This is a genomic window from Bradyrhizobium sp. HKCCYLS3070, assembly GCF_051167575.1.
In the GTDB taxonomy this organism is placed as follows: domain Bacteria; phylum Pseudomonadota; class Alphaproteobacteria; order Rhizobiales; family Xanthobacteraceae; genus Bradyrhizobium.
Window position 1 is genome coordinate 1 of the sequence record NZ_JBNPTI010000014.1, and the last position, 112,876, is coordinate 112,876.

The 112,876-nt window shown below is 65.9% G+C and carries 108 protein-coding genes, 1 tRNA gene and 1 pseudogene (1 of these 110 cut by a window edge); 46 read left to right on the forward strand and 64 right to left on the reverse strand.

All coding sequences use genetic code 11. The features are described 5' to 3' along the window. The first annotated feature begins 327 nt into the window (after positions 1-327). The 5 genes from ACQR03_RS28825 to ACQR03_RS28845 all read left to right on the forward strand — a co-directional run bounded on the left by ACQR03_RS28825 (position 328) and on the right by ACQR03_RS28845 (position 5,572). A complete protein-coding gene (locus tag ACQR03_RS28825; RefSeq protein ID WP_409999253.1) occupies positions 328-783 on the forward strand; it encodes a hypothetical protein in 456 nt (151 codons plus the stop codon). A gap of 254 nt (positions 784-1,037) precedes the next feature. Beyond that, on the forward strand, positions 1,038-2,249 hold the full coding sequence (locus tag ACQR03_RS28830; protein ID WP_316165162.1) for an ABC transporter substrate-binding protein: 1,212 nt from the start codon (positions 1,038-1,040) through the stop codon (positions 2,247-2,249). 10 nt (positions 2,250-2,259) lie between these two features. After that, a complete protein-coding gene (locus ACQR03_RS28835) occupies positions 2,260-3,993 on the forward strand; it encodes an FAD-dependent oxidoreductase (RefSeq protein ID WP_434842115.1) in 1,734 nt (577 codons plus the stop codon). Next, entirely contained in the window at positions 3,990-4,751 is a 762-nt protein-coding gene (locus tag ACQR03_RS28840; RefSeq protein ID WP_315752933.1) for an SDR family NAD(P)-dependent oxidoreductase, read from the forward strand. Before ACQR03_RS28835 ends, ACQR03_RS28840 begins: the two co-directional genes overlap by 4 nt. Before the next feature lie 32 nt (positions 4,752-4,783). After that, the gene (locus ACQR03_RS28845) at positions 4,784-5,572 is read left to right on the forward strand and encodes an IclR family transcriptional regulator (protein ID WP_316165159.1); all 789 of its coding nucleotides are present in this window, start codon (positions 4,784-4,786) and stop codon (positions 5,570-5,572) included. Positions 5,573-5,575: 3 nt separating this feature from the next. Here the strand turns inward: ACQR03_RS28845 and ACQR03_RS28850 are convergent, their stop codons facing one another. The 3 genes from ACQR03_RS28850 to ACQR03_RS28860 form a co-directional block, all read right to left on the reverse strand. Then, a complete protein-coding gene (locus ACQR03_RS28850; protein ID WP_316165158.1) occupies positions 5,576-6,199 on the reverse strand; it encodes a glutathione S-transferase family protein in 624 nt (207 codons plus the stop codon). Positions 6,200-6,310: 111 nt separating this feature from the next. Continuing rightward, a complete protein-coding gene (locus ACQR03_RS28855) occupies positions 6,311-7,912 on the reverse strand; it encodes an FAD-binding protein (RefSeq protein ID WP_315711413.1) in 1,602 nt (533 codons plus the stop codon). A 1-nt stretch (position 7,913) separates the two neighbouring features. Next, complete coding sequence (locus ACQR03_RS28860) at positions 7,914-9,575, reverse strand: acetolactate synthase large subunit (protein ID WP_315711412.1); 1,662 nt, start codon at positions 9,573-9,575, stop codon at positions 7,914-7,916. A 155-nt stretch (positions 9,576-9,730) separates the two neighbouring features. Here ACQR03_RS28860 and ACQR03_RS28865 point away from each other — a divergent pair, with 155 nt between their 5' ends. Next, complete coding sequence (locus ACQR03_RS28865) at positions 9,731-10,789, forward strand: LysR family transcriptional regulator (protein ID WP_315711411.1); 1,059 nt, start codon at positions 9,731-9,733, stop codon at positions 10,787-10,789. A 21-nt stretch (positions 10,790-10,810) separates the two neighbouring features. On the opposite strand, the gene ACQR03_RS28870 is transcribed toward ACQR03_RS28865, so the two are convergent. From ACQR03_RS28870 to rpoZ, 13 genes are all read right to left on the reverse strand, one after another. Beyond that, positions 10,811-11,221 (reverse strand): ACT domain-containing protein, encoded by a 411-nt coding sequence (locus tag ACQR03_RS28870; protein WP_434842114.1) that lies wholly within the window; start codon positions 11,219-11,221, stop codon positions 10,811-10,813. Between the two features lie 9 nt (positions 11,222-11,230). Next, on the reverse strand, positions 11,231-12,217 hold the full coding sequence (locus tag ACQR03_RS28875; protein ID WP_434842113.1) for a glutathione S-transferase family protein: 987 nt from the start codon (positions 12,215-12,217) through the stop codon (positions 11,231-11,233). Between the two features lie 148 nt (positions 12,218-12,365). Beyond that, a complete protein-coding gene (locus tag ACQR03_RS28880) occupies positions 12,366-13,412 on the reverse strand; it encodes a DUF2278 family protein (RefSeq protein ID WP_434842112.1) in 1,047 nt (348 codons plus the stop codon). 30 nt (positions 13,413-13,442) lie between these two features. After that, a complete protein-coding gene (locus ACQR03_RS28885; RefSeq protein ID WP_434842111.1) occupies positions 13,443-15,191 on the reverse strand; it encodes a phospholipase D-like domain-containing protein in 1,749 nt (582 codons plus the stop codon). 293 nt (positions 15,192-15,484) lie between these two features. After that, positions 15,485-16,225, reverse strand: a complete 741-nt coding sequence (gene recO / locus ACQR03_RS28890) for a DNA repair protein RecO (RefSeq protein WP_315752941.1) — start codon at positions 16,223-16,225, stop codon at positions 15,485-15,487. A gap of 243 nt (positions 16,226-16,468) precedes the next feature. Next, on the reverse strand, positions 16,469-16,849 hold the full coding sequence (locus ACQR03_RS28895) for a hypothetical protein (protein WP_315752942.1): 381 nt from the start codon (positions 16,847-16,849) through the stop codon (positions 16,469-16,471). Positions 16,850-16,851: 2 nt separating this feature from the next. After that, complete coding sequence (gene era / locus ACQR03_RS28900; RefSeq protein ID WP_315711401.1) at positions 16,852-17,778, reverse strand: GTPase Era; 927 nt, start codon at positions 17,776-17,778, stop codon at positions 16,852-16,854. After that, positions 17,768-18,853 (reverse strand): ribonuclease III, encoded by a 1,086-nt coding sequence (rnc, locus tag ACQR03_RS28905; protein WP_316188499.1) that lies wholly within the window; start codon positions 18,851-18,853, stop codon positions 17,768-17,770. The genes era and rnc overlap by 11 nt, the downstream gene beginning before the upstream one ends. Next, positions 18,850-19,611 (reverse strand): signal peptidase I, encoded by a 762-nt coding sequence (gene lepB, locus ACQR03_RS28910; RefSeq protein ID WP_315711399.1) that lies wholly within the window; start codon positions 19,609-19,611, stop codon positions 18,850-18,852. The genes rnc and lepB overlap by 4 nt, the downstream gene beginning before the upstream one ends. 285 nt (positions 19,612-19,896) lie before the next feature. After that, positions 19,897-20,316 carry a holo-ACP synthase gene (gene acpS, locus ACQR03_RS28915; protein ID WP_315711397.1) on the reverse strand — a complete coding sequence of 140 codons (420 nt, stop codon included), beginning with the start codon at positions 20,314-20,316 and terminating at the stop codon, positions 19,897-19,899. Next, positions 20,313-21,095 (reverse strand): pyridoxine 5'-phosphate synthase, encoded by a 783-nt coding sequence (locus ACQR03_RS28920; protein ID WP_315827226.1) that lies wholly within the window; start codon positions 21,093-21,095, stop codon positions 20,313-20,315. Before ACQR03_RS28920 ends, acpS begins: the two co-directional genes overlap by 4 nt. An 81-nt stretch (positions 21,096-21,176) precedes the next feature. After that, complete coding sequence (locus tag ACQR03_RS28925) at positions 21,177-23,477, reverse strand: RelA/SpoT family protein (protein WP_315711393.1); 2,301 nt, start codon at positions 23,475-23,477, stop codon at positions 21,177-21,179. Between the two features lie 169 nt (positions 23,478-23,646). Then, positions 23,647-24,039: a DNA-directed RNA polymerase subunit omega gene (gene rpoZ, locus ACQR03_RS28930; RefSeq protein WP_006612728.1), complete on the reverse strand. Its 393-nt coding sequence runs from the start codon at positions 24,037-24,039 to the stop codon at positions 23,647-23,649. 347 nt (positions 24,040-24,386) lie between these two features. Between rpoZ and ACQR03_RS28935 the strand changes: the two genes are divergently transcribed. Continuing rightward, positions 24,387-25,040 carry an NYN domain-containing protein gene (locus ACQR03_RS28935; protein WP_315711390.1) on the forward strand — a complete coding sequence of 218 codons (654 nt, stop codon included), beginning with the start codon at positions 24,387-24,389 and terminating at the stop codon, positions 25,038-25,040. Then, positions 25,021-25,704: a uracil-DNA glycosylase gene (locus tag ACQR03_RS28940; protein ID WP_434842110.1), complete on the forward strand. Its 684-nt coding sequence runs from the start codon at positions 25,021-25,023 to the stop codon at positions 25,702-25,704. The genes ACQR03_RS28935 and ACQR03_RS28940 overlap by 20 nt, the downstream gene beginning before the upstream one ends. 17 nt (positions 25,705-25,721) lie before the next feature. Here the strand turns inward: ACQR03_RS28940 and ACQR03_RS28945 are convergent, their stop codons facing one another. From ACQR03_RS28945 to dapA, 4 genes are read right to left on the reverse strand one after another with little or no spacing between them, the layout of a single operon-like run. Next, complete coding sequence (locus ACQR03_RS28945) at positions 25,722-26,306, reverse strand: peroxiredoxin (RefSeq protein WP_316171400.1); 585 nt, start codon at positions 26,304-26,306, stop codon at positions 25,722-25,724. Positions 26,307-26,362: 56 nt separating this feature from the next. Next, a complete protein-coding gene (gene smpB / locus ACQR03_RS28950) occupies positions 26,363-26,836 on the reverse strand; it encodes an SsrA-binding protein SmpB (protein ID WP_315711387.1) in 474 nt (157 codons plus the stop codon). Continuing rightward, complete coding sequence (mscL, locus tag ACQR03_RS28955) at positions 26,836-27,252, reverse strand: large conductance mechanosensitive channel protein MscL (RefSeq protein WP_315711385.1); 417 nt, start codon at positions 27,250-27,252, stop codon at positions 26,836-26,838. The genes smpB and mscL overlap by 1 nt, the downstream gene beginning before the upstream one ends. 27 nt (positions 27,253-27,279) lie before the next feature. Beyond that, positions 27,280-28,170 (reverse strand): 4-hydroxy-tetrahydrodipicolinate synthase, encoded by an 891-nt coding sequence (gene dapA, locus ACQR03_RS28960; protein WP_315752947.1) that lies wholly within the window; start codon positions 28,168-28,170, stop codon positions 27,280-27,282. A gap of 352 nt (positions 28,171-28,522) precedes the next feature. On the opposite strand from dapA, the gene ACQR03_RS28965 reads away from it, so the two are divergent. Continuing rightward, on the forward strand, positions 28,523-30,889 hold the full coding sequence (locus tag ACQR03_RS28965; protein WP_434842109.1) for a transglycosylase SLT domain-containing protein: 2,367 nt from the start codon (positions 28,523-28,525) through the stop codon (positions 30,887-30,889). A 94-nt stretch (positions 30,890-30,983) separates the two neighbouring features. Here ACQR03_RS28965 and ACQR03_RS28970 read toward each other — a convergent pair whose 3' ends face one another. Then, complete coding sequence (locus tag ACQR03_RS28970; protein WP_315827232.1) at positions 30,984-32,513, reverse strand: porin; 1,530 nt, start codon at positions 32,511-32,513, stop codon at positions 30,984-30,986. Between the two features lie 673 nt (positions 32,514-33,186). After that, complete coding sequence (locus ACQR03_RS28975) at positions 33,187-34,716, reverse strand: porin (RefSeq protein ID WP_316175172.1); 1,530 nt, start codon at positions 34,714-34,716, stop codon at positions 33,187-33,189. Positions 34,717-35,098: 382 nt separating this feature from the next. On the opposite strand from ACQR03_RS28975, the gene ACQR03_RS28980 reads away from it, so the two are divergent. Then, positions 35,099-35,638: a MarR family winged helix-turn-helix transcriptional regulator gene (locus tag ACQR03_RS28980; protein WP_315729363.1), complete on the forward strand. Its 540-nt coding sequence runs from the start codon at positions 35,099-35,101 to the stop codon at positions 35,636-35,638. A gap of 66 nt (positions 35,639-35,704) precedes the next feature. Here the strand turns inward: ACQR03_RS28980 and ACQR03_RS28985 are convergent, their stop codons facing one another. Both ACQR03_RS28985 and ACQR03_RS28990 read right to left on the reverse strand, forming a co-directional pair. Next, positions 35,705-36,799, reverse strand: coding sequence for an alpha/beta hydrolase family protein (locus ACQR03_RS28985; RefSeq protein WP_434842108.1), 1,095 nt, complete (start codon positions 36,797-36,799; stop codon positions 35,705-35,707). 569 nt (positions 36,800-37,368) lie between these two features. Then, a complete protein-coding gene (locus ACQR03_RS28990) occupies positions 37,369-38,898 on the reverse strand; it encodes a porin (RefSeq protein WP_315711375.1) in 1,530 nt (509 codons plus the stop codon). Between the two features lie 744 nt (positions 38,899-39,642). On the opposite strand from ACQR03_RS28990, the gene ACQR03_RS28995 reads away from it, so the two are divergent. Then, a tRNA-Ser gene (locus ACQR03_RS28995) sits at positions 39,643-39,736 on the forward strand. Positions 39,737-39,865: 129 nt separating this feature from the next. Here the strand turns inward: ACQR03_RS28995 and ACQR03_RS29000 are convergent. From ACQR03_RS29000 to ACQR03_RS29040, 9 genes are all read right to left on the reverse strand, one after another. Then, positions 39,866-40,219 (reverse strand): hypothetical protein, encoded by a 354-nt coding sequence (locus ACQR03_RS29000; RefSeq protein WP_434840842.1) that lies wholly within the window; start codon positions 40,217-40,219, stop codon positions 39,866-39,868. A gap of 195 nt (positions 40,220-40,414) precedes the next feature. Then, complete coding sequence (locus ACQR03_RS29005) at positions 40,415-40,681, reverse strand: hypothetical protein (RefSeq protein ID WP_315711373.1); 267 nt, start codon at positions 40,679-40,681, stop codon at positions 40,415-40,417. A gap of 1,404 nt (positions 40,682-42,085) precedes the next feature. Beyond that, positions 42,086-43,564: an Asp-tRNA(Asn)/Glu-tRNA(Gln) amidotransferase subunit GatB gene (gene gatB, locus ACQR03_RS29010; RefSeq protein ID WP_315752953.1), complete on the reverse strand. Its 1,479-nt coding sequence runs from the start codon at positions 43,562-43,564 to the stop codon at positions 42,086-42,088. Positions 43,565-43,569: 5 nt separating this feature from the next. Next, positions 43,570-43,866, reverse strand: a complete 297-nt coding sequence (locus ACQR03_RS29015) for a hypothetical protein (RefSeq protein ID WP_315752954.1) — start codon at positions 43,864-43,866, stop codon at positions 43,570-43,572. Further along, positions 43,857-45,332: an Asp-tRNA(Asn)/Glu-tRNA(Gln) amidotransferase subunit GatA gene (gene gatA, locus ACQR03_RS29020; RefSeq protein ID WP_315752955.1), complete on the reverse strand. Its 1,476-nt coding sequence runs from the start codon at positions 45,330-45,332 to the stop codon at positions 43,857-43,859. The genes ACQR03_RS29015 and gatA overlap by 10 nt, the downstream gene beginning before the upstream one ends. Then, the gene (locus tag ACQR03_RS29025; protein ID WP_315752956.1) at positions 45,329-45,565 is read right to left on the reverse strand and encodes a hypothetical protein; all 237 of its coding nucleotides are present in this window, start codon (positions 45,563-45,565) and stop codon (positions 45,329-45,331) included. Before ACQR03_RS29025 ends, gatA begins: the two co-directional genes overlap by 4 nt. A 64-nt stretch (positions 45,566-45,629) precedes the next feature. After that, positions 45,630-45,917 carry an Asp-tRNA(Asn)/Glu-tRNA(Gln) amidotransferase subunit GatC gene (gatC, locus tag ACQR03_RS29030; protein ID WP_315711367.1) on the reverse strand — a complete coding sequence of 96 codons (288 nt, stop codon included), beginning with the start codon at positions 45,915-45,917 and terminating at the stop codon, positions 45,630-45,632. 107 nt (positions 45,918-46,024) lie between these two features. Continuing rightward, positions 46,025-47,101: an NAD(P)H-dependent flavin oxidoreductase gene (locus tag ACQR03_RS29035; RefSeq protein WP_315752957.1), complete on the reverse strand. Its 1,077-nt coding sequence runs from the start codon at positions 47,099-47,101 to the stop codon at positions 46,025-46,027. A gap of 9 nt (positions 47,102-47,110) precedes the next feature. Then, positions 47,111-48,097: an NAD(P)H-dependent flavin oxidoreductase gene (locus ACQR03_RS29040; protein WP_315752958.1), complete on the reverse strand. Its 987-nt coding sequence runs from the start codon at positions 48,095-48,097 to the stop codon at positions 47,111-47,113. 104 nt (positions 48,098-48,201) lie between these two features. Here ACQR03_RS29040 and ACQR03_RS29045 point away from each other — a divergent pair, with 104 nt between their 5' ends. Together ACQR03_RS29045 and ACQR03_RS29050 are read left to right on the forward strand one after the other, a co-directional pair. Continuing rightward, positions 48,202-49,092 (forward strand): LysR family transcriptional regulator, encoded by an 891-nt coding sequence (locus ACQR03_RS29045; RefSeq protein ID WP_315752959.1) that lies wholly within the window; start codon positions 48,202-48,204, stop codon positions 49,090-49,092. 227 nt (positions 49,093-49,319) lie between these two features. Continuing rightward, positions 49,320-50,267 (forward strand): cyclase family protein, encoded by a 948-nt coding sequence (locus ACQR03_RS29050; RefSeq protein WP_315711362.1) that lies wholly within the window; start codon positions 49,320-49,322, stop codon positions 50,265-50,267. A 174-nt stretch (positions 50,268-50,441) separates the two neighbouring features. On the opposite strand, the gene ACQR03_RS29055 is transcribed toward ACQR03_RS29050, so the two are convergent. Continuing rightward, positions 50,442-51,041, reverse strand: coding sequence for a TetR/AcrR family transcriptional regulator (locus ACQR03_RS29055; RefSeq protein WP_316185731.1), 600 nt, complete (start codon positions 51,039-51,041; stop codon positions 50,442-50,444). A 49-nt stretch (positions 51,042-51,090) separates the two neighbouring features. On the opposite strand from ACQR03_RS29055, the gene ACQR03_RS29060 reads away from it, so the two are divergent. The 3 genes from ACQR03_RS29060 (at position 51,091) to ACQR03_RS29070 (ending at position 53,493) form a co-directional block, all read left to right on the forward strand. Then, entirely contained in the window at positions 51,091-51,933 is an 843-nt protein-coding gene (locus tag ACQR03_RS29060) for an oxidoreductase (RefSeq protein WP_316175156.1), read from the forward strand. A 147-nt stretch (positions 51,934-52,080) separates the two neighbouring features. Then, positions 52,081-52,566, forward strand: coding sequence for a Holliday junction resolvase RuvX (gene ruvX / locus ACQR03_RS29065; protein WP_315752962.1), 486 nt, complete (start codon positions 52,081-52,083; stop codon positions 52,564-52,566). 3 nt (positions 52,567-52,569) lie between these two features. Further along, positions 52,570-53,493 (forward strand): AEC family transporter, encoded by a 924-nt coding sequence (locus ACQR03_RS29070; RefSeq protein WP_315711357.1) that lies wholly within the window; start codon positions 52,570-52,572, stop codon positions 53,491-53,493. 10 nt (positions 53,494-53,503) lie between these two features. Here the strand turns inward: ACQR03_RS29070 and ACQR03_RS29075 are convergent, their stop codons facing one another. Genes ACQR03_RS29075 through ACQR03_RS29085 form a run of 3 tightly spaced genes read right to left on the reverse strand, consistent with a single transcriptional unit; the run spans position 53,504 to position 56,716 of the window. Continuing rightward, positions 53,504-54,328: a CPBP family intramembrane glutamic endopeptidase gene (locus tag ACQR03_RS29075; protein WP_316193079.1), complete on the reverse strand. Its 825-nt coding sequence runs from the start codon at positions 54,326-54,328 to the stop codon at positions 53,504-53,506. Continuing rightward, complete coding sequence (locus ACQR03_RS29080; RefSeq protein ID WP_316193080.1) at positions 54,325-55,968, reverse strand: acyl-CoA dehydrogenase family protein; 1,644 nt, start codon at positions 55,966-55,968, stop codon at positions 54,325-54,327. Before ACQR03_RS29080 ends, ACQR03_RS29075 begins: the two co-directional genes overlap by 4 nt. A gap of 22 nt (positions 55,969-55,990) precedes the next feature. Beyond that, positions 55,991-56,716 carry a M15 family metallopeptidase gene (locus ACQR03_RS29085; RefSeq protein WP_316165441.1) on the reverse strand — a complete coding sequence of 242 codons (726 nt, stop codon included), beginning with the start codon at positions 56,714-56,716 and terminating at the stop codon, positions 55,991-55,993. 151 nt (positions 56,717-56,867) lie between these two features. Between ACQR03_RS29085 and ACQR03_RS29090 the strand changes: the two genes are divergently transcribed. The 5 genes from ACQR03_RS29090 (at position 56,868) to dprA (ending at position 62,496) form a co-directional block, all read left to right on the forward strand. Further along, a complete protein-coding gene (locus ACQR03_RS29090; protein WP_315740287.1) occupies positions 56,868-57,821 on the forward strand; it encodes an aspartate carbamoyltransferase catalytic subunit in 954 nt (317 codons plus the stop codon). 23 nt (positions 57,822-57,844) lie between these two features. After that, positions 57,845-59,146 (forward strand): dihydroorotase, encoded by a 1,302-nt coding sequence (locus ACQR03_RS29095; protein ID WP_315752968.1) that lies wholly within the window; start codon positions 57,845-57,847, stop codon positions 59,144-59,146. Positions 59,147-59,176: 30 nt separating this feature from the next. Then, positions 59,177-59,773: a glycerol-3-phosphate 1-O-acyltransferase PlsY gene (plsY, locus tag ACQR03_RS29100; protein WP_315711352.1), complete on the forward strand. Its 597-nt coding sequence runs from the start codon at positions 59,177-59,179 to the stop codon at positions 59,771-59,773. Positions 59,774-59,920: 147 nt separating this feature from the next. Then, positions 59,921-61,315 carry a patatin-like phospholipase family protein gene (locus tag ACQR03_RS29105; protein WP_315752969.1) on the forward strand — a complete coding sequence of 465 codons (1,395 nt, stop codon included), beginning with the start codon at positions 59,921-59,923 and terminating at the stop codon, positions 61,313-61,315. Positions 61,316-61,377: 62 nt separating this feature from the next. Further along, positions 61,378-62,496 (forward strand): DNA-processing protein DprA, encoded by a 1,119-nt coding sequence (gene dprA / locus ACQR03_RS29110; RefSeq protein WP_315711350.1) that lies wholly within the window; start codon positions 61,378-61,380, stop codon positions 62,494-62,496. Between the two features lie 3 nt (positions 62,497-62,499). On the opposite strand, the gene ACQR03_RS29115 is transcribed toward dprA, so the two are convergent. Beyond that, complete coding sequence (locus ACQR03_RS29115; RefSeq protein WP_315711348.1) at positions 62,500-62,898, reverse strand: winged helix-turn-helix transcriptional regulator; 399 nt, start codon at positions 62,896-62,898, stop codon at positions 62,500-62,502. A gap of 97 nt (positions 62,899-62,995) precedes the next feature. Between ACQR03_RS29115 and ACQR03_RS29120 the strand changes: the two genes are divergently transcribed. Together ACQR03_RS29120 and ACQR03_RS29125 are read left to right on the forward strand one after the other, a co-directional pair. Further along, positions 62,996-63,607, forward strand: coding sequence for an FMN-dependent NADH-azoreductase (locus ACQR03_RS29120; protein ID WP_315711347.1), 612 nt, complete (start codon positions 62,996-62,998; stop codon positions 63,605-63,607). Positions 63,608-63,733: 126 nt separating this feature from the next. Continuing rightward, positions 63,734-63,928, forward strand: a pseudogene (locus ACQR03_RS29125) (winged helix-turn-helix transcriptional regulator); the annotation flags it as partial. Between the two features lie 13 nt (positions 63,929-63,941). Here ACQR03_RS29125 and ACQR03_RS29130 read toward each other — a convergent pair. Then, on the reverse strand, positions 63,942-64,151 hold the full coding sequence (locus tag ACQR03_RS29130; RefSeq protein WP_315712655.1) for a hypothetical protein: 210 nt from the start codon (positions 64,149-64,151) through the stop codon (positions 63,942-63,944). Positions 64,152-64,376: 225 nt separating this feature from the next. On the opposite strand from ACQR03_RS29130, the gene topA reads away from it, so the two are divergent. From topA to ACQR03_RS29150, 4 genes are read left to right on the forward strand one after another with little or no spacing between them, the layout of a single operon-like run. Continuing rightward, positions 64,377-67,148, forward strand: coding sequence for a type I DNA topoisomerase (topA, locus tag ACQR03_RS29135; RefSeq protein WP_315752970.1), 2,772 nt, complete (start codon positions 64,377-64,379; stop codon positions 67,146-67,148). Between the two features lie 4 nt (positions 67,149-67,152). Next, positions 67,153-69,534 (forward strand): ribonuclease R, encoded by a 2,382-nt coding sequence (gene rnr / locus ACQR03_RS29140; RefSeq protein WP_315752971.1) that lies wholly within the window; start codon positions 67,153-67,155, stop codon positions 69,532-69,534. Next, the gene (locus tag ACQR03_RS29145) at positions 69,531-69,977 is read left to right on the forward strand and encodes a DUF983 domain-containing protein (protein WP_315711344.1); all 447 of its coding nucleotides are present in this window, start codon (positions 69,531-69,533) and stop codon (positions 69,975-69,977) included. Before rnr ends, ACQR03_RS29145 begins: the two co-directional genes overlap by 4 nt. 40 nt (positions 69,978-70,017) lie before the next feature. Continuing rightward, positions 70,018-70,776, forward strand: coding sequence for an NUDIX hydrolase (locus tag ACQR03_RS29150; RefSeq protein ID WP_315752972.1), 759 nt, complete (start codon positions 70,018-70,020; stop codon positions 70,774-70,776). 15 nt (positions 70,777-70,791) lie between these two features. Here ACQR03_RS29150 and ACQR03_RS29155 read toward each other — a convergent pair whose 3' ends face one another. After that, positions 70,792-70,974, reverse strand: a complete 183-nt coding sequence (locus ACQR03_RS29155) for a hypothetical protein (protein WP_315752973.1) — start codon at positions 70,972-70,974, stop codon at positions 70,792-70,794. Between the two features lie 47 nt (positions 70,975-71,021). Between ACQR03_RS29155 and ACQR03_RS29160 the strand changes: the two genes are divergently transcribed. The 3 genes from ACQR03_RS29160 (at position 71,022) to ACQR03_RS29170 (ending at position 74,213) form a co-directional block, all read left to right on the forward strand. Then, positions 71,022-72,347, forward strand: coding sequence for an LLM class flavin-dependent oxidoreductase (locus tag ACQR03_RS29160; RefSeq protein ID WP_434842107.1), 1,326 nt, complete (start codon positions 71,022-71,024; stop codon positions 72,345-72,347). A 119-nt stretch (positions 72,348-72,466) separates the two neighbouring features. Further along, positions 72,467-72,634, forward strand: coding sequence for a 50S ribosomal protein L33 (gene rpmG, locus ACQR03_RS29165; protein WP_015666342.1), 168 nt, complete (start codon positions 72,467-72,469; stop codon positions 72,632-72,634). 226 nt (positions 72,635-72,860) lie between these two features. Further along, positions 72,861-74,213, forward strand: a complete 1,353-nt coding sequence (locus ACQR03_RS29170; protein WP_315711337.1) for a globin-coupled sensor protein — start codon at positions 72,861-72,863, stop codon at positions 74,211-74,213. Between the two features lie 64 nt (positions 74,214-74,277). Here ACQR03_RS29170 and ACQR03_RS29175 read toward each other — a convergent pair whose 3' ends face one another. The 7 genes from ACQR03_RS29175 to ACQR03_RS29205 form a co-directional block, all read right to left on the reverse strand. Next, on the reverse strand, positions 74,278-74,508 hold the full coding sequence (locus tag ACQR03_RS29175; protein ID WP_316165124.1) for a hypothetical protein: 231 nt from the start codon (positions 74,506-74,508) through the stop codon (positions 74,278-74,280). A gap of 146 nt (positions 74,509-74,654) precedes the next feature. Beyond that, the gene (locus ACQR03_RS29180) at positions 74,655-75,353 is read right to left on the reverse strand and encodes an aspartate/glutamate racemase family protein (protein ID WP_434842106.1); all 699 of its coding nucleotides are present in this window, start codon (positions 75,351-75,353) and stop codon (positions 74,655-74,657) included. Between the two features lie 254 nt (positions 75,354-75,607). After that, positions 75,608-76,009, reverse strand: coding sequence for a DUF1127 domain-containing protein (locus tag ACQR03_RS29185; protein ID WP_315827259.1), 402 nt, complete (start codon positions 76,007-76,009; stop codon positions 75,608-75,610). A 467-nt stretch (positions 76,010-76,476) separates the two neighbouring features. Further along, positions 76,477-76,884 carry a DUF1127 domain-containing protein gene (locus ACQR03_RS29190; RefSeq protein ID WP_315752977.1) on the reverse strand — a complete coding sequence of 136 codons (408 nt, stop codon included), beginning with the start codon at positions 76,882-76,884 and terminating at the stop codon, positions 76,477-76,479. A gap of 465 nt (positions 76,885-77,349) precedes the next feature. Next, positions 77,350-77,520, reverse strand: coding sequence for a hypothetical protein (locus ACQR03_RS29195; protein WP_315740306.1), 171 nt, complete (start codon positions 77,518-77,520; stop codon positions 77,350-77,352). Between the two features lie 878 nt (positions 77,521-78,398). Next, on the reverse strand, positions 78,399-79,820 hold the full coding sequence (locus tag ACQR03_RS29200; protein WP_315718396.1) for a PleD family two-component system response regulator: 1,422 nt from the start codon (positions 79,818-79,820) through the stop codon (positions 78,399-78,401). A gap of 12 nt (positions 79,821-79,832) precedes the next feature. Then, complete coding sequence (locus ACQR03_RS29205; RefSeq protein ID WP_008964019.1) at positions 79,833-80,198, reverse strand: response regulator; 366 nt, start codon at positions 80,196-80,198, stop codon at positions 79,833-79,835. A 216-nt stretch (positions 80,199-80,414) separates the two neighbouring features. Here ACQR03_RS29205 and ACQR03_RS29210 point away from each other — a divergent pair, with 216 nt between their 5' ends. Further along, a complete protein-coding gene (locus tag ACQR03_RS29210; RefSeq protein WP_316165120.1) occupies positions 80,415-80,714 on the forward strand; it encodes a DUF3572 domain-containing protein in 300 nt (99 codons plus the stop codon). Beyond that, entirely contained in the window at positions 80,711-82,018 is a 1,308-nt protein-coding gene (locus ACQR03_RS29215) for a DNA polymerase IV (protein WP_434842105.1), read from the forward strand. The genes ACQR03_RS29210 and ACQR03_RS29215 overlap by 4 nt, the downstream gene beginning before the upstream one ends. Before the next feature lie 8 nt (positions 82,019-82,026). On the opposite strand, the gene ACQR03_RS29220 is transcribed toward ACQR03_RS29215, so the two are convergent. Then, entirely contained in the window at positions 82,027-82,884 is an 858-nt protein-coding gene (locus ACQR03_RS29220; protein WP_315718393.1) for a cell envelope integrity EipB family protein, read from the reverse strand. Between the two features lie 205 nt (positions 82,885-83,089). On the opposite strand from ACQR03_RS29220, the gene ACQR03_RS29225 reads away from it, so the two are divergent. The 4 genes from ACQR03_RS29225 (at position 83,090) to ACQR03_RS29240 (ending at position 86,182) form a co-directional block, all read left to right on the forward strand. Continuing rightward, positions 83,090-83,557 (forward strand): RidA family protein, encoded by a 468-nt coding sequence (locus ACQR03_RS29225; RefSeq protein ID WP_315752981.1) that lies wholly within the window; start codon positions 83,090-83,092, stop codon positions 83,555-83,557. A 75-nt stretch (positions 83,558-83,632) separates the two neighbouring features. Beyond that, entirely contained in the window at positions 83,633-84,385 is a 753-nt protein-coding gene (locus tag ACQR03_RS29230; protein ID WP_315752982.1) for a glycerophosphodiester phosphodiesterase, read from the forward strand. A gap of 102 nt (positions 84,386-84,487) precedes the next feature. Further along, positions 84,488-85,696 carry a GNAT family N-acetyltransferase gene (locus ACQR03_RS29235; protein WP_315752983.1) on the forward strand — a complete coding sequence of 403 codons (1,209 nt, stop codon included), beginning with the start codon at positions 84,488-84,490 and terminating at the stop codon, positions 85,694-85,696. A 60-nt stretch (positions 85,697-85,756) separates the two neighbouring features. Beyond that, positions 85,757-86,182 carry an HIT family protein gene (locus tag ACQR03_RS29240; RefSeq protein WP_315752984.1) on the forward strand — a complete coding sequence of 142 codons (426 nt, stop codon included), beginning with the start codon at positions 85,757-85,759 and terminating at the stop codon, positions 86,180-86,182. On the opposite strand, the gene nadC is transcribed toward ACQR03_RS29240, so the two are convergent. From nadC to ACQR03_RS29280, 8 genes are all read right to left on the reverse strand, one after another. After that, the gene (gene nadC / locus ACQR03_RS29245; RefSeq protein ID WP_315752985.1) at positions 86,183-87,031 is read right to left on the reverse strand and encodes a carboxylating nicotinate-nucleotide diphosphorylase; all 849 of its coding nucleotides are present in this window, start codon (positions 87,029-87,031) and stop codon (positions 86,183-86,185) included. Beyond that, a complete protein-coding gene (locus ACQR03_RS29250; protein WP_315752986.1) occupies positions 87,028-88,581 on the reverse strand; it encodes an L-aspartate oxidase in 1,554 nt (517 codons plus the stop codon). The genes nadC and ACQR03_RS29250 overlap by 4 nt, the downstream gene beginning before the upstream one ends. Next, the gene (gene nadA, locus ACQR03_RS29255) at positions 88,578-89,564 is read right to left on the reverse strand and encodes a quinolinate synthase NadA (RefSeq protein ID WP_315752987.1); all 987 of its coding nucleotides are present in this window, start codon (positions 89,562-89,564) and stop codon (positions 88,578-88,580) included. Before nadA ends, ACQR03_RS29250 begins: the two co-directional genes overlap by 4 nt. A 68-nt stretch (positions 89,565-89,632) precedes the next feature. Then, the gene (locus ACQR03_RS29260; protein WP_316171441.1) at positions 89,633-90,592 is read right to left on the reverse strand and encodes an NUDIX hydrolase; all 960 of its coding nucleotides are present in this window, start codon (positions 90,590-90,592) and stop codon (positions 89,633-89,635) included. A gap of 15 nt (positions 90,593-90,607) precedes the next feature. Then, positions 90,608-91,090: a tRNA (N6-threonylcarbamoyladenosine(37)-N6)-methyltransferase TrmO gene (gene tsaA / locus ACQR03_RS29265; protein ID WP_316171442.1), complete on the reverse strand. Its 483-nt coding sequence runs from the start codon at positions 91,088-91,090 to the stop codon at positions 90,608-90,610. A 78-nt stretch (positions 91,091-91,168) separates the two neighbouring features. Then, positions 91,169-91,513 carry an AzlD domain-containing protein gene (locus ACQR03_RS29270; protein WP_434842104.1) on the reverse strand — a complete coding sequence of 115 codons (345 nt, stop codon included), beginning with the start codon at positions 91,511-91,513 and terminating at the stop codon, positions 91,169-91,171. Beyond that, positions 91,510-92,256, reverse strand: coding sequence for an AzlC family ABC transporter permease (locus ACQR03_RS29275; RefSeq protein ID WP_316165108.1), 747 nt, complete (start codon positions 92,254-92,256; stop codon positions 91,510-91,512). Before ACQR03_RS29275 ends, ACQR03_RS29270 begins: the two co-directional genes overlap by 4 nt. 121 nt (positions 92,257-92,377) lie before the next feature. Beyond that, entirely contained in the window at positions 92,378-93,403 is a 1,026-nt protein-coding gene (locus ACQR03_RS29280) for a lytic transglycosylase domain-containing protein (RefSeq protein ID WP_316202703.1), read from the reverse strand. A gap of 133 nt (positions 93,404-93,536) precedes the next feature. Between ACQR03_RS29280 and ACQR03_RS29285 the strand changes: the two genes are divergently transcribed. Both ACQR03_RS29285 and ACQR03_RS29290 read left to right on the forward strand, forming a co-directional pair. After that, complete coding sequence (locus tag ACQR03_RS29285) at positions 93,537-94,472, forward strand: glycine reductase (protein WP_316171445.1); 936 nt, start codon at positions 93,537-93,539, stop codon at positions 94,470-94,472. A 114-nt stretch (positions 94,473-94,586) separates the two neighbouring features. Then, positions 94,587-95,048: a PEGA domain-containing protein gene (locus ACQR03_RS29290; protein ID WP_315718380.1), complete on the forward strand. Its 462-nt coding sequence runs from the start codon at positions 94,587-94,589 to the stop codon at positions 95,046-95,048. Between the two features lie 15 nt (positions 95,049-95,063). On the opposite strand, the gene ACQR03_RS29295 is transcribed toward ACQR03_RS29290, so the two are convergent. Beyond that, complete coding sequence (locus tag ACQR03_RS29295; RefSeq protein WP_316185703.1) at positions 95,064-96,080, reverse strand: carbon-nitrogen hydrolase family protein; 1,017 nt, start codon at positions 96,078-96,080, stop codon at positions 95,064-95,066. Between the two features lie 191 nt (positions 96,081-96,271). On the opposite strand from ACQR03_RS29295, the gene ACQR03_RS29300 reads away from it, so the two are divergent. Further along, positions 96,272-97,228, forward strand: coding sequence for a helix-turn-helix domain-containing protein (locus tag ACQR03_RS29300; RefSeq protein ID WP_316185701.1), 957 nt, complete (start codon positions 96,272-96,274; stop codon positions 97,226-97,228). Between the two features lie 78 nt (positions 97,229-97,306). On the opposite strand, the gene ACQR03_RS29305 is transcribed toward ACQR03_RS29300, so the two are convergent. Next, positions 97,307-98,191, reverse strand: coding sequence for a LysR family transcriptional regulator (locus ACQR03_RS29305; RefSeq protein WP_315718404.1), 885 nt, complete (start codon positions 98,189-98,191; stop codon positions 97,307-97,309). 94 nt (positions 98,192-98,285) lie between these two features. Here ACQR03_RS29305 and bla point away from each other — a divergent pair, with 94 nt between their 5' ends. The 5 genes from bla (at position 98,286) to ACQR03_RS29330 (ending at position 102,150) form a co-directional block, all read left to right on the forward strand. Continuing rightward, the gene (bla, locus tag ACQR03_RS29310; protein ID WP_316165107.1) at positions 98,286-99,185 is read left to right on the forward strand and encodes a class A beta-lactamase; all 900 of its coding nucleotides are present in this window, start codon (positions 98,286-98,288) and stop codon (positions 99,183-99,185) included. A gap of 141 nt (positions 99,186-99,326) precedes the next feature. Beyond that, positions 99,327-99,488: a hypothetical protein gene (locus ACQR03_RS29315; RefSeq protein ID WP_315718376.1), complete on the forward strand. Its 162-nt coding sequence runs from the start codon at positions 99,327-99,329 to the stop codon at positions 99,486-99,488. A 41-nt stretch (positions 99,489-99,529) separates the two neighbouring features. Then, a complete protein-coding gene (locus ACQR03_RS29320; protein WP_315718375.1) occupies positions 99,530-99,856 on the forward strand; it encodes a c-type cytochrome in 327 nt (108 codons plus the stop codon). Between the two features lie 99 nt (positions 99,857-99,955). Further along, positions 99,956-101,383: an MFS transporter gene (locus ACQR03_RS29325; protein ID WP_315827298.1), complete on the forward strand. Its 1,428-nt coding sequence runs from the start codon at positions 99,956-99,958 to the stop codon at positions 101,381-101,383. Positions 101,384-101,388: 5 nt separating this feature from the next. Beyond that, positions 101,389-102,150: a sulfite exporter TauE/SafE family protein gene (locus ACQR03_RS29330; protein WP_315827299.1), complete on the forward strand. Its 762-nt coding sequence runs from the start codon at positions 101,389-101,391 to the stop codon at positions 102,148-102,150. A gap of 87 nt (positions 102,151-102,237) precedes the next feature. Here ACQR03_RS29330 and clpA read toward each other — a convergent pair whose 3' ends face one another. Both clpA and clpS read right to left on the reverse strand, forming a co-directional pair. After that, the gene (clpA, locus tag ACQR03_RS29335) at positions 102,238-104,625 is read right to left on the reverse strand and encodes an ATP-dependent Clp protease ATP-binding subunit ClpA (RefSeq protein WP_315718374.1); all 2,388 of its coding nucleotides are present in this window, start codon (positions 104,623-104,625) and stop codon (positions 102,238-102,240) included. Positions 104,626-105,035: 410 nt separating this feature from the next. Continuing rightward, on the reverse strand, positions 105,036-105,368 hold the full coding sequence (clpS, locus tag ACQR03_RS29340; protein ID WP_008960690.1) for an ATP-dependent Clp protease adapter ClpS: 333 nt from the start codon (positions 105,366-105,368) through the stop codon (positions 105,036-105,038). Positions 105,369-105,858: 490 nt separating this feature from the next. Here clpS and ACQR03_RS29345 point away from each other — a divergent pair, with 490 nt between their 5' ends. After that, on the forward strand, positions 105,859-107,634 hold the full coding sequence (locus ACQR03_RS29345; protein WP_315752999.1) for a TadE/TadG family type IV pilus assembly protein: 1,776 nt from the start codon (positions 105,859-105,861) through the stop codon (positions 107,632-107,634). Between the two features lie 91 nt (positions 107,635-107,725). Here the strand turns inward: ACQR03_RS29345 and ACQR03_RS29350 are convergent, their stop codons facing one another. After that, the gene (locus ACQR03_RS29350; protein WP_316185697.1) at positions 107,726-108,067 is read right to left on the reverse strand and encodes a phasin family protein; all 342 of its coding nucleotides are present in this window, start codon (positions 108,065-108,067) and stop codon (positions 107,726-107,728) included. A 429-nt stretch (positions 108,068-108,496) separates the two neighbouring features. Between ACQR03_RS29350 and ACQR03_RS29355 the strand changes: the two genes are divergently transcribed. After that, positions 108,497-110,245, forward strand: coding sequence for a D-alanyl-D-alanine carboxypeptidase (locus ACQR03_RS29355; protein WP_315718371.1), 1,749 nt, complete (start codon positions 108,497-108,499; stop codon positions 110,243-110,245). Between the two features lie 235 nt (positions 110,246-110,480). On the opposite strand, the gene ACQR03_RS29360 is transcribed toward ACQR03_RS29355, so the two are convergent. The 3 genes from ACQR03_RS29360 to ACQR03_RS29370 all read right to left on the reverse strand — a co-directional run. Beyond that, the gene (locus ACQR03_RS29360) at positions 110,481-111,197 is read right to left on the reverse strand and encodes a DnaJ domain-containing protein (protein ID WP_315718401.1); all 717 of its coding nucleotides are present in this window, start codon (positions 111,195-111,197) and stop codon (positions 110,481-110,483) included. A gap of 110 nt (positions 111,198-111,307) precedes the next feature. Next, positions 111,308-112,066, reverse strand: coding sequence for a VWA domain-containing protein (locus ACQR03_RS29365; RefSeq protein ID WP_316175138.1), 759 nt, complete (start codon positions 112,064-112,066; stop codon positions 111,308-111,310). Between the two features lie 126 nt (positions 112,067-112,192). Beyond that, positions 112,193-112,876, reverse strand: the 3' portion of a protein-coding gene (locus ACQR03_RS29370; protein ID WP_316175136.1) for an alpha/beta fold hydrolase. It continues 204 nt past the right edge of the window; 684 of the gene's 888 nt are visible here — the last part of the coding sequence; its start codon lies off the right edge, out of view; its stop codon occupies positions 112,193-112,195.

Here is a 112,876-nt window from a genome sequence, read left to right on the forward strand (position 1 = left end):
TCCAGCAGAAGCGCTTGACGAGCTGCTGTCACGAATGAAAACACTTGGTGTTGCGACCACCGCTTGAGCCCGCCCCCGGCCCTCCCTGTGCGATGGGCTTACGAGTTATACGCAGTCTCCCCGGTGTCCGGCTTGTGAGCCACCGTCGCCCCTGGGATCATCACCCACGGACTTGGCGCCAGCATCGGGGCGCCGGGACGCTGCGATTTCGTCGTCCTGCTGGACTCGTTCGTCCGCGCGCACATGCGCGCTGCGATCCGACAGGCCACCGCTCCCCGCTTCCTACGTCTCGTGACGATCGCGATGCGCCCCTCCTGTGGAGGCGGGATGCCGGGAAACATCGTCCTGATTTGCCCGACGACACAAGGCGAGCCCCCTGCGGCAGATTGGCTCGACGGGCAATTGGCGCATGGGAGATCGCGCCATTCTGCATATCAGAAACCGGACCGGCTGAGGCTCGGCGCGACCGCGGGAACCGATGGCGCCCGAGGCGCGTTCTCTCACCATCAACGTAATGCGTACGCGATATCCACCGAAGCACGACCTGCTGGCGGCCATCTTTGCATGAAGAATTTTTCCGATGCATCCTTTTCGCCTGACGTCATCGCGCTGATGACCGAAGCCCTCAACGCGTCGGTCGCCGCGCTGCCTGAGCCGGTGAGTTCGACGAACGTGAACCTGCTTGCGGAAGCCGTGCTGCGCGCCGCCAAGGCCGGCGAGCGCGACGTCACCGCGATGCAGCGGCTCGCGCTGCTCGAACTGCAGATCATGCCGCGCATGTAGAGCGGATCACAGGCTTTCCTACAGTCGTAGAGCATTCCCAACGCGCTCACTTCCGGACCTCCTGGCTCGAGATGCGCCGCATGCGGTGCTCCTCACCATGAGGATGTGGGGTCGCGCCTGACGCGCCGCCGGCCTTCCGCGTCCATCCCCCGGCCCCTGCGCCACGTCCCACCCGTTCGCAATTGACAAATCTATTCGTCAATGTCTAACTCCCATCGCCGCCGACAGAGCGGAGCAAAACGGGGAGGATCTTCATGCGACGGCAGCTGCTCGCCTGCGCGTTCCTGGCAACGACGTCATTCATCGCGACAGGCGCTTCAGCCCAGGTTTCTGACGACGTCGTGCGGATCGGCGTGCTCACCGATCTCTCGAGCTGGGGCCGCGACAACAGCGGCCCGGGCTCGGTCGAGGCGGCGAAAATGGCGGTCGAAGAGTTCGGCCCCACCGTGCTCGGCAAGCCGATCGAGATCATCAGCGCCGATCACCAGATGAAGACCGACGTCGGAACGACGGTCGTGCGCGACTGGTTCGACAACGGCAAGGTCGACGCGGTCGTCGACATCCCCAACTCCGGTATCGCGATTGCCGTGCACAACATGGTGCGCGAGCGCAACAAGATCGCGCTGCTGTCAGGGCCCGGCGCGAGTTCGCTGACCGACGAGCTGTGCAGCCCGAACACCGTGCACTTCACCTACGACACCTATGCGCTGTCCAAAGTGACGACCTCGGCCGTGATCAGCCAGGGCGGCAAATCCTGGTACTTCATCACCGCGGATTACGCCTTCGGCCAGCAATTGGAGAAGGACGCCACGCGCTTCATCAAGGAACTCGGCGGCACCATCCTCGGCGGCGTCAAGCATCCGACCAACACCGCCGACTTCTCCTCCTTCGCCTTGCAGGCGCAGAGCTCGAAGGCCGACGTCGTCGCCTTCGCCAATGCCGGGCAGGACACCGACAACGCCATCAAGCAGTCCGGCGAGTTCGGCCTGGTCAAGGGCGGCCAGAAGCTGGTCGGCCTGTTGATGTTCGACACCGACGTGCATGCGATCGGGCTCGAGGCCGCGCAAGGCACCTACATGACCACGGCGTCGTACTGGAACATGGACGACAACACCCGCGCCTGGTCGAAGAAGTTCTTCGCCCGCGCCAAGGTGATGCCGACGATGATCCAGACCGGCGTTTATGGCTCCGTGCTGCACTATCTCAAGGCCATCAAGGCGGCCGGTACCGACGATCCGAAGGCGGTGATGGCGAAGATGCGCGAGCTGCCGATCGAGGATACGTTTGTTCACGGCGGCAAGCTGCGCGAGGACGGCCGCGTCATCCGCGACATGTATCTGGCCCGCGTGAAGAAGCCGTCGGAATCGAAGGAGCCGTGGGACTATCTGGAGATCGTCAAGACCGTGAAGGGCGAGGATGCGTTCCGGCCGGTCTCCGAATCCAAGTGCCCGCTGCTGAAGAAGTAGGAGCGCGCGCATGAGCGGAGCAGATCACCCGGCCGGCGACACCCCTGATTGCGACGTGCTGGTGGTCGGCTCCGGCTGCGCCGGGCTGTCGGCGGCGGTCACCGCCGCCCATGCCGGGCTGAAAGTCATCGTGACCGAGAAGGAGCCGCGCTTCGGCGGCACCACGGCGCGCTCGGGCGGCTGGCTGTGGATTCCCGGCACATCGCTGGCGAAGGCCTGGGGCATCGACGAGCCACCCGAGCTGGCACGCACCTATCTGCGCCATGAGGCCGGCAACAGTTTCGATGCGGCGCGCGTCGACGCGTTCCTGACCAAGGGCCCGGAGGCCGTCGACTTCTTCACCAGCAAGACGGCGCTGAAGTTCGACATGCCGCTGACCTTTCCGGACTACCACGCGGAGGCGCCGGGCGGCACCCAAGGCGGCCGCTCGATGGTGACCCGGCCATTCGACGGCCGCGAGCTTGGGCGTCACATCGAGGATCTCGGCCAGCCCCTGCCCGAGCTCACCGTGTTCGGCATGATGCTCGGCTCCGGCAAGGAGATCATCCACTTCATGCGCGCGACCAAGTCGCTGACGTCGGCGTTCTATGTCGCGAAGCGGCTGTCGAAGCATGCGCTGGACGTGCTGCGCCATGGCCGCGGCATGACGCTGACCAACGGCAATGCGCTGGCGGGGCGGCTGGCGAAATCGGCGTTCGATCTCGGCATTCCCCTGTGGCTGTCGTCGCCGGTGGCCGAGCTGATCCGCGACGGCGATGCCGTGCGCGGCGCCGTGGTGACGCGGCAGGGCAAGCGCATCAGGGTCAATGCGCGGCTCGGCGTGGTGCTGGCCTGCGGCGGCTTCCCGCATGATGTCGACAGGCGCAAGGCAATGTTTCCGCATGCGCCGACCGGCCAGGAGCATGTGTCGCCCGGACCGGTCGGCAACACCGGCGACGGCCTGCGGCTCGCGGAGGCCGTCGGCGGCCGGGTCGAAGACGGCCTGCCGCATGCGGCGGCCTGGGTGCCGGTCTCCGTCACCACGCGCAAGGACGGCAGCAAGGGCGTGATGCCGCACTTCATCGACCGTGCCAAACCCGGCGTGATCGCAGTGACCGCGGACGGCGTGCGCTTCGCCAATGAAGGCAATTCCTACCACGACTTCGTGCAGGCGATGGTCAAGGCGGCCAAGCCCGGCCTCGAGATCGCGGCCTGGCTGATCACCGATCACCGCTCGTTGCGCCGCTACGGCCTCGGCTGCGTGCCGCCGTTCCCGATGCCGCTCGGGCACCATCTGAGCACCGGCTATCTCAAGCGCGGCGCGACGCTCGCCGAGCTCGCGAGCACGACGGGCATCGATCCGCGGGGGCTCGAAGCAACCGTCGCCGCGTTCAACGCCGATGCCGCGCTGGGCCAGGATCCCACGTTCGGCAAGGGCTCGCGCGCCTACAATCGCTATCAGGGCGATGCGCTGCACGGGCCGAACCCGTGTGTGGCGCCGATCAAGGACGGGCCGTTCTACGCCATCAAGATGGTGATCGGCGATCTCGGCACCTATGCCGGCATCCGCACCGATGCGCATGCCCGCGCGCTCGACGCCCAGGGCCACCCGATCGAGGGGCTCTATGCCGCCGGCAACGACATGGCGAGCATCATGGGCGGCAACTATCCGGGCGCCGGCATCACGCTGGGACCGGCGTTGACCTTCGGCTACATTGCCGGCCGGCATCTCGCCGAACGCGCTGGCCAAAGGAGCGCCTCATGAGCGACAGTCAGATGTTGGCCGGCAAGCTCGCACTGGTCACGGGGGCGGCGCATGGCAATGGCCGCGCGATCGCGCTCGGTCTCGCGGGCCGCGGCGCCGACGTCGTCATCACCGACATCGACACTGATGGTGCCGAGCGTTGCGCCGCCGAGATCCGCGAGCACGGCCGCAAGGCGTGGGCGCATCGGCTGGATGTCACCGACGCCGCCGGCTGCACCGCATTGGCGGCGCAATTGCGGGCCGAGGTCGGCGCCATCTCGATCCTCGTCAACAATGCCGGCATCATCATCCGCGAGAACATCGATTCCCCGCGCGCGGCCGCGAACTGGCAGCGCGTGCTCGACGTCAATCTCAACGGCGTGTTCAACGTCACCTACGCCTTCCTTGCTGCCTTGCGCGCGACGCGCGGCACGATCGTCAACATCGCATCCGTCGCCTCCTTCATCGGCATCAGCAACACGCTCGGCTATTCGCCGTCCAAGGGCGGCGTGAAGTCGCTGACCCAGGCGCTGGCGCGCGAGCTCGCCGCCGACGGCATCCGCGTCAACGCGATCGCGCCAGGCGTGATCGCCACCGCGATGACGGAGTCGACCCGCAACGATCCCGAGCGGCTCGCCGGCTTCATGAGCCGCACGCCGCTCGGCCGCGTCGGCCAGCCCGAGGAGCTCGCTGGCCCCGTGGCGTTCCTGGTCTCGGACATGGCGTCCTACGTCAACGGCGTGACCTTGCCGGTCGACGGCGGCTTCCTGGCGGTGTAGGCACGGCGCCGGACCAGGGGGCACAACGAGACATGGGACGAGAGAGCCGCGGCATCCAGTCGATCGAGGTCGGCGGCACCTTGCTGCAGGCACTGGCCCGCAGCGGCGAGCCGATGATGCTGCGCGACCTCGCGCGCGAGGCCGGGCTGCCGCCGGCCAAGGCCCATCCCTACCTCGTCAGCTTCTCGCGCATCGGCCTGATCGAACAGGACGAAACCACCGGACGCTACGAGATCGGCCCGCTGGCGCTCGAGCTCGGCCTGATCAGCCTGCGGCGGCTGTCGGCGGTCCGGATCGCGACGCCGAAGATCGCAGCGCTCGCCGGCGCGATCGATCACGCGGTGTCGCTCGCGGTGTGGGGCACCAATGGCCCAACCGTGGTGCGGCTTGAGGAGCCGAGCCATCCGGTGCACATCGTGATGCGCGTCGGCTCGATCATGGCGCTGCTGGAGACGGCGACGGGCCGCGCGTTCGCGGCGTTCCTGCCGCCGAAGACCGTGAAGGCCGCGCTCGACACCGGCCTCGATCATCTCGGTGTCGGCTACAATCCGAAGCGCGCGCCGAAGAGCCCGAAAGTGGCGGAGATGCTGGCCGAGGTGCGCGCACAGGGCCTGGCGCGCGCCATCGGCGATCCGCTGCCCGGCGTCAATGCCTTCGCCGCACCGGTGTTCGATCACGCCGGCCACGTCGCACTGGTCATCACCGCGATGGGCCCGGCCGGCACCTTCGACGCCGGTTGGCAGTCCCCGCTCGCCAACCGCCTGCGCGCGTGTGCGGCCGAGATCTCCAAGCAGCTCGGCCACGGCATCGCGCAGCCGTGACGCTCAGGCCGCGACCGAGCGTTTCTCCGGCCACGGCTCGGCCCACGCCGGCAGCCGCATCAGGCCATCGAGCCAGCGCACGATGTTCGGAAACGACTCCATCGGCATCTCGGCCTCGCGCCAGTCGGTCGCCATCGAGGCGGCCGCGAAATCGGCGATGGTGAGCCGGTCGCAGGCGATGTGGCTGCGCGCCCGCAGATGCGCATCGAGCACGGCGGCGAAGGTCTTCAGGTTGGCGACCTTGCCGGCCAGCGCGGCACGGTCGGGCGCACCGAGGCCGAACGTCTTGCGGACGATGTGCTCGAAATAGAACGGTCCGACCGCCGGCGCCCAGTGGCAGTCGTTCCAGGCCAGCCAGCGCAGCACCTCGATCTGCTCCTGCGGATTGCGCGCCGGCCACATGTCGCAGCTCTCGCGGATGCAGAGGTGCGCCATGATGGCGGTCGACTCCCACAGCACGGTGTCGCCGTCGACCAGCACCGGCGCCTTCATATTCGGGTTGAGCGCGGCGAACTCCGGCGTCTTCAGGCCGCGGCTGATGTCGATGAACTCGGCGGGCACGCCGAGATGCTTGACCAGCGCGAGCACGCGGCGCGGCGCCTGGGCCTTGATCCAGTAGATCTTCATGACGGGTCTCCATCTCCTGTGCCTTGAAGACGAACGTCGCAGCACCGGATCGACAGTGACGGAGCAAAAATTCAGCGGCGGTTCCGCCGACTCGTACGGTTCCCGTAGCCGTCACATCGCGCGCACCGCCGCCCGTGCGGTGAGAATGCAACCCGGCAGGAACGTGCCCTCCAGCGAACGCTTGCCCGACGCGCCGCCGCCGCCGAAGCCGGCGGCTTCGCCGACCGCATAGAGCCCGCCGATCGGCGCACCCGTGGTGTCGAGCACCCGGCTCTGCAGATCGGTCTTGAGGCCGCCGAGGCTCTTGCGGGTAATCAGTTGCATATGAATGGCGATGTAAGGCCCGGCGCCAGGGGCCTGCAGCGGCGCAGGCTTGCAGGTGCGGAGCTTGTCGGGGCCCCATTGCCGCGCGTGCAGGATGCGGCGCAACTGATCGTCATTGTGGAGCTTGTCGCCATTCCCAAAGTTCGCGTCGAAGGCGTCGGCGGTGGCCTGCAGCACCTCCGGCTTCACGTCGCCGGTGCCGGTCAGCGCATTCATCTTGGCGGCGAGACCGGTCAGCGTCTCGTCGACCAGGAAATGCCGGCTCTCGCGCTGCATCTGCCTGACCAGGCGATGATTGCCGAGCAGCGTCTCCTTGAGGAACATCGGCATCTGCCGGTCGCGGATGCGCGGATTGTGCTCGGCGCCGGAGATGGCGAACTCCTTGGCAGCGATGCGCCAGTTCAACAAATGCCACGTATACGGCTTCTCCTGCGCCGCGACGCGCTGGCACAGATCATGGGTGTCGAAGCCGGTCACCAGCGGCTCGGGCCCGATGCGCTCGCCCCTGTGATTGAGCCACAATGCCGATTTGCACGGCACCAGCGACAGGCCATGGCCCTCGAAATGCGGAAACGGATGCGGGATGCCGGCGGCGTAGTTCCACATCTCGCCGGCATGCGTGATCTCGGCGCCGAACGCCTCGGCCGCGTGGTGATGCAACTTGCCGTCGGAGAACGGATGCGCGCCATTGAGCATCGCCGCCGGCAGCGGCCGGCCCTTGATCCAGTTGGCGCGGGCCTCCGCATGGCTGCCATTGAGGCCGCCCATCGCCAGCACCGTCAGCGGCGCGGCGATGCGGATTTCGGCGCCCGTCTCCTCGTTGACGGCGACCACGCCCGATACCGCGCCGGCAGCGCGATCGAGGCTGACGACGCGATGACGGTGCAGCACCGTCAGCCTGCCGCCACCGTCGGCCGCGCGCATCGCTTCGATCATTACGCGCGTGAGCCGCTGCGAGGTGCCCCAGACGATGTGATAGCGCGGCAGCGCATTGCCGTCGCCGTACCGGCCGCGCTCGACCCAGTTCACTGCCGGCATGAACGTCACGCCGTGCGCCAGCAGCCAGTCGTAGACCTCGCTGCGCGAATGCGCGACGTAGTAGCGCGCCCATTGCAGCGGCCAGTGCTCGGCGGCATCGAGCTCGCCGAACCTGATCCAGTCGCGCAACGCGATCTCCGGCGTATCCGGGATCTTCATGCGCGCCTGCAGCGGCGTGCCGATCAGCGCCATGCCGCCGAATGCCCACAGCGCCAGCCCGCCGAGCCGCTCGGGCGTGTCCCGGTCCACGATCGTCACCGACTTGCCGGCGCGCAGTGCCTCCAGCGCGGTGACGATGCCGGCAAGACCGCCGCCGGCGATGACGACATCGGATTGCAGGGTCGCGCTCATGTCACGGCGCGATCTTGCGCTTGAGCATCCGCGCGACCGGCAACGGAACGCGGTCGAGCGATCCCAGGAGGTGCGGCAGGAGCTTCAGCTTGAGGCCGGTCAGCGCCGGCGGCACCATCGCCTCGATCAGATGGGGCCCCGGCCGCGCCAGCGCCCCCTGCAAGGCGCTGGTGAGTTCGTCCGGCGTGGTGACGCGGGTCGATCGTACGCCCATGCCGTCGGCGATCTGCGCGAGCTTGAGGACCGGCCCGTGCAGGTCGAGCTGCGCCCGCGCCTTCGGTCCGATCTCCTCGGCGCCGACCCGTTCCAGCTCGACGTTGAGCACCGAGTAGGAGGCGTTGTTGAAGATGATGGCGGTGACGTTGAGCCGCTCGCGCGCGATCGTCCACAGCGACTGGATCGTGTACATCGAGCTGCCGTCGCCGATCAGCGCGATCACCGGCCGGTCGGGACAGGCGATCGCCGCCCCGATCGCATTCGGCAGCCCCTGCCCGATGGCGCCGCCGGTCAAAGTGATCAGATCGTGGCGCGGCGCGCCCGCGGTGAATTTCGACAGCATCAGGCCGGAGCTGATCGCCTCGTCGATGATGATGGCGTTCTCGGGCAGGAGATGACCAACGGCCTTGCAGACCTTTTCCGCGGTCAGCTTCTTGCCGCGCGGACGCCCGGGCCGCGAGGCCGGCGACAATGCCGGCGTGGCGCGCCCGGCCTCCAGGGCGGCGGCAAGCCTGGTCAGGCTGCACGCGGCGTGCTGCGCCGGCGTCGACAAGGTCAGCACCTTGCAGCCGTCATGCGGCAGATAGCTCTTCTTGCCGGGATAGGCGAAGAACGACACCGGCGCCTTGGCGTCGACCAGGATCAGGGTGTCGATCTCCTTGAGCTGGATCTGCGCCATCTCGGCGAGATAGGCGATCCGCTCGACGGCCGGCAGGCCCGCTCCACGCTGCATGCGTGTCGGAAACGTTTCGGCGTAGACTTTCACACCGCAGGTCGCGGCGATGCGCGCGGCCGCCAGCAGCGACTCCTCGTGCAGCGCCGTGCCTCCGAGTAGAAAAGCGCTGCGGCCGCCCGCCCTGATCGCCTCGGCGACGGCCTGCACGGTCGCATCGTCCGCAGGCGCCGGCGGCTCGATCACCGGCGCCGGCTCGGCGACGCCGCCCTCACCCCAGGACACGTCGGCCGGCAGGATCAGCGTCGCGACCTGTCCGGGCCAGGAGCACGCCGCCTTCACGGCCGCCACCGCGTCGCGGCACAGCTCCGACGTCACCTGCGAGGTCCAGACGAATTCCGGCGAGACGTTGCGCGCGACGGTCTCGATATCGGACTGGAGCTGCGCGTCATAAGGGACATGATAGGTGGCGTGGTCGCCGACGATGTTGACGACGGGCACCTTGCCCTTGCGCGCATTGTGCAGATTGGCGAGGCCGTTGCCGAGGCCGCAACCGAGATGCAGCAGCGTTGCCGCGGGCGTGCCGGTCATCCGGGCGTAGCCGTCCGCCGCACCGGTCGCCACCCCTTCGAACAGGCACAGCACGGCGCGCATCTCCGGCGCGGAGTCCAGCGCCGCGACGAAATGCATCTCGGAGGTGCCAGGATTGGTGAAGCAGACCCGAATGCCGGAATTGACCAGGGTCCGTATCAGAGCTTGTGCGCCGTTGGGCATGAGAAAAGCCTGTTGCGGGGAAACTGCCGCAGCTCGGGGCGACTTGGCCGGCCCCGCCATGGCATTTCCCCTGTTTGTATTTGTGCCATTTTGGAATTGACGGTCTCAGAAATCCAATGAATTGTTATGCTTTGATCAATGAGCTGGGGTCATCGATGCACACACCAACGTTGCGTCAGTTGCAGCAGCTGGTCTACCTCGCGGAAGAGCGGCATTTCGCCCGGGCCGCCAAGCGCGCCCATGTCACCCAGTCGGCGCTGAGCCGCAGCCTGCAGACCCTGGAGGACGAAGCGGGGATGCGGCTGTTCGACCGCAGCTCGCGCTCGGTGGAGATCACGGCGGTCGGCGAACGGCTGGTGGCGCGGGCGCGCTCGCTGTTGTCGGGCGCCGACGATCTCGGCCGCGAGATGCGGCTGTTGCGCTCGGGCGATGCCGGCCAGGTGACGGTGGGCGTCGGCGCGTTCACGGGCCTAGTGCTGCTGCCGGATGCGATGGCGCAGCTGTATGCCGAGCATCCATCCGTGCGCATCAAGCTGGTGCAGGACAATTGGCGCGCCCTGATGGACGTGCTGCAACAAGGCAAGCTCGATTTCTTCCTGGCGCACATCACCGACATCAGGACCGACGACAGCCTGGACCTCGAGCCGCTCGGAAGCCTTCCCGGCTACTTCTACTGCCGGCCGACCCATCCGTTGGCGGGGCGACGGGAGCTGTCGGCGCGCGATCTGGCCGGCCAGCACTTCGCCTCCGTCGCGCTGCCGCCGGACTTCAGCCGGCGGCTGGACGACCTGATCGCCGCGCCACGGGGACGCGGTTTCAATGTCGCCCTCGAATCCGAGAACGCCGGCCTGCTGGTGCAAATGGCGGTCCGCTCGGACGTCGTGCTCGTCGCGGGGGATGCGGTCGTCACCCACGAGCTGGCCTCCGGTCAGCTGGTCCGGCTCAATGTGGCCGAGCTGAAAGAGCCGCGCGCATCCGACCTGCTGCTGGCGCAGTTCGGCATCCTGCGCCTAAAGGGCCGCACCCTGTCGCCGGCGGCGATGATGCTGATGGACATGGTGCGCGCGCAAGCCGCGCAAATGCTGACCGGACCGCGCCGGCCGCCGGCTCCGCGCGCCGCACGCAACGCGCATCGATCTCGGCCGAGATCACGCAAGAAGCCGGGTGCACCTCGGCGCAACCGGTCGCGAAGTCATACCAGGAGCAAAGCCTGACCGGGGCGTGGCCCTGCGCGATCATCCGACGGCCGCGCGGCGCGACATCTCCTCCAGAACCCGCATTGCCTGCTCTGCCTGCGCTTCGGGTACGAACAGGTGATCATGATGAAAGGCCGAGACCGCGTTGACACTGATGCCGGCCCCTGCGAGGCAGGTCGTGACTGCGGCGAGGAAGCCGACCGCATCGAGCGCTGATCGCACCGACAGCGTGATCAGGCGCGCGACGAACTGATACGGCAGCCCGGCCTGCTCGGCGTCCTCGCGCCGGACGATCAGCGTGATCCCTTCGCGCTCTCGAAACAGCATCAACGGCGTCAGCTCGGCCGGGATGTCGTGATGCGTATCGACAGTGCAGAACACGAATACGCCGTCCTGCAGCTCGGGAGACATCGTGCGCAGCAGCGCATCGAGGTTGCGTTCGCCCGCCATGAATCCCCGTCAGTTCGCCGCCAGGCGCTCGCGCCCATGCGGCGAGGCGAAATCCTGCCGCGGCCCGACCGGGACGATGCCGGTCGGATTGATGGTGCGATGGCTCTCGTAGTAGTGCCGCTTGATGTGCTCAAAATTCACCGTCGCGGCAATCCCCGGCCATTGGTAGAGATCGCGCGTGTAGGCTGAAAGATGCGGATAGTCGGCGATGCGGCGGATGTTGCACTTGAAGTGGCCGACATAGACGGCATCGAAGCGGATCAGCGTCGTGAACAGCCGGATGTCGGCCTCGGTCATGGTGTCGCCGAGCAGGAAGCGGCGCGCCGACAGCCGCTCCTCCAGCCAGTCGAGCGTGGCGAACAGCGGGCCGATCGCCTCCTCATAGGCGGATTGCGTGGTCGCGAAGCCGCATTTGTAGACGCCGTTGTTCAGCGTATCGTAGACGCGCGCATTGATGGCGTCGATCTCATCGCGCTGGGCTTGCGGATAATAGTCGCCTTGCTTGGCGCCGACGCCGTCGAACGCCGAGTTCAGCATGCGGATGATCTCTGACGACTCGTTGTTGACGATGGTGCGGTTTTGCTTGTCCCAGAGCACGGGCACGGTGACGCGGCCGGAATAATGCGGCTCCGCGGCGGTGTAGACCTGATGCAGAAGGCCGGCGTGATTGACGCTGTCGGCCACGACGCCCGGACCCTCGGCAAACGTCCAGCCCTGCTCGCGCATCAGCCAGTGCACGACCGATACTGAAATCATGTCATCGAGCCCCTTCAGCGCGCGCATGATCAGGGTGCGGTGAGCCCACGGGCAGGCCAGGCTCACATAGAGATGATAGCGGCCCGCTTCGGCCTTGAAGCCGCCGGTGCCGGATGGGCCTGGACGGCCGTCAGCCGTGACGAAGCTACGGAACGCCGAATCCTTGCGGATGAAACGGCCGCCGGACGCCGCCGTGTCGTACCAAACGTCGTGCCATTGGCCGTCGACCAGGACTCCCATGACGCTCTCCTCTCACACCGTGGCCTGTGCGCAGGACTGCAACCTGCAGCCCCTTCGCCTGGGCCCTTACGTGACAGGAGTACACGTCACCCCGCCGCTGCGCCAGCAGAGAGCACGCTCCGAGAAGACGGCTCCGCCGAACACGCGGTCACGACTGGAACGGGATGGTGCGCCCCGGCTGCGCCGCCTGTTCCCGCGTATAGGAGACGCCGTGCACCTTCACGCCCGCGGCATTCAACAGCGTGATGATGCCGCCCCGGTTCGACAGCGCGACCGGCGCGACGATGGGCACCACCAGGGTGGCGCCGCGCCCGATCATGCCGCTCAGTTGCATGGCGTTCTTCTGCTTGTCCTTGATCTGCCAGCCGGTGAGATCGACGTCGACATCGGCGGTGTTCAGCAGCGTGACCGTCTCGTGCTCCGGCGTGCGCACGTCGTTGACATAGGCCGCGATGATCCGCACCAGCCCGTCGGGCACGTCGAGCGGCGGAATGTGGTCGCGGTCGGGAGGCGTATGCGGCGCGTTCGGGTAATCGGGATCGGGCGGAAGGATGACCCCTCCGCTGGCATCGTCCGAATGCCAGGCCTGGGTCTGGAATTTCAGGAAGATGGCGACCCATTGCTGCTGGCCGGGAAACTCGAAGAGCAGTCCGCCATCCTGCCAGGGACCGTTGTCCTTGGCATATTGGCCGGGCGGATTGCCCTGGTTGAAATGGATGTCGTGGATACCGCGGCCGGGCTTGAAGCCGAAATAGCGGTCCGCCTTCTCCTCCGGTCCCCATGCGACGCCGAAGGCATAGATGAGAGCCGTCTCGTCGGACATGGCGCGCTGAACGTAGGCGTCGATCTTCTCGTTGAGATCGTTGTCGGGGCCCGCGGCCGACAGCGGCAGCGGCTTCAGCTCCCATGGCTGCATCAGATTGCCCCGGATGAAATCGAGCGCCACGCCGCCGGGCTTGCTCTCCAACGGATGCAGCCCTTCCGAAAACGCCTTCAGGTCGTCGACGATTGGATGTTCGAAGCGCGAGCGGACCAGGAATTCGACCTCGCTGCCATCCTGGGAGCGGACATTGATGGCGATGCGATAGAGCTCACCGCCGGCCGAGACCTGCACCTGATAGTGCGGACTGCTTCCCGTCGCCAGACGATTGTTGATGGGCCGACCCTTGAGAAGCGAATAGTCATTCAATGGCATGGTCGTCTCCAACTCTGTCCGTAGCGATATCTAGGACGAGAACAGCAATCGATCGCGTTCAGCCTGCGACCCCTCGACATAGAAGCGCTCGAACCAGGCCGGCTTGCCGGACAATGCGGTCGGCTTGCGCAGCGTGATCGCGGCAGGCGCGGATGCAGCGCGCTGCCGCTCGGACTTGCCGTGGAACGCGTCGCGCATCCGATTGCGAAACTGCAGGTGATCGAACACGCGGGCGGCCTCGATCGCATAGGAGGTCGCGATCTTTCGGTCCTCGATCATGATGAGATGGTCGCCGTTGCCCTTCTCGCCGCTCGGCGAGAAGTTGCTCGATCCGGTGAACACTTTCGCTGTCGGCAGGCTGAAATCGGTCACCAGGAATTTGTGATGGATGTTGCGGCCCTTGCCGCCGGACCATTCGCTGCGGAACGGCTCCGGCGCCTTGCTGGCGAGATAGGCGAAATCGACGAGACCGATCGAGCCGTCGGGCTTGCGCAGCTCCAGGGCGCCGCGCTTGTCGACCGTGCCGTAGCTGAAGATCGGCCGCTCCATCACGCGGTCGAACGCTTCCTTGGTCGGACCGTCGCCGAGCTGGCTCAGAAACGCGACCGAGTAGAACACCGACGAGGTGGCCTGATCGATCGCGGCCCGGATCGGATTGAGCGAGAGATCGGTGGCCTGGTGCGGCGAGAAGCAGAGCTGTACGGTCGGCTTTCCCTCGGAATGGACGGCGTGCCATTTCTTGGAGAAATCATTCTTCCGGAAGAGCGAGGGGTCCTCGAAGGCGATGTCGAACATCTCGCCGAACAGCCCGGCGACGTCCGGCGAATGAAAGACCAGCATGTTGTTGGCCTGAATATAGAGGCCGCGGAACGTGAAATTGGTCGAGCCGCAGAGCACCTTCTCGGGCTTGCCGTTGCGGCGCGTGATCAGGACCTTGTTGTGCTGGAGATTGCTGAAATGCGTGCGCAGCACGGCAGCACCCGCCTGCTTGAAGCGCTTGGCGCTGCGCGATTCCGCGCTGCCGGGCAGCTTGTGGCTGTTATCCTTGGCGTTGGAGTCGTCGATGATCGCGCGCAGCCGCGGGCCGAACTGCTCCAGCAGGCCGATCACGTCGGGCTCATTGAGGTCATAGGCCATCACGTCGAGCGTGAGCCCGGGATCCGCCAGGGCGTCTTTCAAAAAGCCGAACAGGAGGTCGTAGGCCTCGAACCCCAGCCACTCATAGACGCTGTCGCCGGCCTCGTTGGCGAGGTCGAGCTTCTCGAAGCTCGGCCCGTCGCGGCTCTCGACGGGGATGATCTCGGCATTGTTGCCGAACTGATCGCGATAGGCCTGAGACGAGGCGAAGTTGCGGGTGAAACCGATGTCGATGAGGCCATCATAGGTGACCGCGCTCTGCGCAATGTCGAGCGTGAGGCTGGTCCCTGCCACGAGCGTGCCGTCGTTGCGCATGTGCTGCTTGGCGACGCGATACGTATAGACGCCATCCTTGGGCCGGTAGGGAAAGTGGATCCAGCGGAATTTCTGGAACGGTGCCTCGGTCGACGGGAAATTCCGGTTGCCGTCGACCTCCGCGCCGGCCCCGGCCGGATAGGAAAACGCGATCCTGTTGCGCAACTGGGAAGAATCCCGCGCGCCCGGCGACTTCACCTCGATCGAGAATCCGACAAGATCGGGTTCGGGCTCGGCGACGTCGAAGCCGATCATCGTCATGCGCTCTCCACGCCACAGCTTGGACGTGAACCCGTTGCTGGATTTGCTGTTCTCGAAATCGCTCATGATCGAAATGCCCCACGGTGATGAAAAAAGGCGCGCACGAAACGCATCTCGCCGAAGGGCTGCAATCTTCGCCATGAGCCGCGGACGACGCAACTTCAAAATGATGTGAAAATGTTCATCAACCAGGATTGTTGCATGATCCTACGTCGGTCATGTGAAGGCGGATGTGAATGACGTCACAGTCGGAGACGGTATCCGGATCAGCTTTGCCGTGATGCCGGCGCGTGTGTCGTCAGTCTCGATGTTGGCGAACGAGCGCGCGGGCGCATGACGGCGAACGTCGAAAACGAGCCCTATCGCGAGGCGGGCCTTGCCCGCGTCACAGCGTTGATGAAGCCCTCGCGGGCGTCGGAATGGCCCTGCCCGCGCGGCTCCAACACGTGACGGAGAAGGAACAGGCCGGTCAGCCGGAAACCGTCGAGAAGATCCTGCTGCGACCAGCCATGGCCCTGCTCGCTCTCGCGCAGGAAGGGCGGCAACGGCAGCAGCCGGTCGGCCCATGGCGCGCCGGCCGTGCGCGACACCGCGCCGCCCGACTTCGGCGATACGTAGATCAGGTCCGAGGTCTCGCCGGTCGCAGCGCAGGAGTCGAGATCGAGCCCGAAGCCGAGTTCGGCGAGGATCGCCAGTTCGAAGCGCACGATGTGGACGGCGGCGCCGCCCGCATCCTCGAAATCATCGAGCGCATGTTCGAGCCGCAGATACATGTCTTCGTGCGGATCGCGCTCCGGCAACAGCCGGGCCAGCGAGGCAAGATGCGTCACGCCGTAGGCGCCGTGTTGCGCGGAGATCAGCCCCGCCGCCCGCAAGGTCAGCGCGTCGATGGCGTACATGCCGAGATGCTCGTCGAGCCGCGCGCGCCAGATCGCGCGCACCGTGTTGCCCGGCTGCAGCACCGGCCGCATGCGCTTGCCGCTCGCCCCGCGCACGAGACCGAGATGCCGGCCATGCTCGCGGGTCAGCAGCTCGACGACCGCCGAGGATTCGCCGTGCCGCCGCACGCCCAGCACGATGCCGTCATCGGTCCATTCCATCGGTGTGGGATCTCCACCACTCGCAGACGCCAAGCCGTGAGCGCCAGTCGACGATCAAGCTCCAACGTTGCTCGCGCGTGCTGCCGCCACAAACACCGTCGTTGCGAGCGCAGCGAAGCAATCCAGAGTTTCACGCGCAGCCCTGGATTGCTTCGCTGCGCTCGCAATGACGGAATGATCGTTAAGCGCCAAACGCAGGGGGGCGCGCTGCGCTTGCCCACCCCGCAATCTGCATTCCATCCATCACGCGTTGAACCAGCCGCGCGCATCGCCCGTGAACGAATAGTACAAGCCCATCGTCGTCAGCGCGCAGGAAATGACCTCGATGCCGGCATCGAGCGTCATGCCCTTCTGCCCGATCACCTGCACCAGGGAGATGTCGGACAGCACCAGCGCCCCCAGCAGCACCCAGCGCGGCCAGTTCCTGCGGCGCTGCGCCGCCAGATAGACGAAATAGAACAGCAGCAGGATGACCACCCCGTTGAGCACGGTCTGCGCGGTGATCATGTCCTCGGTTACGTCGAAGGTCGGCGTCCGGTCGGAGACGGCAACCGACAGCGCGTCCAGCATCAGCGAGATGTAGAGCAGCACTTCGAACCACAACACGTTGCGCGGCACGCTCATTGTCATTCCCTGGGGAACTCGAGCCCCATCTCCCGGTAGCGGTCGGGATCATCGCCCCAGTTCTCACGCACCTTCACGAACAGGAACAGGTGCACCGGCACGCCGGTGATCTCTGCGATTTCCTTGCGCGCCTGCGCGCCGATCGACTTGATCGTCGCACCGCCCTTGCCGAGCACGATCTTGCGCTGGCTGTCCCGCTCCACGAAGATCGTCTGCTCGATGCGGATCGAGCCGTCCTTGCGCTCGGTCCAGCTGTCGGTCTCGACCGTGGACTGGTAGGGCAGCTCCTGATGCAGATGCGAATAGATCTTCTCACGGGTGATCTCGGCCGCGAGGTGCCGCATCGGCGCGTCCGACATCTGGTCCTCGGGATAGTGGAACGGACCGGGCGGCACCATCTCCGCCAAGGCCCGCCTGAGATCGTCGACCCCGTCGCCGGAGATCGCCGAGATCATGAAGGTGCGCGCGAACGACAGCTTCTCGTTGGCAGCCGCGACCAGCGCCAGCAGCTTCTCGCGCGGCACCAGGTCGACCTTGTTGACCACCAGGATCTTCTCGTGCGCGACCGCAGCCGCCTTGTCGATGATGGCCTGCGCCTCATCGTCGATGCCCTTCTTGGCATCGAGCAGCACGCAGACGAGATCGGCATCATGCGCCCCGCTCCAGGCCGTCGTGACCATGGCGCGGTCCAGCCTGCGCTTCGGCGCGAAAATGCCGGGGGTGTCGACCAGGATGATCTGAGACGCGCCTTCGATGACGATGCCGCGGATCAGTGCCCGCGTCGTCTGTACCTTGCGCGAGACGATCGTGACCTTGGAGCCGACCAGCGCGTTGACGAGCGTCGATTTGCCGACATTGGGCGCGCCGATCAGCGCGACGAAACCGCAGCGGGTCCCGGCAGCCGGCACCGATTGTTGTTCAGCCGTCATTGCTGCCGCCGCTGACGCCTTCGCGCTCGATCATGACCGATGCCGCCACCTTTTCTGCCGCCCGCTTGGAGCCGCCGATGCCTTCGGCCGGCTCCAGCCCCGGCAGGTCGACGGCGACACGGAACTGCGGATCGTGATGCGGGCCGGTGCGCTCCACCTCCCGGTACACCGGGGTGGGCAGGCCCTTGCCCTGCGCCCATTCCTGCAGCACCGTTTTCGGATCGCGGAGCGGGCGCCGCGGCTTGTGCATGCGCTCGGTCCAGTTGCGCTCGACGAATCCAGCGGCGGCCGTGTAGCCGCCGTCGAGGAAGATCGCGCCGATCACCGCCTCGCAGACGTCGCCCAGCACCGACTTGCGCAACCGCGCCCCGGCGCCGGCGCCGACTGCGCCGAGCTTGATGTCGTCGAGCAGGCCGAGCGACTTGGCGACGTCGGCACAGCTCTCCTTGCGCACGAGATCGGCGAGCCGCTTCGACAGCTCGCCCTCGTCCGCGCTCGGAAACGAGCGGTACAGCATGTCGGACACAATCAGGCCGAGCACGTGATCGCCGAGGAATTCGAGCCGCTGATAGCTGTCGCCGCGCTTCTTGGACGATTTCAGCGCCGAGACGTGGGTAAAAGCGGTGCTGAGCAGCGAGGGATCGGCAAAGTGATGGCCGATGCGCGCCTCGATCGCGGCATTGGCGGCCTTGTCCGCAGCCTTGGCGCCCTTGGCGGCGCTGGTCCCCGCGCTCTTGGTACGGCGACCGCCCTTCGCCTTGCTGCGCGGCTTGCCGTCGGAATCGGCCTCGGCAACGAGCGCGGTCGGGTCCGCCCCATCCTCGGTCGGGCGAGCGGGCACCGATTCAGACTCGACGGTCTTCATGTCTGGCTTGGAGACCGGCTTCGCGTCGGTCTTGGAATCGGCCTTTGGCTCGGTCTTGGGCTCGGCCTTGGGCTCGCTCTTCTGCTCAGGCTTGATCTCGGACTTCGGCCGCGACGCGGCCTTGGGCGTTGCCTCCAGCGCACCCGTGCCGGGTTGCGGGCTCGATGCGGCAGCCTGCGTGGTCTGGATTTCGGGTGAGTCGTCGATCATCGCACGAATTTGAAGATTCGATTCCAGCGCACCGATACCGGCCAGCGCCAGAACGCCCAGGCATGCTCGCCTTCGGCAATGGAAAAGAAGATCAGCTGCGCACGGCCGACGATGTTCTCGAACGGCACGTAGCCGACCTGGCTGAGGAAGCGGCTGTCGGTCGAGTTGTCGCGGTTGTCGCCCATCATGAAGAAGTTGCCGGCCGGCACGGTATACACCGCGGTGTTGTCGACATAGCCATTGTCGACGCAGTCCAGCGTCTCATAGCTGACGCCGTTCGGCAGGGTCTCCTTCCAGCGCTTGACGCGCGCGGTCGAGTCCGGCTGCCCGCAGGGATCCTCGCCGATGAAATCGGAGAGCCGCTCGCGCTGCACCGGCTTGTCGTTGATGTAGAGCAGCCCTTCGCGCACCTGGATGCGGTCGCCAGGCAGGCCGATCACCCGCTTGATGTAGTCGGTGGTGTCGTCCTTGGGCAGACGAAACACGACGATGTCGCCGCGGTTCGGCTCCGAGCCGAAGATGCGGCCCGAGAAAATCGGGGGCGACAGCGGAATCGAGTAGTGGCTATAGCCGTACGAATATTTCGATACGAACAGATAGTCGCCGACCAGCAGGGTCGCCTTCATCGATCCCGAGGGGATGTTGAACGGCTGGAATAGGAAGGTGCGGATCACCAACGCGATCAGCAGCGCATGAACGACGACACGAACGGTTTCACCGAGGCCGCTCTCAGTCTTGGTTCCGGAGGTCACGCTCATCGCTCTTTCAATGTCCCTTGGCGAATGGTCCGACGATTCGCCAGCCGTTGCCGAACACCCCTCCGTCCGCGAACACCATACCGTTCCGCGGCTTAAGGGAGTCTGTCCTGATTCTGGTGGTTAAGGCCAACTCCGGTTTGACCCAGAATCCGCCCGTGATGCAGCCGGTTCGATCCCGGCGGGTTTTAGACGACTGCGCGGGGCCGCGCAATCAATCGCCGTATCAAAACTACATAACTCGCTGGAATCGATCGCATTTTTGTTTTTCCTGCGGGCGGCCGCCCTTCAGGATGTCTCGCGGCGCACCGCCGAAATTATGACGAAGGCTTGCGCCAGCGGCCAGTCGTCGGTGATCGACAGGTCGATGCGCGGCTCGTGGCCCTCGGGGGTCAGCGCCTTCAGCCGTTCGGCTGCGCCACCCGTGAGCTGCATGGTCGGCCGGCCGCCGGGCAGATTGACGACGCCCATGTCGCGCCACCACACCCCGTGACGGATGCCGGTGCCGAGCGCCTTGGCGCAGGCCTCCTTGGCGGCGAACCGCTTGGCGTAGGTGGCGACCACCATCTTCTCGTTCTTGGCCCGCCGCTCGGCCTTGGCGCGCTCGGCCGCGGTGAAGATCCGGTTCAGGAAGCGCTCGCCGTGCCGGTCCATCACCTCAGCCACGCGGCGGATGTCGATCAGGTCGGAGCCGATGCCGATGATCATGCCGATGTCCCCAGCCGCGCCCGGCCACGATCCATGGCCGCGCGCATGGTCCGGACGGTCTCGGCGAGGCCCACGAACAGCGCCTCCCCCATCATGAAGTAGCCGATGTTGAGCTCGACGATCTCCGGCAACGCCGCGATCCGCTCGGCGGTGACATAGTCGAGCCCGTGGCCGGCATGGACCTCGAGCCCGGCCGCATAGGCCTGCCGGGCGCCGGTCACGATCCGCTCCCACTCCACCTCCGCCTTGTCGTGGTGGCCGTCGGTGATGGCATCGCACCAGCCGCCGGTGTGGATCTCGATCACGGGCGCGCGCAGTCGCGCCGCCATCTCGATCTGCGCCGGGTCGGCGGCGATGAACAGCGACACCCGGATGCCGGCATCGCTCAGCCGGGCGATCGCCGGCGCCAGCGCCTTGTGCTGGCCGACCACGTCGAGGCCGCCCTCGGTGGTCAGCTCCTCGCGCCGCTCCGGCACCAGGCAGCAGGCATGCGGGCGCGTCGCGAGCGCGATCCGCACCATCTCCTCGGTGGCCGCCATCTCGAAGTTCAGCGGCTTGGAGATCTCGGCCTTCAGCCGCGCCATGTCGTCGTCGCGGATGTGCCGGCGGTCCTCGCGCAGATGCGCCGTGATGCCGTCGGCCCCGGCCTCGATCGCGAGCAGCGCGGCGCGCACCGGATCGGGGCTGCGGCCGCCGCGGGCATTTCGCAAGGTGGCGATGTGGTCGACGTTGACGCCGAGGCGCAGCTTCGGAGGATGTGACTTCGACGGATCGGACATGGGCCGGCTCGCAGGACTTTCGAATAGACTTCGGCTTGTTTAGCGCATCCCGAAGCAGAACGCCGCAGCCATCCCCGCAGATTAGCCATTCACCCGGTCGACCCGCGCCACGATGGTCTTGGCGCGCAACTGGTTGATGATCGCCGAGAGATGCTTGAGGTCGTAGACCTCGAGATCGATCGTGAGCTCGGTGAAGTCAGGCGAGCGGCGGCTCATGCTGATGTTGTCGATGTTGCCGTCATGCTCGGCGATCACGGTGGCGACCTGGGCGAGGCTGCCGGGCTCGTTGACGTTCTCGACGCGAATGCGCGCCGGAAAGCGCTGCGGCGAGGTCTCGTCGACATCCCAGCGCACGTCGAGCCAGCGCTCCGGCTCCTCCTCGAAATCCTTCAGCGCCGGCGACTGGATCGGATAGATCGTGATCCCCTCGCCCGGCGTCACGATGCCGACGATGCGGTCGCCCGGCACGGCGCCACCGTTCGGCGCGAACTTCACCGGCAGGCCGGAATTGAGCCCGCTGATCGGGATGGCGAACGGGCCGCGGTGGGGCTCGGCCGCGGGCGCGGCAGCCTTGGCCGCCGGCGCGGCGGCCGTCTTCTTGGCGCCATAGCGCACGACGCGCTCTTCCTTGTAGTCCGGATACATCGCGCGCGCGACGTCGGAGGCCTTGATCTCGCCGCGGCCGACCGCCGCCATCACGTCCTCGATCGAGGCGCGCGCCAGACGCGGCAGCGCGCCCTTGAGCTTGTCGTCGGCATATTCGAGCTTGGTCCGTTCGAACAGACGTTCGACGATGCGCCGGCCCAGCCCGGCATATTGATCGCGCACGGCGGTTCGGGTGGCGCGCCGGATGGCGGCGCGTGCCTTGCCGGTGATGGCGAGCGTCTCCCAGGCCGAGGGCGGCGCCGACTGCGCATCCGACGTCAGCACTTCGACCTCGTCGCCGTTCTGCAGCTCCGACGACAGCGCCGCGAATTTGCCGTTGATCTTGCAGCCGACGGCGCTGTTGCCGACGTCGGTATGCACCGCATAGGCGAAGTCGATCACGTTTGCGTGGCGTGGCAGCGCGATCAGCTTGCCCTTCGGCGTGAAGCAGAACACCTGATCGTGAAACAGCTCGAGCTTGGTGTGCTCGAGGAACTCTTCGGGGTTGGCGCTCTCCGAAAGGATGCCGATGGTGTGGCGGAGCCAGGCGAAGGCGTTCGATTCGCGCTTCAGCCGTTCCGTCGGCGAGGCGAGGTCGTCCTTATAGAAGGCGTGGGCGGCGATGCCGAGCTCGGCGATCTGATCCATCTCCTCGGTGCGGATCTGCAGCTCGACGCGCTGCTTGCCCGGGCCGATCACGGTCGTGTGGATCGAGCGATAGTCGTTCTGCTTCGGCGTCGAGATGTAGTCCTTGAAGCGGCCGGGCACGACAGGCCAGGTCGTATGCACGATACCGAGCGCACGATAGCAGGATTCCAGATCCGGCATGATGACGCGAAAGCCGAAGATGTCGGACAGCTGCTCGAAGCCGATGGATTTGCGTTCCATCTTGGTCCAGATCGAGAATGGCCGCTTGCGGCGGCCGAACACCCGCGCGGTGAGGCCGTGCTCGCGAAACTTGCGGGCCAGCTGGCTCTCGATTTCGCCGATCAGGTTGCGGTTGCGCTCCGCCAGCGCATCGAGCCGCTGCATCACCACGCTGTAGGCCTGCGGGTCGAGCGTCCGGAACGAGAGATCCTCGAGTTCCTCGCGCATCTCCTGCATGCCCATCCGGCCCGCCAGCGGCGCGTAGATGTCGAGCGTCTCCTCGGCAATCCGCCGCCGCGATGCCTCCGGCACGAACTCCAGCGTGCGCATGTTATGCAAGCGATCCGCGAGCTTGACCAGTAGCACACGCACGTCGTCGGCGATCGCCAGCAGGAGCTTGCGCAGATTCTCGGCCTGCTTGGCCTCGCGCGAGACCAGCTCGAGCCGTTTCAGCTTGGTCAAGCCTTCGACGAGCGCACCGATCTCGGGGCCGAAGAAGCGGTCGATCTCGGCGCGGGTCGCCTCGGTGTCCTCGATCGTGTCGTGCAGCAGCGCCGCGACGATGGTGGCGTCGTCCAGCTTCAGGTCGGTCAAAATGGCCGCGACCTCGAGCGGATGCGTGAAATACGGGTCGCCCGACGCGCGGGTCTGCGACCCATGCGCCTTCATGGCGTACACGTAGGCGCGGTTGAGCAGGTCCTCGTTCGTATCCGGATTGTAGGAGCGGACCCGTTCCACGAGATCGTACTGCCGCATCATGCGGGAGCGCGGCTTCGGCGGCCGCGGCCGCTCAGCCGGCGGCGGAGGCGCCAACGCGGCCGATTCGGCCGCCGCCTGCATCTGCTGAGGAGTGTGGCCCGAAACCACCATGGAAAATGACTAAACCTTTATCTTCGTGACCAAATCTGCCGGATGGCAGGCGCTCGGCGCAGCCCTATGGTAATCACGGAATCACGTTCAAATGCAAAGGCCCGGACGTAGTCCGGGCCTTCACATTCTCACAAGTTAGCTGGAGCTCGCGCTGACGGTGACGAGACCGTCACTCGTCCTCTTCCGGCTGTTCTTCCGGCGGAGCGAGGCCCTCGAGGCCCTTCAGCAGCTCTTCCTCGGTCATGCGCTCGACGGCCACCTCGGTGTCGTCGGCATCGACGCTGGCACCGGCCGAGCCGATCAGCGGCACCGTGTCCGGCTCCGGCTCGTCGACCTCGACGAACTTCTGCAGCGAATGCACCAGCTCTTCCTTCAGATCCTCGGGAGAAATGGTCGAATCCGCAATTTCCCGGAGTGCGACGACGGGATTCTTGTCATTATCTCTATCAATTGTAAGTTGCGATCCTGATGAGATCATGCGCGCTCGATGCGCGGCCAGGAGAACCAGGTCGAACCGGTTGTCGACTTTATCGATACAATCTTCCACAGTGACGCGCGCCATTGTCGCTCCGGTCCTTTGTGTGCTTAATATGCTGATTATGCTGGGCTAGTTATAGAGGCTGGCCGGCTTTCGCAAGGCAAAACTGGCGTCAGGGTTCGGTAAGGGGCAAGGAGTACCGAATTCGGCAACCTTGACTGGCGCTCCGTCCAGACCCGTGGAATTCGGGCCTTGGACAAGAAAACGCTTCATTACGTCGTCACAAGTGCGCCTTTGTTGCCCCGACCACTCCTGTTTGCGGTAACCTCACACCAGATGGACCGCCGACGCCTTGGCAGTATCTTGAAATGGAATGCGCGACCGACTGGAGTCGCGCCAAAAATAGAATCTAACTGAACGCGAGACACTGAATGTCATCTTCGACCAACAAGATTGCGCTCTTCATTGACGGCGCCAACCTATACGCCACGGCCAAGACGCTCGGCTTCGACATTGACTACAAGCGCCTGCTCAAGGAATTTCAGAGCCGCGGCACGCTGCTCCGCGCGTTCTATTACACCGCGATCATCGAGGATCAGGAGTACTCGTCGATTCGGCCCTTGATCGACTGGCTCGACTACAACGGCTATACGGTCGTCACCAAGGCGACGAAGGAATTCATCGACGCCAGCGGCCGGCGCAAGGTCAAGGGCAACATGGACATCGAGCTCGCCGTCGATGCCATGGAACTCGCCGAGCATATCGACCAGATGGTGCTGTTCTCGGGCGACGGCGACTTCCGTTCGCTGGTCGAAGCGATGCAGCGCCGCGGCGTTCGCGTCACCGTGATCTCGACCATCTCCAGCCAGCCGCCGATGATCGCCGACGAGTTGCGCCGCCAGGCCGACGTCTTCACCGACCTCATGGAGTTGCAGTCCAAGCTCGGCCGCGACCCGTCGGAGCGCCCCGCCCCGCGCGAGCCGCGCCACCATTCCCCGCAATTCCTGCAGCGCTCGACCACGGCGCCCGCCCGCGCCACGACCACCACCACCACCACGCCCAACGATGACGATTTCGAGGACTAGGCGGACGGGCACTCAGCCTGCGCCGCCTGCCCCGTCTTCGACCAATCCCGATCGAGACTGTCCGCTGTGCCCTCGCCTCGTTGAGTTCCGCGAGGCGCAGCGCGCGCGTGAGCCGTCATGGTTCAACGCCCCGGTGCCGTCGTTCGGCGATCCCGACGCGCGCCTCCTGATCGTCGGCCTCGCGCCAGGGCTGCAGGGTGCGAATCGCACCGGGCGCCCGTTCACCGGCGACTATGCCGGGGAGCTGCTCTACGGGACGCTGCTGCACTACGGATTTGCAGAAGGCCGCTTCGAAGCCCGCCCCGACGACGGGCTGACGCTGGTGGACTGCCGAATCAGCAACGCGGTGCGCTGCGTGCCGCCGCAGAACAAGCCGCTGCCGGCCGAGATCAACCAATGCCGGAGCTTCCTCGGCGCCACCATCGCCGCGATGCCTCGGCTGCGCAGCATCGTCGCGCTCGGCCGCATCTCCCACGACACGCTGCTGAAGCTGCTGGGCTTGCGCGCCGTCGCGGCGCCGTTCGCCCATGGCGCCGTGCACCAGGCCGGCGGGATCCGGCTGTACGACAGCTATCACTGCTCACGCTACAATACGAACACCGGCGTGCTCACGACCGAGATGTTCCACGCCGTGTTCGCGCGCGTGAAGGCGGATCTGGATTAGTTCGGCCCGCCCTATCCTCACGCGGCAGATGCGCGGTTGTCCTTCAGCCACGCCAGCACGTCGCCCGCGTTCCTATCCGGTGGAAACACCGGATAGAACACGTGGGTGATGCGGGCGTCGTCCACGATCATGGCAAGCCGCTTGATCATGGTCAGCCCGGCGATCTCCATCGTCGGCAACCGCAGGGCATTGGTCAGCTCGAGCTTTTCGTCCGACAGCACCGGAAACGGCAGGTGCAGGCGCGAGGCCATCTCGGTCTGATAGGCATTGCTCTGCGTCGACAGGCCGAACACATGCGCGGCGCCGGCCGATTTCAACTCGCCGAACAGGTCGCGGAAGCTGCAGGTCTGCGGCGTGCAGCCGCGCGCACCCGGGATCATGTCCCAGTCCTCGACGAGCGACACCTTGCCGGGTTCGCCGGTCCGCGGATAGGCGAACACGACGGTCCGTCCTGGCAGATCGGACAACGTGACCAGCGTGTCGTCGGTCGCACGCAGTCCGATCGCGGGAATGATCATCCCGACCAGATGATCGGCTGCGCCGTCGTCGGTCGGAGCCGGAATCCGGCTCCAGTCGACGTCCAAGAGGTTCTTCTGATTCATCGGATGCTTTCCCAAGGCTCAGGCGTGCCGCCGAGGAGCGCGCGGCAAAGGTCTCGTTAGCCGCGCGCCCGCAGCAGCCGGCCCTTCTCGCGGCCCCAATCGCGCTTCTTCTCGCTCTCACGCTTGTCGTGCAGCTTCTTGCCCTTGGCGACGGCGAGCAGCAGCTTGGCGCGGCCCCGCTCGTTGAAATAGAGCTTCAGCGGGATCAGCGTCATGCCTTCGCGCTCGACCGCGCCCATCAGCTTGTTGATCTGCTTGCGATGCAGCAGCAGCTTGCGCGGCCGCTTCGGCTCGTGATTGAAGCGATTGGCCTGCAGATATTCCGGAATGTTGGCGTTGATCAGCCAGATCTCGCCATTGCGCGAATCCGCATAGGATTCCGCGATCGTCGACTTGCCGCCGCGGACCGACTTCACCTCGGTGCCGGTCAGCGCGATGCCGGCCTCGATGGTGTCCTCGATCGCGTAGTTGAACCGCGCCTTGCGATTCTCGGCGGCGACCGTGATCTTGGGTTCGTTCTTTTCAGCCATCAGGACTTTTTCAGGAGATCACGGATCTCGGTCAACAGCTCGACCTCGGCCGAGGGCTTCGCCGGCGCCGCGGGGGCTGCCGCTTCGTTCCGCTTCAACCTGTTTATCACACGGATGATCATGAACAGCACGAAAGCGATGATGAAGAAGTTCAGGGTCAAGGTCAGGAACTGTCCATAGGCCAGCACGGCACCCTGCTTCTTCGCGTCCGCAAGGTTGCTCGCATTGACCGTCTTGGACAGCGGGATGAAGTAGTTCGAGAAATCGAGGCCGCCGGTGATGGCGCCGATGATCGGCATGATGACATCGGCGACGAGCGAGGTGACGATGGCGCCGAAGGCCGCGCCGATGATGACGCCGACGGCGAGGTCGACGACGTTGCCCTTCATCGCGAATTCACGGAATTCCTTCAACATGCTCGCGTCCCCCTCAGATACGTCGGCTCAGTTGATCAGTCCGGCATGAACCATCGCCTCGCGCACCGCGACCCGGGTCGGCTCCGACACCGGCACCATCGGCAGCCGCAGCTTCTCCTCGATCTTGCCGAGCAGCGACAGCGCGTATTTCACCGGGGCCGGGTTGGACTCGATGAACAGATTGGTGTGCAGCGGCATCAGCTTGTCGTGGATCTTCAGCGCCGTCGCGACATCGCCCTTCTGCCAGGCCTGGTGGAATTCCGAGCACAGCCGCGGCGCGACGTTCGACGTCACCGAGATGCAGCCATGGCCGCCATGCGCCATGTAGCCGATGATCGTCGCATCCTCGCCCGAGAGCTGGTTGAACTCCTCGCCCATCGCGGCGCGCTGCTGCGACACCCGCACCATGCTCGCGGTGGCATCCTTCACGCCGGCGATGTTCTTCAGCTCGAACAGGCGCTTCATGGTGTCGACGGACATGTCGATCACCGAGCGCGGCGGAATATTGTAGATGATGATCGGAATGCCGATCGCGTCGTTGATCGCCTTGAAGTGCTGATACAGGCCTTCCTGCGTCGGCTTGTTGTAATAGGGCGTCACCACCAGCACCGCGTCCGCCCCCGCCTTCTCGGCGTGCTGGGCGAGCTCGACCGCCTCCTTGGTCGAATTGGAGCCGGCGCCGGCGACGACGGGCACGCGTCCCCGGGCCTCGGCGATGCACCACTCGACCACCCGCTTGTGCTCGTCATGACTGAGCGTCGGGCTCTCGCCCGTCGTGCCGACCGGCACGAGGCCGTTGGTGCCCTCGTCGATCTGCCAGTTCACAAGGCTGCGAAAAGCGGCCTCGTCCACGGACCCGTTCTTGAAAGGAGTGACCAAGGCGGTGAAAGAACCCCGGAAATTCGTCTTGGCTGCCATGAAACTCCCTCCCAAACGCCGTTTGGCCCCTGTGCGAGCCACTTCATACCGGGTCTACCGACGGGGCGGAAGGCCCGCCCGCGGCTGGGCTGCCTTCTCAACAGGCACACGAATCGCGCGAATCGCTTTGCCGCCCCCGCGATACCCCGCCCCCGGCCCCGCACGCTCCGCACCGACAAAGGCTGATCACCCTTCTCTGCCCCGGCGCGGCCGCACGCCGCCCTTCGGTCGTGATTTCGCCGCGGTGTTGGCGCAGGTTGCAGTCCTTCCCGGTATATTTAGGATTTGTTCACCTTTTCGATAGACCCATGTTGGTCAGGGGATCGAAGTCATCCGCCGCAAAAGGAACGCCGTGCCCTTTTCTGCCCGCGCCACTGCATTGCGATCGACCGCCCTGTCGGTGTCACTCTCGGTGTCCTTGGCCGCCGGCCTGACACTCGGATGGGCTCTCGCCGGACATAGCGCTCTCGCCAAGGACCAGGCCGCTGGGTCCAAGGTTTCGGGATCCAAGGTTACAGGAGCCAAGGCTCCCGTGGCCAAGGTTCCGGTGCCGAAGGCGCGTCCAATCGCGCGCAGCGTGGTCCCGAAGACGAACACCAACGAGGCCGCCGGGACCAAGAGCGAGGTCGACGCGCGGGCCGAAGCGAAGGCCGAGGTCAAGAACAGCCCCAAGGGCGCCGGCGAGACGCCGCGCGCGGCCCCGAGGGACATCACCCCCGGCGCGGCGGCTGCAAGCCTGCCGGCCCGCCAGCATGCCGCCCTGCCCGCCTCCCGTAAGCTCGTGGTGCCGGCTGCGATCGCCGTGACGTCCTCGACCTCGCAGTCCGACAAGGACGCGCTCGAAAACGTGATCGAGCTCGTCCGCAAGCGCAAGCCCAGCGATGCCACCGAGGTCGTGCAGGCGATCTCGGATCCCGTGGCGCGCAAGCTCGCGGAGTGGGTGATCCTGCGCAGCGACAACAACAATGCCAGCGTGGAGCGCTACCGCGCGTTCATCACCGCCAATCCGTCCTGGCCGTCACAGACCTTCCTGCGGCGCCGGCTCGAGGCCGCCTTGTGGGACGACAAGCGCGACGATGCCGTGGTGTGGTCTTGGTTCGAGAACGAATCGCCGCTGTCGGCCAAGGGCAAGTTCGCGCTGGCCCGGGTGATGCTCAATCGCGGCGACCGCGCCAATGCCGAGCGCCTGGTGCGCGATGCCTGGCGCAACGACGCGATGTCCGAGGAGACCGAGAACAACATTCTGGATCAGTACGGCGCCCTGCTGTCCGGCGGCGATCACAAGGCGCGGATGGACACGCTGCTGTATGGCAGCGAGCACGAGGCCGCGATGCGCGCTGCCCGGCGGCTTGGCTCGGGCCACGTGGCGCTCGCGAAAGCGCGAATCGCGGCCTATCGCAAAGCCTCCAACAGCCAGAGCCTGCTCGATGCCGTGCCGCGCGAACTCCACGGCGATGCAGGCTACATCTTCAGCCGCATCCAGCTGCTGCGGCGCGACGAAAAATTCGCCGAGGCGGCGCAGCTGATGCTGAACGCGCCCAAGGATCCCGGCCGCCTGCACAATCTGGACGAATGGTGGATCGAGCGCCGACTGCTGGCGCGCAAGATGATCGACACCGGCGAATATCGCAGCGCCTACCTGATCGCGCGCGACGCGGCGCTGCCGAACCGCGACATCTACAAGACCGAGCAGGAATTCACCGCGGGCTGGATCGCGCTGCGTTTCCTCAACGATCCGGCCACCGCGGCCCAGCACTTTGCACGGATCGGCGTCGGCAGCGTCAATCCGACCACCCTGGCGCGGGCCGGCTATTGGCAGGGCCGCGCGGCAGAAGCGATGGGGCGCATGCAGGAGGCGCGCGCGGCCTATACGTCGGCCGCCGAGCAGTCCACGAGCTACTACGGACAGTTGGCGCGCGCGAAGCTCGGCCTGCCGCAGCTCGGCCTCAATGCCGCGCCGAGCGGCCGCGGACGCGGCGTCGAACGGCTCGAGGTGGTGCGCGCGGTGCAACTGCTCTACGAGCTCGACGAGGGCGAGGTCGCGATCCCGATCTTCGCCGACATGGGCGATAACGGCGACCCCGACGTGCTGGTCGGAATCGCGGAAATCGCCGCGCGAAACAGCGATGCGCGAGCGATGCTGCTGGTCGGCAAGGCCGCGCTCAATCGCGGACTGCCGTTCGATCATTACGCCTATCCGGTCACGGGCATCCCCGCGTTCCGGGCGCTCGGGCCGGAGGTCGAACAGAGCGTGATCTTCTCGATCGCGCGCCAGGAGAGCGCCTTCAACCAGGCCGTGGTCTCGCCGGCTCAGGCCTACGGGCTCATGCAGGTCACGCCGGATGCGGGTCGCTACGTCTGCAAGCGCGCCGGCGTCAGCTTCGATCTGAACCGGATGAAGACCGACCCGGTCTACAACGCGCAGCTCGGCGCGGCTGAGCTTGGCGGCCTGCTCGAGGACTATCGCGGCTCGTACATCATGACGTTCGCGGCCTACAATGCCGGCCGCGGCAGCGTACGGAAATGGGTCGAGCGGTATGGCGACCCGCGCGATCCGAAGGTGGACGCGGTGGATTGGGTCGAGCTGATTCCGTTCGCGGAGACCCGCAACTACGTGCAGCGGGTGATGGAGAACCTGCAGGTCTATCGCGCCCGCTTCGGCGGCGGCTCGCGGCTGCAGATCGAGGCCGATCTGCGCCGCGGCGCTGTGGTGGAGTAGCGAGTAGCGAGTAGCGAGTAGCGAGTAGCGAAGCCTGGGCTCCGCTCCGTCGTCAACTGCTGTTCGTTACTCCCTATTCGCCATTCGCCCGCACTTACCAGTTGCGCTGGGCACGCACCAGCAGCGAGACCGAGTCCTGGTCCTTCAACTGGTAGGTCGTGGCCGGCTTGGCGACCGCCGCGACCGCCGGTGCGTTCGCCACGCCGGTGAACTTCTGGTCCAGCCGGGTCCAAGCGACGTCCGCAGAGAAGGTCAGATTCTTGACCGGCGTCCAGCGCGTGATCACACCCACCGTCGAGATGTTGAAGTCGGGGTTGCAATTCGCAGGCGTGATTCCGAGAGCGACCATGCCCGCACCGTTGCAGATCAGTCCCTTCGCGGTGTTGTTGTATCTGACGCCGCTCCAGGAGCCGTAGACCGCCGTGTTCCAGAACGGATCCCAGTTGTGGGTAAAGGCACCCCGGAAGCCGTAGGTGGTGGTCAGCTGCTGCTGGGTATTCGCCCCAAACACCGAATCCGACACGCCGGCGAAGCCCAGGCTCTGGAAAGCGCCGGCCATGTTGCTGCCGCCGTACATCGCATAGTTGATCGGCGCGAGGCTCTGGAAGTTGTAGCGGCTGGCACCGTTGGTGTAGACGCCCTGCAGATTGATGGTGTCGCCGGCGCCGGTCGGGATGTTCTTGATCGACAGGGCGAGCTGACCGGCATAGCCCCATTTGTCGGCGGGATGCCCGGTCGTCTCGCTGGCACCGAAGAAGGCGGCGTGATTGTCGTGTGCCGCGAAGGACGCCTGGAACAGGCCCCAGGCCTGATCGACGCGCACCATGCCGACGATGTCGGGCGCGACGTTGCCGCCGAAATTCGACGTGCCATAGCTGCCGGTGAGCACGCCGGCGGCCGTCTGTCCCGCCGTATTCCAGATCTGCGACTGCGAATACTGCGTCGCATCCTGGGCCGAGATCGCGGCCGTGATGCCCGAACCGAAGTCCGCGGTGTAGGTGAACTGGTTGACGCCGGTGATGGTGCCGCCGCCTCCGGTCAGACCGTCGAAATTGTTGCCGGGGTAGTTGGCCCAGGGCGCGTCGAACTGCGACACGGCCTTACCCATGGTGAAGCCGGCGAACTGGATGAAGGCATAGAAGACGCCGATCCCGCCTTGTGCGATGTTGCCGTCAGCCTGCGCTCCAGGCGCGCCCGCCGTCGAATAGGCAGTTGCGCCCGTGGCGGAGCCGGTCCCGGCATAGCTGCCCCCGGTCCACTGGAAGACACCGTCGAAGAAGGTGCGCACGACGCCATATTCGGTCGCGGTGCGGGTGTCGATGTTGAGGTCGGCGCGCGAACGCGTCGTGTAGTAGTTGCTGAGACGATTTCGCCCGCCGGCGACGCCGTTCACGGCATTCTGGAAGATCGTATTCGTGCCGAAGCCGGCCTCGACCCGCAGATAGCCGCCGAGCTTGATGCAGGTGTCGGTGCCCGGAATGTAGAAAAATCCGGCGCCGTACATCGAGCAGACCCTGACATACTCGACCGCTTTGGCCTTGATCGGAAGGTCGGCGGCCTGAGCCCCACCCATGGCGAGCAACGCCGCCCCTGAGCCCAAAACAAGGCTCCTCACAGTCTTCATACTAACCTCCAAATTGCTCAGTTCAGACCGGCCCGGCTCGACATCGAACGACCGCCCCAACGGTCAGCCCGTCTCCAGCTGCACCACAGTGCCCGCGCATAGCGTTGCAGTGGGAACGATCGCGAGGCAGAGTTGGTGCTTTATCGGACCATTCTCGTGACCGGCCGGATCACGCATGTGGCACGGCCGCGGCACGGCACGCGGTCGCCGGATCTCCAAGAGTAATGTGTCGGGGAAGACTTTCGCCGCCGAATGCGTGTCGCGGTCGTGGCGGGAATGCAGCAGGACGGACGTCGAGAACCGCGGCGAGCGCGAGGCTCAAACTCTCTGGCCCTGTCATCCCGGCGATCGTGGCACGGGCCCTCGCCCGCCCGAGATCACGCAGGCCAAGCTTGGCTCAAACGCGCGGTCGAACCGAGCGAATCCGCCGACCACCTCTCACGGATGTTTGAGCCGCATGGCCACGAGGCGGTCGCGAAATTCCATCCAGATCGTATTGCGTCGCGTGGCCGCGCGGTGTGGTTCTCGGGCGGGTCGCAGCATGTTTGTCAGCGACAAAGCGGCACGGTGAGGAATGCGGGTCTCGGTGCTGGAGCACGCGCTGGCGAGGCAAAGAAAAACCCCCGGCAGTTGCCTGCCGGGGGTTGGTCAAACCGTCGTGAGACGGTCTGGATCAGAAGTTGCGCTGAGCGCGGAGCAGCAGGACAGCCGACTGCTGATCCTTCAGCTCATACACCGCAGCCGGCTTGGCGACAGCGGCGGCAGCCGGGGCCGTGACCGAACCCGAGTGCTTCTGGTCGAGCCACGAGTAGGCGAAGTCGGCCGAGAAGGTCAGGTTCTTGACCGGGGTCCAGCGCGTGATCAGGCCGATGGTGGCCAGATCGAAGTCCGGATTACAGGTCGAACCCGCGTTGAAGGCCGCAACCACGCCGGGGCTGGTGCAGATCAGGCCCTTGGCCGTGCCGTTGTAGCGGACAGCAGCCCAAGACCCGTAGATCGCAGTGTTCCAGGCCGGGTTCCAGTTGTGGGTGTACGCACCGCGCACACCGTAGGTCGTGGTCAGCTGCTGCTCACCACCGGTCGTGAAGACCGAGTCGCCCACGCCGGCAAAGCCGACGCTCTGATAGGCGCCAGCCAGACCCGTGCTGCCGTACATCGAATAGCTGTTCGGCATCAGGCTCTGGATGTTGTAGCGGCTCGCACCATTGGTGTAGACGCCCTGCACGTTGATCGTGTCGCCAGGTCCGGTCGGGATGTTCTTGATCGACAGGGCCAGCTGAGCCGCCCAGCCCCACTTGTCGGCCGGGTGGCCGGAGGTCTCGGACGCGCCGTAGTAAGCGACATGGTTGTCATGCGCCGCGAACGACGCCTGGAACAGACCCCAGGCCTGGTCGACACGGACCATACCGACGAAGTCCGGAGAGACGTTGCCGCCGTAGTTGCTGGTGCCGTAAGCACCACCGATCACGCCAGCCGCCGTCGAACCCGCCACGTTCCAGAGGTTGTTCTGGTAGTAGGCGGTCGCATCCTGAGCCGAAACGGTGGCCGTGATGCCGGAGCCGAAGTCAGCAGTGTAGCTGAACTGGTTGACGCCGGTGACCGTGCCGCCGCCGCCGGCGAGACCGTCGAAGTTGTTGCCCGGATAGTTCACCCAGGGCGTGTCGAACTGCGACACGGCCTTACCCATGGTGAAGCCGGCGAACTGGATGAAGGCATAGTACACGCCGACCGAACCCTGCGCGATATTGCCGTCAGCCTGTGCGCCCGGCGCACCAGCCGTCGAGTAAGCGGTCGCACCGGTGGCCGAACCCGTGCCGGCATAGCCGCCGGAGGTCCAGCTGAAGGTCAGGTCAGCGAAGGTACGGACCACGCCGTACTCGGTCGCCGTGCGCGTGTCGATGTTGATGTCCTGACGAGCGCGGGCCGTGTAGTAGTTGCTCAGGCGGTTATGCGCACCACCCTGGCCGCTGAACGCGGCGTTGAAGTCGCTGTTCGTGGCGATCGCCGTTTCAGCGCGGAGATAGCCGCCCAGCTTGATGCAGGTGTCGGTGCCGGGGATGTAGTAGAAGCCCGCACCATACAGGGAGCAAACCTTCACATACTCGACCGCTTTGGCCTTGATCGGAAGGTCGGCCGCCTGAGCCGCGGACATGGCGAGCAGAACTGCCGCCGAGCCGAGGACAAGGCTCTTAACCGTCTTCATTTAAACCTCCAAGTTGCTCTTTTGAGAAAGAACCGGACCAAGATCCCCCAGGACGATCCGCTTCCTCTGCTCCCGAAAAACCGCTTCAGCCGCTTCGCGCCATCGGACACACCCGCATCACGCGAGGGACTTAAGCGAACCACCTGTCACGGGACGATCGAGTAACCCCCCACCGTCATCAGGAACTATGCCTTCGCTCATTCAGTAAGCAAAATAGTTTATGCAGTCAGGTAATTGAATGAAGCCGAAATGTGTCTTGGGGGCAACACAATGGCAGCTTGTTGTGCAGCGCACGGGGGACGGCCGATGTCCTCCTAGATAAGTGATTTTGTTGCGGATTTTTTTTCTTTAGGGTCGAGCTTCGTACCGGAACTCCTGAGCAATGGCGCCCTTGAAGAACATGTCTGCCGCACCTGTGGAAGCGGACGCGCAACCGAAGACTGCCGAACATCTGCCGAAGAATCGCGACGCCATTCTTCGCTTCGCCCGGGAGATCTCCACGATCAACGTCCATCTGGAGGAGCTGAGGTACTTCTGGGCCAAGAGAATCGGCATCAGTGGCCCGCAATGGATGATCCTGATGGCGATCTCCGAGCTGGATCAAGGCGAGGGAGTCGCCGTGAATGCGGCGGCCAAGCGGCTGCACGTCGACCCTTCGTTCGTCACGACGCAGTCGAAGCTGCTCGAGAAGAAGGGCTTCATGGAACGCAAGCCCGCCCCCAACGATGCGCGCGTGGTCCGGATGTCGCTCACCACCAAGACATCGGAGCAGTTCGCCGAGCTGGAAGCTCAGCAGGCGCAGATCTTCAGCTTCATCTTCGAGGAATTCGACGCTCGCGAGCTGGCGACCTTCACGGACAAGCTGGCTGGCCTCAAGGACCGTTTCGAGAAGGCCAGCGCGCGACTCACGATGGGACTCTGAGGCCCCCGAGGCGGTCACGGCCCGACCGCCTCTTACGGGGGAGCGGAGCGCAGACACGCGGTCGCGTCAGCCTGGAGGCCGCTGAGACGCCGCCAGACGCTTGGCGATCCAGTCGAAGACGAAGGCATCGGCCTCGAGCCAATCGGCGCCCGCGCTGGAGACGATCTTCAGAGTGATGTCCGGGTGCTCGCGCTTGATCTGCGCGATCAGCCGGGTTGCGATGTCGGCCCGCAGCCAGCCACGCTCCGGCACCGTCACCAGCAGCGGACACATGATCTGCCGCGCCGCCAGCCCATCGCTCGCGATCGACAGCCTGCCCCGCTCGCCCGCACCGGGTCGGCGTGACAGGAAGACGCGCTCGTGAATATCCCACAAGCCGGCGTCGCAGACCGCCGCAGCATAACGCGGATCGAGTGCGATGCCGCGCGCGACGAAGGACGAGCTCCAGTCATCGGCCAGGATCGCGATCCGGCCTTCGTCCACGTCGTCACGGGACGTCGCGTAGTCCATCACGCTTGCGATGGCTGATTCGAGATCGCGACGGCCGACGATCTCCTCGAAGCGGCAGTCCGGTCCGCTGCCCAGCAGATCGACCACCAGCAGCGCCAGGCCGCGCTGCTCCGCATGGGCTGCAAGCTTGAACAGGGAGGTTTCCTTGCGACGGCCGGGCTCACCGATGCAGATGACGGTGGGCGCCCTGCCTGCCTCGCAACGCGCCGGCAGGAAATAGGCTTCGAGCGGATAGTCGGCGCGCCAGTGAATTGTGACGACCTCTCCTTGCGGATCGGCACCGCGCAGGAATTCGCGCGCACATTCGCGCATGCGGGACAGCACGACGGCCTGGCGGGAGCGTGAGCTGCTGAACGGACAGGCCGCAGCCTCATAACAATCGATCGCGCGCGACCATTTGCGAAACGCCAGCTCGGGACGGCCGCTGCTCACGGCGTCGGCGGCGGCAGCCTTCATCGCATCCGCGCATTGCATCCACTCGCGGTACCACGACTCGTCGTCGCTGGCCTCGATCCGCTGCGCAACCGCCAGACATTCCGCAAGCTCGGCCCGGCCCTCGGGCCGCGCTTCCAGCAGCCGCGTGATGGCGCCCGCCAGATCGTCTTGGTCGGACCACGGACGCAGCACTCCCACAGAGCCTTCCGAACTCATCTTTGGACTCATTCCTCGCTGGCGTGACGGTGTGGCCCCGTCATCTGGCGGTCATGGTGACCATCCGGCATTTCCCGGTCAAGCCGATGCGCAACGATTTTTGGAGAGACGATCGATGTTTGCGCTGACGGCACGGCCTGCGGAGATCACGCCGAGGCTCTGCAATCGAGACGCAACGTCAGATGCTGGGCGGCGAGGAGATCCCGACATGAAGAAGCCTCCGGCGGGGCATCGCCAGAGGCTTCCTGGGGTCTAACATCGTATGATCGTCGTCTTGCGTAGGTGGTGAATGATTACTCAGGCATGACAAAATTAGCTTATCAACTCATCTGTTTTCAACACCATTTTTAAAAAAATACCAGCATGCAGCCAAACTACTGAAACGAATGCGATTTTCGAGCCACAGGCAATCGGATCCCTTGCTCGATTGCCTCGATCCGCCGATTTGGCATCGATCGCTGCTTGAGCGAACCAGACCCGGTGCCGCGCCGGAATGAGCGCCCGCACACAAGCAAAAACCCCCGGCAGTTTCCTGCCGGGGGCTCTCGAACCCGATCAGACGATCAGGATCAGAAGTTGCGCTGAGCGCGGAGCAGCAAGGACACCGAGTTCTGGTCCTTGAGCTGATAGACCGCAGCCGGCTTGGAGGTCGTGGTCGTGGCCGGAGAAACGATGTTGCCCGAGTACTTCTGGTCCAGGTTGGTCCAGGCCACGTCGGCCGAGAAGGTCAGGTTCTTGACCGGGGTCCAACGGGTGATCAAGCCGAGCGAGGAGATGTTGAAGTCGGGGTTGCAGGTGAAGCCTGCGCCCGCGATCGCGCCCATCGCCGCGCTGCCGCAGATCAGGCCCTTGGCAGTGTTGTTGTAGCTCACGGCAGCCCACGAACCGTAGATCGCCGAGTTCCAGGTCGGGCTCCAGTTGTGGGTGTAGGCGCCACGGAAGCCGTAGGTCGTGGTCAGCTGCTGCTCACCGCCGGTCACGAAGACCGAATCGCTGACGCCAGCGAAGCCGAGCGTGCCGTAGACACCAGCCGTGCTGCTGCCGCCGTACATCGCGTAGGTGGTCGGCACCAGGCTCTGAGCGTTGTAGCGGCTCGCACCGTTGGTGTAGACGCCCTGGATGTTGATGGTGTCGCCGGGGCCGGTCGGGATGTTCTTGATCGACAAGGCCAGCTGAGCAGCCCAGCCCCACTTGTCAGCCGGGTGACCGGTGAGCTCGGTGGCGCCGTAGTAGCCGGTGTGGTTGTCATGCGCCGCGAACGACGCCTGGAACAGACCCCAAGCCTGGTCGACACGGACCATGCCGACGATGTCCGGAGACACGTTGCCACCGAAGTTGTTGGTGCCATACGAGCCGCCGATGATGCCGGCCGCGGTGATGCCCGACACGTTCCACATGTTGGTGGTGTAGTACTGGGTCGCGTCCTGCGCCGAGATCGCCGCAGTGATGCCCGAACCGAAGTCGGCGGTGTAGGTGAACTGGTTGACACCGGTCACGGTGCCGCCGCCGCCCCACAGGCCGTCGAAGTTGTTGCCCGGGTAGTTGGTCCAGGGCGCGTCGAACTGCGACACGGCCTTACCCATCGTGAAGCCAGCGAACTGGATGAAGGCGTAGTACACGCCGATGCCGCCCTGGGCGATGTTGCCGTCGGCCTGAGCGCCAGGAGCGCCAGCCGTCGAGTAGGCGGTCGCGCCGGTCGCGGAGCCCGAGCCAGCGTAGGTGCCGCTGGTCCAGGTGAACGTCAGGTCAGCAAAGGTGCGGACCACGCCGTACTCGGTCGCGGTGCGCGTGTCGATGTTGAGGTCCTGACGAGCGCGGCTGTAGTAGTAGTTGCTGTTACGGTTCATGCCGCCGGCAACGCCGTTGACGGCGTTGTTGTACTGGCCGTTGCTGGCGAACGACGTTTCAGCACGCAGGTAGCCGCCCAGCTTGATGCAGGTGTCGGTGCCGGGGATGTAGTAGAATCCAGCGCCGTAAAGCGAGCAGACCTTCACATATTCGACCGCCTTGGCCTTGATCGGAAGGTCAGCTGCCTGAGCCCCAGACATGGCGACGAGAGCGGCCGCCGAGCCCAGGACAAGGCTCTTGATCGTGTTCATAATGTTAAACCTCCAAGTTGCTCAGTCAGGGAAGGTTCCGCCTCCGCTGGGTGAGAGACACCCTTGGGGTTGGACCCGTTATCCCTCTTCGACCCGTCGCTCAGCCGCTTCGCGCTATCGGACACACCCGCATGAACGCGAGGGACTTGAGCGAACGACCTAAACGGGACGACGTTGGGATGCCCCCCTTCGTCGTGCGAGCAGAATTACCGAAGGCCTTTGCACACGCAACAAAGGAACCATCATTGCGGCGCTCAAGCGGCGCCTTTTCGGACCGGTGTTGCACAAAAGGCACGGAACCGTGGTTCTGCGGGAACACCTAAGTGGCTGTTTATGTTGTCGTTTTGTGACAACGCAATTTGGGGTGCTTAAGGCCGCGAGCACTCGCCCGCCAGGAACCCGCCCCAAGTCAGGCGTCTGGGCCACGAATCCAGCCCACGCGCTGAACGAGAATCGGGCTGGAGGACGATGCCGTCTGCGCCCCCTGCCACCGGCCGCCTTTGCAGACGACCCTCTATATTAGGGGGCCTCCGTGTCAGGGACCATCGAGAGGGCCGGCGCCGCCCGTCGACTTCCACGCCGTGCCGCCGCCGATCAACGGCAGGCTCCGCTCGCATCGATGGCCGAAGGTGAAGAGCACCGTCCGCACCGGTCCAGCGAAGCCGCGGCCCTGTGAGGATTTCGAAACCGCATGCAATCTGCCGCTTGCGGCTCAGCGCGGCGTCGGGCATACCGACGCTCGCCGGAGACGTGGCCGAGTGGCTGAAGGCGGCGGTTTGCTAAACCGTTATAGGGTTGTAAAGCCCTATCGAGGGTTCGAATCCCTCCGTCTCCGCCAGCCGTCCCTGCGCGGCCAACAGCCCCCTCCCCCTGATCATCCGCCTCAACGCCGAGCCGTTCACGCACCTGCCGGATCGCAACGGAGCGTGACCGTCGTGATCACGGTTGCCGCTCAATCACGCGCGGTTCAATCGAACAAGCCACGGCTGATGTTGATCACGAAGGCGGCGGGCACGCCGATGATGGTGCCGACGAACCCATAGCCGAGCACAGCCCACCATGACGCTGCGCCTCCCGCTCCCATCACGGCACCATAGATGGCGCCGAGACCCGCACAGAGGGCGGTCACCACGACGAGGCGGCGGTCATTATGGGCCTCGACCCGCAGACGCTTCAACTCGCGCCGGCTCTGCACCGCAGGCCCGGCCGGCTCGGTCGATCCACAATGCGGGCACGCCACTGCGCTGAAGGAGACACCGCTGCCGCAGTCATGGCAGTCGATCAGCTCTTGCCGCCGCGCCTGTCGCCGTGCCTGGCCCATGCCGTCAATCCCGCTTGTCTGCGTCACACCGAACGACAGATAGGAGATTTATCGGCGCGCGACGAGGCCCGCTTCCGACGAGAATGAGCGATCGGGCGCGGGGCACCCCAGCGCCCCGGTTCGCGGCCGGCAACTCTGGCGCGTGCGGCATGCGCACGCCGAAAGCGAGATCCGCCAAGCCGCGGCTTAGCTCGCTCAGTGCGCGGTCATCCAGGCGCGCGCCTCGCGCTGCGCGGTCGCGATCTCGGCGTCCGACATCTGCTCGGCGACCTCGCGGCGCATTGCCACGGCGTCGACGCGCCCCCTGAGGGCGGCGAGATTGAACCATTTGTGCGCGGCGATCAGATCGACCATACCGTCGCGACCGCTCGCATAGAGCATGCCGAGCTCGAACAGCACATCGCCGCTGGCGCCCTGCTCCGCGGTGGTCACGTCATCAAAATTGAGTTGTCCCTGAAACATCGTCGCTCTCCTTCGCTCGAGGAGGCGGCCGGTCACCCGAGCACGCCCCCGTCCAACTGTTCAACGCCTGGTTATCCCCATGCCGTCTCGCGGCTTATGCGCGAAGGATGACCGATCAAGTTTGAAAGGCAGTTTAAACATCGTGCTGAACGAGCCCTGAACGCGGAGCCCCGCATTTTCCCGGGCCGGCTTCAATGCATTGATTCGAAATGGATTCTTCAACTCGGCAAAGAGCGGTTTACCGTTCTGTTTGGCAAACTCATAACCATCCGCGAAAGCGCCTCACCGCGCTGGCGCGGAGCGCACCACGCCGTTGGTCAACAGCCGCACCGGGACTGGACACGTCTCGACAGCACGTGCGGGGGATTGCGCAGCGCGGTACGAGCACGGCTGCGCCGAGCTGCTGATGATGATGATGATGCCGTTCGTCTATGGGAAGGTTGGAGGCACACAGTCGCCAAAGGCGCGGTGCTCAAGGATCGAGGGCGTCGGCGAACACGTCAGGATCAGATCCCACTCTGGCTGATAGCCGCTCGTGAGATTGCAGACCGGAAACGCGATCTGCACCGAACGAAGAAATCCTGTTTCTTCTGCCGGACCGTACCGCGAGCGAAGCCGCTCTCGAGTTCGATCCGACCGTTGACCTGATGTCTCGCCGACACCCTCTATCGTCTGTTGGAGCTTCAGGAGATCCGCCCGGCTCTCGAGGAGCTATGCCGACCTGCGTTCCAACGACGTGCCGGCATCAGTTGCCGGACTCATCTCGCAGAGGACTGCGAGAGTTACTTCTTCTTGGCGACCTTCTTGGTCTTCTTGGCAGTCTTCTTCGCCGCGGTCTTCGCGACCTTCTTCACTGCCTTCTTCGCCTTCTTCGCTTTCTTGGCCATGTTGCCCTCCGATGTGAGATGGCTTAGTCGATGCGTGCACTCGGGAATCGAGCTGCACTCCTCATCGATACACCAACGAGTGAAAAAAAACAGCTTCCGGCTTAAGGAAGTGTTGACAGGCGCGCGCGTGTGCGGCTGACGAAACGCGCGAAGCAGCGCGTCGATCGATCAAGAAAATACAAACGTCTCCCTGCGCAAGGCCGCGATCGCAACTAATCGAGATTGCGCAAAAAGCCTGTGCTGCAAGTATTTTTCTGAACGGCTGAACAGCACGGCGCACGCGACGACGCCGGCGTGTCGGCGTGCAGACTCGCATGGTGAGAGCAACGCGCGGACTCTGAGTCGTAAATTTTGGCAATGAAAAAATTTTCATTGCACACGCCCTCGTGTGCGTTCGAACGCTCGGCAATGGTGGCTTTTTTGCGAATCGCGTGCGGCGATTCGCCGGACCGCGACGCCAAGACAAACGGCGCGCACCATGTGCGCGCCGCTGGAAACGAAGACGGGCGATCGTCGTTCAGATGCCGAGCTTGCTCTTCAGGAGATCGTTCACCGCCTGCGGGTTGGCCTTGCCGCCCGACGACTTCATCACCTGACCGACGAACCAGCCGGCGAGCTGCGGCTTGGCCTTCGCCTGCGCGACCTTGTCCGGATTGGCGGCGATGATCTCGTCGACCACCTTCTCGATCGCGCCGAGGTCGGTGACCTGCTTCATGCCGCGGCTCTCGACCAGCTCGCGGGGGTCGCCGCCCTCGCTCCAGACGATCTCGAACAGGTCCTTGGCGATCTTGCCGGAGATGGTGCCTTCGCCGATCAGCGCGACGATCGCCGCGAGCTGGGAAGCCGACACCGGCGAGGACGCGATGTCGCGGCCCTCCTTGTTGAGCCGGCCGAACAGCTCGTTGATCACCCAGTTGGCGGCGAGCTTGCCGTCGCGCGCCCGCTCGGACAGCGCCTCCAGGACGGCCTCGTAGAACGCAGCGCTCTCGCGCTCGGCCACCAGCACGGAGGCGTCATAGGGCGACAGGCCGAAATCCGCGATGAAGCGCGCCTTCTTCTGGTCCGGCAGCTCCGGCAGCGCAGCCTTCAGCTCGTCGACGAAGGCCTGGCTGAATTCGAGCGGCAGCAGGTCCGGATCCGGGAAGTAACGGTAATCGTGCGCCTCCTCCTTGGAGCGCATCGAGCGCGTCTCGCCCTTGTCGGGATCGAAGCGGCGGGTTTCCTGCTCGATCACGCCGCCGTCCTCGATGATCTCGATCTGGCGCCGCGCCTCGGCCTCGACCGCCTGGCCGATGAAATTGATCGAGTTGATGTTCTTGATCTCGCAGCGGGTGCCGAGCGGGCCGCCGGGCTTGCGCACGGAGACGTTGACGTCGGCGCGCAGGGATCCCTTTTCCATGTCGCCGTCGCAGGTGCCGAGATAGCGCATGATCGACCGCAGCTTGGTGACGTAGGCCTTGGCCTGCTCGGCATCGCGGATATCCGGCTTGGAGACGATCTCCATCAGCGCCACGCCGCAGCGGTTGAAGTCGATATAGGACAGCGACGGCGACTGGTCGTGCAGCATCTTCCCGGGATCCTGCTCGATGTGCAGGCGCTCGATGCCAACAGTGGCGGTCTTGCCGCCGTCGAGCTCGACCGTGACCTCGCCCTCGCCCACGATCGGGTCCTTGTACTGGCTGATCTGGTAGCCCTGCGGCAGGTCGGGATAGAAATAGTTCTTGCGGTCGAACACCGAGCGCAGGTTGATCTTGGCGTTCAGACCAAGCCCGGTGCGCACGGCCTGGCGCACGCACTCCTCGTTGATGACCGGCAGCATGCCCGGCATCGCCACGTCGACCAGCGAGACATGGCTGTTGGGATCGCCGCCGAACGCGGTCGAGGCGCCCGAGAACAGCTTCGACTTCGAGGTGACCTGGGCGTGGATCTCCATGCCGATCACGACCTCCCAGTCGCCGGTGGCGCCCTTCATCAGCTTGCCGCTGGTTGCCGTCATGGCCCTCAACTCCCCATCAGCGCGGAGACGATCCGCTCAAATTCGATATCCAATGCATCCTTGGCGACGGGCTGCCCGGCCTGCCGATACCAATAGGCGGCATTGCCGAGATCGCCTTCGACGCGATGCAGATGCGCGTGCGCCCACGCCGCGTCGCGGCCGGTCTCGTCCTGAATGATCTTGTGCGCCCGGTCCCAGTCGCCCTTCGCCAGCCACCACAGGCCGGTGAGCACCGGCGTCAGGCCGGCCGCGGGCGCGTCGCCCGCGAGGCTCGTCTTGAACCCGGCGACGCTTACCACCACCGGACCGGCGTGAAGCGTCCCGCCGCCTGCTCGATGACCTCGCCGAGCGAGAACAGCGTCTCCTCGTCGAACGGACGGCCGATCAGTTGCAGCCCGAGCGGCAGCCCCTGTCCGTCCTTGCCGGCCGGCACCGCGATGCCCGGCAGGCCCGCCATGTTCACCGTCACCGTGAAGATGTCGTTGAGATACATCTCGACCGGATCGGCGCCGCCCTTCTCGCCGATGCCGAACGCGGCCGACGGCGTCGCCGGCGTCAGGATCGCGTTCACGCCCCTCGCAAAGCAGTCCTCGAAATCCTTCTTGATGAGGGTGCGGACCTTCTGCGCCCGGATGTAATAGGCGTCGTAATAGCCGGCCGACAGCACATAGGTCCCGATCATGACGCGGCGCCGCACCTCGGGCCCGAAACCTTCGGCGCGGGTGTTCTCGTACAGCTCGCCGATCGACTTGCCGGGCACGCGCAGGCCGTAGCGGACGCCGTCGTAGCGGGCGAGGTTGGAGGACGCCTCCGCCGGCGCCACGATGTAATAGGCCGGCAGAGCGTATTTGGTGTGCGGCAGCGACACCTCGACGGTTTCTGCGCCGGCGGCTTCCAGCCACTTGCGACCCTCACTCCAGAGCTTCTCGATTTCGGCCGGCATGCCGTCGAGCCGATACTCCTTGGGAATGCCGATCTTCATGCCCTTCACGGACTTCCCGATCGCAGCCTCGTAGTCCGGCACGGGGATGTCGACCGAGGTCGTGTCCTTCGGGTCGTGGCCGGCCATCGAGCGCAGCAGGATGGCCGCATCGCGGGTCGAGCGCGCGATCGGCCCGGCCTGGTCGAGCGAGGAAGCGAAGGCGACGACGCCCCAGCGCGAGCAGCGGCCATAGGTCGGCTTGATGCCGACGGTGGCGGTGAACGCGGCCGGCTGGCGGATCGAGCCGCCGGTATCGGTTGCGGTCGCGCCCATGCAGAGCAGCGCCGCCACCGCCGACGCCGAGCCGCCGGACGAGCCGCCCGGCACCAGCGTGGTGTTGGAGCCCTCGCGGCGCCAGGGGTTGCCGACCGGGCCGAAGTACGAGGTCTCGTTCGACGAGCCCATCGCGAACTCGTCATTGTTGAGCTTGCCGAGCATCACCGCGCCATCGCGCCAGAGCTGCGAGGTCACTGTCGACTCGTAGGTCGGCACGAAATTACCGAGGATCTTCGAGCAGGCCGTGGTGCGGACGTCCTTGGTCGCGAACAGGTCCTTGATCCCGAGCGGAATGCCGGCCAGCGGCCCACCCTCGCCTCTATTGATCTTGGCGTCGGCGTCGCGCGCCATCGCGCGCGCCTGGTCCGGCGTCTCCATCACGAAGGCATTGAGCGCCCGCGCCTCCTCGATCGCCTTGAGATGGGCGTCGGTGAGTTCCAGCGACGTGAAGGTCTTGCTCGCGAGACCCTTGCGGGCCTCGGCGAGCGTCAGGGACGTCAAATCGGTCATTTGTTGATCGGGCTGCAGAAGAAAGGGGAAAGCGTCTTGTCGTCGGCCGCGTCGTCCGCGAAGAACTTGTTCTTCGCAGGGGGGGCTTTCTTGGTATTGGCGGCCGCTTCGAGCTGGTCGAGGATCTCGTTGACGGTCTTGTCCGGATCGGCGGCCTTGCCCTGCCGCTCCATGGCGTCGAGATAGTCCATATAGGCCTTGTAGGCCGCTTCATCGTCGCAGAGCAGGCACATGGCGTTGGCTCGCTTGTCGGTTTGAAGGAGCGGATCACGCGCGATAAGCGCGGACCTGCCCTGGCTATTCCACGACCTTCGGCACGAGAAAGAAGTTGTTCTCGGTCATGGGCGCGTTCTTGACGATGTCGTCGGCGATCTCGCCGTCAGTGACGACGTCCTGGCGCTTCTTCATCGCCATCGGTGTCACCGAGGTCATCGGCTCGACGCCCTCGACATTGACCTCCGACAGTTGCTCGACGAAGTTAAGCATCGCATTGAGCTCGCCCTGCAGATGCGGGACCTCGGCGTCAGTGACAGCGATCCGCGCCAATTGCGCGATCCGGCGGACGGTGGCGGCATCGACCGACATTATATAGGGCCTCACGGGACAAGGTGAACCCGCCCTATAGCAGAGCCCGCTTTCGCGCCGCAACCGGCAGCCTCCGGACTTTCTGGGGCAGCGCCCTGCCCGCAGCGTCAGCCCGCCATCCGCCGCAAGCGCGCCTGGGCCTGTTCGGCCAGTGTCCGCGTCAATTCGGCGGCCGGTAGCGCGCGCCCGAGCGGCAGCGCCTGCCCGGCCCAGAGATTGGTGAAATCGACCCTTCCCTGCTTCTCCGCGGCGGCCTTGAGCGGACCGAGCGCGGTGGCGGCATGCGGAAACGCCGGCGCATCCGGCGAGATCGGCCCGACCTCGCGCATCACCCGGTTGGCGACGCCGCGGGCGAGCCGGCCGGTCATCACGTTGGTGATGACGGTGGATTCGTCGTCGGCGGCGGCAAGCGCGGCGCGGGCCATCGCGCTGACCTTGGACTCGGGGCAGCGCAGAAACGCGCTGCCGATCTGCACGCCGCTGGCGCCGAGCGCGAACGCCGCGGCGATGCCGCGCGCATCGGCGATGCCGCCGGCGGCGATGACAGGCAGCTTCACCGCATCCACGATCTGCGGCACCAGCGCGAACGTACCGACCTGCTCGGCAAGCTTGTCGGTCAGGAACGTGCCGCGATGACCGCCCGCCTCCGCACCTTGCGCGATGATGACGTCGACGCCGTTCCGCTCCAGCCACACCGCCTCCCGCACCACGGTCGCGGACGCCATCACGACCGCGCCTGTCGCCTTCACGCGCGCCAACAGCGACGGCTCAGGCAGGCCGAAATGGAAGCTGATGACCTCCGGCCCCAGTTCCTCGACGACGGCGCACATCGCGGCATCGAACGGAGCGCGGTTCGCGGCCGTCACCGGAGCCGCCGGATCCACGCCATACTCCTGGTAATAGGCGCCGAGCCTCTGCTTCCATGCGGCCTCACGTGCCGCATCGGCCTCGACCGGCGTGTGGCAGAAGAAGTTCACGTTGATCGGCGCCGACACGCGCTGGCGGATGATGTTGACCTGCTCACGCGCCTTGTCCGCGGAGAGCATGGCGCAGGGCAGCGAGCCGAGCCCCCCGCCTTGCGCCACCGCGATGACGAGATCGGCATCCATCACGCCGGCCATCGGCGCGAGCACGATCGGGTGCTCGGTCTTGACGAGATCCAGGAAGCGGCGGTCGGGCCACATGGGCTGCTCCTATTGCTTGGCGAAGACGGCGGACGAGTTGCGCCGCCCTTGCAGGATCTGCGCGGCCTCATCGACGATGCGCGCGACGATCTCGGCGGCCGGCGGGATATCATGGATCAGGCCGACGGCCTCGCCGGCAATGACGGCGGCGATGTCGAAATTGCCTTCGGTCCGTGCCTTCACATAGTCCGCCGACACGTTCTCGACCTGCTGCAGCAGCTCCACCTCGCGCCCCATCCAGCGGCGCGCATGATCGTTGACCAGGCAGCGGCCGGTGAACGGCGCCGGCCAGACATTGTTGCGCGACAGATCAAAGATGATGCCGCGCACGGTCTCGCCGGATTTTGCCGCGCAGATCCGCCGCTTGGCCTCGTCGGCGCCGGCAGCCTCCCGGCTGGCATAGAAGCGCGTGCCGAGCAGCACGCCCTCCGCCCCCAGCATCAGCATCGCCGCAAGGCCGCGGCCATCGGCAAGACCGCCGGCCGCCGCCACCGGCACTCGCCCCGCGGCGAGGTCGACGATCGCCGGCACGAGATCGAGCGTGGTCCGCGACGCGCCATGGCCGCCCGCCTCGGTTCCTTGTGCAACCAGGATGTCGGCACCCGCCGCGATCGCCTGCTCGGCCATCGCCTCATCCTGCACCTGGCAAATCAGCAACGCACCAGCCTGCTTGATTGCCGGCGCGAACCGCGCAGGATCGCCGAATGACAGCATGATCGCCGCAGGCCTGGCGGCGAGCGCCACGTCGAGCAGATCGGGCTGCTTCGCCAGCGACCAGGTGATGAAGCCGATGCCGAACGGCGCAGGCAGGCCTTCAAGCCGTGCGGTCTCTTGCGCGAGCCAGGTTCGATTGCCATAGCCGCCACCGAGAATACCGAATCCCCCGGCGTCGCTGACCGCGTGCACGAGGCGCGCATCGGCAATCAGATCCATCGGCGCCAGCAGGATCGGCTGGCTGATGCCGAGCTTCTCCGTCAACGCCGTCCGCAGTGCCATGAAAGTCTCCTCAACTCTGGACGGCGACTTTAGGCGCGGCTAGCATTCTCTCAAAATGAATACTTGAGAACTCTGCCATCGCAGATTCAAAACGGAGATTGGCCGTGGAGCTGAGCGACCTCCAAACCTTTGCAGCCGTCGCGCGCAGCGGCGGCATCACCCGTGCTGCTGAGGCCCTCAACACGGTGCAGTCCAACGTGACCCAGCGGATCAAGGCGCTGGAAGGCGAGATCGGCACCGCACTGTTCGAGCGGCACAGCCGCGGCATGACCCTGACCCATGCCGGGCTGCGACTTCTGCCTTACGCCGACCGGATGGCGACGCTGTCGCGCGAAGCGCTGCTCGCCGCGCGCGATGACGGCGAGCCGAGAGGACCGCTGACGATCGGCTCGATGGAGACGACCGCCGCCGTGCGCCTGCCGACGCTGCTCGCGGATTTTCATCGGCGCTTCCCGGCTGTCGCCCTCGGTCTGCGCACGGCGCCAACTGCCGAGCTCGTGGCCGCCGTACTCGACGGGACGCTCGAGGGCGCTTTCGTGGCCGGCCCGATCGAACATCCCGAGCTCTCGGGTATCATCGCCTTCGAGGAAGAGCTGGTGCTGGTGACGGCCCGGCGCTTTGAAAGCCTGTCAGCCTTGCGTGCGGCCACGGCTGCCTCCGGCCCGACGGCGCTGGTGTTCAGGGCCGGCTGCACCTACCGGCAGCGGCTGGAGCAGGTCTTCAACGATTTCGGCTGGCCCGCGGCCGCGCGCATCGAGCTCGGTACGCTCGACGGCATGATCGGCTGCGTCGCCGCTGGCATGGGCGTCGCGCTGCTGCCACGCGCTGTGGTGACGCGAAACGAGATGATCGGCAGCGTCAGCCTGCACACGCTCGATCCAAGTCATGGACGCGTCGAAACCCTGTTCATCCACCGCCGCGCGGCGCATCGCAGCAGCGGCCTCTCGGCCTTCATGGCCGGACTCGCCGGCCGGGACCACGACATCGCAGCCTGACGCGATTCATTCAAAGATTGTGCTGAGCATCGCCAGCGAACGGCGCATTCCATTGCGCGAAATGACGTTTTCGCGCAGGGAAAAAGAGCCATTTCGACCGATGCGACTTTCGGGCGCTGTGCAGCGCACGCGCGCGAAATAGCTTTGTCTGGCCATCCTTTACTACGTTAGGATGCAGCGCTGGCCAGCGCGAAACGAACAAACGTCAACATGTCGGAGGAAATGCGATGCGCAACGCGTTCGTGTTGTGCTGTTCGATTGCCATGATGGGTGCGATCGGGACGGCCAATGCCCAGGACAAGACCCCGGATTGGACGAAATCGAAATGGGGCCCACAGGACGAGATCGGCGCGGCCAACTACATCACGCCGGAGCTCGTGGTCAAAGCCGCCTCGCTGGTGAAGACCGGCAAGACCTACCCGCTCGGCATGATCGTCGATTCCAAGACGCCGGCCTATCCGCCGCGTTCGTTCAAGATCACCGTGGTGCAGCCGGGCCAGGCCGGAATTCCCGGCCTTGGCCCGAATAAGGCGACCTACAATGACGACATCGTCGAAGGCTGGGTCGGCGTCGGCAGCCAGATCGACGGGCTCGGCCATCTCGGCATCGAGCACGTCTATTACAACGGCAACAAGCTGCTCGACTTCGCCGATCCGACCGGCCTGAAGAAGCTCGGCATCGAGAAGGTGCCGCCCTTGGTGGCGCGCGGCGTGCTGCTCGACATGGCGGCCTATTACAACACCGACGTGGTCAAGGAAGGCACCGCGTTCAACGTCAAGGAGATCGAGGAAGCTGCCAAGAAGCAGGGCGTCGAGATCCGCCAGGGCGACATCGTGATCTTCCACACCGGCTGGCTTGGTTTGATCGGCAAGGACGATAAGCGTTACGGCGCCGGCGAGCCCGGTCTCGGCGTCGAGGGTGCCAAATACCTGACCTCGAAGGGCGTGGTCGCGGTCGGGGCCGACAACTGGGCGGTGGAGGCGATCCCGTTCGAGTCGCCGAACCTGTTCGAGGTGCACCAGATCCTGCTCGCCATGAACGGGACCTACATCCTGGAGAACATGAACACGGCCGACCTCGCCAAGGACAAGGGCTACGAGTTCCTGTTCGTGCTGGGTCAGCCGCGCTGGCGCGGCGGCGTCCAGGGCATGATCAACCCGATCGCGATCCGTTAAGCTCCGCCGATCTCCTCGTGAGGGCATCCCGGGAGCGCCGCGTCCTCACGAGGAGTCTGGAATCGTCCTGCGAAAGCAAGCCTTGGACAAGGAGTCCGCCACAGGCGCGCCTGGAGCCGGCCGACACAGACCTGGGATCGGTCGGTCAGTCGATCAAGCCGCCCCTATCGGACGTTAATGGAGGTAGGCGAGCAACAAGGCACTCGCCATGTCTCGCGCACGCGGGGCGAGCGCCGCGTCCGACAATTCGCCCGCAGTCCAGAAGGACAACACGCCGCGGAAACTGAAGGCGAGTTGCTCTGGAAGGCAGCGCAGCGCTTGTTCTTGCCGGCTGGCCGTCAGTCCCTCTCCCTTTCCCAAGGCCAGTGCCCAGAAGGCAGTGGATCGGGAAAGCGTCTGACCGGGCGAAGCCTGGGCGGCACCCAGCCATCCCATCACGGTCCGGTTCACGTCTGGATTCTCCAACATCACCGCCACCGCCGTATCAATAGCCAATAGCACGCGTGTCTTCGTATCTCTCGATGGTGGCGCGGCGGTGTACCGCGTCTCCATGATGTCGATCCGACGTATGGAGAGAGCCTGCATGATCGCCGCCTTGTTGCCAAACTGATTGAACGGCGTCGCGAAGCTGACCCCCGCCTCAGCGGCAAGGTCTCGCATCGAGAAATCGGCCCTGCCCTGACGGAGAAGCCGCTCTGCCGCATCGAGGACGTGCCGACGAAGCGGCTCGCCTCTCATGCCAATGGATGAATGTTCGGTCTTGCGAGGTGCCATGCAATATCTATATCATGATATAGATAACCTTGTCATGCGGAGTTGTACGATGGCGGCTGCCGAATCGAAGATTTTCCTCGTCACTGGCGTCAGTTCGGGCTTGGGCCTAGCGTTCGCAAAGGGCGCGCTGGCCGCCGGCCATCGGGTGATCGGGACCGTGCGAAGGGTCGGGGATGCCGAGGCTTTTGCCGCGCTTGCAGCGGGCAAGGCTCATCCTCTCGTGATCGATGTTACCGATTTCGATGCAATCCCGGCTGCTGTGGCAGAGGCCGAGAAGCAGATTGGCGCGATCGACGTCCTGGTGAACAATGCCGGCTACGGTCACGAGGGCACGCTGGAGGAGTCCTCGCTCGACGATCTGCAGCGGCAGTTCGCCGCCAACGTGTTCGGCCCTGTCGCGATGATGAAGGCCGTGTTGCCGGGGATGCGCGCGAGGCGGCGCGGCCATATCGTCAATGTGACCTCCATGGGCGGCTTCATCACCATGCCCGGGATCAGCTTCTATTGCGGCAGCAAGTTCGCGCTGGAGGGCATCTCGGAGTCGCTCGGCAAGGAAGTGGCCCCCTTCGGCATCCGCGTCATTGCGCTTGCGCCCGGTCAGTTTCGTACCGATTGGGCGGGACGGTCCATGGATCGCACGCCGCGCAGCATTTCCGACTACGACGCCGTCATGGATCCGATTCGCGCCGCCCGATTGGCCAAGAGCGGAAACCAACCCGGCGATCCCGCGAAGGCCGCACAGGCATTGCTTGCCCTCGTGGAAGCCGAAAAACCGCCTGTGCGGCTGTTCCTCGGTGAGGACGCGCTGGCCCTGGTCGAGCAGAAGATCGAGGGCATGAAAGCCGAAGTGAGTGCCTGGAACAAGCTCTCGCGCTCCACCAGCTTCGCTTGATGATCCAAAGCCGGCGCATCCGGGAAAGACTGCAACGCTCGACATCTGGGCCGGTCGACTCGCGTGCGCGAGCTTCATCGGGGCGGCGAAGCGATGCACGTCCTCACCTGCTGGCCCGCCACGCACCTGCGTGTTAAGCGCATTGCCATGCTCGCCCCCATCCTCCCCCTCATCGAAGCCGCTGGCCGCTGGCCCGAGCGCGGCGCGCTCGTCGGCCTCGATCTCGGCACCAAGACCATCGGCGTCGCCGTGTCCGATCCGGACCGGCGGCTCGCCACCGGCGTCGAGACGATCCAGCGCAAGGCCTTCAAGGCCGACGCGGCGCGACTGCTGGCGATTTGCACCGAGCGCAAGGTGGTCGGCTTGGTGCTGGGCCTACCCATCAACATGGATGGCAGCGAGGGGCCGCGGGCGCAGTCGACCCGGGCGTTCGCGCGCAATCTCGCCGGCCTCACCGACCTGCCGATCGGCCTGTGGGACGAGCGGCTGTCGACGGCTGCGGTCGAGCGCGAGCTGATCGGCATGGATGTCAGCCGCGCCAGGCGCGCCGAGGTGATCGACACGCATGCGGCGATCTTCATCCTGCAGGGAGCGCTCGATCGGCTTGCGACCTTGCGCCAGTCCGGTCGCTAGCCCATGAGCCCCGTCGCCGCGGCGCTCGCGCCGGTATTCCTGCTGATCGTGGTCGGCTTCGGCCTGCGGCGCAGCCTGATCCGGCTGGATACGCAATGGCACGGGCTCGAGCGGCTGACTTATTATGTGCTGTTTCCGGCGCTGCTGATGCAGAGCCTGGTGAAGGCCGATCTCGGCAAGGTGCCGGTCGCCGGCATCGGCGGCGCCTTGTTCCTGGCGATGCTGGCGATGTCGGCGCTGTGCCTCGCGCTGCGGCCGCTGCTCACCCGCTCCGGCATCGATGGTCCGGCCTTCACCTCGATCTTCCAAGGGGCAACCCGCTGGCAGACCTACGTCGCGCTCAGCGTCGCCGGCAGCCTGTTCGGCGCGTCCGGGCTTGCGGCGGCGTCGGTGGCGATGATCGCGATCATCCCAATGGTCAACGTGTTCAGCGTCGCCGTGCTCGCCCACTACGCCTCGCCGACCCGCCGCTCGATGCGTGAGATCCTTGCCACCATCGTGCGCAATCCGCTGATCTGGGCCTGCATCGCCGGGCTCGCGCTGAACGTGGCGCATATGCCGCTGCCAAAGCTCTGGCACGATGCCGCCGATGCGCTCGGACAGGCCTCGCTGCCGATCGGCCTGCTGGTGACCGGCGCCGGCCTGCACTTCGAAGGCTTGCGCCGCGCTGGCCCGGCCGCTGCGCTCGGCGTCGTGCTCAAGCTGGTCTTGATGCCCCTCCTCGCGATCGGGCTCGCCGGATGGTTCGGCGTCACCGGCCCGAGCCTCGTCGTCGTCGCGATCTGCGCGGCGGTACCGACCTCGCCCAGCGCCTATGTGCTGGCCAAGCAGATGGGCGGCGACGCGCCGCTGCTGGCGCAGATCATCTCGCTGCAAACGGTGCTGGCGGCGCTGACCATGCCGCTCGCGATCGCCTGGGCGAGCTGAACGCGTCCGTTCAGGAAGAACCGCTGGCCAGCCACATGGTCTGCACCGTGGCGGCGAGGTTGTTGAGGCCGTGCAGCACCATGGTCAGATAGGTGGAGTGGGTACGAGAGCGCAGATAGCCGAACCACACGCCGAGGGAAAACACGTTGATCAGGGCGAACCAGTCGTACTGCAGATGCAGCACGGTCCACAGCAAGGACGACAGCACGATGGCGCCGGGCACGCGCAGGAAGGAGTCCGACCAGCCGCGGTAGAGAAAGCCACGCGCCATCAGCTCTTCCGACACTGGTGCGGCGACGCAGAAGGCGATGACCAGCAGCCAGACCACGCCGTCGCCTCTGGCGGTCTTCATGATGTCCACCATGAAGCTCGCCGACTTCTCTTCGCGTCCCGTCAGCTGCGCCGCCAGCTCCCAGCATCCCAGGATCACGACCATCCCGACAACGCCAAAGACGAAATTCTTCCAGCCGGTCCAACGCAGGCCCAGATAGTCGACGAACGACATGCGGGTGTGGCGGACGGCAAAATAGATCGGGATCAAAATGGCCGGGACGCCCATGATCGCCGACAGCGAGACCGTGAGCGACCGGCTCGCGATCTGGATCATGGCCAACTGAAACGCGGCCATGCTGTCGATTGGACCCTCATGGCGCAGCAGGAAATAGACGATCGGAGTCAGCTGGCCGATGAAGAACACGACGATGATGAGGAGGGCCCACAGCAAGGTGCGCCAGAAGCCGAGCGTGCGCGGCTGATGATGCGCCGGAACGACCTGCTGCGGCGGGTTGCCCGGATCGAGCGAATCCATCACGGCGGCTTCGGGAGTGTCGGTCAAGGCAGCGCGCGCTCCAGCAAGCTACGGATGTCTGAGCGATCGAGATCGACCGCGCCATACATGCTCGGGTGAACATTGGCGAGCCGCGTGGCGGCGAAAAGCTCCGCATGAGCGGGCATAACGAGGTTGAGCGCGGCGGCGGCTGCGAGCAGCGCCAACTTCTCGACTGCGAGGCGCGCGACGCGCTCGGAATCCGGCCGGCGGAAGCTGGTCTCGATGAAGGCGAGCGCCTCCGCCGCGCCGGGCAACCCGCTGGTCTCTGCTTTGAGATGCATCAGGACGTGCGCGGCCGCCTCCGCCTCGCGCGCCAGCGCCCGCAGCACGTCCAGGCACATGACGTTGCCCGAGCCTTCCCAGATCGCATTGACCGGCGACTCCCGGAAATGGCGGGCGAGGATGCCGTCCTCGACATAGCCGTTGCCGCCCAGGCATTCCATCGCCTCATACAGGAACGGCGGCGCGCTCTTGCAGACCCAGTATTTGATCGCCGGTGTCAGCAGCCGCACGTAGTTCGCCTCCCGCGGCGACAGATGCGCGCGATCGAACGCCTGACACAGCCGCATCACCAGCGCCACCGTCGCCTCGACATGGAGAGCCATGTCGGCGAGCACCGCCTGCATCAGCGGCTGGTCGGCGAGATGCTTCTGGAACACGCTGCGATGGCGCGCATGATGCAGCGCGTGCGCGAGCCCCGAGCGCATCAGGCCGGCAGACGAGATCGCGCAATCCTGCCGCGTCAGTTGCACCATCTGGATGATGGTGCTGATGCCCCTGCCCTCGTCGCCGACCCGCTCGGCATAGGCGCCGACGAACTCCACCTCCGACGAGGCATTGGAGCGGTTGCCGAGCTTGTCCTTCAAGCGCTGGAACTGGATCGCGTTCACCGAGCCATCCGGCTTGAAGCGCGGCATGAAGAAGCAGGTCAGGCCGGCATCGGCCTGCGCCAGCACCAGGAAGGCGTCGCACATCGGCGCCGACATGAACCATTTATGCCCCGTGATGCGATAGCCATCGGTCGTACGCTCAGCGCGCGTCAGGTTGGCGCGCACGTCGGTCCCGCCCTGCTTCTCGGTCATGCCCATGCCGAGTGTCATGCCGCGTTTTTGCCACCACGGCGCAAACGCCGGATCGTAGTCATCGGTCGCGATGACCGGCATCGCTCTTGCCAGCAGATCAGGCTGGGCGGCCAGCGCCGCCACCGAGGCCCGCGTCATGGTAATCGGGCAGAGATGGCCGCTCTCGACCTGCGAGGCGATATAGAACTTCGCGGCGCGCACCACCTCCGAGCAGCCGCCGACGGGCTGGCCTTCTGCCGTCCATGTCGAATTGTGCAGGCCGGCCGCAGCTGAGCGCGTCATCATCGCATGGTAGGCCGGATGAAATTCGACGACGTCTCGCCGAAAGCCCTTGGCGTCGAAGCTGCGCAGCTTCGGCGTGTTCTCATTGGCGAGCCGGCCCTGCTCGGCCATCTCGGCCGAGCCCCATAGCTTGCCGAAAGCTGTCAGCTCCTGCTCGGCTCCGGCACCATCATTGGCCTTCAAGGCATCCATCAACGGCCGGTCGGCCGTGAACAGATTGACGTCCTCGAACGGCGGCGACTGGTTGAAGACCTCATGGGTCGCGAAGGAAGACTGCATCATGGCCGTGCCCTACAGAGATCGATCATCGGCGCGGCCGAATGGGAAAAACATAAGTCGTCGCGCCAGCGCCCGGCAGCGAAAAGTGCCACCACTCCTTGGCATAGTTCACAAAACCTTGCCGCGCCATCACCGCGACCAGTTCGTTGCGCCAGCGGCGCTGCTCCGGTGTCAGGTTCTGCGCGGCGGTATGAGCCTTCACGTCGGAACAATCGTAGCCGGTTCCCATGTCGACGCCGCCCTCGGGCGCGCGTAGCGCTGCGGGCGCGGTGCAGTCCGCGTAGTCCTTGGCCGGGTCGAACGCCGCGGAATTGTCGGCCGCGAGCTCGACCAGCGTGAGATCGAGCGCCGCACCGGTCGAATGGCTCGAACGCACGGCGATGTAGCCGAGACGGAACAGGTCCTGCTTGGCAATGCGCGGACTGTAGCGGCGGCCGGCCGTGGTCTCGACGCCGTCCTGCGACCAGGCCAGCATCTCTGCGACCGCACGCACCGGCCGGTAGCAGTCGAGCATCTTCAGCGACAGGCCGCGCGGCCGCAGCTCGGCCTGAGCCGCCTGCAGCCGCCGCGCCACGTCACGCGTCACGACGCATTCGGCCGCCTCGTAGCCCGGCAAGGGTCGGCCGACGAAATTGTTGCTGCCGGCATAACGGATGTCCTGGAGGATCGTCGGGTCGATGTCGCGGAGATAGACGAAATCGAACGGCAACGCGGCCGCGCCGGCCGGCACGATCGCCGCCAGCAGGATCAGGGCGTATCGGAGCGGACCTCTTCCGGCGATGGCCCGCCAGTCCCCGGTTTGGAGCCCCCCGAGAGGCTCGGAAGACGGAACGGGGGAAAACTCGGAACCCCGGCTTTCGGCCTTGCCCCCCATGGAAACCGCGCCTATAGCTCTGGCTTTAATGGCAACCTCTCCGAAATCGACTTTCGTCCTCGGGCACCGGCATTTGCTGGGAATCGAGGGCCTTTCCGCCCACGACATCACCGGCCTCCTCGATCTGTCCGAGGAGTATGTCGAACTGAATCGTCAGGTCGACAAGAAGCGCACCGTGCTGCGCGGCCGCACCCAGGTCAACCTGTTCTTCGAGGCCTCGACGCGGACCCAGTCGTCGTTCGAGATCGCTGGCAAGCGGCTCGGCGCCGACGTCATGAACATGTCGGTGTCGTCCTCGTCCATGCGCAAGGGCGAGACCCTGATGGACACCGCGGTCACCCTGAACGCGATGCATCCGGACATCCTGGTCGTCCGTCACCACGCCTCCGGCGCGGTGGAGCTGCTGGCGCGCAAGGTCGACGGCTCCGTGATCAATGCCGGTGACGGCGCGCATGAGCATCCGACCCAGGCGCTGCTCGATGCGCTGACCATCCGCCGCAACAAGGGCCGCATCGAGGGGCTGGTCATCGCGATCTGCGGCGACGTGCTGCACTCGCGCGTCGCGCGCTCCAACATCCTCTTGCTCAACACCATGGGCGCCCGCGTCCGCATCGTCGCGCCCTCCACTTTGCTGCCGCCGGGCATCGAGCGCATGGGCGTCGAGGTCGCGCGCGACATGCGCGAAGGGCTCAACGGCGCCGACATCGTCATGATGCTGCGGCTGCAGCGCGAGCGCATGAACGGCTCGTTCGTGCCGTCCTCGTCGGAATATTTCCAGTATTTCGGGCTCGACCAGAAGAAGCTCGCCTACGCCAAGCCCGACGCGCTGGTCATGCATCCGGGACCGATGAACCGCGGCGTCGAGATCGAATCCATCGTCGCCGACGGCGCGCAATCGCTGATCCGGGAGCAGGTCGAAATGGGCGTGGCCGTGCGCATGGCCGTGCTCGAGGCTCTGGCCCGCAACCTGCCCAACGCGTGATACAGAAGTCGGGACCAAACGCCATGCTGACCGACCGCCGCCCGATCCTGCTTGCCAATGCGCGCGTCATCGATCCCTCCCGCGACTTCGACGGCCCCGGCGACGTGCTGATCGCCGACGGCGTGATCCGCGACCTCAAGCGCGGCATCGGCGCCGCGGGCGTGCCCGAGGGCACCGATGTCGTCAACTGCGCAGGCAAGATCGTGGCCCCCGGCCTGATCGACATGTGCGCCTTCGTCGGCGAGCCGGGTCTGGGCCATCGCGAGACCTTCGCCAGCGCCAGCCAGGCCGCCGCCACCGGCGGCATCACCACCATCATCTGCCAGCCCGGCACCGAGCCGGTGATCGACAATTCGGCGACCGTCGACTTCGTGCTGCGCCGCGCCCGCGACACCGCGATCGTCAACATCCAGCCGATGGCGGCGCTGACCAAGGGCCTGCGCGGCGAGGAGATGACCGAGATCGGGCTGTTGCGCGCCGCCGGCGCCGTCGCCTTCTCCAACGGCCACACCAGCGTGATGAACGCGCAGGTGATGCGCCGCGCACTGACCTATGCGCGGGATTTCGACGCCCTGATCGTGCATCACGCCGAAGATCCCAATCTCGTCGGCGAAGGCGTCATGAACGAAGGCGAGTTCGCCTCGCGGCTCGGCCTCTACGGCATCCCGCCCGCAGCGGAAGCCGTGGTACTCGAACGCGACATGCGCCTGGTGGCGCTCAGCAAGGGCCGCTATCACGCCGCCGCGCTGAGCTCGGTGGACTCGCTCGACATTCTCAGGCGCGCGCGCGAAGCCGGCCTCACCGTGAGCGCGTCGGTCTCGATCAACCACGTGACGCTGAACGAGAACGACATCGGCCCCTACCGCACCTTCCTCAAGCTGACGCCGCCGCTGCGCACCGAGGCCGACCGCCGCGCATTGGTCGAAGCGCTGGCCTCGGGCCTCATCGACGTCATCATGTCGGACCACACGCCGCAGGACGTCGAGGTCAAGCGGCTGCCATTCGCGGAGGCTGCGAGCGGCGCGGTCGGGCTCGAGACCATGCTGCCGGCGGCGTTGCGGCTCGTGCACAATGGCGAGCTGAGCTGGACGACCCTGATCCGCGCCATGTCGACGCGGCCCGCCGAGCTGCTCGGCCTGCCCGGCGGCAGCTTGCGGGCAGGCGCGCCGGCCGACATCATCGTGATCGATCCGGACGTGCCCTGGATCCTCGATCCGGCCGACCTCAAATCGCTGTGCAAGAACACGCCGTTCGACGAAGCCCGCTTCACCGGCCGCGTGGTCCGCACCATCGTCGGCGGCCGCACCGTGTTCGAACATGTCTGACGCAAGGCGAAGCTTGGAAGGAGTGGTGTGATGGGTTCCGAAGCCTTCCTGCCGGTCGCTCTCATCATCGGCTATCTCCTGGGGTCGATCCCGTTCGGCCTGATCCTGACCAAGCTGGCCGGCACGCAGGATCTGCGCAGCATCGGCTCCGGCAATATCGGCGCCACCAACGTGCTGCGCACCGGACGCAAGGGGCTCGCGGCAGCAACCCTGCTCGGCGACGCGCTGAAGGGTACGGCGGCGGTCATCATCTCGGGCTATCTCGGCGGCCCGAATGCCGCGATGATCGCGGGCCTCGGCGCCTTCCTCGGTCACTTGTTCCCGGTGTGGCTGAAGTTCCGCGGCGGCAAAGGTGTCGCCGTTTACATCGGTATTTTGATCGGTCTGTTCTGGCCGGGCGCGATCTTCTTCTGCCTGGTCTGGCTCGCCACCGCATTCGCGCTCCGCTACTCATCACTCGCGGCACTCGTCGCCAGCGTGCTGACACCCATCGTGTTGTGGGCATTCGGCCACACCGCGCTGGCGGCCCTGTTCGCCCTGCTCACACTGTTGCTCATTTACATGCATCGCGAAAACATCAAGCGATTGCAGTTGGGCACCGAGAGCAAGATCGGGGCGAAGAAGTAGTCGCTCCGGACAAATACGGAGCAAATACGGAAAACCTGTGTTGCGCCCTGATTTCACAGCGGCTGCGCAGCAACACCGGCGATTCATCAGCTCATAAGTTAACGCGGGACTCTGGCGTGAATCATGATTGCCTGTCATGATTCCTGCATGTGGTTACGCAAGACCAACTCCAGCGGTTCGTCGGCCACGCACGATGACCGTACTGATCAGGCTCCGGCGCAGCAGAAGGCGGCCCCGGCCCGGTCGAACGCCAGCCTGCTGCTATCGGCCGCTGAGATCTGGTCGACCGGCATCACGGCCGCTGCAGAACCGGCGCAGACGCCCGAGACGCCTGCCGGGCCGGTCATGTCGGACGTCGCGCTCCCCGCCGAAATATCCGAGCCCAGCCCTGCGCCGGAACGAGCCGATGGCGCGCCGGCCGTCGCCGAGATGATCATGGCGGCCACGAGCACGCCCGTGATCAGCGAGACAAAGACCGCAGAGGCGCCCGAGCGAACGCTCGCGGAGACGATCGCAACGGTTAAGCTGCCGCCGCCGCCCCGGACATGGCCGCCGCGCAAGCTGTCGCTGGCCCTGCAGGGCGGCGGAACGTTCTCGGCCTTCACCTGGGGCGTGCTCGATCGCCTGCTCGAGGAACCCGGTTGCGACTTCGACACCATCAGCGGCGCCAGCGCCGGTGCGGTCAACGCCGCGCTGCTCGCGAGCGGGCTCGCCAAGGGCGGCCGCGACGAGGCGCGCAACCGGCTCGCTTTGTTCTGGACCCGGCTGATGGAGGAGGCGTCGTTCCGATCGCTGCTGGTGATCGGCGCGTACTCGCCGGCGAGCAGCTCGGTGTCGTTCGGTGCGGGGCTGCGCGGCGGACGCGCCGACCCGCTCGATCTCGATCCGCTCCGCGACATCCTCCGCGAGACGATCGATTTCGACGCCGTGCAGGGCCCGGCCGCGCCCCGCCTGCTAGTTGCGGCGACCCGGGCCCGTGACGGCCTGCCGCAGATCTTCCGCAATGCCGGCATCACGCCAGATGCACTGCTCGCCTCCACCTGTCCCGCGCAACTGCACGCCGCTGTCGACATCGAGGGCGAAGCGTATTGGGACGGCGGCTACGTCACCAATCCGCCGCTGATCCAGATCGCGCATGAGTCCAGCGCCGCCGACCTGCTGGTCGTTCAGGTCACGCCCGCGCGCGACGGCCATGTCCCGATGACCTCGGCCGCGATCGATCGCCGCCTCGACCAGATCGCCGGCAATGCGGTCCTGAACGCCGAACTCGCGGCGCTCGAATGGGCGCGCAGCGACGGCCTGCATCCGCCGCGCGTCCATCGGCTTGCGGCCGAGGACGAGATCGAAGCCCTGGCTCAGCGCGATGCGACCGATCTCGGCAGCGACTTCGTCGAGCTGCTGTACCAGCGCGGACGCGACGCAGCCGAGCGCTGGCTGCGCGAAGCTCCGGTCGGCACCACGCCAGCCATCCAGGGCGATCAGCCGGTGCTATCGTCTCCGGTGTCCGAGTCCGAGGATGTGCGCGACGTCGCGCCGGCGTAGCGCGCCCTCTTCCCTGCGTCCTCGGGTTGCTCCATTCTAGTCCCCGGTAAAGGGGGCTTTGCGTGGATGCCATCAACACGACGATCGAGCTGAGCGACACCGAGCGGCGCGACCGGCTGCGCCTGATCCGGTCCGACAATGTCGGCCCGCGCACCTTCCGCTCGCTGCTCGACCATTTCGGCACCGCGCGCGTAGCGCTCGACCGGCTGCCCGATCTGGCACGCCGCGGCGGCGCGGCCGGAGCCGGCCGGATCTGCACGGTCGGCGAAGCCGAGGCCGAACTCGAAGCCTGCAAACGGCAAGGCGTCGAACTGCGGGCGCCAGACGAGGACGGCTATCCGCCCCGCCTCGCCACCTGCGAGGATGCGCCTCCGTTGCTCGCGGTGCGTGGCGCCCGCGAGACGTTGATGCGCCCGATGATCGCCATCGTCGGCTCGCGCAACGCCTCCGCCGCCGGGCTGAAATTTGCCGGCCAGATCGCCCACGAGCTCGGCCAGGCCGGCTTCGTCGTCATCTCCGGCCTCGCCCGCGGCATCGATCAGGCTGCGCATCGCGCGAGCCTCGGCAGCGGCACGGTCGCGGTGCTCGCCGGCGGCCATGACCGGATCTATCCTCCGGAGCACGTCGACCTGCTCGGCGCCATCATCAGTGGCAGCGGCGCCGCAATCTCCGAGATGCCGCTCGGACACGAGCCGCGCGCCCGCGACTTTCCCCGCCGCAACCGGCTGATATCAGGCGCCTCGCTCGGCGTCGTCGTCGTCGAGGCCGCGCATCGATCGGGCTCGCTGATCACGGCGCGCATGGCCGGCGAACAGGGCCGCGAGGTCTTCGCCGTCCCGGGCTCGCCGCTCGATCCCCGCTGCGCGGGCACCAACGATCTCATCAAGCAGGGCGCCGCGCTCGTCACCGAAGCCGCAGACATCATTCAGGCCGTCGGCCCGATCATGGAGCGGCCGCTGCCCTTTTCGCTGCGCGAGCCGGAGGAGGAGTTGTTCGCCCCCGATCCCGAAAGCCACGACCGCGCGCAGATCACAGCCCTGCTCGGCCCGACCCCGGTGTCGGTCGACGACCTGATCCGGATCAGCGGCCTGTCACCCGCCGTGCTGCGCATGGTGCTGCTCGAGCTCGAGCTGGCCGGCCGCCTGGAGCGCCACGGCGGCGGGATGGTGTCGCTGACCTGACTCTCAGTCAGCATCCCTGCGCGCGTCGAAGCGCGAGCGCGCCTGCTCGATCAGCTCCTGGTGCTGCATGGCCCACTGTCCGAGCGCCTGCACCGGCTGCGACAGCCCGCGGCCGAGATCGGTCAGCTCATAATCCACCCGCGGCGGGATGGTCGGAAACACCGTCCGCGTCACCAGCCCGTCGCGCTCGAGGCCGCGCAGGGTCAAGGTCAGCATTCGCTGGGAGATGCCGCCGACGAGCCGCTTCAGCTCATTGAAGCGCTTCGGCCCGTCCTGAAGCATCATGATGACGAACACGCTCCATTTGTCGCCGACACGCGCCAGGATCGAGGCCACACCCCGGCAATCATTATGATTTGGCTGCGTCGGGAGGTCGGGATCATCGCTGTCAGCAGGGGTCATGGCTGTGCCCGGGTTTCAAAAATGTGCGTTCTTGTGGGGTTACAGCATAGTCACTCATAGTGCGCCAGTTACAAACCAATACCGAGGTAACTGACCCATGACCCTCCTCCTCCACATCGACTCCAGCGTGCTCGGCCCCAACTCCGTCAGCCGTCAGGTGTCCGCCGCGATCGTCGCACGGTTGCGCCAGATCACGCCGGGGCTGGAGGTGACTTACCGAGATGTCGCAGCCGAGCCGCTGTCGCATCTGTCCGGAACGCATGTCGCCGTCGCATACGGTGCGCCCGTTGAGGATCCCGCAGTGAAAGCTGATGTCGCGGCCGGACAGGCCGTCCTGGAGGAGTTCCTGGCCGCCGATATCGTCGTGATCGGCGCCCCTATGTACAACTTCTCCATCCCGAGCCAGCTCAAGGCCTGGGTCGACCGCATCGCTGTCAAGGGCAAGACTTTCACCTATGGCCCGAACGGCCCGCAAGGCCTGGCCGGTGGCAAGCGTATTATCGTGGCGGTCTCGCGCGGCGGCCATTACGGCGCGGACACGCCGATGGCGGCATTCGAACACCTGGAGACCTATTTGCGCAGTGTCTTCAGCTTCATCGGCGTCACGGATCTCGAATTCGTTGCGGCCGACGGTGTCCAGATCGGCCCGGAGCATCGCGAGCAGGCGCTGGCGAAGGCGATTCAGACGGCCGGCGGTCTCGCCGCTTGAGTCCCTCGGTGGCTGCCGCCGGCAGCCACCGCTTTCAATCCCGGGGGCAGGTCTCAAACCGCCACCGACCCGGCCGGTTAGCCCCGAAAGATCGGCGCTCCGGCCGGCGAGCTCGTGGCACCGCCATCGCCGAAGGGCCGCGGCCTGTTTCCGATCCTGGTCGCACTGCGGCAGTGGAGCGAGGAATTCGACGAGCACCCCGACGAGATCGCCACCGCGCTCGTCGACCGCGCGAACGGCAGGCCGGTTCGCGAGCTGCTGCTGACTGCGGAGGACGGCCGGATGCTGGCGCCGGAGGAAACCGCCCTCCCCCCGCGGTGAGCGCGGGCGGCCGTCAGCAGAGCCTGCGGCGGCTGCGCAGCCTCAGATGCTCCTCGGCCTCAAGGTTCGCCATGCGCAGGAGGTAATCGAGCATGTCGAGACGATGGCGCTGCGCCAGATGCGACAGGCTGGCCGTCACCTCGGCGATCAGCGCCGCCGCGGCGTCGGGATCCTCCACCATCGCCTCGACGTCCGGGTCGCTTTTGTCCGCTGCCTTGGCCAACAACCGTCACCCAGCATAAGGAATTTGACGAAAAACAACCTCAAGAGAGCGCGGTTCTCATCGTGCTCCGTACAACCTGATAGGTACTTCGCCGGTCCAACGCAATCGCCTTTCAACATCCCTCGATTTGACAGGAACCCCCTCACCACCCATGTTCGGGTCAACGCAGCCGGCGCGAATCCCGCGAAGCCAGCTTCAATCCTTCCACTAAGCCATTGGAAATACATGAATATCGTCATCGTGGAGTCGCCTGCCAAGGCCAAGACGATCAACAAGTATCTGGGCTCCTCCTACGAGGTTCTGGCCTCTTTCGGTCATGTCCGCGACCTTCCGGCCAAGAACGGTTCCGTCGATCCGGACGAGAATTTCCGCATGATCTGGGAGGTCGATCCCAAGGCGGCGGGCCGACTCAACGACATCGCCAAATCGCTGAAGGGCGCTGACCGGCTGATTCTCGCCACCGACCCTGATCGCGAGGGCGAAGCGATTTCCTGGCATGTGCTGGAGGTGTTGAAGGAGAAGCGCGCGCTCAAGGATCAGAAGATCGAGCGCGTCGTCTTCAACGCCATCACCAAGCAGGCCGTCTCGGAGGCGATGAAGCATCCGCGGCAGATCGACGGTGCGCTGGTCGACGCCTACATGGCGCGCCGCGCACTCGATTACCTCGTGGGCTTCACTCTCTCTCCCGTGCTGTGGCGCAAGCTGCCGGGCGCCCGCTCGGCCGGACGCGTGCAGTCGGTCGCGCTGCGCCTCGTCTGCGATCGCGAGCTGGAGATCGAGAAGTTCGTGCCGCGCGAATACTGGTCGCTGATCGCAACCTTGGCGACGCCGCGCGGCGACACCTTCGAGGCGCGTCTCGTCGGCGCCGATGGCAAGAAGATCCAGCGGCTCGACATCGGCACCGGCGCGGAGGCCGAGGATTTCAAGACCGCGCTCAACGCGGCGAGCTACACGGTCGCGACCGTCGACGCCAAGCCGGCGCGCCGCAACCCGCAGGCGCCCTTCACGACGTCGACCCTGCAGCAGGAAGCGAGCCGCAAGCTCGGCTTCGCGCCGGCGCACACGATGCGCATCGCGCAGCGTCTCTATGAAGGCATCGACATCGGCGGCGAGACCACCGGTCTCATCACCTATATGCGAACCGACGGCGTGCAGATCGACGGCTCGGCGATCACCCAGGCCCGCAAGGTGATCGGCGAGATCTACGGCAACAAATATGTGCCGGAGAGCCCGCGCCAGTACCAGGCCAAGGCCAAGAACGCCCAGGAAGCGCACGAAGCGATCCGCCCGACCGACCTGTCGCGCAAGCCGGCCGAGCTACGCAAGCGGCTCGATGACGACCAGGCCAAGCTCTACGAGCTGATCTGGACCCGCACCATCGCGAGCCAGATGGAATCCGCCGAGCTGGAGCGCACCACCGTCGACATCATCGCCAAGGCCGGCGCCCGCACCCTGGAGCTGCGCGCCACCGGCCAGGTCATCAAGTTCGACGGCTTCCTCGCGCTGTATCAGGAAGGCCGCGACGACGAGGAGGACGAGGACGGCCGCCGCCTGCCGCAGATGAGCCCGAACGAGCCGCTGAAGCGGCAGAATCTCGCCGTCACCCAGCATTTCACCGAGCCGCCGCCGCGCTTCTCGGAGGCCTCGCTGGTCAAGCGCATGGAGGAGCTCGGCATCGGCCGGCCCTCGACCTATGCCTCGATCCTGCAGGTGCTGAAGGACCGCGGCTATGTGAAGCTCGAAAAGAAGCGGCTGCACGGCGAGGACAAGGGCCGCGTCGTCATCGCCTTCCTGGAGAACTTCTTCCGCCGCTACGTCGAGTACGATTTCACGGCGGATCTCGAGGAGCAGCTCGACCGCATCTCCAACAACGAGATCGCCTGGCAGCAGGTGCTGAAGGATTTCTGGACCGGCTTCATCGGCGCCGTCGACGACATCAAGGATCTGCGCGTGGCGCAGGTGCTCGACGCGCTCGACGAGATGCTGGGGCCGCACATCTACCCGCCGCGCGACGATGGCGGCGATGTCCGGCAGTGCCCGACCTGCGGCACCGGACGGCTCAACCTCAAGGCCGGCAAGTTCGGCGCCTTCGTCGGCTGCTCGAACTATCCGGAATGCCGCTACACCCGCCCGCTCGCCGCCGACAGCGAGGCCGCGGCCGACCGCGTGCTCGGCCAGGATCCGGACACCGGCCTCGACGTCGTCGTCAAGGCCGGCCGCTTCGGCCCCTACATCCAGCTCGGCGAGCAGAAGGATTACGCCGAGGGCGAGAAGCCGAAGCGCGCCGGCATCCCGAAAGGGACGTCGCCCGCGAGCCTCGAGCTCGACTACGCGCTGAAGCTGCTGTCGCTGCCGCGTGAGGTGGGCATCCATCCGGAGACGGGTCTGCCGATCATCGCCAATCTCGGCCGCTTCGGGCCGTTCGTGAAGCACGACAAGACGTATGCGAGCCTGGAGGCCGGCGACGAGGTGTTCGACATCGGCCTCAACCGCGCCGTCACCCTGATCGCCGAGAAGATCGCCAAGGGCCCGAGCAAGCGGTTCGGCGCCGATCCCGGCAAGGCGCTCGGCGACCATCCCTCGCTCGGCCCTGTCGCCGTCAAGGCCGGCCGCTACGGCGCCTATGTCACCGCCGGCGGCGTCAACGCCACCATTCCCGGCGACAAGGAAAAGGATACGATCACGCTCGCCGAGGCGATCGCCCTGCTCGACGAGCGCGCCGCCAAGGGCGGCGGCAAGAAGGCCAAGGGCAAGGCTGCGGCGAAGCCGGCCAAGGCTGCCAGCAAAGCGGCTGCCAGCAAGGCCAAGCCGAAGACCGGCGGCGACGACGACACGCCGAAGCCGGCGAAAAAGGCCGTGGCGAAGAAGGCGGCCGCCAAACCGAAATCAGACTCCACCAGCAAGGCGCGTGCGCCGGTTGCCAAGGCCGCCAAGACCTCGGCCAAGCCTGCGACCAAGGCGACGCCCAAGAAAAGCGCCGGCAAGGCCCGCGGATGAGAAAATGACCCAAAAGCGCGACATCGGCTTCCCTTCGCGGGAGGCCATCGTCGCCTTCATCCGCGCCAATCCGGGCAAGGTTGGCACCAAGGACATCGCCCGCGCGTTCGGCCTGAAGAACGCCGATCGCGTCGCGCTCAAGCAGTTGCTGCGCGAACTTGTCGCCGACGGCACGGTGAAGAAGAGCGGCCGCAAGAAGGTCGTCGAGACCGCGTCCCTGCCGGCCACGCTGGTCGCCGACATCACCGGGCGCGACAGTGACGGCGAATTGATCGCCAAGCCGGCCGAGTGGGACGAGGCCGAGCAGTCCGAGCCGCCGCGCATCCGCATCCACACGCCGCGTCATGCCGGGCCGGGCTCGGTGGCCGGCGTCGGCGACCGCGCGCTGCTGCGGGTCGAGCCGATCAAGGATGATGGCGGCGTGTCCTATCGCGGCCGCGTCCTCAAGGTGCTGGATCAGGCGCGGCCGCGCGTGCTCGGCATTTTCCGCAGCAATCCAGGCGGCGGCGGCCGCCTGATTCCGGTCGACAAGAAGCAGGCCGGACGGGAGCTCTCCATCGCCCCCGCCGACACCAAGGACGCCAAGGACGGCGATCTCATCAGCGTCGACCTGCTGCGCGGCCGCGGCTACGGCCTGCCCTCGGGCCGGGTGAAGGAGCGCTACGGCTCGGTCGCGACCGAGAAGGCGATCAGCCTGATCGCCATCCATGCCCACGAGATCCCGATGGACTTCTCGGCCGCAGCCGTCGCTGAGGCCGAAGCCGCGCAGCCCGCGACCTTGAAGGGCCGCGAGGACTGGCGCGAGCTGCCGCTGGTCACGATCGATCCGCCCGATGCCAAGGACCACGACGACGCGGTTCATGCCGAGCCGGATCCCGATCCGAACAATGTCGGCGGCTTCATTGTCCATGTCGCCATCGCCGACGTCGCCTACTATGTGCGGCCGGGATCGGCGCTCGACCGCGACGCGCTGATCCGCGGCAACTCGGTGTATTTCCCCGACCGCGTCGTGCCGATGCTGCCGGAGCGCATCTCCAACAATCTGTGCTCGCTGGTGCCGGGCGAAGCGCGCGGCGCGCTCGCCGTGCGCATGGTGCTCGGGGCCGACGGCCGCAAGCGCTCGCACTCGTTCCACCGCGTGCTGATGCGCTCGGCCGCCAAACTGTCCTACGCACAGGCGCAGGCCGCCATCGATGGCAAGCCGGACGACGTCACCGGTCCCCTGCTCGAGCCGATCCTGAAGCCGCTCTATGCGGCCTATGAGGTCGCCAAGCGCGGCCGGGACGCGCGCGATCCGCTCGACCTCGACATTCCCGAGCGCAAGATCCTGCTCAAGAAAGACGGCACGGTCGACCGCGTCGTCGTGCCGGAGCGCCTCGACGCCCATAGACTGATCGAGGAGTTCATGATCTCGGCCAACGTCGCCGCGGCCGAACTGCTGGAGAAGAAGGCGCTGCCGCTGATCTACCGCGTGCATGACGAGCCGACGGTGGAGAAGATCCATGCGCTGCAGGAATTCCTGAAGACGCTCGACGTGCCCTTTGCCAAGAGCGGCGCGCTCAGGCCATCGCTGTTCAACCGCGTGCTGACGCTGGTGGCCGGCCAGGACTACGAGCATCTCGTCAACGAGGTCGTGCTGCGCTCGCAGGCGCAGGCGGAATATTCGACCGACAATTACGGACATTTCGGCCTGAACCTCCGCCGCTACGCGCATTTCACCTCGCCGATCCGCCGCTACGCCGACCTCGTCGTGCATCGCGGCCTGCTGCGCGCGCTGGGCCTCGGTGACGGCGCCCTGCCCGACAGCGAGACGCCGGATCATCTCACCGAGGTCGCGGCGCAGATCTCGGTCACCGAGCGGCGGGCGATGAAGGCCGAGCGCGAGACAGCCGACCGCCTGATCGCCCACCACCTCGCCGACCGCATCGGCGCGACGTTCCAGGGCCGCATTTCCGGCGTCACCCGCGCCGGCCTCTTCATCAAGCTCGACGATACCGGCGCCGACGGCCTGGTTCCGATCCGGACCCTCGGCACGGAATATTTCGACTATGATGAGACGCGGCATGCGCTGATCGGCCAGCGCAGCGGTGCCATGCACCGGCTGGGTGACGTCGTCGACGTGCGTCTGGTAGAAGCTCAGCCGGTGGCCGGCGCGCTGCGCTTCGAACTCTTGACGCAGGCCGACGTGCTTGTCTCGCGCCACGGCCGCCGCGAGCGGCCGAAGGGCAAGGCCGGGATCAAGGCAAGGGCCAAGAGCAAGGCAACGAAGCGCGCCAAGGCCGAGGCGCGGCCGAAGCACAAAGAAAAGAACCGCAAGGAAAGTCAAACGGCAGGGGCAAAACGCAAGCCCGGCACATCGAAGAAAGGCAGATCGTGGACGCCATGACCTCAACGCCCAGCACATTGCCCCCGCAGACGTGGACGCGCGACACCGGCCTCGCCGAGAAGCGCGACGTCTGGACAGCGATGAAGCGCGGCCTGCGCGGCCGCTGCCCGCGCTGCGGCGAGGGCAAGCTGTTCCGCGCCTTCCTGAAGGTCGCGGACAACTGCGACCGCTGCGGCCAGGATTTCTCCGGGCATCGCGCCGACGATCTTCCAGCCTATCTCGTGATCGTCATCGTCGGCCACATCATCGTGCCGCTGGTGCTCTCGATCGAGACCAACTACGCGCCGCCGGTGGCGCTGCAACTCGCGATCTATCTGCCGGTGACCCTGGTCGCCGCGCTCGCCTTGATTCAGCCGGTCAAGGGCGCCGTCGTCGGGCTGCAATGGGCCTTCCGCATGCACGGCTTCGACGACAATCCGGTGGAAGGCATTCCGCCGGTCTGAGCGACCGAACGATCAACAAACAAGAAAAAGCGGGGAGGACATGAGCGATACGGCACAGGCGACCAGCGCACCGGCGGGCAAGCCGGCCGAGAAGGAAGCCGACCATCATCCCTACACCAAGCCGAAGGATGCAGCGACGCTGATCCTGGTCGACCGCAGCGGCACGGTGCCGAAGGTGCTGGTCGGCAAGCGCCATGACAAGGTCGTGTTCATGCCCGGCAAGTTCGTCTTCCCGGGCGGCCGCGTCGACAAGTCCGATCATCGCATCCCGGTCGCAGCGCCGATGCCGGCCGAGCTCGAAGCCAATCTGTTCAAGGGCAAGCCGCAGACGACGGCCTCGCGCGCGAAGTCGCTCGCCGTCGCCGCGATCCGCGAGGCCTGTGAGGAAACCGGTCTCTGTCTCGGACGCAAGGTCGGCGGCTCCGCGCCGAAACTGGACGGGCCATGGGCGCCGTTCGCTGACGCCGGCCTGCTGCCCGATCCCTCCGGCCTGTTCCTGATCGCCCGCGCCATCACCCCGCCCGGCCGCATCAAGCGCTTCGACACGCGCTTCTTCACCGCCGATGCCTCCGCCATCACCCATCGCGTCGACGGCGTGATCCACGCCGATGCGGAGCTGGTCGAGCTGGTCTGGGTCGAGCTCGGCTCCAAGCCGCTCGCCGATCTGCACCCGATGACCAAGAACGTGCTCCACGAGCTCGACCGCCGCCTCGCCACCGGCCCGCTGCGCCACGACGCCCCGGTGCCGTTCTTCCACTTCTACGGCGGCAAGATGCAGAAGGACGTCCTGGGCGGGTGATCGCCGCGTATTCGATCATCCATCGTCGATGATAGCGGTCGCCTCGATTTCGAGCAGCGAGCGGACAATGGTGTCGTCCCGGCGAACGCGGGGATGACACAATTGTTTGGATCGCTTGCTCGGCACTTCATGGAATGAGCGTGCTACGTCCGCCAGCAAAAACGAAATCGTGTTCTGCGGCGGGTTGCTGACACGCATGGGCCGCGTTCCTATCTGCTCAAGATAGCAATCATCGCGGACACCCCATGGCCCCACGTCAACTCAAGCTCGGCGCCTTCATGCGTCCGGTCTCCATCCACACCGGCGCGTGGCGCTATCCCGGCGCCTGGCCGGACGCCAATTTCAACTTCGCGCATCTCAAGCAGCTCATCCGGAAATTGGAGGCCGGCAAGTTCGACGCCTTCTTCATGGCCGATCATCTAGCCGTGCTGAACATGCCGATCAATGCGCTCAAGCGCAGCCACACCGTGACGTCGTTCGAACCGTTCACGCTGCTCTCGGCGCTGTCGGCGGTGACCGAGAATATCGGCCTGATCGCGACGGGATCGACCACCTTCGACGAGCCCTATCACGTCGCCCGGCGCTTCGCCTCGCTCGACCACATCTCGGGCGGCCGTGCCGGCTGGAACATCGTCACCACCTCGAACCCGGATGCCGCGCTGAATTTCGGGCTCGACGACCACATGGAGCATGCCGAGCGCTACAAGCGCGCCCGCGAGTTCTACGACGTCGTCACCGGCCTGTGGGATTCGTTTGCCGACGATGCCTTCGTGCGCGACGTCGAGAGCGGGCTGTTCTTCGATCCCGACAAGATGCACGTGCTCGACCACAAGGGCAAATATCTGAAAGTCCGCGGCCCGCTCAACATCGCACGCCCCGTGCAGGGCTGGCCGGTGATCGTACAGGCCGGCGCCTCGGAGGATGGCAAGCAGCTCGCGGCGGAGACGGCGGAGGCCGTGTTCACAGGCGGCGGCAGCCTCGCCGATGGACGGAAGCTCTATGCCGACATCAAGGGCCGCATGGACAAGATCGGCCGTGATCCTGAGCATCTGAAGATCCTGCCCGGCGCCTTCGTGGTGGTCGGCGACAGCGTCGACGAGGCGAAGGAGAAGCGCGCGCTGCTCGACAGCATGGTGCATTACGACAGCGCCATCGCCTCGCTCTCGGTCATCCTCGGCACCGACGCTTCCGGCTTCGATCCCGACGGTCCGCTGCCCGAAATCCCCGAGACCAACGCCTCCAAGAGCGGCCGCCAGCGCCTGGTCGATATCGCCGCGCGCGACCAGCTCACGGTGCGGCAACTGGCGCAGCGGGTCGGCGGCTACGGCGGTCTGTCCTTCGTCGGCACCGCCAAGACGATCGCCGACCAGATGCAGGAGTGGCTGGAAAGCCGTGGGTCGGACGGTTTCAACATCATGTTCCCGTTCCTCCCCGCAGGGCTCGACGACGTCGTCGACAAGGTGATTCCCGAGCTGCAGCGCCGCGGGATCTTCCGGACGGAGTATGAGGGACCGACCCTGCGGGACAATCTCGGCCTGCCCCGACCGAAAAACCGCTTCTTCGCGGCCTAGGCCCCCAGAATCTGGCCCTCAAACCTTGACTTTGGGGGCTGGCTGGGTAGGTTGCCGGCCAACGGCGCCCCCTCTTTGGCCGGTGCCCACCCCCGATCCCGATTCCAGAGGTTCAAGACATGGCCAAAGCGGTCACCATCAAGGTCAAGCTCGTGTCGACCGCCGACACCGGCTTCTATTACGTTGCCAAGAAGAACTCGCGCACCATGACCGACAAGATGGTCAAGAAGAAGTATGACCCGGTCGCGCGCAAGCACGTCGAATTCCGCGAAGCCAAGATCAAGTAAGATCGCGGTCTGCTGCGACTTCAACGGGGCCGTTTCGGCCCCGTTTTTTATTGCGCGCGATCCTCCCACTGCTGCGGCACGGGCCGTCCGCTTCTGATCGGTCCATTGGCTGCGGCTGAATCTGGTTCCCGACTTAAGGAGCCATCAACCAAACCCGTGCGATTTGGGGTAGCGGCGCCCCCCCCCCCCGCAGCGTCTCCCTCCTTATCTTACCGGCAGACCAGTGATGACCGATCTTCAGACTTTGCAGTCCCGTCTCGATTTCATCGGCATCGACAATGCGACCCGAGAGGCGCTGCGGGAGCTGCGGCCGCTGATCGGCAAGGTGCTGCCCGGCCTGCTGGAGCAGTTCTACGCCCATGTCGGCAAGGTCCCGCATCTCGCCAAGATGTTCTCCAGCCAGGCCGCGATGCGGCACGCCTCGAAGGCCCAGCTCGACCATTGGATGTCGCTGGCGACCGCGAAGTTCGACGATGCCTATGTGAAGTCCGTGACGAGGATCGGCCAGGCGCACAACCGGATGGGGCTGGAGCCGCGCTGGTACATCGCCGGCTATTCGCTGATCGTGACCGGGCTGCAGAAGGCGATCGAGACGGAGATCGCGGACGGCTGGTTCGGCGGCCAGGCGGCCCGCGAGAAGAAGGCCGCGCTGCAGGCTGCGATCACCAAGGCGGCAATGATCGACATGGATCTCGCCATCTCGGTCTATCTCGATGCGGCCAAGACCGAGCAGCACGTCGCCATGCAACGCATGGCCGACGAGTTCGAAGCCACCGTCGGCCAGATCATCAACAAGGTCCATGCGGACGCGCGCACGCTCGAGGTCTCGGCCAACACGCTGACCAAGACCGCCGAGCAGACCCAGCACCTGTCGGCCAGCGCGGCCTCGGCCTCGGGCCAAGTCTCGACCAACGTGCAGTCGGTCGCCTCGGCCGCCGAGGAGATGACCTCCTCGGTCCATGAGATCGGGCGGCAGGTCAGGGAATCGACCACCATTGCCAAGGAGGCCGTTCGCCAGATCGAGCAGACCGATGTCGGCATCAGCGAGCTGTCGCGCACCGCCGAGCGCATCGGCGACGTGCTCAAGCTGATCACCTCGATCGCCGCCCAGACCAACCTGCTTGCGCTGAACGCGACCATCGAGGCGGCGCGCGCCGGCGACGCCGGCCGCGGTTTCGCGGTGGTGGCCTCCGAGGTCAAGGCGCTGGCGTCGCAGACCGCCAAGGCCACCGAGGAGATCGGCCAGCAGATCGAAGGCATTCAGAGCGCGACGCAGTCCTCGGTCGCCTCGATCAAGCAGATCGGCGGCACCATCCAGCAGATCTCGGAGATCGCCGCCGGCATCGCCGCCGCCGTCGAGCAGCAAGGCGCCGCGACGGGGCAGATCTCGCGCAACGTGCAGGAGGTCGCCGGCGGCACCGCGCGCGTCGTCGGCAACATCGGCGACGTCAGCAAGGGCGCCAGCGCCACCGGCACCGCCTCCGCGCAGGTGCTGTCATCCGCGCACTCGCTGTCGCGCGAGAGCGATCACCTCAAGGATGAGCTGGAGAAATTCTTGCGCAGGGTCCGTGCGGCCTGACTACAAAGAAGGGCGGATCGGCGTTGGCCGTCCGCCCTGCGACGTCGAGACGCTGCGCGCCGGCTTACATCCCGTGGCTCTGGAACACCGCCGAGCAGCGCTTGCTCAGCTTGGCCCGGTTCTGCGTCAGACAATTCTGGACCCCGAAGTCATCGCCGAGCTGAGCGCGGCAGAAACGCTTGGCGTCGGGCGCGCACGCCTTCTGCTCCTGCGGCGTCCCCATATGGCCCTGAGCCATGGCGAACGACGGCAGAACGGACAGCGACACGGCAACCGCGAACATCAGCTTCTTCATTGGGCGCTCCTCCTTGGGCTGAAACAAAACGTTTCCCGCCCAAGGGGGTTCCGACGGAACTGCGCGTCCGAAGGCCGGATGGCGAGCGTCGCAGCCAATGCTGCCTGCACATCCCGCTCTGAACGGTCAGCGCCTTGCCGCAATTCTCAGCCGGCGCAGGACGTGGCCCGCGCGAGCGCAGCACGCGCGAGCAGACGCGTCGAATCCAACGTCGGCAGAGGCGAGTTGGCATCGTCGATGATCAGCGGAATCTCGGTGCAGCCGAGCGCGACGGCGTCGCAACCTTCCTCCTTCAGCCGCGTGATGATCGCCAGAAACGCGGCGACGGAGGGCGGCTCGAACCGCCCGTAGACCAGCTCATCCATGATGATGCGGTTGGCTTCGACGCGATCGGCTTCTTCCGGACGCGCGAACGCCAGCCCGTGTGCGGTCAAGCTATCCGGATAGACATTGCTGTCGACGAGCCATTTGGTGCCGGTGATGCCGATACGCCCGTAGCCTCTCCTGACCGCTTCCGTCGCGACCACGTCGGCGATGTGCAGCCACGGCAGCGGAGAGCGCGGCAGCACCAGCGGCAGGGCCTGGTGGATGGTGTTGTCCGGGCAGATCAGGAAATCCGCGCCGGCCGCGGCGAGCTTGCGCGCCGAGGTCAGCATCAGCTCGGCGACTCCAGCGAGATCGCCGCGATCGAGGCAGGCCACGTAGTCGGCGAGCGACGGCGTGTGCATCGACACCTCGGGATGGGCATGCGGCCCGAGCAGGTCGGCGCCCTCCTTGCAGATCGTGCGATAGCAGAGCGCCGCGCCCTCGGCGGAGCAGCCGACGATGCCGATATGTTTTGCCATTCGTCGTTCCATTCCATCAACGTTGCCGACGATGATAGCGCGAAAAGCGGCCGAGGGTGAACATCACCCCACCGCGCACCATCCTCTGCCATTGCGCGCACAGCGAAGCAATCCAGAGTCCTTGCTGAGCCCTGGCTTGCTTCGCTGTGCTCGCAATGACGCGGTTGCAACAGATCGCGCGCACGACATCGCCAGGGCCGATCACACGCTGATCCGCCCTGCCGAGACATTTGTTCGCACTGGCCTGTTCGCAGCTACATCACGCCGCGGGACATCATGGTGTTCGCTATGTCGAATCTCAGGCGCTCGAGCGCGCGGTGGGCTGCGATATGGTCGAGATCGCCTTGCGTCAGGCCGATATCCACCAGTTGCGCCTCGCTCAGGTCGCATAGCTGGACTCTCATCCGCCTGAGCCGACGGCCTTCCTGAAACACCAGCCAATAGCCCGCGAGCAGGCCGAACAGCCCCGGAGCCGAGATGCCCGGCGGCCCGGCCGCATTCTTTTCCGACAACGCGTCACGCAGCACCGTGACGGATGCGTTGGGTCGCGGCGCGGCTGGCGCCTGGTGCACCGCGTTCTTCACCAATGAGAGGGGGCGATCGCGCGTGGCGGCATTGCGCGCGATCTCGTCTGTGAGATGGGTCTGAGGTGGCATCGGTCGCTCCTGCTGCGTGATGCCGGCAGGGAGCGTGGCCAAACAAAAGGCCCCGTCCGATGCCGGCGGGGCCTGGTGGAATGATCGTGTCGTCGAAATCCTAGCGCACGACTCCTCCCACGGCCCAGCTGCGGCGGGCCGCATGTTTGCGGTTGGAGTTGCGCACGACGTTGATCATGGTTTGTCGGTACCACGATGATTGCGCCAGATCAAGGCATGTAGTTCCTGCGCTCGCAGATGAGCACCTATGCGAGGCTTGTGTTCTGCCGAACTCCCGCAGACGACGTCTCCGGCAGGATAGTGTCCATAGATAAGCGCGATCTCACCTCCGTCGTTGCGAGCGCAGCGAAGCAATCCAGAGTCGTGTGCGGGACCCTGGATTGCTTCGCTGACGCTCGCAATGACGTCGCGGCGACCATCTCGCGCTGTTGGTCGGTTATCCCTGCGTCGCCACTTTCAACGACCAACTACATTCCCCGACGCGAGACGCCGCCCGGATATGGATCATCCCTCAACCTGTCGAGCGTCCGCAGCGCGGCGATGTGCTCGATCTCGGCGCGCGTGATGCCGATATCTGTGAGCTCGCGTTCGCTCAGGTCATGCAGGCAGTCCCGCACGCTCTCGCGGCGTTGCCATTCTTGGATCGCGCGCCAGCACCAGCCGATCAAGCGGATGATCGGCCAGGTCGGCGTTGCCGGCGGACCGGCCGCGTCCTTTTCTGGCGACACGTCTCGCAACGCTGCGATCGACGCTTCGGACTGCATCGATGGCTGCACGCTGTCGATCGCGTCGGTGATTGAAGCGATCGAGAGATCGACGTTGAGCGCCGACACGTGCGCAGCGTCGATCGTCGCGTTGGTCTGATGGGGTGGCATCCTCTGCTCCTGCTGTTATGCCGGCAGGGAGCGTGGCCAAACAAAAGGCCCCGTCCGATGCCGGCGGGGCCTGGTGAAACGATCGCAACGTCCAATTCCTAGCGCGCGACTCCTTCCACGGCCCAGCCGAAGCGGGTCATGTGATAGAAGTTGACGATGCGGACCGATTTGCTCATGTCACATAAGGTATCATGGCACGCACGCAACATCAAGGGATATTTGGGCGCCCCACATCCTGGCGGCGAGTTGTTGTCGATCGACCGCGCGAGCACGGCGGGCGGATTGGCGTCAGCTCAATCTGCCGATTTGCGGCGAACGTGAAGCGGCGCGCTGATCCGCCCTACGGAGTGCGGACTACCAGCTGAAATGTCCACATCGGGCACACTCCACAAACATCAGACGCTCTCTCGTCCGAGATACGTCGGAATGAGTCCACAACCATCCGGCCTTGCGCGCTGACCAGCGCTACGTACCGCGCCCCGCCATGAACCGATCCAAGATGTCAGCCAGCGAGCCCGAAACGCCTCCCAAGACCATGAAAACCAAAAGGTTGGTCTGCACACCGAGCGCTTCGAGGACCAAGACTCCACACAACATCAGCACGCCGGCCAAAACACCCATGCGAAGCGGCTTCATGCCTTTTCCCTAACAAGAGAGCAACGCCGCAACTAAGCTAACATGAGACGCCTGAAGTTCGTAGGGCCGATCAGCGTCGGCCTGATCATCAGGGGTCCATCCTGAAGCATTGAGATGAGGAAGCGATCTTCCCATCGAGCGCCCCCGAGACGGTCCTGCGCCGAAGACTAACTTTTCGACGCTTTCAACGAGATCGCTCTCGCCGGCTATCCAGATCGCAATTTTTCACTTTCGCTTTTCCAGAATTCATGCTATCCCCCTGCGCATCCCACCTCGCCAAGAGGGGCGCATCGCGATCGTCACGAGCGTGAGGTGGGCTGCGGTGGGCGTGTCGGGTTGCAGCGTGGCTTGTCCGCGCCGACGAACGATCCGGTGCGCACGGTCAAGCCGTGTGGTCCTGGCCTCCCGATGCTGAGGCCAAGCGGGCGCTGCGACGAAGCGCGCTCGCGACGGGGGCAAGAACGCCGGTCCCCGGGGAGAGCGCGGAGTAAGCCGTAAAGCCATCGCGCAGGGAGGGCCGGATGTCCGGCTCGTACCTGTGGTTCTGCCGCGTGCTTTCTTTCTGCACGCGGACCATGGGTGCGACCTGCACCCGGCCTTCCCTGCGCCCTCTGTTCTCGAAGAGGGTTTTCAATGGCACAGCTCGGGCGCGGAGGCGCGGCGAGGATGGGATCTCATGTGTGCTGAAGCAGGCTGCCCAGAGCTCACCGTCATTCCGGGGCGCCCGGAGGGCGAGCCCGGAATCCATAACCACGATCGGGAGTATGGATTCCGGGCTCGCGCTATGCGCGCCCCGGAATGACGTGGGGAGACGGTTGCGGCTACTCACGACCATCGTAGGCGCAGCAACGATCCGACGGCTCCACCGCCCTGCCCCTCTAGCGGCCGCGGCCGGCGGCTTGCGGCAGGAACGGCGCCGGCTGATGCACGGGGGCGATCGCCACCGCGCGGTTGCGGCCCTCGTTCTTGGCGCGGTAGAGCGCATTGTCGGCGCGCTTCATGACGTCGGCGATCGGCTCGCCCTTCTGCTCCAGGGTCGACAGCCCGATCGACGTCGTGACCTCGATGCGCTTCTCGCCCTTGTGCACCGAGAACGGCTCGTTGGCGACCGAGCGCCGCAAGCGCTCGGCGACCATGCCGGCGACGTGCAGGTCGGTTTCGGGCATCACGATGACGAACTCCTCGCCGCCATAGCGGCAGGCGAGATCGATGCCGCGGATCGACTTGCGCACGCGCATGGCGAACTCGCGCAGCACGTCGTCGCCGGCATCATGGCCGTAATTGTCGTTGATCGACTTGAAGTAGTCGATGTCGAGCATCATCAGCGCCAGCGGCTTGCCACGGCTCGCGGCCTGGTCGGCGAGCGTCGACAGATGCGTCTCCATGTAGCGGCGATTGTGCAGGCCCGTCAGCGCGTCGGTGATCGCCATCTCGATCGAGTTCTGGACGTTGTCGCGCAGATGGTCGGTGTAGCGGCGCTTGCGGATCTGGGTGCGGGCGCGCGCCAGCAGCTCGTTCTTGTCGACGGGGCGCAGCAGATAGTCGTTGACGCCGATCTCCAGGCCGCGCAGCAGCCGCGAATTGTTCTCGGCTTCCGCAATCGCGAGGATCGGCACCTGCCGGGTGCGCTCCAGCGAGCGCAGCTGGCTGCACAGCCGCAGGCCGTCGTAATCGTTCAGGTCGAGCGAGACGATGACGAGGTCGTAATTGCCTTCGGCCGCGTTGAACACGGCCTCGGCGGGATTGGTCTCGACGTCGATGGCATGCTCGGTCGCCAGCATCGGCCCGAGCCGCTCGTAGGACGACGGCCGGTCGTCGACCAGCAGCACCCGCCCGCCCTTGCCGGCGTCGGCAACCGCGTTGCGCTCGGGCGCCTGCACGCCGATCTCGAGGGAGGTCAGCGCGCGCATGCGCAGCTCGTCCGTCATCATCTTCAGCCGCGTCAGCGAGCGCACGCGCGCGATCAGCACGACGTCGGAGACGGGCTTGGTCAGGAAGTCGTCGGCACCGGCCTCCAGGCCGCGCACGCGGTCGGACGGGCTGTCGAGCGCCGTCACCATGACAACCGGAATGAAATGCGTGGCCGGATTCGACTTCAGCCGGCGGCAGACCTCGAAGCCGTCCATGTCCGGCATCATGACGTCGAGCAGGATGATGTCGCATTCGGCGCGCTGGCAGATCTGCAGCGCCTCGGCGCCGTTCGCGGCGGTCAGCACGTCGAAATATTCGGCCGACAGCCGCGCCTCCAGCAGCTTGACGTTGGCCGGGACGTCGTCGACGACGAGGATACGCGCGGACACTGCAGAAACTCCTTAGCCGATAAAGCGGCGTACCGTTTCAATGAATTTTCCGACCGAGATCGGCTTGGAAAGATAGGCTTCGCAGCCACCCTCGCGGATGCGCTCCTCGTCGCCCTTCATGGCAAAGGCCGTCACTGCCACCACCGGGATGGCACGCAAATCCGGATCGTCCTTGATCCATTTCGTCACTTCCAGGCCCGAGACCTGCGGCAGCTGGATGTCCATCAGGATCAGATCGGGGCGGGTCCGGCGCACGATGTCGAGCGCCTCCACGCCGCTGGACGTACCGGACGTCTGGTACCCGTGGGCTTCCAACAGATCGCGGAAGAGCTTCATGTTGAGCTCATTGTCTTCCACGATCAGGACGGTCTTGCCCATCCGCCCCTCCGAATCACTGACACCGGCATGTCCTCTGGCGGACGCCTGTCCACCGCTACTCATCTAATTCAAACTAGCCCCAGATTCGTTCTAAGCCGTTAAGTCGGTATTCGATCTTTCCCCGAGATGGTTTCCACTTGCTTGAACCCATTCCGAAGACTCGGGCATGATGGCGCAAAGTAGAGCCGACAAGTTAACGGAAAGGCAAATCCGCCGTTGAAAAAGCCCGTTCGAAATCCGCGCGAAGTCGCTGAAATCGTTGCAGTTCAGGCCCTCGGCTTCCTGGCCGGCGAACCGGAGCGGCTGGGCCGCTTCCTGGCCGAGACCGGGATTGGGCCGGAGACGCTGCGATCCTCGGCGGCCGACCCCAATTTCCTGGTCAGCGTGCTCGATTTCATGCTGCGCGACGACGAGACGGTAAAGGCTTTTGCCGCCCACTCCAAGTTACATCCGACCAATATCATGGCAGCACGGCAGGTATTGGGCGACCGGCAGTGGGAGCGCGACGTGCCGTGACCGAGTCAGCGCCAGCGAGCGGGTCGCGCACGGTCGCCGGGCCGGCCTGCTTCTGCCGCGACTGCCTGACGGACCTCGATGATGGCGCGCGCCGCTGTACGGTCTGCGGCTCGCCGCGCCTCGTCCGCCATCGCGCCCTGCCCGCGCTGACGCTGGCCCATATCGACTGCGACGCGTTCTATGCGACCGTCGAGAAGCGCGACAATCCCGAGGTCGCCGACCGGCCCGTCATCATCGGCGGCGGCAAGCGCGGCGTGGTGTCGGCCGCCTGCTACATCGCCCGCACCTATGGCGTGCGCTCGGCGATGCCGATGTTCAAGGCGCTGGAGCTGTGTCCCGCGGCGGTGGTGATTCCCCCGGACATGGCGAAATATGTCCGCGTCGGCCGCGAGGTCCGGCAGGCCATGCAGGCGCTGACGCCGCTGGTCGAGCCGCTGTCGATCGACGAGGCGTTCCTGGATCTCTCCGGGACCGAGCGCGTCCACGGCATGATCCCGGCAAAGGTGCTGGCGCGCTTCGCCCGCGAGATCGAGCAGCGCATCGGGATCACCGTCTCGGTCGGGCTGTCCTGCAACAAGTTCCTCGCCAAGATCGCCTCCGATCTCGACAAGCCCCGCGGCTTCGCCGCGCTCGGCCAGGACGAGGCGCCGGCGATGCTGGCCGACAAGCCGGTCGGCTTCATCTTCGGCGTCGGCCCCGCCACGCAGCAGCGGCTGGCGAACCATGGCTTCCGCACCATCGCCGACCTGCAGCGTGCCGACGAGATCGAGCTGATGAAGCAGTTCGGCGGTGACGGCCGCAGGCTGTGGCGGCTGGCGCGCGGCATCGACGACCGCAAGGTCGTGGCCGATCGCGGCGCCAAGACGATCTCCAGCGAGACCACCTTCGACACCGACATCCGCGACTACGCGACCCTGGAAAAGACCCTGTGGCGGCTGTCGGAGAAGGTGTCGGCACGGCTGAAGGCGAGCCAGCTCGCCGGGTCGACCATAACGCTGAAGCTTAAAACCGCGGACTTCCGCCAACGAACGCGCTCGCAATCGATCGCGGCGCCGACGCAGCTCGCCGGCAAGATCTTCGCAATCTGCAAGGAGATGCTGGCGCGCGAGACCGACGGCACGGCGTTCCGGCTGATGGGCGCAGGCGTCAGCGCGCTGCGCCCGGGCTCGGAGGCCTCCGACACCGACATGCTCGACCGCCGCTCGGCCTCGGCCGAGCGCGCGATCGATGCGCTACGCAAGAAGTTCGGTCAGGCCGCGGTCATCCGCGGCATCGCCTATGACGGCCCGGAGCAGACGGAATGATGCCCCGGTCAATTGCTGCAAGGCTTGCCGTCCTTCACGTCCTTGACGTCGAACTTGCCGAGCGCGCCGGCGATGACGAAATCATTGTAGTCGAGCACGAGCGCGCGCGAGACGCCGTTCTCGTAGAGCTCGAACGACATCGCGTAGACTGGCGTCTGCTCGCCCTCGGCCCGCTTGGCGTCGCGGTCATAATAGCTGACCGTCACCGGCCAGCGCGTCATCTTCTTCATCTCGTCATTGTCGGTCGAGGCGTCGGGCTTGGCGGCCGCCTTGTCGGCCGGCACGGGCGCACCGATCACGGTCAGCGTGTTGTAGACCTTCTCGCCATTGTCCGAGCCGTCATAGACCGTCAGCTCGAGCAGCGACTTGCCCTCGCGCGCGGCGGCGATGATGCGATGAATCTGCTCGGTCGGAAACACGGTCGAGCCGTCGAGCGTGAAGGTCTTCGCCTCGGGCTGCTTGAGCTTGACGGTGATGTGATCGCCGGTGCGCTCGGCGATACCGTCGACCGGGCTGGAGGCCTGCTCGTTCATGCGCGAGTCGATCTTGAAGCGGTAGCTCTTGCCGGCGCCGTCCTCCCACGCGGTGGAGCGCAGGTCGCTCAGGGTCACCTTGCCCTCACCGAGATCGAGCTCCGAGACCTGGCGGAATTCCGAAGTGTAGCCGTTGCAGGCGTTGCCAGAGAAATTGTAGAGGATGCGACCGCGCGCGCTGTTGACGGGGCTCGAGCCGCGCGACTTGACCAGGCTCAGGTCATAGAGCGCCTGATGCGGCAGGAACGGCACAGCCGCCCCGGCCTGCGCCGGACCGAACGTGATCGCCGCGACGGCGAGCGCTCCCATCGACAGTCGGAACGAATGAGCCATGAGTTTTCCTCGGAGGACGTATCGCTGAACCGTCACATTAGAGATCGCTGCATTGCGTCGCAACTGCGGCTGTCTCACGGAAACGTGCGCTTAAAGCGCCGGAATCGCGTCGGTGCTGGCTGCTTGCATGTCACTGGCAACTGCGCCAAACAGGGCCTCGGTCCGGCACGGGACCGGCTTTCAGGCGACAGAACGGGGATTCGAGATGGCGGGTACGGTTGAACAGAATCTGGCGGCACAGGGCATCACACTGCCGGCACCAAAGGCGCCGGTGGCCAATTACGTCCCGTTCGTGCGCACCGGCAACCTGCTGTTCGTGTCGGGCCAGGTCTGCCTCGGCGCCGACGGCAAGATGATCGCCTCCGGCAAGCTCGGCGGCGGCGTGTCGATCGAGGACGGCTATGCGGCCGCGAAGGGCTGCGGGATCAACCTGCTCGCCCAGGTCAAGGCGGCGGTCGGCGATCTCGACAAGGTCGTGCGCGTGGTCCGGCTCGGCGGCTTCGTCAATTCGGCGCCCGATTTCCTCGACGGGCCCAAGGTGCTCAACGGCGCCTCCGACCTGATGGTCGCAGCGTTCGGCGACAAGGGCCGGCACGCCCGCACCACCGTCGGCGTGTCGGCGCTGCCGTCGGACGCGGCGGTGGAAGTCGAAGGTGTGTTCGAGGTTGAGTGAGAGAGAGCGCATGATCCGGAATAGTGCGCGGCGGTTTTCCGACGAGATCATGCGCCAGCAAAACGGACGGGGCGAATGCGCGCACCTGACTGGCTGACGGCCCGCCCCGTCGCCCATCGCGGCCTGCACCATGCTGATCGCGGCATCATCGAGAACATGCCGGCCGCCGCACGCGGCGCCGTGGCCGGCAACTTCGCCATCGAATGCGACATCCAGCTGTCGGCCGATGGCGAGGCCATGGTGCATCACGACTATGATCTCGGCCGCCTCACCGAGGGCACCGGCCCGCTGATCGAGAAGACCGCGGCAGAGCTGAAAGCGATCAAGTTCAAGCAGACCGACGAGCAGATGATGACGCTCGGCGACCTCTGCAACCTGATCGCCGGGCGCGTGCCGCTGGTCATCGAGGTCAAGAGCACGTTCCAGGGCGATCGCCGGCTGGTCCGGCGCATGGCCGAGGTGCTGGCGTCCTACTCCGGCCCGGTGGTCGGGATGTCGTTCGATCCGGACCAGGTCCGCGCCTTGCGCGAGACCATGCCGACGCTGACGCGCGGCATCGTCGCGCAGCGCAGCTACGAGGACGGCTACTGGGCCAAGCTGACCCAGGCGCAGCGCGACAGCATGCTGCATCTCAAGCATGGCTTCAGCAGCCAGCCGCATTTCGTCGCCTATTGGGTCGAGCAGCTGCCTGCGCCTGCCCCCTGGATCGCGCGCAACGTGTTCGGCTGCCCGCTGCTGACTTGGACCGTCCGCACCCCCGAGCAGCGCGCCGCCGCAGCCCGCTATGCGGATCAGATGATCTTCGAGGGGTTTACGCCGGAGACGTGACGCCGGCCTTGAACTCGCTGCTGCGATGCACGATCTTCAGGGCGTGGCATCTGGGGCGTCCCGGCCGGGGCGTGCCGTGCCGGCCCGTTTGACAAGGATTCGATGGCATCGCCTGAGATCACGCTCGAAGCCGTTCCCGGGATCAACGAGGTCCCGGCCGCAGCATGGGACGCCTGTGCCAATCCCGAGGGCCGCGTCAGTCCCGGCTCATCTTCCGCCTGCGGGCGCGGCTACAATCCGTTCATCTCACACGCGTTTTTCTCGGCGCTCGAAGCCTCCGGCTCGGCCACCCTGCGCACCGGCTGGGCGCCGCGCCATCTGGTGGCGAAGATGGGTGACGAGGTCCTCGGCGTCGTGCCGTGCTACCTCAAGTCCCACTCGCAGGGCGAATATGTCTTCGACCGCGGCTGGGCCGATGCCTATGAGCGGGCCGGCGGGCGCTACTATCCGAAGCTGCAGGTCTCGGTGCCGTTCACGCCGGCCACAGGGCCGCGGCTGCTGATCCGCGCCGACCAGGACCGGGACATGATCGGCAATGCCCTCGCCCAGGGACTGAAGGCGCTGTGCGGGATCAGCGAGGCGTCCTCGGTCCACGTCACCTTCGCCCGGCAGGCCGAATGGCAGCTGCTCGCCGCGCAGGGCTTCCTGCAACGCACCGACCAGCAGTTCCACTGGCACAATCAGGGTTTTTCCACCTTCGACGATTTCCTGGCGACGATGAATTCGCGCCACCGCAAGGCGATCAAGCGCGAGCGGCGCGACGCATTGGCCGCCGGCATCACCATCCATTGGCTGACCGGCAAGGACATCACCGAGGACGCCTGGGACGCATTCTTCGAATTCTACATGGAGACCGGCTCACGCAAGTGGGGCCGGCCGTATCTCAACCGCAAGTTCTTCTCGCTGATCGGCGAGAGCATGGCCGACGACGTGCTGCTGGTCATGGCCAAGCGCGAGGGCCGCTGGATCGCCGGCGCGATCAACTTCATCGGCTCGGACACACTGTTCGGGCGCAACTGGGGCGCCATCGAGCACCACCCGTTCCTGCATTTCGAGGTCTGCTACTACCAGGCGATCGACTTTGCGATCCAGCACAAGCTCCAAGTCGTCGAAGCTGGCGCTCAGGGCGAGCACAAGATCGCGCGCGGCTACCTGCCGCAGACCACCTACTCCGCGCACTACATCGCCGACCGCGGCCTGCGCCGGGCCATTGACGACTATCTCAAGCGCGAGCGCGCCTATGTCGAGGAAGCCGGCCGCGAACTCGCCGAATCCGCCCCGTTCCGGAAAGGCATGGACGAGCCGTCTTGACCGGCGACACGTGCCGGTGAGAGTAAGGCGCACCAAGAGGAACCGCTTAAGGGACTGCCCATGACCGCCTACGATCCCAACAATCCGTTCGCGAAGATCCTGCGCGGCGAATTCCCCTGCACCAAGGTCTATGAGAACGACCACGTGCTGGCGTTCCTCGACATCATGCCGCGCGTGCCCGGCCACACCCTGGTGATCCCGAAGGCCGCTGCACGCAACATCCTCGACATCACCGAGGAGGACTATCTCCACGTCGGCCGTGCCGTGCGCACCATCGCCCGTGCCGCCAAGACCGCGTTCGCCGCCGACGGCATCACGGTGCAGCAGTTCAACGAGCATGCCGGCGGCCAGATGGTGTTCCACCTGCACGTCCACATCATGCCTCGCCGCAACGGCGATTCCCTGCTGCCGCCGGCGAGCCGCAAGGAAGATCCGAAGGTGCTGGAGGAGAACGCCGCCAAGCTGATTGCGGCGCTGAAGGGCTGATCAGGCCTCGTCGAGCCCGATGTCGAGCGCGGCCGACGAATGCGTGATCCAGCCGACCGAGATCAGGTCGACGCCGGCCGCGGCGATCGCGGGCGCGGTCTCCACGGTGATCCGGCCCGAGGCTTCGGAGATGGCCTTGCCGCTGATCATGCCGACCGCGGTTTCGAGCTCCGCCGGCGTCATGTTGTCGAGCAGCACCGCATCGACGCCCAGCGTCAGCGCCTGCTCGAGCTGAGCCAGAGTGTCGACCTCGACCTCGATCTTGACGAGATGGCCGGCATGGGCCTTTGCGCGCGTGATGGCAGCCTGGATGCCGCCGGCGATGGCGATGTGGTTGTCCTTGATCAGGACGGCGTCATCGAGCCCGAACCGGTGATTGCCGCCGCCTCCCGCGCGCACCGCATATTTCTCCAGCGCGCGCAGGCCCGGCGTGGTCTTGCGGGTGCAGACGATCTGCGCCTTCGTCCCCTTCACCGCCGATACCAGGGACGCCGTCGCGCTGGCGACCCCGCTCAAGCGGCAGAGGAAGTTGAGCGCCACGCGCTCGCCGGTCAGGAGCGCCCGTGCCGGGCCGCTGATGGTCGCGATCGCGTCTCCCGGCGTCACGACGCTGCCGTCCGGTCGCACGATCTCCATGCGCACGTCCGGCGAGACGGTCTGGAAGGCGCAGCGCGCCACATCGAGGCCCGCGATCACCCCGTGCTGGCGCGCCCGCAGCTTCAGCGATGCGCGCTGCTCGGCGGGGACGATGGCATCGGTGGTGATGTCGCCGGCGCGGCCGAGATCCTCGAGCAGAGCCATGCGCACCAGCGGCTCGTAGAGCAAAGGCGAGAGAGGATTGAGAGTCATGGCACTGCGCTCCTGGACGGCGTCTGCTCCGCCTCGACAATGTCGCGGGCAACCGCGATCGCCTCGGGCAGAGTGAGGCTGGATGGCTGCGCGACGGGCAGCGTGCCCGGACGATCGCTGCGGAAATGCGCGCCGCGGCTCTCCTCCCGCGCATGGGCCGCGACCGCGAGCATCAAGCCGACCAGCGCCGGGTCAGCCATGGGCCCGGCCTGCTCTGCCAGCGGAAGCAGGCCGCTGACGGCAGCCGCGATCGTGCGATGCTCGCGCATCACGCCGAGCGCATGCGACAGCAGCGGCCGTGCGGCCGACGGATCGGACGCCGGCGGAATGGCAGCCACCGCGCACGGCTTGCCTGCACGCTGCGGCGCGCCGGCCACGCTTTCGGCCACCCATTGCGCGCAGACGATCGCTTCCATCAGCGAGTTGCTGGCGAGCCTGTTGGCGCCGTGCAGGCCGGTGCGGCTGGCCTCGCCACAGGCCCACAAGCCCTCGACCGTGCTGCGTCCCATCGTGTCAACAGCGATGCCGCCCATATGATAGTGCACGGCCGGCCGCACCGGGATCGGATCGCGCGCGGGGTCGATGCCCGCCATGCGGCAGAACGCGCTGATCACGGGATAGCGCGCGGCGAAATCCTTGCCCGGCTTGTTGCGCGCATCGAGGAACACGCGGCGGCCTTGCGCACGGCGGCGCCATACCGCCCGCGCCACTACGTCGCGCGGCGCCAGCTCAGCGCCGGGCTCGTCGGCCATGAAGCGCGTGCCGGTGTCGTCGATCAGGACGGCGCCGTCGCCGCGGATCGCCTCGGTGAGCAGCGGCAGCGGCCGCGACGGTCCGTCGAACGCGGTGGGGTGAAACTGCACGAATTCGAGATCGGACAGCACGGCCCCGGCCCGCGCCGCCAGCGCGAGGCCCTGGCCGAAACAGCCGGCCGGATTGGTGCTGTCGAGGAACAGGCCGCCGATGCCGCCGGTTGCGATCACGACGCGCGTCGTGGCGAGGATCAGAGCCTCATCGCCGCGCGCCGCAGCCACGCCCTGGATCGCGTTGTCATTGACGATCAGCCGGCGCGCCTCGACGCCTTCGAGCAAGGTCACCGAAGCACAACGCCTGACAGCCGCGATCAGCGCGCGCATGATCTCGCGTCCCGTGCCGTCGCCCGTCGCATGCACGATCCGGTTGCGGCTGTGTGCGGCCTCCAGGCCCAGACGCCAACGTCCATCCGCACCTCGGTCGAACGCAACGCCAAGCTGGGCGAGGCGCTCGACCGCGGCCGGCGCCGCATCGATGATGCGGCGCGCGGCGGCCTCGCCGCACAATCCGGCTCCGGCGGCGAGCGTGTCCTTCAGATGCAGCGACGGATCATCGTCATCGCCAACCGCGGCGGCGAGGCCACCCTGCGCCCACATGCTCGACGCCTCCGCGCCGAGCGGCGACTTCGACAACAGCACGACCGGCTCGGGCGCAAGCGCAAGCGCCGTCATCAGACCTGCGGCACCGCCGCCGATGATCACGGGACGGCCGATCAACTTCGAAACATCGATGCTCATGATGCCAGCATCCTTTCCACTGCGCGCCGCGCGCGCTCGGCCATCGCGGGATCGATCGTGACCTCGTGCGTGTTGGTCTCGAGCGCATGGCGGATGTTCTTCAGGGTGATCCGCTTCATGTGCGGGCACAGATTGCAGGGGCGGATGAACTCGATGTCGGGATGGAGCACGGCGACATTGTCGCTCATCGAACATTCTGTCAGCAGCACCACCCGGGCCGGCCTTCTTGCTCCGACGAAGTCCGACATCGCCGCGGTGGAGCCGGCGAAGTCCGCCTCCGCCACGACCTCTGGAGGACATTCCGGATGGGCGAGCACGGTGACACCAGGATGGTTGTCGCGCAGCGTGCAGACGTCCTCGGCGCTGAAGCGCTCATGTACCTCGCAATGCCCTTTCCAGGCCGTGATCCTCACGTTCGTCTGTGCGGCGACGTTCCGCGCGAGATATTCATCCGGCAGCATGATGACGTGATCGACACCGAGCGACTCGACCACCGCGCGCGCGTTGCCGGAGGTGCAGCAGACGTCGGACTCGGCCTTCACCGCCACCGACGTGTTGACATAGGCGACCACGGGCACACCCGGGTGGCGCGCGCGCATCAGCCGCACGTCGTCGGCGGTGATCGACTCCGCCAATGAGCAGCCCGCCTCTACGTCGGGAATCAACACCGTCTTGTCGGGATTGAGCAGCTTGGCGGTCTCGGCCATGAAGTGGACGCCGGCGAGCACGATCACCTCGGCATCGACCTTGGTCGCTTCGCGCGCCAGCAGCAGGCTGTCGCCGACGATGTCGGCGACGCCGTGATAGATTTCGGGCGTCTGATAGTTGTGCGCCAGCACCACGGCATTGCGCCGGCGCTTCAGCGCCAGAATGGCTTCGACATCGTCCTCGAAGACAGCCCATTCCGGCGGCGGGATCACCCGGCTCAGACGCTCAGCAAGCGATGCATTCGGCGCGACGGCGGGCAGGACAAGATCGACCATTTATACTCTCCGTGAGCATAAGATGGCTTATACTTATCCTGAGCATAAGCTGTGTCAAGAGCGGGAGATCAAGATCGCGAGAGCGGCAGCTTGGTTCCGACCACCGCCCGCTCGGCCAGAACGCCCTGCCGGAAGCGGAACAGCTTGGCCGGCCGGCCAATCGTGTCGGCAGCAATTGCGCCTGTCTCTTCAACCAGTTCCTGCTGCTCGATGAGGCGGCGGAAGTTCTGCTTGTGCACGAGCCGGCCGGCGAGAGCCTCGACGCTGCGCTGCAATTGCAGCAGTGTAAATTCTTCCGGCATCAACTCGAACACGACCGGCCGGTATTTGATCTTGGCGCGCAGGCGGGCAATGCCGGTGGCGAGAATCCGACGGTGATCACCGATCATGGCGCGCCCGGGCAGCATCGGCTGGCTGGCCCCCTTCTCGCGCACGCTCTCGGGGATCATCGCCGCCTCATACAGCAGCTCATAGCGCTGCAGCGTCAGCTCCTCGTTCCACTCGCGGCCATCGAGACCGAAGGTGATTGCGGCGCGCTGCCATCTCGTCTTTTGCAGCGCCGGCTGGTCGGCGGCTCGCGCCCAGGCCTTCAGCTTCGGCGCGATGATCTTGGCCAGGATCGTCGGCGGTCCGTCGCGATGATCCTCCCACGGGAAGTAGTCGTACCACGACGACCATTGCGCATCCGCGCCCTCACGCCCCTCTTCCTCGCGGGTCAGGCCGAGATAGCTGATGGAGATGCGGTGCGGCGCGTCGGGATCGCCGCCGCGACCGCGGTCGGCGAAGGTGTAGAGCTGCTCGACATAGCCGAGCGGATGACCGGTCTGCGCCTCGACCCAGGCGCGCAGCCCCATCTGCAGTGAGCGGTGCGCGAACTGAAACGGTCCGCTCGGCAGCGCCGCAGCATGCTCGATCGTCATGATCTTCGGGTGTCCGTCGGTCACCGCCACCAGCACGGCGACGAGGTCCGCCGTGATCGCATCCAGAGCCGTCACCGTCTTCTGCGGCCGCTTGTTCACCTTCGACATCCGGATCCGTCGGTCCTATTTGTCATCCTCACCCGCCGCCGCCGGCGTGAACGCGCAATGATCCGGCTTCAGGTCGATCAGCGGCGTCTCGTCGAGGCAGTCGAGACCGCGCACCAGCACGGTGTTGCCTTCCAACGCGACGAAGCGGACGGTCGACACGCCGATCGGATTGGGACGCACCGGCGAGCGCAGCGCGAAGGTGCCCCGGGTTTCGCCGTCATGATGGCGCGGGCTCTGCTTGACGAGATCACGGCGCGCCCGGTTGAGCCAGTACAGCACCTGGAGGTGGCTGAAGGCGTCGATGCCCTGCAGCGCCGGCACCCAGGGCTCGAAGATCTCGAGCCGGCACACCGGCCCCTCGAAGCTGCCCTGCCGCGGCGTCTCGAGCCGCGAGGTCCAGGGCGTGCGGATGCGGCCGATGAAATACAGCGTGGCGTCGCGCGGCTGTGGCGCGTCGACGGCGACTTCTCCCGGACGGAGATCGGAATCAGTGGTCATTGCGGAGTCCTTGGGTCTTCCCGGCAATCTATCCGAACCTCGGCTCACCGCAATTGCGGTCGCGCAAGATCGCGCAACTCAGCCGAGCCACCATTTGCCGGCCAGCATCGCGGCTTCGCCGCAGACGACACCGGCAAAGATCGAGCGGCGGCTCGCCATGAAGGCTGCAAGGCCGGCAGCGACGGCACCGTAGCGCAGCCCCCACGGCACGCTGGCGAGCGCGCCCGGCGGCTGCACCAGGATCTGGGCGATGACCCCCGCCAAGATGGCGGTCGCGACCGCCTTGACCCACATCAGCAGGTCCGAGCCCTCGTCGAGCCCGCTGCCGAACCAAAGTCCGAGCAGGCGCCATATCTGGTTGGGGATCACGCCCGCCACCAGCAGCACCACGAGCGCATGCCAATCGCCGACGAAGTCGCTCATGCCAGCCCCCGCCGCTCGCGCCATTTGTGCGCGCCGAACGCGAGCGTTCCGGCGACGACGCCGCTGACCAGGATGTCGACGCCGCTGTCGAGCTGGGCGGCCAGAGGATACAGCACGAGGCCGAGACCGAGCGCGAGCACGTCGGCAAGCTCCCTGGCGTTGCGCAGGGTCGAGAACAGGAAGGCCAGCGGCGTCAGCAAGAGCACCGCGGCGCCGAAGGTCTGCGACAGATTGGCGGCGAGAAGATACCCGATGATGGTCGCGATCAGCGCAATCCCCATCAGGCCGCTGCCGAGCCCATGCACGAAGGCGATGCGGCGATCGCGCGGCACATGCGGCAGGAAGCGATAGCATTCGACCCACAGGGTCACGGCGGTGAAATGGGCGATCAGCACCAGGTGCCGCCGCTTGGTCTGCGGCGAGCGGATCAGGGGCAGCACCGCCACCACCATCGGAAACAGCCGGATCGCGCTCATCGTGACCGCGATCGCCGATTGCAGAATGGTCTGGCCGGAGCCGAGCGTGGAGACCAGGATGATCTGCGCTGGACCGGCCCATACCAGCACCGTGCTCAGGATCGCCCAGAGCATGCTGAAACGGGTATCGTGGGCGAGCGCGCCGATGCCGATGAAGGTGACGAACAGCACCAGTGACAGGATGGTCGCTGACGTCGCGCGCAGCCCCCAGCCGAAGGCGCGCAGTGAACCATGCCATTGCGGCGAATCGAGCGGAGGAAGTGTCACGGGCGGCCCAGCGGAACGAACCGCGATAAGGCTGGCGAAAGCCGCTCGCGTCAACCGCCATCAGGCGCGCGCGGGTCTGCGTCCGGCGCAGCCATCCCCCACACGCCGCGCTGCGGCAGCTCTATCCGGAGCGATTGCGCAGCACGAAGCAGGCACCGCCGGCCTCGCGGATCCGACTGCAGAGCGCGTCGGCCTCGGCCCGTGTCTCGGCGCCGATCCGCACCTGGTAGAAGGCGCGGTTGCCGCGCGAGCGCATCACCGACGACAGCAGGCTCGGGTCGCGGTCGCCGATGACCGGGCCAAGCCCCTTGATCGCCCGCGAATACATCGCGAGCGCCTTGTTGCGGTCGAAGCCTGCAGCCAGTTGGACGCCCCATGGTTTCGCGGCCGACAGCGCCACATGCTGCTCGAGCTCCGTGACGAACGGATTCGGCGCGCGCTTCAACATCGCCATCAGCTGACGACACGAGGTCGGCGGCGGGCTCGGCGGCGTCTTGCCGCCGTTACCGGCGGCCGCCCACTCATCGATCGTGGCTCCCGTGATGGCGGAGACGTAGTTGCGGGTCTCCCAGGGCATCTGCCCCTTGCCGGCGAGCCAGTCCTGCACCCGGCGCGGCCCCGCATTGTAGGCCGCCGCCGCGAGCCCGAGATTGCCGAACTGGTCGCGCAGCTCGGCCAGGAACTGCGCCGACTTCGGCAGCGCCTGAACCGGATCGAACGGATCGAGCAACTGGCGCTCGTTCGCCGTGCCCGGCATGAACTGCGCGATTCCCTGCGCGCGCTGGCCGTTGCGCGTGACCGGCCCGACTGCATCGCTCTGGAAGCGGCTCTCCTGCCAGATCACGCGAGCGAAGAATTCGAGCGGCAGATCATTCGCCTTGGCTGCGGATTCGATCATCAGGCAGATCGCCTCGCGCGTACCGCTCTCCTTGGCCTCCTCGGACTTGTTCTCCGAGCCCCCTGCCGCAGCGTCTGCCGGCTTGGCAGCCTCCTGCGGCGAATCCTGCCGGGCGCCGTCCTTCGGATCAGCCGGCGCGGCAGCGTCACGGTCGGAGGCCTGCTCCGCCGCCACGCCGGACAAGGGCATGGTCAGCATCAAGGCAAGGCCGAGACAGGCAATGCGAGCAACCGAAATCATGGAAAGCATCGTGAGCGCGGTGCAATGGTTGGAATTCTGCCGAGAGACAAAGCCCAAGACCATGCGGGGTTCCACCGCGCGGCGCCTTGACACAGCGAACGAGCCGGCTAGCAATCCCCGAGTGCCGCAGGGAGCGCGACGGATGACCGCACCGACCGACGACAGACTCGGCTTCGCGCCCGAAAGCGATGCGCCATTGTCCTACATGGCGCGCACGCGCGACTACTATCTCGCGATCGGCTATGACACGCCCTATCGCTGGGCTCACTACACGTCGGCGCCGTTCCATCCCTTGCGCAAGCCGCTCGCGCAGTCGCGCGTCACCATCGTCACCACGGCCGCGCCTTTCGATCCCGCCAAAGGCGATCAAGGCCCCGGCGCGCCCTATAATGGCGGCGCCAAGTTCTACTCCGTCTATGACGGCGACACGTCGGCGCAGCACGACCTGCGCATTTCCCACATCGCCTATGATCGCGCGCACACCTCGGCCGAGGATTCCGGCACCTGGTTTCCGCTACCACAGCTCCTAAGGCTGGCAGGTGAAGGCCGCATCGGCGCGGTCGGACCGCGCTTCTTCGGCGCGCCGACCAATCGCAGCCACCGCGTCACGATCGAGACCGATGCGCCAGAGATTCTCGCGCGCTGCCGCGCCGACGAGATCGACGCCGTCGTGCTGGTGCCGAACTGTCCGGTGTGCCACCAGACCGTGAGCCTGGTGGCACGGCATCTCGAAGCGAACGGCGTCGCGACCGTCGTCATGGGCTGCGCCAAGGACATCGTCGAGCACGCCGCCGCGCCGCGCTTCCTGTTCTCGGATTTTCCGCTGGGCAATTCCGCCGGCAAGCCGCACGACGCGGCCTCACAGGCCTTCACGCTCGAGTTGGCTTTGCGTGTCCTCGAGAGTTCACCAGCCGCACGCACGACCGTGCAATCGCCTTTGCACTGGAGCGACGATCACGGCTGGAAGCGCGACTACAGCAATCCGGCCATGCTCGCGCCGGACGAGCTGGCGCGGCGGCGCGCCGAGTTCGATGCGCAGAAGGCGATCGCGCGGCAGGTTCGTGGAAAGCAGGTGTGAAAGCCACACTCGCGCGAAACTCGCCCGGGAATTTCTTCGGATAATGCTGATTGCGCTTGCCGTCCCGCTCCAGTTGCGCTTGAGTTCCCCCGGGTTTGAAGGGGGCAGTACCAAATGAGAGTTGTAGCGTTGGTGGCGCTGTGCGCCGCGCTGGGAGGCTGCGCGTCCGTAACGCGGGGTACAACCGAGACGATCAGTGTCGCGTCGACGCCGTCCGGGGCCGAAGCCACGATCGCCGGTCTCGAAGCGCCGATGACCTGCACGACGCCCTGCTCGTTCGTCGCCAAACGCAATGCCGACATCTCCGTCACCATCGAAAAACCGGGCTACGAGACCCAGATCATCCCGTTGACCAAGGACATCCCGGCGACCGGCGCGGCCGGCTTCGCCGGCAACATCCTGGCGGGCGGCCTGATCGGCATGGGTGTGGACGCAGCGACTGGCGCGGCGACCGACCACAAGCCGAACCCGGTGATCGTCACCTTGCAGCCGCGCATGGCGGCGCCGGCAGGCCGTCCGCAGCGGCCGCCGCGGCGGTCGGCCCCGCCGCCGGCACAACCGGAGGCCGGGACCTAGCGCCCGCCAAGCCTGTCAGCCAGCCGCCGATGGCGCCTCGCCGGGAGTGACCGTGTCGACCGGCAACGCGAACTGCTCGACCCGGTTGAGCGGCTTCTTGTTGAGCAGCAGCCGGGTGACGTCGGGGCGCGAATAGTGTCCCGCCGGATCGGCGGCATTCTTGGCGATGCCGATCATGCCCAAATCGATCTCGGCGATCAGCAGGCCTTCCTGCTCCGGCGGCAGCTTCTCGGCGAGCGACGAGCCATCCGGACCAAAGATCGCGGCGTGGCCGCCGCCGACATGCAGCAGCGCGTGCTTGTCGGGCCGGTCGCACAGTTCGTCGATCATCGCCTGCGAGACGGTGGCGCACGGCGCCAGCACGAAGCACGAGCCCTCGACCGCATAGACGCGCGAGGCGGCGTTGTTGACCTCGGCGCCGAGCGCCGGCGCGAACGGATCGTACAGCGAGAAGCTCGGCCACGCCGCGACGTGCACCTGCTCGTTCTGCGCGTACATCGCATATTTCGACAGCGGCTGCAGATGCTCCCAGCAGCACAGCGCACCGATCCGGCCGATGTCGGGACGATCATGCACAGCAAGGTCGCTGCCGTCGCCCTCACCGTAGACGGTACGCTCGGCATGGGTCGGCCGCAGCTTGCGGCGCCTGGCAATGGTCTCGCCGTCCGGGCCGATCAGCCATTGCGCGATGTAGAGGCTGCCGCCGTTGCGCTCGGAGAGTCCCAGTACGGCCGTCAGCCTGGCCTTGCGCACGGCAGCCCGCAGCGCTTCGGCCTGCGGGCTGTCATAGGCCAGCGAGTTGTCGAAATAGCGCTGCACGAAGCCGCGACCGATGCACCAGGCCGGCGAGTCCATCCAGATGTGCCAGGGATAGCCGGGGATGAAGACCTCCGGAAACGCGATCAGCTTGGCGCCCTTGTCGGCCGCCTCCTCGATCAGGGCGATGGTCTTCTTGATCGAGGCGTCCAGGTCGAGCCAGGCCGGTGCCGCCTGCACCACCGCCACCTTGTATTTCGGATGTGCCAGTCCCATCGCTGCTGCTCCCTGATGCCGTGCGCGGCGGTGGCGCCGCGACCGGGCCAACTATTGACGCCAGCCGGCTTTCGCGCTCGTCTGCCAGGGAACGAAAATTCGACTGCGGCCGAGACGAAGACCCCAGCCGGCCCGGAATTTGCTGCATTGCCACAGATCAAGCCGGCAGAGGTGCAGGGGGAGACGGAGCGATGCCGATCCTGTTCACCACCGACGGAAGCCCGGGCCACCGCCGGCTGGCGCGGTGGCAGGACATCGTCTGCGACGTCTATGTCGGGCTCGATTGCACGTCCGATCTCGGCAGCGCGTTTCGCGGCTCGGTGACCCATACCACGTTGGGACGGGCTGTCTGCTCCGAGGTTGCCTCGGACCGGCAGCGCGTGCACCGGACCTCGCAGCGGATCTCCCGGGCGGATGCCGACTTCGTTCTCGTCGCATTCGGACGTGAGGGAATGGGCGGCGTCGTCCAGGATGGCCGCGACACCGTGATCCGGCCCGGGGAGTTCGCGATCTACGACACGACCCGCCCGTATGAGCTGCAGTTCGACGCCGCGTTCAAGCAGATCGTGTTCAAGCTCCCGCGCGAGATGCTGCAGCGCCGGATCGGCCCGACGGAGACCGTGACGGCGATCAGCTTTGGCCCCGACAGCCCGCTCCAGCCCCTCGCCCATGAGTTCATCGTCAGGCTCTGCGAGCGCGCCGAGCACATCGGCCCCGAGCATGCCGAACCTCTCGCCAACCAGGCCGCCGACCTGCTCGCCATGACCTTGGCCGAGCGGCTGCGCGCACAACCCCTGCCCGCCTCGAGCCATCGCGCAACGCTGCTCTATCGGATCAAGGCGCACATCCGCACCCGACTATCCGACGCCGGCCTCTCACTGCCGGAGATCGCACGCGAGCTCGGGCTATCGACGCGCTACGTCAATGATCTGTTCTCGGACGAGGAGACGTCGTTCCAACGCTTCGTGCTGGCCGAGCGGCTCAAGCAGTGCCGGCGCGATCTCGGCTCGCCGATGCTGGCGCATCGTCAGATCAGCGAGATCGCGTTTTGCTGGGGCTTCAATGACCTCTCGCATTTCGGCCGCGTGTTCCGCGAGCAGTTCGGCCTGTCGCCACGCGAGTGGCGGCGCAGCGCCGTAAAGCGCTGAGCTGGCCGCAACGCGCCCGCCTCACGCGCCTCGTGGCGCTGTTCGCGCCCTCGGCTTGTGCGCGGTGGCGCCCGGCCGTCAGCGCGGCGGATCGGCGCGCAAGGCATCGACCAGCCAGTCACGAAAGGCAAGCATGCCGGACGTCGGTTCTTTCGACTTCAACCAGGTCAGCCAATAAGAACCGGCGGCGACCCCAGCCGCAAACGGCCGGACCAGCCGACCCGTCTCGAGCTCGCAGTTGAACATGGCGATCGGAACCAGGCCAACGCCGACGCCGCGCGCGGCCGCTTCGGCCATCGCGACGGAGCTGTCGAAGATCGGCCCCTGGATCATCGGACATGGAGCGCCCGCGACTGCAAACCATAATGGCCATTCCTCGGCGCGATACGACCGCAGGAGATTTTCGCCCGCGAGGTCCGACGGCGCGCGCAGACGACTCGCGACATCGGGATGACAGACGGGCGACAGCGGGGCAGACATCAGATGGATGGCCTCAGTGCCGTGCCAGGATCCGTCGCCGAAGCGAAGCGCGATGTCGAGCCCGTCTCCGGCGATATCGATGCGGTTGTTGTTGGTGAGGAGGCGCAGGTCGATATGGGGGTGCGCATCTCGAAAACCGTCGAGGCGTTGCAACAGCCATCCCGTTGCAAAGGTGCCGACACAGCCGACGGTCACGACCTCGCGGGTTCCCTTCGCTTCGATGCGATCGATCGCGCCGCTGATGCGACTGAACGCATCGTTGAGGACGGGAAACAGAGCCAGGGCTTCGTCAGTCAACGTGAGGCCACGCGGCAGGCGCCGGAACAGGTGAGCGCCCAACATCTGCTCGAGCTGTTTCACCTGGTGACTGATCGCGGTCTGCGTGACCCTGAGCTCCAAGCCTGCCTTGGTGAAGCTCAGATGCCGGGCGGATGCTTCGAAGGCCCGCAAGGCGTTCAAAGGGAGATGGCTGCGGATGGGCATGATGACCAAGTTCTGCTCATGGCTCGACGAATAAATGATCGTTTGTCAGTCGTCACCTCGTTCGGCAGGTTCGCGCAGTCACTGGAGAATGAACATGCTGACGAGACGGCGTCTGGGTTTTGGAATCCTCGGGATGGCGGCTGCGGCGAGCGGGCTGCCATCACCTGCGGCGAAGGCGGCGGCCGACCGAAGGGCGCATCTGGAAGGGGAACTCGCCCGCATCGAGCGCGAGAGCCTCGGACGGCTCGGCATCGCCGTCCTCGACTCCGAAAGCGGGTTCGAGGCGGGCCTGCGCTCGGCCGAGCGCTTTCCGATGTGCAGCACGTTCAAGTGTCTGGCTTCCGCGGCTGTCCTGAAGCGCGTCGACGCCGGCGAACTGCATCTCGACACGCGCGTCCCGTTCGAGGCGAAGGATCTCGTAACATATTCGCCGGTGACCAAGGAGCACGTCGGCCGCGGCATGACACTCGCCGAGCTCTGCGAAGCTGCGCTCACCCAGAGCGACAACACCGCGGGAAATCTCCTGTTGCGGCAGATCGGCGGTCCTGCGGGTCTGACGCGTTTTGCCCGATCGATCGGCGACGAGATCAGCCGCCTGGACCGCTGGGAAATTGAGCTCAACGAGGCGCTGGCCGACGACCCTCGCGACACGACCAGTCCGGCCGCCATGCTACAGAACCTGCGCCGCGTGCTCCTTGGCGAGGTCTTGTCGACGAATATGCGCCAGCGATTGACGGACTGGATGATCGCCAACAAGACCGGCGACACTCGGCTTCGCGCCGGTGTGCCGCGTGACTGGCGCGTCGCCGACAAGACGGGCGCTGGGGACCGCGGCACGACCAACGACATCGGCATTCTCTGGCCCCCGGGCCGCAAACCGGTTCTGGTCACGGCCTATCTGACTGGTTCACAGGCGTCTCCCGAGGATCGCAACGCAACGATCGCGAAAGTCGCGCGGGCGGTTGCAGACGTCGTGATGGGACAGGCTGGGTAGTTCCAGCATCCGGCTTCCGAGCCCCTCCGGAAGCCGGACATCAGACCCAAGATGTTCGCCATGGCGGCGCAACGATTGGGCAGGCTAAGCTGCGGCCGGCCCACGTCATCGGAATGTGCGGCCGCTGCCGGGATCGATCCGATGCGCCGCTTTGCCATGAAGGCCCTGTTCTCCCTGCTGACCTTGCAGCGGGACGACGAGACACAGCTGCGCTGGGACCGGATCGTCCTGATCGGCTCGACCCTGGTGACGATCGGGCTGATCGCCCTATATGCCTATAGCAAGGCCGAGGGCCGCTGGTAGCCGGGCGCAAGACACGCGAGAACGAGTTCATGAGACGACGAATGGGGTCCGCCTGCCTGCTGCTGGCGTTCGCGTCGACCGCCAGCCATGCGCTGGACAGCGAGCAGAAGCGTGGAAAAGCGCTCTTGCAAAGCCTTTGCAGCCGATGCCATGCGGTAGGTCTCACAGGCGCCAGCCGGCACCCCGACGCGCCCCCGTTCAGGACCTTCGGTGACAGCAAGCTCTACGACGAGGATTTCGCCCAGCGGCTGCAGGCCGGCCTGTCGACCATTCACAAGGACATGCCGAGCTTCCAGTTCGATCGGCCCGAGGCAGAGGCCGCGGTCAATTACCTCAAGGCGATCCAGGTCCGCCCCAAACGGCGGTGACGCGCCGGCGCGCTCCGCTGGCGTGGAACGGGACTTGTACGGCCCGGTTGCCCGTTCCCGTTCATTGTCCGCGGCCCGGCTGCGATCGGAGCCCGCATGATGACGCCGACGACCACGGGTCTGCACGCCGACGGACTGCCGCTGCCGCAGCGTACCTGGGCGATCGTGACGATCGCCCTGGGCATCGTGCTGGCCGTGATCGACGGCGCCATCGCCAATGTGGCGCTGCCGACGATCGCCCGCGACCTCCATGCGAGTCCTGCTTTTTCGATCTGGATCGTCAACGGCTATCAGCTCGCGGTAACGATCTCGCTGCTGCCACTGGCCTCGCTCGGCGAGATCATCGGCTATCGGCGGGTCTATCTCGCCGGCCTCATGCTGTTCACGGCTGCCTCCGCCTTCTGTGCGCTGGCCGACAGCCTGCTACTGCTGACGCTCGCGCGCATCCTGCAGGGCTTCGGCGCCGCCGGCATCCTCAGCGTCAACTCGGCGCTGGTGCGTTTCACCTATCCGCACGCTCTGCTCGGCCGCGGCATCGGCATCAATGCGATGGTGGTCGCGGTCTCCGCCGCACTCGGTCCGACCATCGCCGCCGGCATCCTCGCCGTCGGTAGCTGGCCGTGGCTGTTCGCGATCAACGTGCCGCTCGGCATCGTCACCTTCGTCTTCGGCTTCCGCTTCCTGCCGCATACGCCGCGCGCGCCGCACATGTTCGATTGGCAGAGCGCGGCGCTGAGCGCGGTCGCCTTCGGCTTCCTGATCGCCGCCGTGGACAGCCTCGGCCATGGCGAGGCGCTGGTGACCTGCGCGATCGAGTTCGTCGTCGCCGTCACGGCCGGCGTGTGGCTGGTCTGGCGCCAGACCCACATGGCCTCGCCGCTGCTGCCGGTCGACCTGCTGCGCATTCCGGTGTTCGCCCTGTCGATCGCGACCTCGATCTCGTCGTTCTGCGGCCAGATGCTCGCCTTCGTCGCGATCCCCTTCTATCTCGAAAGCCATTTCGGCTATTCGCCGGTGCAGATGGGCCTGCTGATCACGCCGTGGCCGATCGCGGTCGGCCTGACGGCGCCGATTGCGGGGCGGCTGGTCGAGCGCGTGCCGGCCGGGCTGCTCGGTGGCATCGGTCTCGTGATCTTCGCATGCGGGCTCGGTGCGCTCGGCCTGCTGCCGCGCGAGCCGTCGGCATGGGATGTCGTCTGGCGCATGGCGCTGGCCGGCTGCGGCTTCGGCCTGTTCCAGACGCCGAACAACCGCACCATGATCGCCGCTGCGCCACGCGAGCGCGCCGGCGGCGCCAGCGGCATGCTCGGCACGGCGCGCCTGCTCGGCCAGACCACGGGCGCGGCCCTGGTCGCGATGTTTCTCGCGATCGACGCGACCGACGGCACGCGGCTGTCGCTCTTGACCGGGGTCGGTTTCGCGCTGGTCGGCGCGTTCCTGAGCATGCTCAGGCTGTCGCCGGCCGGCGCGCGCGGCGCCGAGCGCGTCCGCGTCCAGGACGGCCAGCGGCTGAAGGGCGAGTCGTGACAGCGATGACGGACTGGACGATGCTGGCCCTGCTCGCCCTCGCCGCCTTCGGCTCGGGCATCGTCAATGCGCTGGCCGGCGGCGGCGCGTTCCTGACCTTCCCGACGCTGCTCGCCGCCGGCATTCCCGCGATTGACGCCAACGCTTCCAGCACCGTCGCGCTCTGCCCCGGCCAGTTCGTCAGCGCTTGGGCCTCCCGTGAGATCTTGAACGACGCAAAGGCGCCCTGGCGCCACGACCTCGTGCGGCTGTCGATCATCAGCCTGCTCGGTGGCACGCTCGGCGCCGTGCTGCTCTTGGTCACACCGTCGGCCGCCTTCAGCCGGCTGGTGCCCTGGCTGTTGCTGTTCGCCACGATCGTGTTTGCATTCGGCATGCGCTTTACGCCCAAGGATGGCGCGCGCTGGTTCGGGCCGCGGACCATCCAGGCGGTGCAGTTCGTGATCGCGATCTATGGCGGCTACTTCGGCGGCGGCATCGGCATCCTGATGCTGGCGGCCCTGGTGTTCTACGGCATGCGCGACATTCGCGCCATGAACGGCATGAAGGTGCTGCTCGCTGCGCTCATGAATATGACGGCCTCCGCCATCTTTGCGTTCTCAGGCCGCGTGCATTGGCTGGAGACGCTGACGATGATGGGCGCTGCCATGGTCGGCGGCTTCGTCGGCGCGCGGCTTGGCCAGATCATCCCGCCGGCCCATGTGCGCCGCTTCATCATTGCCGTCGGCTGCGGCCTGACGGTGTATTTCTTCGTCAAGCCGGCCTGAGCCGGACGTCGCATCACAGCACCTCGCGTCAAACGAAAAAGGCCGGCGCGATGGCCGGCCTTTCGTAGTCATCTCTTAGCGTCAGGCTTACGCCTTGACCAGCGGTCCCTTCGGCGCCGGCCCCTTCGAGCCGCCGCCGGACTTCGGCTTGCGCTTGCGCGCGGCCGGAACTTCGGACTTCGGCGTGACCGGGCCCTCGACGAACTCGAAGCCGATCTTCTCCTCGACGCCGGATTCGTCCTTGACGAGAACGACACGGACGTGACCGCCGCCCTTCAGCTTGCCGAACAGCACCTCGTCGGCCAGCGGCTTCTTGATGTGCTCCTGGATCACACGGCCCATCGGCCGCGCGCCCATCTGCTCGTCATAGCCGTGCTGGATCAGCCAGGCCTTGGCCGGTTCCGACAGCTCGATCGTGACGTCGCGGTCGGCGAGCTGGGCCTCGAGCTGCAGCACGAACTTCTCGACGACCATTCCGATCACCTCGACGTTGAGGTGCGCGAACGAGACGATGGAGTCGAGCCGATTGCGGAATTCCGGCGCGAACTGCCTGTTGATCGCCTCGTGGTCGTCACCTTCCCGCTTCGAGCGATGGAAGCCGAACGCCTGCTTGGCCATGTCGGCCGCGCCTGCATTCGTGGTCATGATCAGGATCACGTTGCGGAAGTTGACCTGCTTGCCGTTGTGGTCGGTGAGCCGGCCGTGATCCATGATCTGCAACAGCACATTGTACAGGTCCGGATGCGCCTTCTCGATCTCGTCCAGCAGCACCACGCAGTGCGGATGCTGGTCGACGCCATCGGTCAGGAGGCCGCCCTGGTCGAAGCCGACATAGCCAGGAGGCGCGCCGATCAGGCGCGACACCGTGTGCCGCTCCATGTACTCCGACATGTCGAAGCGCAGCAGCTCGACGCCCAGGGTCGAGGCGAGCTGCTTGGCGACCTCGGTCTTGCCGACGCCGGTCGGACCCGAGAACAGATAGCAGCCGATCGGCTTCTCCGGCTCGCGCAGGCCGGCACGGGCCAGCTTGATCGAGGCCGACAGCGAATCGATCGCCTTGTCCTGGCCGAACACCACGCGCTTGAGGGTCTGCTCGAGATGCTTGAGCACCTCGGCATCGTCCTTCGACACGCTCTTCGGCGGAATCCGCGCCATCGTGGCGATCGTGGTCTCGATCTCCTTGATGCCGATCGTCTTCTTGCGCTTGTTCTCGGCCAGCAGCATCTGCGCCGCGCCGGATTCGTCGATCACGTCGATCGCCTTATCCGGCAGCTTGCGGTCATGGATGTAGCGCGACGACAACTGCACCGCGGCCTCGATGGCCTCGTTGGTGTATTTCAGCCGGTGATAGTCCTCGAAGTACGGCTTCAGCCCCTTCAGGATCGCGATCGCATCCTCGACCGACGGCTCGTTGACGTCGATCTTCTGGAACCGGCGCACCAGCGCGCGGTCCTTCTCGAAGTGCTGGCGATACTCCTTGTAGGTCGTCGAGCCCATGCAGCGGATCGAGCCCGAGGCCAGCGCCGGCTTGAGCAGGTTGGACGCATCCATCGCGCCGCCCGACGTCGCACCGGCACCGATCACGGTGTGGATCTCGTCGATGAACAGGATCGCGTTCGGATGCGCCTCGAGTTCCTTGAGCACCTGCTTCAGGCGCTCCTCGAAGTCGCCGCGATAGCGCGTGCCCGCGAGCAAGGTGCCCATGTCGAGCGAGAACACGGTCGCGGCCGACAGCACCTCCGGAACCTCGCTGTCGACGATGCGCTTGGCGAGGCCCTCGGCGATCGCCGTCTTGCCGACGCCGGCTTCGCCGACGAACAGCGGGTTGTTCTTCTGGCGCCGGCACAGCACCTGGATGGCGCGGTTGATCTCGGAGTTTCGGCCGATCACCGGATCGATCTTGCCGTCACGCGCCTTCTTGTTGAGATTGACGCAATAGGTTTCCAGCGCCTCGCCCTTTTTCTTGGAGTCCTCGTTGCCCTTGGCTTCGGTCTCCTCGTCGACGCCGCGAACCGGGCGCGCTTCGGAGACACCAGGGCGCTTGGCGATGCCGTGGCTGATGTAGTTCACGGCATCGTAACGCGTCATGTCCTGCTCCTGCAGGAAGTACGCGGCGTGGCTCTCACGCTCGGCGAAGATCGCGATCAGCACGTTGGCGCCGGTGACCTCTTCGCGGCCCGACGACTGAACGTGGATCACGGCGCGCTGGATCACGCGCTGGAAACCTGCGGTCGGCTTGGCGTCGTCGCTGCCGTCCGTGACCAGATTTTCGAACTCGGTTTCGAGGTAGTTCACGAGACTGCCGCGCAGCTTGTCGAGGTCGACGCTGCATGCGCGCATCACGGCCGCTGCATCGGAGTCATCGATCAAGGACAGAAGGAGGTGTTCCAGTGTCGCGTATTGATGATGACGCTCGTTGGCGATCGCCAGCGCACGATGCAGGGATTGTTCAAGGCTTTGAGAAAAAGTCGGCATGCGCGTCCTCTGTGGCCCCTTGCCATCATGATCGCCGCCGCCCGGTCAGGCAACAACAACCTTCGTCAAATATAGTTATAACCGAGTGCGACAAAAGACCGGCCGAGCCGCTCGATTACGGGTTCACCGGATCGTCAATGCAAAACCCGTTCCGATTGCGGCAAATCCGGCTGCGACAACCGAACGGCGCACGCCGCCGAGCGGGGAGAGATAAGGACCAGAGCGGCCGTAATTCTTCGGACGAGAAGTGAAACCTGCCCGGATTGCGCTGACCTCGTCTGCAGCAATTTGCGGCTTTCGATGACCCTTCGTCCGATGCCGATTCGCGGTGATCAATCGGGCAGCGCCCCAGCCCCCGCCCCTGGCCAGCAGATGCGCGCGTCGGCGGCTCCCTTCGCGGAGGGAGCCGGCTATTTCTTCTCCATCACACACTGCAACGGGTGCTGGTGCTTGCGGGCGAAGTCCATCACCTGCGTCACCTTGGTCTCGGCGATCTCGTAGGTGAAGACGCCGCACTCCCCGATGCCGTGATGATGCACGTGGAGCATGATCTTGGTCGCGGCCTCGACGTCCTTGTTGAAGAACTTCTCCAGGACGTGAACGACGAACTCCATCGGCGTGTAATCGTCGTTCAGGATCAGGACGCGGTAGAGGTTGGGGCGCTTGGTCTTCGGCTTGACCTTGGTGATCACGGACGTGACCGGGCCACCGGTGCCACCGGACTTGTTGTCGTTATTGCTCATCCTGGGCGCGGATCGGTTCAATCTGGAAGTTGGCTGCGACATCTTGCACGCGTTAGATATGGCTGCGAGGCTCCCAATAAAGAGTTTCCCTCGGCGGGTTGCTCTCAATAAGGGGTGCCCCCCGACCTGTCCCCTGCCGGGCCGCTTTCCGCCACCCGGTCCTGCTTTCCAGATCGCCTGTCCCAGCCGACCGGTCCGGTCGGACCGACACCGGGAATATGGGTCAGCGCCCGGTTTGCCGCAAGCGCAGGCCCGGGACGGACCGACGCTCCGGCAGGACCGATTCCCTGCCCCGGCCATGAGGCGCAAGGTTAATCAAACCGGTCGCATTTTACAAAGCCCATTCAGCGGGCATTGACAGGGAACCAGCCCGGTTGCGGGCGCGGCGCCACGCTGCGGGCATTGGCCCGGTGTTTCGCGGTTTCGATTTACCCGTCCTTGACGAAGCCGAACCGAAAACACCTGCAGAAAACCATAATTGGTGAGCGACATGACCGATGTCTCCTTCATTCGACTCTGCCGCCGCGCCGTCCGACGGTTCGCCTGCGACCGCGGTGGCAATATCTCCATGCTGTTCGCCATCGCGCTCGTCCCCATCCTGGCCTTCGTCGGGGCAGGCGTCGACTACAGCCGGCTGAATGCCGCGCGGTCGTCGATGCAGGCGGCGCTCGACTCCACCTCGCTGATGCTGTCGCGCGACCTGGCGCAGGGCACGATCAGCGCAGCCGACATCGGAACCAAGGCAAGCGCCTATTTCAAGGCGCTCTACACCAGCACGGACGCACAGAACGTCACCGTGACGGCCAGCTATACCGCCTCGACCAGCTCGTCGGCCTCCAACATCCAATTGTCGGCCAACGGTCAGATCGTCACCCAGTTCATGAAGATTGCCGGCTTTCCGACCATGGACTTCGGCGCCAAAACGACATCGACCTGGGGCGACGTGAAGATGCGGGTGGCGCTCGCGCTCGACAATACCGGCTCGATGGCATCCAGCGGCAAGATGTCCGCGCTGCAGAACGCCGTGGCCGGCAGCGGCGGGCTGATCGACCAGCTCAGCGCGCTGGCCAAGACCCCGGGCGACGTCTACATCTCGGTCGTTCCATTCGCCAAGGTCGTGAACGTCGGCGCAAGCAATTACGCCAAGGACTGGATCGACTGGACCGACTGGCAGAATCCGCCCACGATCCAGCCTGCCAATGGCTCCTATCAGGCCGCAATCCCGAACGGCAGCTACACGCAATCGCAATGGGACATGGTGGGACCGGGATCCTCCTGTCCGTTCAAGTCCGGCAACGGCTTTCCCTACTTCTCCTGCACCAGCGACCCGGCGACCGGGAGTTCGAGCGCCTCGCGGATTCCGACGAGTGGGAGCTACACGGGCTACATCTGCCCGGGCTACGATTCCGCCTCGCACAGCTATTACAACGGCTGCTGGAACAGCGTTCAGACCAGCACGCGGGTGAACTGGTGCACCGGGAGCTATTGCAGTTGCCCGACCAGCGGCAGCAATCTTCCGAACAACACGTGTAGTTGCACGGGAAGCGGATCCAGCACGGTGTGCAAGGTCAACACCTTCACCCACACCTGGGTCGCCAACACCAAGAGCACCTGGACCGGATGCGTCGCCGACCGCACCCAGCCGAACGACGCAAATGCCGTGTCACCGGCGACCTCCGACGTGACGACGCTGTTCCCGGCCAACCAGCACATGGAGAACAACATCCAGTACTGCAGCAGCACGGCCTCCACGAAACTCGCGGAAATCGTGCCGCTCAGCTACAGCTGGAGCTCGCTGAAGAGCGCGGTCAACGCCATGCAGCCGACCGGCGGCACCAACCAGGCGATCGGACTTGCCTGGGCCGTGCAGTCGCTGATTCCAAACGGCGTGCTGGGCGCGCCGGCGGAGGACGTCAACACCACCTATAACCGTGTCATCATCCTGCTGTCGGACGGCCTGAACACCGAGGACCGCTGGCCCGAATACGGCAACGGCTCGTCGCAAGCCTCGGGCAACCCGATCGACGCGCGCCAGGCCCTGCTCTGCTCGAACCTGAAGAACACCAAGGATTCGAAGGGCAACGCGATGTACACGATCTACACGATCCAGGTGAACACGAGCTCGCCCGCCGATCCGACCTCGGCCGTGCTGCAGAACTGCGCCAGCAGTCCCGACAAGTTCTACATGCTGACGAGCTCGAGCCAGATCGTGACCACGTTCAACTCGATCGGCACCGCATTGTCGAAGCTGCGCGTCGCCAAATAACAGAAGCGCCGGGCACCGACAGCGCTCCACCTTCAGCCAACAAAAAAGCCCGGCGCAAGCCGGGCTTTGTGCTCCCTGCAGGCGCGAACGGTCAGTGCGCGGCCGGCGGGGAGAACTTGGCGGCGATGCCTTCCAGCGGCTTGAACGCCTGCTTGGCGAGATCCGAATACAGCCCGGCGATCTTCTGCGAATCGGCGACGAAGGTCTCGTAGGCCGACTTGGCGAACTCGGTCTGCACCTCGAGCACCTTGTCGAGCGACTTCACGCCCTGGAGCTTCTCGACGAACGACTTGGTGTCCTCGAACGACTTCTTGGTGTAGTCGCCATACGCGGTGGCGATGGCCTGAAGGCCGTTCTGCACGGTGGTCGCGGAGTTCACGACGGTCTCGAACTGCTCTTTGCCGTAGTTCTGAAAGTCTTCAACCTTAAACATGTGGCATTCCTTTCCCTGATTTTGAGCGCCCTCAGGGAAGCCCCGGCTCCCTGACGCATTCATAATATAGTGCAGCGCACAAAAAAATCAAGAATCTTGTGCAATGCACCATCTCGGGCATTGCGGTCTCGACGCACCGTCGGACGCCCCAAGCCGGGGCAGTTCGGCAGAAATACCAGCCATCGCCGCAAGGTTTCTTTAATCCTTTGGCAACTCGACCGTCCTAACCTCTCCGGTGGTCCCGGCCAGCGTCGGCCGAACCGTAAAGCTGTTCTAAAACAGCGTCTTAACAAAACCTCAGTTCGAGGCCTTCGATGCTTGGCAGCGTCACGGCGCGATCGGGAGGTCCGACAGGCACGGTTACGGGGGCGTTCGGCACAATTTCGCCTTACGAGCCGGTGATCACGTCAGAAATTGGACGGGGATTTCATGCTTCGCAAAAAAATGGCTTCCTCGCGCCTGTTGCGAGTTGGCGTCTACGGACTGATCACCCTCGCGACGGCAGCAGTGGTCACGGTCGACAGCGCGGAGGCGCGTCGGCGCCATCGGCAGCATCACGCGCGTCACTCCCCCCATAATGACGAGGGCAGCTACAGCCCGGCGTTCGCGTCGATCGTCGTCGACGGCAATTCCGGCGCGACGCTGACGGCGACCAATCCCGACGCCTTGCGGCACCCCGCCTCGCTCACCAAGATCATGACGCTCTATTTGCTGTTCGAGCGGCTCGATTCCGGCAAGATGAAGCTCGATACCGAGATGCCGGTGTCCGAGCACGCCTCCGAGCAGTCGCCGACCAAGCTCGGCTTGCGCCCCGGCCAGAGCATCCGCGTCGAGGACGCGATCAAGGGCCTCGTGACGCGCTCGGCCAACGACGCCGCCGTGGTCATCGCAGAAGCGATCGGCGGCGACGAGGACGAGTTCGCCAAGATGATGACGCGCAAGGCGCGCTCGCTCGGCATGAGCCGCACCACCTATGTGAACGCCTCCGGCCTCCCCGCCGACGCGCAGATCACGACGGCGCGTGACCAGTCGATCCTCGGCCGCGCGATCCAGGACCGCTTCCCGCGGTACTACCGCTACTTCTCGACGGTGGTGTTCAATTATCGCGGCCAGTCGATCCGCAACCACAATCATCTGCTCGGCAATGTCGAGGGCATCGACGGCATCAAGACCGGCTACACCCGCGCCTCCGGCTTCAATATCGTGACCTCGCTGCGCCGCGGCAACCGCCATCTGATCGGCGTCGTACTCGGCGGCCGCAGCGGCGGCTCGCGTGACGCCATCATGCGCAACCTGCTCGCCGAAAATCTCGACAAGGGCGCGACCCGGCGCACCGTGGCGGCGATCGGCGAGCGCGGCGGCTCCGACAGCGGCGATGCCGATCAGGGCACGATGCAGCTCGCCTCGGCGGCGCCGGAGACGCCGGCCCCGAGCCGCGCCTCCAAGATCATCTCAACCCTCTCGGAAGCCACCGCGGCCCTGCCGCCGGCGGCACCGAGAGAGGCCAAGGTCGAGCCGGCGCCGATGACCTCCGGCGTGATCCAGAGCCAGCCGATGTCGATCGTTCCCGGCTCGACCGAGCCGATGAAGCCGGTCAAGGTCAGGACGGTCCAGGTCAAGGCCGGCGCGGTCAAGCTCGCGACCGCCGCGCCGCAGCCGGCCGCCCCCGCTCCCGCACCCTTCGCTCAGCGTGTCGAGGCCATCGAGCCGGCGCCGCCGATCGCCCGTACCGAGGCCCCCCGTCCCGACATGCCGCCGCAGCCGCCGGGCCATGGCACCGGCAACGGCATTCTCGGCGTGCTGCCCGCCTCCAGCCTGCCGGCAGGCTCGTCGCAGGCCATGGCCTATGCGGCGCCTCCGGCCCAGCCGGCGCCGACGCAGATCGCCTCCGCGAGCGCTGCGCCGGAGCTTCCGAGCAAGCCTTCCGTCACGCGCAGCGGCTGGATCATCCAGGTCGGAGCGCTGGACAACGAGGCCGAGGCCCAGAAGCGGATCGAGGCGGCCCGCAGCTCGGCACAAGGTCTCCTCAGCAAGGCCGATCCCTTCACCGAGACGGTCGCGAAGGGCGACAAGAAGCTGATCCGCGCCCGCTTCGCCGGGCTCGATCGTGATCAGGCCGAGGCCGTCTGCAAGAAGCTGAAGCGCGCCGACATCTCCTGCATGACCGTGCACAACTAACGCCGGCACTGATCCTGTTCCGATGAGGCCCGCGCGACACAGCGCGGGCCTTTTCGTTTGCGGACCACGCGATCGACGGCGGGACGCACGGGTGCAAACCACTCGTCAAGGATTTCCCGCTAGAACTTTTTCACCATGACGAACGATCGTGCCTGGCAAGGGCGAGAGCCGCCGGTGTCGACAAAGTTGCGTTGAAAGCGGGTTCGGTGTTGTGGCGTTGGTGGCGTTGCCGGAGTTAGCCGTGATGCGTACGAAGCAGAGTATCCTTGGCCTCGTTCACCCGGGCGGCGAGGTACGTCGACCCCCCTTGGTCGGGATGCAGTTTCTTCATGAGCGCGCGGTGGGCACGCCCGATCTCGTCTCGCCCCGCGCCCGGCTGCAGGCCAAGGATCTGATAGGCCTCCTCTTCCGTCATTTTGGAGCTCGACGCCGCGCGGCCCTGCCGCCCTGCCGCATCGCCCTGCGCGTGCTGACGCCAAGCGGGAAACCGGCGGTCCAGATAAGTTTCAAGTAGAGCGACGCTGTCGGCATCGAGGCTCGGCGTCATCGCGGCGAGCTGCGCCAGATCGAACTCGTCCAGCGACCGGCCGGCATGGGCGCCGGCGACAAAGCGGCCCTGCATCTGCCCGCTGTCATGATCGAGCACCATCTCGATGAATTGCGAGCGCACTCGCGAGCTCTGACCGGACGAGCGCTGCCCACCCAGCCCGAACATGCTGCCGACATTGCCGAGACCACCGGGTGACCAGCCGAGCAGCCCCGCCCCGAACAACCCGATCGGGATCGCCACCACCAGCTCGCCGCGGAGGCCGGTGAAGGCTGCCACCGCAAGGCAGCCGATACCGCCGGCAACCTTGATCGCGCGCGCCAGGGCCGCCGGATTCGCGTTCCGGAACATCTGCAGCAACAGATAAAGGGTGATGACGGCGACGGCGCCAGCGATCAGTGTCATGGCCCGAATATAGGGCGTGCCGGGACAAAAAGCATGATCGGCTGCGTCCGCGACCGGCAGGCTCGAGCCGCTGCGCCGGGCTTGACGTTGGCGGCCGCCGAAATCGATCTCTACTTCATCTGCCCGATCAGGCGTGCCGCGCCCGCTTCGGAGCCGGCCAGCCGGAGCAGCGCCGCCCGGCCACCCGCCGCGTAGGCCGCGGCGGCGCGCAGAAGGTCGCGCAACTGCGCGGATGCGCCGGGATCGAAGCGGCACCATGCTCCCCCCGACAGCCGCGCCATCTCGCGAAACGCCTGCTCGGCCGCGGGCTCATTGCCCTCCTGGAACATGAACAGCGGGACCTTCAGCAGGCCGAGCTCGCCGGCCTTTGCGCAGAGCACGTCGACATTCTCCTCCATCGCGTCGCCAACGAACACGACGGCGCGGATTCCGGATGCTGTCGCATGGCGCCGCGCTTCGGCAAGAACCTTGCCGATCTGGGTCTGGCCGCCGCGGCAATCGATCTTGCCCATCAGCCGGGCCAGCTCAGCGCTGTCGGAGATCCAGCCAGTGGCGCGGCATTCATCGAAGCCACGATAGTACACCAAACGGATATCGAGGCTGCCGAGTGCGGCGGCCTCGCGAAACATGTCGGCCTGCAGGGCACAGGCCATGTCCCAGGTTGGCTGGCGGCTCAGGGTCGCATCAAGTGCAAAGACGAGACGGCCTCTGGTTCCCTGAGCTGCAGGAGCCATGGCCTTGGCCTGCGCAACGAACGCCGCAATGGCGTCTGCGGTGGAGCGCTCATTGTCGGGCAACCGCTGCTGGCGCGATCCCTCTTCGGCCGAGGTCAACGGGGCAGAACCGGGCTTCGAACGATCATCGACCATGCACGCACCTTGCTCGGACGCGCATCATGTGGGCAGGCGGACGGACGGCTTCAACGATGGCAGCGCATCTGCCCGTCGTGGCAGGCAAGCATCAGGCGAGGCTGCCGCACTCCCCGGCTTGCGCGCTCAATGCGTCAGCGGCTTGGCCGGCGTCGCGGTCTTCCCAACCGGCGCATAAGGCGCGACGGGACCCGGATCGAGCAACGGAGTGTTGGTCTTGACCGGCCCGATGTCGCTGGTGCTGTCGCTGTCGGCGAGGAACTTGTCCAGCATGGCCTGGATCGACGACTTGGCGTCGTCAGGTCCGGTGTCGCGCATGTCGTTGTGCTGGAAGTCCGTCTTGACGACGGTGATGCCTTCCTTCTCGCAGATGTCGTCGCTCGGGATCACGCCGGGATCGGTCTTGAATTGCGGGTCCTTCGAGCGGAACGATAGGATCTTGAACCTGCCGTCGGTGACGAACGGGACGCGGAGGTTGTCGAGCGTGACGACCTTCCGGACGTCTTCGGGATACTGCTTGGCGAAATACATCGAGATGTCGCCGCCCATCGAATGACCAACCATCGTCAGATGATCATAGTCGGCATTCGGCTGCACCTGGTGCATCTGCTCGACGGCGAACCGGATGTTGGCGACACCGCGCTGGATCTGCGGCAGCCGGCCGACATAGGGCTCGCCGACCTTCGTCACCATCGGCGCATCGGTCGGCAGGTCGTGCTGGATGCTGACCGCCATGTAGCCGCGCGCAGCAAATACGTTGGCCAGGAACGAGTACTCGGTGAACTTGACGGTGTTGCCGTGATTGAGGAT

Coding starts and splice junctions, on each gene's coding strand:
- ACQR03_RS28825 (WP_409999253.1), top strand. CDS start 328: ATGCCGGGAAACATCGTCCTGATTTGCCCGACGACACAAGGCGAGCCC.
- ACQR03_RS28830 (WP_316165162.1), top strand. CDS start 1,038: ATGCGACGGCAGCTGCTCGCCTGCGCGTTCCTGGCAACGACGTCATTC.
- ACQR03_RS28835 (WP_434842115.1), top strand. CDS start 2,260: ATGAGCGGAGCAGATCACCCGGCCGGCGACACCCCTGATTGCGACGTG.
- ACQR03_RS28840 (WP_315752933.1), top strand. CDS start 3,990: ATGAGCGACAGTCAGATGTTGGCCGGCAAGCTCGCACTGGTCACGGGG.
- ACQR03_RS28845 (WP_316165159.1), top strand. CDS start 4,784: ATGGGACGAGAGAGCCGCGGCATCCAGTCGATCGAGGTCGGCGGCACC.
- ACQR03_RS28850 (WP_316165158.1), bottom strand. CDS start 6,199: ATGAAGATCTACTGGATCAAGGCCCAGGCGCCGCGCCGCGTGCTCGCG.
- ACQR03_RS28855 (WP_315711413.1), bottom strand. CDS start 7,912: ATGAGCGCGACCCTGCAATCCGATGTCGTCATCGCCGGCGGCGGTCTT.
- ACQR03_RS28860 (WP_315711412.1), bottom strand. CDS start 9,575: ATGCCCAACGGCGCACAAGCTCTGATACGGACCCTGGTCAATTCCGGC.
- ACQR03_RS28865 (WP_315711411.1), top strand. CDS start 9,731: ATGCACACACCAACGTTGCGTCAGTTGCAGCAGCTGGTCTACCTCGCG.
- ACQR03_RS28870 (WP_434842114.1), bottom strand. CDS start 11,221: ATGGCGGGCGAACGCAACCTCGATGCGCTGCTGCGCACGATGTCTCCC.
- ACQR03_RS28875 (WP_434842113.1), bottom strand. CDS start 12,217: ATGGGAGTCCTGGTCGACGGCCAATGGCACGACGTTTGGTACGACACG.
- ACQR03_RS28880 (WP_434842112.1), bottom strand. CDS start 13,412: ATGCCATTGAATGACTATTCGCTTCTCAAGGGTCGGCCCATCAACAAT.
- ACQR03_RS28885 (WP_434842111.1), bottom strand. CDS start 15,191: ATGAGCGATTTCGAGAACAGCAAATCCAGCAACGGGTTCACGTCCAAG.
- recO (WP_315752941.1), bottom strand. CDS start 16,225: ATGGAATGGACCGATGACGGCATCGTGCTGGGCGTGCGGCGGCACGGC.
- ACQR03_RS28895 (WP_315752942.1), bottom strand. CDS start 16,849: ATGAGCGTGCCGCGCAACGTGTTGTGGTTCGAAGTGCTGCTCTACATC.
- era (WP_315711401.1), bottom strand. CDS start 17,778: ATGACGGCTGAACAACAATCGGTGCCGGCTGCCGGGACCCGCTGCGGT.
- rnc (WP_316188499.1), bottom strand. CDS start 18,853: ATGATCGACGACTCACCCGAAATCCAGACCACGCAGGCTGCCGCATCG.
- lepB (WP_315711399.1), bottom strand. CDS start 19,611: ATGAGCGTGACCTCCGGAACCAAGACTGAGAGCGGCCTCGGTGAAACC.
- acpS (WP_315711397.1), bottom strand. CDS start 20,316: ATGATCATCGGCATCGGCTCCGACCTGATCGACATCCGCCGCGTGGCT.
- ACQR03_RS28920 (WP_315827226.1), bottom strand. CDS start 21,095: ATGTCCGATCCGTCGAAGTCACATCCTCCGAAGCTGCGCCTCGGCGTC.
- ACQR03_RS28925 (WP_315711393.1), bottom strand. CDS start 23,477: ATGGTGGTTTCGGGCCACACTCCTCAGCAGATGCAGGCGGCGGCCGAA.
- rpoZ (WP_006612728.1), bottom strand. CDS start 24,039: ATGGCGCGCGTCACTGTGGAAGATTGTATCGATAAAGTCGACAACCGG.
- ACQR03_RS28935 (WP_315711390.1), top strand. CDS start 24,387: ATGTCATCTTCGACCAACAAGATTGCGCTCTTCATTGACGGCGCCAAC.
- ACQR03_RS28940 (WP_434842110.1), top strand. CDS start 25,021: ATGACGATTTCGAGGACTAGGCGGACGGGCACTCAGCCTGCGCCGCCT.
- ACQR03_RS28945 (WP_316171400.1), bottom strand. CDS start 26,306: ATGAATCAGAAGAACCTCTTGGACGTCGACTGGAGCCGGATTCCGGCT.
- smpB (WP_315711387.1), bottom strand. CDS start 26,836: ATGGCTGAAAAGAACGAACCCAAGATCACGGTCGCCGCCGAGAATCGC.
- mscL (WP_315711385.1), bottom strand. CDS start 27,252: ATGTTGAAGGAATTCCGTGAATTCGCGATGAAGGGCAACGTCGTCGAC.
- dapA (WP_315752947.1), bottom strand. CDS start 28,170: ATGGCAGCCAAGACGAATTTCCGGGGTTCTTTCACCGCCTTGGTCACT.
- ACQR03_RS28970 (WP_315827232.1), bottom strand. CDS start 32,513: ATGAAGACTGTGAGGAGCCTTGTTTTGGGCTCAGGGGCGGCGTTGCTC.
- ACQR03_RS28975 (WP_316175172.1), bottom strand. CDS start 34,716: ATGAAGACGGTTAAGAGCCTTGTCCTCGGCTCGGCGGCAGTTCTGCTC.
- ACQR03_RS28980 (WP_315729363.1), top strand. CDS start 35,099: ATGGCGCCCTTGAAGAACATGTCTGCCGCACCTGTGGAAGCGGACGCG.
- ACQR03_RS28985 (WP_434842108.1), bottom strand. CDS start 36,799: ATGAGTTCGGAAGGCTCTGTGGGAGTGCTGCGTCCGTGGTCCGACCAA.
- ACQR03_RS28990 (WP_315711375.1), bottom strand. CDS start 38,898: ATGAACACGATCAAGAGCCTTGTCCTGGGCTCGGCGGCCGCTCTCGTC.
- ACQR03_RS29000 (WP_434840842.1), bottom strand. CDS start 40,219: ATGGGCCAGGCACGGCGACAGGCGCGGCGGCAAGAGCTGATCGACTGC.
- ACQR03_RS29005 (WP_315711373.1), bottom strand. CDS start 40,681: ATGTTTCAGGGACAACTCAATTTTGATGACGTGACCACCGCGGAGCAG.
- gatB (WP_315752953.1), bottom strand. CDS start 43,564: ATGACGGCAACCAGCGGCAAGCTGATGAAGGGCGCCACCGGCGACTGG.
- gatA (WP_315752955.1), bottom strand. CDS start 45,332: ATGACCGATTTGACGTCCCTGACGCTCGCCGAGGCCCGCAAGGGTCTC.
- ACQR03_RS29025 (WP_315752956.1), bottom strand. CDS start 45,565: ATGTGCCTGCTCTGCGACGATGAAGCGGCCTACAAGGCCTATATGGAC.
- gatC (WP_315711367.1), bottom strand. CDS start 45,917: ATGTCGGTCGATGCCGCCACCGTCCGCCGGATCGCGCAATTGGCGCGG.
- ACQR03_RS29035 (WP_315752957.1), bottom strand. CDS start 47,101: ATGTGGCCCGACCGCCGCTTCCTGGATCTCGTCAAGACCGAGCACCCG.
- ACQR03_RS29040 (WP_315752958.1), bottom strand. CDS start 48,097: ATGGCACTGCGGACGGCGTTGACGGAGAAGCTCGGCATCAGCCAGCCG.
- ACQR03_RS29050 (WP_315711362.1), top strand. CDS start 49,320: ATGCGCAACGCGTTCGTGTTGTGCTGTTCGATTGCCATGATGGGTGCG.
- ACQR03_RS29055 (WP_316185731.1), bottom strand. CDS start 51,041: ATGGCACCTCGCAAGACCGAACATTCATCCATTGGCATGAGAGGCGAG.
- ACQR03_RS29060 (WP_316175156.1), top strand. CDS start 51,091: ATGGCGGCTGCCGAATCGAAGATTTTCCTCGTCACTGGCGTCAGTTCG.
- ruvX (WP_315752962.1), top strand. CDS start 52,081: ATGCTCGCCCCCATCCTCCCCCTCATCGAAGCCGCTGGCCGCTGGCCC.
- ACQR03_RS29070 (WP_315711357.1), top strand. CDS start 52,570: ATGAGCCCCGTCGCCGCGGCGCTCGCGCCGGTATTCCTGCTGATCGTG.
- ACQR03_RS29080 (WP_316193080.1), bottom strand. CDS start 55,968: ATGATGCAGTCTTCCTTCGCGACCCATGAGGTCTTCAACCAGTCGCCG.
- ACQR03_RS29090 (WP_315740287.1), top strand. CDS start 56,868: ATGGCAACCTCTCCGAAATCGACTTTCGTCCTCGGGCACCGGCATTTG.
- ACQR03_RS29095 (WP_315752968.1), top strand. CDS start 57,845: ATGCTGACCGACCGCCGCCCGATCCTGCTTGCCAATGCGCGCGTCATC.
- plsY (WP_315711352.1), top strand. CDS start 59,177: ATGGGTTCCGAAGCCTTCCTGCCGGTCGCTCTCATCATCGGCTATCTC.
- ACQR03_RS29105 (WP_315752969.1), top strand. CDS start 59,921: ATGTGGTTACGCAAGACCAACTCCAGCGGTTCGTCGGCCACGCACGAT.
- ACQR03_RS29115 (WP_315711348.1), bottom strand. CDS start 62,898: ATGACCCCTGCTGACAGCGATGATCCCGACCTCCCGACGCAGCCAAAT.
- ACQR03_RS29120 (WP_315711347.1), top strand. CDS start 62,996: ATGACCCTCCTCCTCCACATCGACTCCAGCGTGCTCGGCCCCAACTCC.
- topA (WP_315752970.1), top strand. CDS start 64,377: ATGAATATCGTCATCGTGGAGTCGCCTGCCAAGGCCAAGACGATCAAC.
- rnr (WP_315752971.1), top strand. CDS start 67,153: ATGACCCAAAAGCGCGACATCGGCTTCCCTTCGCGGGAGGCCATCGTC.
- ACQR03_RS29145 (WP_315711344.1), top strand. CDS start 69,531: ATGACCTCAACGCCCAGCACATTGCCCCCGCAGACGTGGACGCGCGAC.
- ACQR03_RS29150 (WP_315752972.1), top strand. CDS start 70,018: ATGAGCGATACGGCACAGGCGACCAGCGCACCGGCGGGCAAGCCGGCC.
- ACQR03_RS29155 (WP_315752973.1), bottom strand. CDS start 70,974: ATGCGTGTCAGCAACCCGCCGCAGAACACGATTTCGTTTTTGCTGGCG.
- ACQR03_RS29160 (WP_434842107.1), top strand. CDS start 71,022: ATGGCCCCACGTCAACTCAAGCTCGGCGCCTTCATGCGTCCGGTCTCC.
- rpmG (WP_015666342.1), top strand. CDS start 72,467: ATGGCCAAAGCGGTCACCATCAAGGTCAAGCTCGTGTCGACCGCCGAC.
- ACQR03_RS29170 (WP_315711337.1), top strand. CDS start 72,861: ATGACCGATCTTCAGACTTTGCAGTCCCGTCTCGATTTCATCGGCATC.
- ACQR03_RS29175 (WP_316165124.1), bottom strand. CDS start 74,508: ATGAAGAAGCTGATGTTCGCGGTTGCCGTGTCGCTGTCCGTTCTGCCG.
- ACQR03_RS29180 (WP_434842106.1), bottom strand. CDS start 75,353: ATGGCAAAACATATCGGCATCGTCGGCTGCTCCGCCGAGGGCGCGGCG.
- ACQR03_RS29185 (WP_315827259.1), bottom strand. CDS start 76,009: ATGCCACCTCAGACCCATCTCACAGACGAGATCGCGCGCAATGCCGCC.
- ACQR03_RS29190 (WP_315752977.1), bottom strand. CDS start 76,884: ATGCCACCCCATCAGACCAACGCGACGATCGACGCTGCGCACGTGTCG.
- ACQR03_RS29195 (WP_315740306.1), bottom strand. CDS start 77,520: ATGAAGCCGCTTCGCATGGGTGTTTTGGCCGGCGTGCTGATGTTGTGT.
- ACQR03_RS29205 (WP_008964019.1), bottom strand. CDS start 80,198: ATGGGCAAGACCGTCCTGATCGTGGAAGACAATGAGCTCAACATGAAG.
- ACQR03_RS29220 (WP_315718393.1), bottom strand. CDS start 82,884: ATGGCTCATTCGTTCCGACTGTCGATGGGAGCGCTCGCCGTCGCGGCG.
- ACQR03_RS29225 (WP_315752981.1), top strand. CDS start 83,090: ATGGCGGGTACGGTTGAACAGAATCTGGCGGCACAGGGCATCACACTG.
- ACQR03_RS29230 (WP_315752982.1), top strand. CDS start 83,633: ATGCGCGCACCTGACTGGCTGACGGCCCGCCCCGTCGCCCATCGCGGC.
- ACQR03_RS29235 (WP_315752983.1), top strand. CDS start 84,488: ATGGCATCGCCTGAGATCACGCTCGAAGCCGTTCCCGGGATCAACGAG.
- ACQR03_RS29240 (WP_315752984.1), top strand. CDS start 85,757: ATGACCGCCTACGATCCCAACAATCCGTTCGCGAAGATCCTGCGCGGC.
- nadC (WP_315752985.1), bottom strand. CDS start 87,031: ATGACTCTCAATCCTCTCTCGCCTTTGCTCTACGAGCCGCTGGTGCGC.
- ACQR03_RS29250 (WP_315752986.1), bottom strand. CDS start 88,581: ATGAGCATCGATGTTTCGAAGTTGATCGGCCGTCCCGTGATCATCGGC.
- nadA (WP_315752987.1), bottom strand. CDS start 89,564: ATGGTCGATCTTGTCCTGCCCGCCGTCGCGCCGAATGCATCGCTTGCT.
- ACQR03_RS29260 (WP_316171441.1), bottom strand. CDS start 90,592: ATGTCGAAGGTGAACAAGCGGCCGCAGAAGACGGTGACGGCTCTGGAT.
- tsaA (WP_316171442.1), bottom strand. CDS start 91,090: ATGACCACTGATTCCGATCTCCGTCCGGGAGAAGTCGCCGTCGACGCG.
- ACQR03_RS29270 (WP_434842104.1), bottom strand. CDS start 91,513: ATGAGCGACTTCGTCGGCGATTGGCATGCGCTCGTGGTGCTGCTGGTG.
- ACQR03_RS29280 (WP_316202703.1), bottom strand. CDS start 93,403: ATGCTTTCCATGATTTCGGTTGCTCGCATTGCCTGTCTCGGCCTTGCC.
- ACQR03_RS29285 (WP_316171445.1), top strand. CDS start 93,537: ATGACCGCACCGACCGACGACAGACTCGGCTTCGCGCCCGAAAGCGAT.
- ACQR03_RS29290 (WP_315718380.1), top strand. CDS start 94,587: ATGAGAGTTGTAGCGTTGGTGGCGCTGTGCGCCGCGCTGGGAGGCTGC.
- ACQR03_RS29295 (WP_316185703.1), bottom strand. CDS start 96,080: ATGGGACTGGCACATCCGAAATACAAGGTGGCGGTGGTGCAGGCGGCA.
- ACQR03_RS29300 (WP_316185701.1), top strand. CDS start 96,272: ATGCCGATCCTGTTCACCACCGACGGAAGCCCGGGCCACCGCCGGCTG.
- ACQR03_RS29305 (WP_315718404.1), bottom strand. CDS start 98,191: ATGCCCATCCGCAGCCATCTCCCTTTGAACGCCTTGCGGGCCTTCGAA.
- bla (WP_316165107.1), top strand. CDS start 98,286: ATGCTGACGAGACGGCGTCTGGGTTTTGGAATCCTCGGGATGGCGGCT.
- ACQR03_RS29315 (WP_315718376.1), top strand. CDS start 99,327: ATGCGCCGCTTTGCCATGAAGGCCCTGTTCTCCCTGCTGACCTTGCAG.
- ACQR03_RS29320 (WP_315718375.1), top strand. CDS start 99,530: ATGGGGTCCGCCTGCCTGCTGCTGGCGTTCGCGTCGACCGCCAGCCAT.
- ACQR03_RS29325 (WP_315827298.1), top strand. CDS start 99,956: ATGACGCCGACGACCACGGGTCTGCACGCCGACGGACTGCCGCTGCCG.
- ACQR03_RS29330 (WP_315827299.1), top strand. CDS start 101,389: ATGACGGACTGGACGATGCTGGCCCTGCTCGCCCTCGCCGCCTTCGGC.
- clpA (WP_315718374.1), bottom strand. CDS start 104,625: ATGCCGACTTTTTCTCAAAGCCTTGAACAATCCCTGCATCGTGCGCTG.
- clpS (WP_008960690.1), bottom strand. CDS start 105,368: ATGAGCAATAACGACAACAAGTCCGGTGGCACCGGTGGCCCGGTCACG.
- ACQR03_RS29345 (WP_315752999.1), top strand. CDS start 105,859: ATGACCGATGTCTCCTTCATTCGACTCTGCCGCCGCGCCGTCCGACGG.
- ACQR03_RS29350 (WP_316185697.1), bottom strand. CDS start 108,067: ATGTTTAAGGTTGAAGACTTTCAGAACTACGGCAAAGAGCAGTTCGAG.
- ACQR03_RS29355 (WP_315718371.1), top strand. CDS start 108,497: ATGCTTCGCAAAAAAATGGCTTCCTCGCGCCTGTTGCGAGTTGGCGTC.
- ACQR03_RS29360 (WP_315718401.1), bottom strand. CDS start 111,197: ATGACACTGATCGCTGGCGCCGTCGCCGTCATCACCCTTTATCTGTTG.
- ACQR03_RS29365 (WP_316175138.1), bottom strand. CDS start 112,066: ATGGTCGATGATCGTTCGAAGCCCGGTTCTGCCCCGTTGACCTCGGCC.